Annotated in this window: 102 protein-coding genes and 1 pseudogene (1 of these 103 only partly in view); 44 read left to right on the top strand and 59 right to left on the bottom strand. The window is 43.6% G+C overall.

The annotated features are described in order from the left end of the window. Window positions 1-114 precede the first annotated feature (114 nt). The gene (gene focA / locus R7070_RS03235; RefSeq protein ID WP_193837694.1) at window positions 115-1,566 is read left to right on the top strand and encodes a formate transporter FocA; all 1,452 of its coding nucleotides are present in this window, start codon (window positions 115-117) and stop codon (window positions 1,564-1,566) included. A gap of 137 nt (window positions 1,567-1,703) precedes the next feature. On the opposite strand, the gene R7070_RS03230 is transcribed toward focA, so the two are convergent. The 3 genes from R7070_RS03230 to R7070_RS03220 form a co-directional block, all read right to left on the bottom strand. Beyond that, complete coding sequence (locus R7070_RS03230) at window positions 1,704-2,273, bottom strand: YceI family protein (protein ID WP_017634178.1); 570 nt, start codon at window positions 2,271-2,273, stop codon at window positions 1,704-1,706. After that, a complete protein-coding gene (locus R7070_RS03225) occupies window positions 2,270-2,809 on the bottom strand; it encodes a cytochrome b (RefSeq protein ID WP_005390157.1) in 540 nt (179 codons plus the stop codon). Before R7070_RS03225 ends, R7070_RS03230 begins: the two co-directional genes overlap by 4 nt. Window positions 2,810-2,983: 174 nt before the next feature. Continuing rightward, window positions 2,984-3,226 (bottom strand): DUF2164 domain-containing protein, encoded by a 243-nt coding sequence (locus R7070_RS03220; protein ID WP_005390155.1) that lies wholly within the window; start codon window positions 3,224-3,226, stop codon window positions 2,984-2,986. Window positions 3,227-3,409: 183 nt separating this feature from the next. On the opposite strand from R7070_RS03220, the gene R7070_RS03215 reads away from it, so the two are divergent. Next, a complete protein-coding gene (locus R7070_RS03215; RefSeq protein ID WP_005376385.1) occupies window positions 3,410-4,042 on the top strand; it encodes a hypothetical protein in 633 nt (210 codons plus the stop codon). A gap of 187 nt (window positions 4,043-4,229) precedes the next feature. After that, entirely contained in the window at window positions 4,230-5,018 is a 789-nt protein-coding gene (locus R7070_RS03210) for an EAL domain-containing protein (protein WP_262659693.1), read from the top strand. Window positions 5,019-5,045: 27 nt separating this feature from the next. Here R7070_RS03210 and R7070_RS03205 read toward each other — a convergent pair whose 3' ends face one another. The 3 genes from R7070_RS03205 to R7070_RS03195 all read right to left on the bottom strand — a co-directional run bounded on the left by R7070_RS03205 (window position 5,046) and on the right by R7070_RS03195 (window position 7,230). Next, window positions 5,046-6,305 carry a DEAD/DEAH box helicase gene (locus tag R7070_RS03205; RefSeq protein ID WP_213877320.1) on the bottom strand — a complete coding sequence of 420 codons (1,260 nt, stop codon included), beginning with the start codon at window positions 6,303-6,305 and terminating at the stop codon, window positions 5,046-5,048. Between the two features lie 67 nt (window positions 6,306-6,372). Continuing rightward, entirely contained in the window at window positions 6,373-6,975 is a 603-nt protein-coding gene (locus R7070_RS03200) for an ACP phosphodiesterase (RefSeq protein WP_053303599.1), read from the bottom strand. 81 nt (window positions 6,976-7,056) lie between these two features. Next, window positions 7,057-7,230: a hypothetical protein gene (locus tag R7070_RS03195; protein WP_017820948.1), complete on the bottom strand. Its 174-nt coding sequence runs from the start codon at window positions 7,228-7,230 to the stop codon at window positions 7,057-7,059. A 314-nt stretch (window positions 7,231-7,544) separates the two neighbouring features. Between R7070_RS03195 and R7070_RS03190 the strand changes: the two genes are divergently transcribed. Next, window positions 7,545-8,975: a methyl-accepting chemotaxis protein gene (locus R7070_RS03190; protein WP_005376380.1), complete on the top strand. Its 1,431-nt coding sequence runs from the start codon at window positions 7,545-7,547 to the stop codon at window positions 8,973-8,975. A gap of 430 nt (window positions 8,976-9,405) precedes the next feature. On the opposite strand, the gene R7070_RS03185 is transcribed toward R7070_RS03190, so the two are convergent. Then, window positions 9,406-10,074, bottom strand: coding sequence for an HAD-IA family hydrolase (locus R7070_RS03185; RefSeq protein WP_047103569.1), 669 nt, complete (start codon window positions 10,072-10,074; stop codon window positions 9,406-9,408). Window positions 10,075-10,269: 195 nt separating this feature from the next. Further along, window positions 10,270-10,779: a flavodoxin gene (locus R7070_RS03180; protein WP_318141090.1), complete on the bottom strand. Its 510-nt coding sequence runs from the start codon at window positions 10,777-10,779 to the stop codon at window positions 10,270-10,272. Between the two features lie 145 nt (window positions 10,780-10,924). Between R7070_RS03180 and R7070_RS03175 the strand changes: the two genes are divergently transcribed. The 4 genes from R7070_RS03175 (at window position 10,925) to glgC (ending at window position 16,673) form a co-directional block, all read left to right on the top strand. Further along, complete coding sequence (locus tag R7070_RS03175) at window positions 10,925-11,395, top strand: CreA family protein (protein WP_005376377.1); 471 nt, start codon at window positions 10,925-10,927, stop codon at window positions 11,393-11,395. A gap of 233 nt (window positions 11,396-11,628) precedes the next feature. Continuing rightward, window positions 11,629-12,933 carry an inosine/guanosine kinase gene (locus R7070_RS03170; RefSeq protein ID WP_005376376.1) on the top strand — a complete coding sequence of 435 codons (1,305 nt, stop codon included), beginning with the start codon at window positions 11,629-11,631 and terminating at the stop codon, window positions 12,931-12,933. 236 nt (window positions 12,934-13,169) lie between these two features. Continuing rightward, window positions 13,170-14,918, top strand: a complete 1,749-nt coding sequence (locus tag R7070_RS03165; protein WP_256900067.1) for a formate--tetrahydrofolate ligase — start codon at window positions 13,170-13,172, stop codon at window positions 14,916-14,918. A gap of 537 nt (window positions 14,919-15,455) precedes the next feature. Continuing rightward, window positions 15,456-16,673: a glucose-1-phosphate adenylyltransferase gene (gene glgC / locus R7070_RS03160; RefSeq protein WP_017820952.1), complete on the top strand. Its 1,218-nt coding sequence runs from the start codon at window positions 15,456-15,458 to the stop codon at window positions 16,671-16,673. 97 nt (window positions 16,674-16,770) lie between these two features. Here the strand turns inward: glgC and R7070_RS03155 are convergent, their stop codons facing one another. Further along, complete coding sequence (locus tag R7070_RS03155; RefSeq protein ID WP_256900068.1) at window positions 16,771-19,932, bottom strand: chitinase C-terminal domain-containing protein; 3,162 nt, start codon at window positions 19,930-19,932, stop codon at window positions 16,771-16,773. A gap of 277 nt (window positions 19,933-20,209) precedes the next feature. Continuing rightward, window positions 20,210-21,091, bottom strand: a complete 882-nt coding sequence (locus R7070_RS03150) for an AraC family transcriptional regulator (RefSeq protein ID WP_005376392.1) — start codon at window positions 21,089-21,091, stop codon at window positions 20,210-20,212. Window positions 21,092-21,297: 206 nt separating this feature from the next. Between R7070_RS03150 and R7070_RS03145 the strand changes: the two genes are divergently transcribed. From R7070_RS03145 to R7070_RS03115, 7 genes are all read left to right on the top strand, one after another. Beyond that, entirely contained in the window at window positions 21,298-22,446 is a 1,149-nt protein-coding gene (locus tag R7070_RS03145; RefSeq protein ID WP_054700944.1) for an iron-containing alcohol dehydrogenase, read from the top strand. A gap of 294 nt (window positions 22,447-22,740) precedes the next feature. Beyond that, window positions 22,741-23,397 (top strand): lysoplasmalogenase, encoded by a 657-nt coding sequence (locus R7070_RS03140; RefSeq protein ID WP_005376394.1) that lies wholly within the window; start codon window positions 22,741-22,743, stop codon window positions 23,395-23,397. A gap of 169 nt (window positions 23,398-23,566) precedes the next feature. After that, complete coding sequence (locus tag R7070_RS03135; RefSeq protein ID WP_053307675.1) at window positions 23,567-24,301, top strand: amino acid ABC transporter ATP-binding protein; 735 nt, start codon at window positions 23,567-23,569, stop codon at window positions 24,299-24,301. Then, on the top strand, window positions 24,301-25,098 hold the full coding sequence (locus R7070_RS03130) for an amino acid ABC transporter permease (protein ID WP_213914864.1): 798 nt from the start codon (window positions 24,301-24,303) through the stop codon (window positions 25,096-25,098). The genes R7070_RS03135 and R7070_RS03130 overlap by 1 nt, the downstream gene beginning before the upstream one ends. A gap of 9 nt (window positions 25,099-25,107) precedes the next feature. Beyond that, window positions 25,108-25,926, top strand: coding sequence for a transporter substrate-binding domain-containing protein (locus R7070_RS03125; protein WP_064369266.1), 819 nt, complete (start codon window positions 25,108-25,110; stop codon window positions 25,924-25,926). An 81-nt stretch (window positions 25,927-26,007) separates the two neighbouring features. Continuing rightward, window positions 26,008-26,928 (top strand): amino acid ABC transporter permease, encoded by a 921-nt coding sequence (locus R7070_RS03120; RefSeq protein ID WP_017820957.1) that lies wholly within the window; start codon window positions 26,008-26,010, stop codon window positions 26,926-26,928. A 92-nt stretch (window positions 26,929-27,020) separates the two neighbouring features. Next, complete coding sequence (locus R7070_RS03115) at window positions 27,021-27,839, top strand: EAL domain-containing protein (protein ID WP_005386068.1); 819 nt, start codon at window positions 27,021-27,023, stop codon at window positions 27,837-27,839. Between the two features lie 106 nt (window positions 27,840-27,945). Here R7070_RS03115 and R7070_RS03110 read toward each other — a convergent pair whose 3' ends face one another. Further along, entirely contained in the window at window positions 27,946-28,479 is a 534-nt protein-coding gene (locus R7070_RS03110; RefSeq protein ID WP_318141089.1) for an RNA-binding S4 domain-containing protein, read from the bottom strand. Between the two features lie 226 nt (window positions 28,480-28,705). On the opposite strand from R7070_RS03110, the gene R7070_RS03105 reads away from it, so the two are divergent. After that, complete coding sequence (locus R7070_RS03105) at window positions 28,706-29,659, top strand: endonuclease/exonuclease/phosphatase family protein (protein WP_005376401.1); 954 nt, start codon at window positions 28,706-28,708, stop codon at window positions 29,657-29,659. Window positions 29,660-29,676: 17 nt separating this feature from the next. On the opposite strand, the gene cra is transcribed toward R7070_RS03105, so the two are convergent. Further along, the gene (cra, locus tag R7070_RS03100; protein ID WP_222133253.1) at window positions 29,677-30,657 is read right to left on the bottom strand and encodes a catabolite repressor/activator; all 981 of its coding nucleotides are present in this window, start codon (window positions 30,655-30,657) and stop codon (window positions 29,677-29,679) included. Between the two features lie 373 nt (window positions 30,658-31,030). Between cra and fruB the strand changes: the two genes are divergently transcribed. From fruB to fruA, 3 genes are read left to right on the top strand one after another with little or no spacing between them, the layout of a single operon-like run. Further along, window positions 31,031-32,164: a fused PTS fructose transporter subunit IIA/HPr protein gene (gene fruB / locus R7070_RS03095; RefSeq protein ID WP_054700952.1), complete on the top strand. Its 1,134-nt coding sequence runs from the start codon at window positions 31,031-31,033 to the stop codon at window positions 32,162-32,164. Between the two features lie 9 nt (window positions 32,165-32,173). Next, window positions 32,174-33,145, top strand: a complete 972-nt coding sequence (pfkB, locus tag R7070_RS03090; protein WP_222133252.1) for a 1-phosphofructokinase — start codon at window positions 32,174-32,176, stop codon at window positions 33,143-33,145. An 18-nt stretch (window positions 33,146-33,163) separates the two neighbouring features. Further along, a complete protein-coding gene (fruA, locus tag R7070_RS03085; protein WP_005376409.1) occupies window positions 33,164-34,903 on the top strand; it encodes a PTS fructose transporter subunit IIBC in 1,740 nt (579 codons plus the stop codon). 82 nt (window positions 34,904-34,985) lie between these two features. Here fruA and R7070_RS03080 read toward each other — a convergent pair whose 3' ends face one another. The 4 genes from R7070_RS03080 to R7070_RS03065 form a co-directional block, all read right to left on the bottom strand. Then, on the bottom strand, window positions 34,986-35,696 hold the full coding sequence (locus R7070_RS03080; protein WP_005376411.1) for a hypothetical protein: 711 nt from the start codon (window positions 35,694-35,696) through the stop codon (window positions 34,986-34,988). A gap of 175 nt (window positions 35,697-35,871) precedes the next feature. Continuing rightward, complete coding sequence (locus R7070_RS03075) at window positions 35,872-38,931, bottom strand: efflux RND transporter permease subunit (RefSeq protein ID WP_005376413.1); 3,060 nt, start codon at window positions 38,929-38,931, stop codon at window positions 35,872-35,874. Then, window positions 38,931-39,992, bottom strand: coding sequence for an efflux RND transporter periplasmic adaptor subunit (locus R7070_RS03070; protein ID WP_017820964.1), 1,062 nt, complete (start codon window positions 39,990-39,992; stop codon window positions 38,931-38,933). The genes R7070_RS03075 and R7070_RS03070 overlap by 1 nt, the downstream gene beginning before the upstream one ends. After that, window positions 39,992-41,065: an efflux RND transporter periplasmic adaptor subunit gene (locus R7070_RS03065; RefSeq protein WP_017820965.1), complete on the bottom strand. Its 1,074-nt coding sequence runs from the start codon at window positions 41,063-41,065 to the stop codon at window positions 39,992-39,994. Before R7070_RS03065 ends, R7070_RS03070 begins: the two co-directional genes overlap by 1 nt. A 160-nt stretch (window positions 41,066-41,225) precedes the next feature. Between R7070_RS03065 and vdeR the strand changes: the two genes are divergently transcribed. Further along, complete coding sequence (gene vdeR / locus R7070_RS03060; RefSeq protein WP_005376423.1) at window positions 41,226-41,954, top strand: efflux transporter transcriptional repressor VdeR; 729 nt, start codon at window positions 41,226-41,228, stop codon at window positions 41,952-41,954. Between the two features lie 71 nt (window positions 41,955-42,025). Here the strand turns inward: vdeR and gcvT are convergent, their stop codons facing one another. Continuing rightward, on the bottom strand, window positions 42,026-43,144 hold the full coding sequence (gene gcvT / locus R7070_RS03055; protein ID WP_017820967.1) for a glycine cleavage system aminomethyltransferase GcvT: 1,119 nt from the start codon (window positions 43,142-43,144) through the stop codon (window positions 42,026-42,028). A 260-nt stretch (window positions 43,145-43,404) separates the two neighbouring features. Continuing rightward, window positions 43,405-44,028 carry a helix-turn-helix domain-containing protein gene (locus tag R7070_RS03050; RefSeq protein ID WP_005376429.1) on the bottom strand — a complete coding sequence of 208 codons (624 nt, stop codon included), beginning with the start codon at window positions 44,026-44,028 and terminating at the stop codon, window positions 43,405-43,407. Window positions 44,029-44,407: 379 nt separating this feature from the next. Here R7070_RS03050 and R7070_RS03045 point away from each other — a divergent pair, with 379 nt between their 5' ends. From R7070_RS03045 to gcvP, 3 genes are all read left to right on the top strand, one after another. Beyond that, the gene (locus tag R7070_RS03045) at window positions 44,408-45,703 is read left to right on the top strand and encodes a serine hydroxymethyltransferase (RefSeq protein ID WP_005376430.1); all 1,296 of its coding nucleotides are present in this window, start codon (window positions 44,408-44,410) and stop codon (window positions 45,701-45,703) included. A 53-nt stretch (window positions 45,704-45,756) separates the two neighbouring features. Beyond that, window positions 45,757-46,137, top strand: a complete 381-nt coding sequence (gcvH, locus tag R7070_RS03040) for a glycine cleavage system protein GcvH (protein ID WP_005376432.1) — start codon at window positions 45,757-45,759, stop codon at window positions 46,135-46,137. A 126-nt stretch (window positions 46,138-46,263) separates the two neighbouring features. Then, a complete protein-coding gene (gcvP, locus tag R7070_RS03035) occupies window positions 46,264-49,128 on the top strand; it encodes an aminomethyl-transferring glycine dehydrogenase (protein WP_017820968.1) in 2,865 nt (954 codons plus the stop codon). Window positions 49,129-49,369: 241 nt separating this feature from the next. On the opposite strand, the gene R7070_RS03030 is transcribed toward gcvP, so the two are convergent. The 3 genes from R7070_RS03030 to R7070_RS03020 form a co-directional block, all read right to left on the bottom strand. Then, entirely contained in the window at window positions 49,370-49,771 is a 402-nt protein-coding gene (locus tag R7070_RS03030) for a VOC family protein (protein WP_005388788.1), read from the bottom strand. 240 nt (window positions 49,772-50,011) lie between these two features. Continuing rightward, window positions 50,012-50,839 carry an MBL fold metallo-hydrolase gene (locus R7070_RS03025; RefSeq protein ID WP_318141088.1) on the bottom strand — a complete coding sequence of 276 codons (828 nt, stop codon included), beginning with the start codon at window positions 50,837-50,839 and terminating at the stop codon, window positions 50,012-50,014. A gap of 266 nt (window positions 50,840-51,105) precedes the next feature. After that, the gene (locus R7070_RS03020; RefSeq protein ID WP_005376440.1) at window positions 51,106-52,011 is read right to left on the bottom strand and encodes a LysR family transcriptional regulator; all 906 of its coding nucleotides are present in this window, start codon (window positions 52,009-52,011) and stop codon (window positions 51,106-51,108) included. 93 nt (window positions 52,012-52,104) lie between these two features. Here R7070_RS03020 and R7070_RS03015 point away from each other — a divergent pair, with 93 nt between their 5' ends. The 3 genes from R7070_RS03015 to R7070_RS03005 all read left to right on the top strand — a co-directional run bounded on the left by R7070_RS03015 (window position 52,105) and on the right by R7070_RS03005 (window position 54,519). Next, window positions 52,105-53,016: a DMT family transporter gene (locus R7070_RS03015; protein WP_149192048.1), complete on the top strand. Its 912-nt coding sequence runs from the start codon at window positions 52,105-52,107 to the stop codon at window positions 53,014-53,016. A 196-nt stretch (window positions 53,017-53,212) separates the two neighbouring features. Beyond that, window positions 53,213-53,674, top strand: coding sequence for a carboxymuconolactone decarboxylase family protein (locus tag R7070_RS03010; RefSeq protein ID WP_005376442.1), 462 nt, complete (start codon window positions 53,213-53,215; stop codon window positions 53,672-53,674). A gap of 104 nt (window positions 53,675-53,778) precedes the next feature. Continuing rightward, window positions 53,779-54,519 carry a helix-turn-helix domain-containing protein gene (locus tag R7070_RS03005; protein ID WP_005376444.1) on the top strand — a complete coding sequence of 247 codons (741 nt, stop codon included), beginning with the start codon at window positions 53,779-53,781 and terminating at the stop codon, window positions 54,517-54,519. Between the two features lie 119 nt (window positions 54,520-54,638). On the opposite strand, the gene R7070_RS03000 is transcribed toward R7070_RS03005, so the two are convergent. The 5 genes and pseudogenes from R7070_RS03000 to accD form a co-directional block, all read right to left on the bottom strand. Further along, window positions 54,639-55,133: a YcxB family protein gene (locus tag R7070_RS03000; protein ID WP_149192049.1), complete on the bottom strand. Its 495-nt coding sequence runs from the start codon at window positions 55,131-55,133 to the stop codon at window positions 54,639-54,641. A gap of 224 nt (window positions 55,134-55,357) precedes the next feature. Continuing rightward, entirely contained in the window at window positions 55,358-55,618 is a 261-nt protein-coding gene (locus R7070_RS02995) for a DUF5062 family protein (protein ID WP_005376453.1), read from the bottom strand. Between the two features lie 82 nt (window positions 55,619-55,700). After that, window positions 55,701-55,937, bottom strand: a pseudogene (locus R7070_RS02990) (threonine aldolase); the annotation flags it as partial. 40 nt (window positions 55,938-55,977) lie between these two features. Further along, the gene (locus tag R7070_RS02985; RefSeq protein WP_149192050.1) at window positions 55,978-56,838 is read right to left on the bottom strand and encodes an immunity 49 family protein; all 861 of its coding nucleotides are present in this window, start codon (window positions 56,836-56,838) and stop codon (window positions 55,978-55,980) included. 238 nt (window positions 56,839-57,076) lie between these two features. Beyond that, window positions 57,077-57,946 (bottom strand): acetyl-CoA carboxylase, carboxyltransferase subunit beta, encoded by an 870-nt coding sequence (gene accD / locus R7070_RS02980; RefSeq protein WP_149192051.1) that lies wholly within the window; start codon window positions 57,944-57,946, stop codon window positions 57,077-57,079. Between the two features lie 109 nt (window positions 57,947-58,055). Here accD and R7070_RS02975 point away from each other — a divergent pair, with 109 nt between their 5' ends. Next, window positions 58,056-58,961 carry a LysR family transcriptional regulator gene (locus tag R7070_RS02975; protein WP_165439074.1) on the top strand — a complete coding sequence of 302 codons (906 nt, stop codon included), beginning with the start codon at window positions 58,056-58,058 and terminating at the stop codon, window positions 58,959-58,961. 204 nt (window positions 58,962-59,165) lie between these two features. On the opposite strand, the gene R7070_RS02970 is transcribed toward R7070_RS02975, so the two are convergent. Continuing rightward, window positions 59,166-61,808: a hypothetical protein gene (locus R7070_RS02970; RefSeq protein ID WP_149192053.1), complete on the bottom strand. Its 2,643-nt coding sequence runs from the start codon at window positions 61,806-61,808 to the stop codon at window positions 59,166-59,168. Window positions 61,809-62,119: 311 nt separating this feature from the next. Here R7070_RS02970 and R7070_RS02965 point away from each other — a divergent pair, with 311 nt between their 5' ends. Both R7070_RS02965 and R7070_RS02960 read left to right on the top strand, forming a co-directional pair. Further along, window positions 62,120-63,880 carry an ABC transporter ATP-binding protein/permease gene (locus tag R7070_RS02965; RefSeq protein ID WP_256900069.1) on the top strand — a complete coding sequence of 587 codons (1,761 nt, stop codon included), beginning with the start codon at window positions 62,120-62,122 and terminating at the stop codon, window positions 63,878-63,880. A gap of 492 nt (window positions 63,881-64,372) precedes the next feature. Next, a complete protein-coding gene (locus R7070_RS02960) occupies window positions 64,373-64,765 on the top strand; it encodes a hypothetical protein (RefSeq protein WP_005376463.1) in 393 nt (130 codons plus the stop codon). A 40-nt stretch (window positions 64,766-64,805) separates the two neighbouring features. Here the strand turns inward: R7070_RS02960 and R7070_RS02955 are convergent, their stop codons facing one another. The 4 genes from R7070_RS02955 to R7070_RS02940 form a co-directional block, all read right to left on the bottom strand. Beyond that, the gene (locus R7070_RS02955) at window positions 64,806-65,810 is read right to left on the bottom strand and encodes a metal-dependent hydrolase (protein ID WP_256900070.1); all 1,005 of its coding nucleotides are present in this window, start codon (window positions 65,808-65,810) and stop codon (window positions 64,806-64,808) included. Between the two features lie 328 nt (window positions 65,811-66,138). After that, window positions 66,139-66,597 carry a hypothetical protein gene (locus R7070_RS02950; protein WP_005388759.1) on the bottom strand — a complete coding sequence of 153 codons (459 nt, stop codon included), beginning with the start codon at window positions 66,595-66,597 and terminating at the stop codon, window positions 66,139-66,141. 93 nt (window positions 66,598-66,690) lie between these two features. Further along, window positions 66,691-67,719: a phospholipase A gene (locus R7070_RS02945; protein WP_017820977.1), complete on the bottom strand. Its 1,029-nt coding sequence runs from the start codon at window positions 67,717-67,719 to the stop codon at window positions 66,691-66,693. A gap of 226 nt (window positions 67,720-67,945) precedes the next feature. Beyond that, window positions 67,946-68,449, bottom strand: coding sequence for a DUF2938 domain-containing protein (locus tag R7070_RS02940; RefSeq protein WP_005376471.1), 504 nt, complete (start codon window positions 68,447-68,449; stop codon window positions 67,946-67,948). 84 nt (window positions 68,450-68,533) lie between these two features. On the opposite strand from R7070_RS02940, the gene R7070_RS02935 reads away from it, so the two are divergent. Beyond that, window positions 68,534-68,941 (top strand): helix-turn-helix domain-containing protein, encoded by a 408-nt coding sequence (locus R7070_RS02935; protein WP_021707542.1) that lies wholly within the window; start codon window positions 68,534-68,536, stop codon window positions 68,939-68,941. A 72-nt stretch (window positions 68,942-69,013) separates the two neighbouring features. On the opposite strand, the gene def is transcribed toward R7070_RS02935, so the two are convergent. From def to R7070_RS02910, 5 genes are all read right to left on the bottom strand, one after another. Beyond that, window positions 69,014-69,520 (bottom strand): peptide deformylase, encoded by a 507-nt coding sequence (def, locus tag R7070_RS02930; protein ID WP_005388756.1) that lies wholly within the window; start codon window positions 69,518-69,520, stop codon window positions 69,014-69,016. 233 nt (window positions 69,521-69,753) lie between these two features. Continuing rightward, the gene (locus tag R7070_RS02925; RefSeq protein ID WP_017635325.1) at window positions 69,754-70,218 is read right to left on the bottom strand and encodes an ABZJ_00895 family protein; all 465 of its coding nucleotides are present in this window, start codon (window positions 70,216-70,218) and stop codon (window positions 69,754-69,756) included. Window positions 70,219-70,755: 537 nt separating this feature from the next. Further along, complete coding sequence (locus tag R7070_RS02920) at window positions 70,756-72,201, bottom strand: AGE family epimerase/isomerase (RefSeq protein WP_256900071.1); 1,446 nt, start codon at window positions 72,199-72,201, stop codon at window positions 70,756-70,758. Window positions 72,202-72,308: 107 nt separating this feature from the next. Next, window positions 72,309-72,851, bottom strand: a complete 543-nt coding sequence (locus R7070_RS02915) for an AAA family ATPase (protein ID WP_170960430.1) — start codon at window positions 72,849-72,851, stop codon at window positions 72,309-72,311. A gap of 289 nt (window positions 72,852-73,140) precedes the next feature. Next, window positions 73,141-74,484, bottom strand: coding sequence for a magnesium transporter (locus tag R7070_RS02910; RefSeq protein WP_256900072.1), 1,344 nt, complete (start codon window positions 74,482-74,484; stop codon window positions 73,141-73,143). Between the two features lie 215 nt (window positions 74,485-74,699). Here R7070_RS02910 and R7070_RS02905 point away from each other — a divergent pair, with 215 nt between their 5' ends. Further along, on the top strand, window positions 74,700-75,575 hold the full coding sequence (locus tag R7070_RS02905; RefSeq protein ID WP_213961540.1) for a universal stress protein: 876 nt from the start codon (window positions 74,700-74,702) through the stop codon (window positions 75,573-75,575). A 48-nt stretch (window positions 75,576-75,623) separates the two neighbouring features. Here the strand turns inward: R7070_RS02905 and R7070_RS02900 are convergent, their stop codons facing one another. Together R7070_RS02900 and R7070_RS02895 are read right to left on the bottom strand one after the other, a co-directional pair. Beyond that, entirely contained in the window at window positions 75,624-76,010 is a 387-nt protein-coding gene (locus R7070_RS02900; protein WP_213961541.1) for a MazG nucleotide pyrophosphohydrolase domain-containing protein, read from the bottom strand. A gap of 26 nt (window positions 76,011-76,036) precedes the next feature. Then, on the bottom strand, window positions 76,037-76,465 hold the full coding sequence (locus R7070_RS02895; protein WP_151515622.1) for a PaaI family thioesterase: 429 nt from the start codon (window positions 76,463-76,465) through the stop codon (window positions 76,037-76,039). 211 nt (window positions 76,466-76,676) lie between these two features. Between R7070_RS02895 and gloA the strand changes: the two genes are divergently transcribed. Then, window positions 76,677-77,063: a lactoylglutathione lyase gene (gene gloA / locus R7070_RS02890; protein WP_005376490.1), complete on the top strand. Its 387-nt coding sequence runs from the start codon at window positions 76,677-76,679 to the stop codon at window positions 77,061-77,063. An 11-nt stretch (window positions 77,064-77,074) separates the two neighbouring features. Continuing rightward, window positions 77,075-78,175, top strand: a complete 1,101-nt coding sequence (locus tag R7070_RS02885; protein ID WP_104976130.1) for an alkene reductase — start codon at window positions 77,075-77,077, stop codon at window positions 78,173-78,175. A 117-nt stretch (window positions 78,176-78,292) separates the two neighbouring features. Here R7070_RS02885 and R7070_RS02880 read toward each other — a convergent pair whose 3' ends face one another. Next, the gene (locus R7070_RS02880; protein WP_158159344.1) at window positions 78,293-78,568 is read right to left on the bottom strand and encodes a nitrogenase-stabilizing/protective protein NifW; all 276 of its coding nucleotides are present in this window, start codon (window positions 78,566-78,568) and stop codon (window positions 78,293-78,295) included. A gap of 241 nt (window positions 78,569-78,809) precedes the next feature. Between R7070_RS02880 and R7070_RS02875 the strand changes: the two genes are divergently transcribed. Further along, window positions 78,810-80,660 (top strand): acyltransferase family protein, encoded by a 1,851-nt coding sequence (locus R7070_RS02875; RefSeq protein ID WP_256900073.1) that lies wholly within the window; start codon window positions 78,810-78,812, stop codon window positions 80,658-80,660. 79 nt (window positions 80,661-80,739) lie between these two features. Here the strand turns inward: R7070_RS02875 and R7070_RS02870 are convergent, their stop codons facing one another. From R7070_RS02870 to R7070_RS02855, 4 genes are all read right to left on the bottom strand, one after another. Then, window positions 80,740-81,210, bottom strand: a complete 471-nt coding sequence (locus tag R7070_RS02870; RefSeq protein WP_005376497.1) for an RES family NAD+ phosphorylase — start codon at window positions 81,208-81,210, stop codon at window positions 80,740-80,742. A 1-nt stretch (window position 81,211) separates the two neighbouring features. Next, window positions 81,212-81,664, bottom strand: coding sequence for an antitoxin Xre/MbcA/ParS toxin-binding domain-containing protein (locus R7070_RS02865; protein ID WP_017820987.1), 453 nt, complete (start codon window positions 81,662-81,664; stop codon window positions 81,212-81,214). A gap of 153 nt (window positions 81,665-81,817) precedes the next feature. After that, entirely contained in the window at window positions 81,818-83,992 is a 2,175-nt protein-coding gene (katG, locus tag R7070_RS02860; RefSeq protein WP_256900074.1) for a catalase/peroxidase HPI, read from the bottom strand. A 186-nt stretch (window positions 83,993-84,178) separates the two neighbouring features. Beyond that, on the bottom strand, window positions 84,179-85,720 hold the full coding sequence (locus tag R7070_RS02855; RefSeq protein ID WP_318141087.1) for a glutamate synthase-related protein: 1,542 nt from the start codon (window positions 85,718-85,720) through the stop codon (window positions 84,179-84,181). 156 nt (window positions 85,721-85,876) lie between these two features. On the opposite strand from R7070_RS02855, the gene R7070_RS02850 reads away from it, so the two are divergent. Next, complete coding sequence (locus R7070_RS02850; protein ID WP_005376501.1) at window positions 85,877-86,356, top strand: aminoacyl-tRNA deacylase; 480 nt, start codon at window positions 85,877-85,879, stop codon at window positions 86,354-86,356. 177 nt (window positions 86,357-86,533) lie between these two features. On the opposite strand, the gene R7070_RS02845 is transcribed toward R7070_RS02850, so the two are convergent. From R7070_RS02845 to R7070_RS02835, 3 genes are all read right to left on the bottom strand, one after another. Beyond that, complete coding sequence (locus tag R7070_RS02845) at window positions 86,534-87,946, bottom strand: coniferyl aldehyde dehydrogenase (protein ID WP_213893446.1); 1,413 nt, start codon at window positions 87,944-87,946, stop codon at window positions 86,534-86,536. 125 nt (window positions 87,947-88,071) lie between these two features. After that, window positions 88,072-88,644, bottom strand: a complete 573-nt coding sequence (locus tag R7070_RS02840) for a GNAT family N-acetyltransferase (RefSeq protein ID WP_213893447.1) — start codon at window positions 88,642-88,644, stop codon at window positions 88,072-88,074. A 104-nt stretch (window positions 88,645-88,748) separates the two neighbouring features. Then, window positions 88,749-89,207 carry an NUDIX hydrolase gene (locus R7070_RS02835; RefSeq protein ID WP_318141086.1) on the bottom strand — a complete coding sequence of 153 codons (459 nt, stop codon included), beginning with the start codon at window positions 89,205-89,207 and terminating at the stop codon, window positions 88,749-88,751. A 168-nt stretch (window positions 89,208-89,375) separates the two neighbouring features. On the opposite strand from R7070_RS02835, the gene R7070_RS02830 reads away from it, so the two are divergent. Then, entirely contained in the window at window positions 89,376-90,281 is a 906-nt protein-coding gene (locus tag R7070_RS02830; protein WP_005376505.1) for a DMT family transporter, read from the top strand. Window positions 90,282-90,360: 79 nt separating this feature from the next. Here R7070_RS02830 and R7070_RS02825 read toward each other — a convergent pair whose 3' ends face one another. Beyond that, window positions 90,361-90,675 carry a DMT family transporter gene (locus tag R7070_RS02825; protein ID WP_005376506.1) on the bottom strand — a complete coding sequence of 105 codons (315 nt, stop codon included), beginning with the start codon at window positions 90,673-90,675 and terminating at the stop codon, window positions 90,361-90,363. 394 nt (window positions 90,676-91,069) lie between these two features. On the opposite strand from R7070_RS02825, the gene R7070_RS02820 reads away from it, so the two are divergent. After that, on the top strand, window positions 91,070-92,434 hold the full coding sequence (locus tag R7070_RS02820; protein ID WP_256900075.1) for an endonuclease/exonuclease/phosphatase family protein: 1,365 nt from the start codon (window positions 91,070-91,072) through the stop codon (window positions 92,432-92,434). Between the two features lie 284 nt (window positions 92,435-92,718). Here the strand turns inward: R7070_RS02820 and R7070_RS02815 are convergent, their stop codons facing one another. From R7070_RS02815 to R7070_RS02800, 4 genes are all read right to left on the bottom strand, one after another. Further along, a complete protein-coding gene (locus R7070_RS02815; protein WP_033906497.1) occupies window positions 92,719-93,252 on the bottom strand; it encodes a hypothetical protein in 534 nt (177 codons plus the stop codon). Beyond that, window positions 93,246-93,632 carry an MAPEG family protein gene (locus tag R7070_RS02810; protein ID WP_005376510.1) on the bottom strand — a complete coding sequence of 129 codons (387 nt, stop codon included), beginning with the start codon at window positions 93,630-93,632 and terminating at the stop codon, window positions 93,246-93,248. The genes R7070_RS02815 and R7070_RS02810 overlap by 7 nt, the downstream gene beginning before the upstream one ends. Window positions 93,633-93,840: 208 nt before the next feature. Beyond that, window positions 93,841-94,746, bottom strand: coding sequence for an EamA family transporter RarD (rarD, locus tag R7070_RS02805; RefSeq protein WP_031778926.1), 906 nt, complete (start codon window positions 94,744-94,746; stop codon window positions 93,841-93,843). A 102-nt stretch (window positions 94,747-94,848) separates the two neighbouring features. After that, window positions 94,849-95,571 (bottom strand): sulfite exporter TauE/SafE family protein, encoded by a 723-nt coding sequence (locus R7070_RS02800; RefSeq protein ID WP_005376512.1) that lies wholly within the window; start codon window positions 95,569-95,571, stop codon window positions 94,849-94,851. A 444-nt stretch (window positions 95,572-96,015) separates the two neighbouring features. Between R7070_RS02800 and R7070_RS02795 the strand changes: the two genes are divergently transcribed. Further along, window positions 96,016-96,546 (top strand): prepilin-type N-terminal cleavage/methylation domain-containing protein, encoded by a 531-nt coding sequence (locus R7070_RS02795; protein ID WP_005376513.1) that lies wholly within the window; start codon window positions 96,016-96,018, stop codon window positions 96,544-96,546. 49 nt (window positions 96,547-96,595) lie between these two features. On the opposite strand, the gene R7070_RS02790 is transcribed toward R7070_RS02795, so the two are convergent. After that, the gene (locus R7070_RS02790) at window positions 96,596-97,576 is read right to left on the bottom strand and encodes a chemotaxis protein (RefSeq protein WP_021707545.1); all 981 of its coding nucleotides are present in this window, start codon (window positions 97,574-97,576) and stop codon (window positions 96,596-96,598) included. Between the two features lie 684 nt (window positions 97,577-98,260). Here R7070_RS02790 and R7070_RS02785 point away from each other — a divergent pair. Continuing rightward, complete coding sequence (locus tag R7070_RS02785) at window positions 98,261-98,869, top strand: response regulator transcription factor (RefSeq protein WP_017821556.1); 609 nt, start codon at window positions 98,261-98,263, stop codon at window positions 98,867-98,869. Here the strand turns inward: R7070_RS02785 and R7070_RS02780 are convergent. The 5 genes from R7070_RS02780 to R7070_RS02760 all read right to left on the bottom strand — a co-directional run bounded on the left by R7070_RS02780 (window position 98,866) and on the right by R7070_RS02760 (window position 106,695). Next, a complete protein-coding gene (locus R7070_RS02780) occupies window positions 98,866-99,753 on the bottom strand; it encodes a LysR family transcriptional regulator (protein WP_033906494.1) in 888 nt (295 codons plus the stop codon). The genes R7070_RS02785 and R7070_RS02780 overlap by 4 nt on opposite strands. A 157-nt stretch (window positions 99,754-99,910) precedes the next feature. After that, window positions 99,911-101,281: a GGDEF domain-containing protein gene (locus R7070_RS02775; RefSeq protein ID WP_256900077.1), complete on the bottom strand. Its 1,371-nt coding sequence runs from the start codon at window positions 101,279-101,281 to the stop codon at window positions 99,911-99,913. Window positions 101,282-101,290: 9 nt separating this feature from the next. Next, window positions 101,291-101,887, bottom strand: coding sequence for a response regulator transcription factor (locus tag R7070_RS02770; protein WP_017635347.1), 597 nt, complete (start codon window positions 101,885-101,887; stop codon window positions 101,291-101,293). Further along, the gene (locus R7070_RS02765) at window positions 101,880-103,046 is read right to left on the bottom strand and encodes an EAL domain-containing protein (RefSeq protein ID WP_256900078.1); all 1,167 of its coding nucleotides are present in this window, start codon (window positions 103,044-103,046) and stop codon (window positions 101,880-101,882) included. The genes R7070_RS02770 and R7070_RS02765 overlap by 8 nt, the downstream gene beginning before the upstream one ends. Beyond that, window positions 103,030-106,695, bottom strand: a complete 3,666-nt coding sequence (locus tag R7070_RS02760; protein WP_213965854.1) for an ATP-binding protein — start codon at window positions 106,693-106,695, stop codon at window positions 103,030-103,032. The genes R7070_RS02765 and R7070_RS02760 overlap by 17 nt, the downstream gene beginning before the upstream one ends. Window positions 106,696-107,142: 447 nt before the next feature. Here R7070_RS02760 and ylqF point away from each other — a divergent pair, with 447 nt between their 5' ends. Together ylqF and cqsA are read left to right on the top strand one after the other, a co-directional pair. After that, a complete protein-coding gene (gene ylqF, locus R7070_RS02755; RefSeq protein WP_005376521.1) occupies window positions 107,143-108,087 on the top strand; it encodes a ribosome biogenesis GTPase YlqF in 945 nt (314 codons plus the stop codon). A gap of 337 nt (window positions 108,088-108,424) precedes the next feature. Continuing rightward, window positions 108,425-109,606 (top strand): alpha-hydroxyketone-type quorum-sensing autoinducer synthase, encoded by a 1,182-nt coding sequence (cqsA, locus tag R7070_RS02750; protein WP_053349163.1) that lies wholly within the window; start codon window positions 108,425-108,427, stop codon window positions 109,604-109,606. Between the two features lie 103 nt (window positions 109,607-109,709). Here cqsA and R7070_RS02745 read toward each other — a convergent pair whose 3' ends face one another. After that, complete coding sequence (locus R7070_RS02745) at window positions 109,710-111,755, bottom strand: response regulator (protein ID WP_053303516.1); 2,046 nt, start codon at window positions 111,753-111,755, stop codon at window positions 109,710-109,712. A gap of 363 nt (window positions 111,756-112,118) precedes the next feature. Here R7070_RS02745 and R7070_RS02740 point away from each other — a divergent pair, with 363 nt between their 5' ends. After that, a complete protein-coding gene (locus tag R7070_RS02740) occupies window positions 112,119-112,730 on the top strand; it encodes an HAD family hydrolase (protein ID WP_258495067.1) in 612 nt (203 codons plus the stop codon). A 96-nt stretch (window positions 112,731-112,826) separates the two neighbouring features. Here the strand turns inward: R7070_RS02740 and R7070_RS02735 are convergent, their stop codons facing one another. Next, window positions 112,827-113,375: a GNAT family N-acetyltransferase gene (locus R7070_RS02735; RefSeq protein ID WP_005376525.1), complete on the bottom strand. Its 549-nt coding sequence runs from the start codon at window positions 113,373-113,375 to the stop codon at window positions 112,827-112,829. A 271-nt stretch (window positions 113,376-113,646) separates the two neighbouring features. Here R7070_RS02735 and R7070_RS02730 point away from each other — a divergent pair, with 271 nt between their 5' ends. Continuing rightward, the gene (locus tag R7070_RS02730; RefSeq protein ID WP_318103962.1) at window positions 113,647-114,771 is read left to right on the top strand and encodes an acyl-CoA desaturase; all 1,125 of its coding nucleotides are present in this window, start codon (window positions 113,647-113,649) and stop codon (window positions 114,769-114,771) included. A 359-nt stretch (window positions 114,772-115,130) separates the two neighbouring features. Beyond that, window positions 115,131-115,343: the 5' portion of an anaerobic C4-dicarboxylate transporter DcuC gene (gene dcuC, locus R7070_RS02725; RefSeq protein ID WP_005376528.1), read on the top strand. 1,155 nt of this gene lie beyond the right edge of the window; the window shows 213 of its 1,368 coding nt (coding positions 1-213); it begins with the start codon at window positions 115,131-115,133; the stop codon falls past the right edge of the window.

The raw sequence follows: 115,343 nt of genomic DNA, 5'->3' as shown, positions 1-115,343 counted from the left end.
CAAGCCTCAATAGTTTTGAAACTGAAGTCATTGAGGCTCTTAATAAAAACAACAATTTCATTTTTGAGTTAATAACCAAGGATTTTTTATGCGATTACAAATTAAGGAGTCAATATGGCGGTGACCAGTTCTCAAAATCACCAGTATTTTTCTCCAAAAGAGATGATGGTTGAAGCGGAAAAATTTGCGTTAAGTAAGGCAAACAAAACCAGCAGTATGACATTAAGCCTCGCCATTATGGCCGGCGCGTTCATCGGGTTAGCATTCTTGTTTTACATCACGGTGACCACCGGCAGTACGGGCGCTGGTTGGGGCTTGAGCCGCCTAGCTGGTGGACTCGCATTTAGCATGGGATTGATCCTCATAGTGATCTGCGGTGGTGAATTATTTACCAGCTCCGTCCTATCCAGTATTTCTTGGGCCAATAAGCAAATCTCGTTCGGTAAGATGCTTTCGATCTGGGGCAAAGTTTACGTTGGTAACTTTATTGGTGCGATGTTCCTACTTGCGCTGGTTACTGCTGCTGGTCTTTATCAGATGGATGGCGGTCAATGGGGATTAAATGCGCTTAACATCGCACAACACAAACTTCACCACACTCTCATTCAAGCGTTTGCACTCGGTATTCTCTGTAACCTGTTGGTCTGCCTAGCGATTTGGCTGACATTTAGTTCTGCAAATGCAATGACAAAAGCAGCAATGACAATTTTGCCTGTGGCAATGTTTGTCAGCAGCGGTTTTGAGCACTGTGTTGCGAACATGTTTATGGTTCCACTTGGTATTGTTATCGCGAATTTTGCACCTGAATCTTTTTGGGCATCTGTCGGTGTGCCCGCGTCACAATACACAGACCTAAACATTAGCCACTTTATTACCGCTAACTTAATTCCTGTCACGCTTGGCAACATCGTCGGCGGAGCGGTATTAGTTGGCCTTTCAAACTGGTGTATTTTTCGCCGACCAGAACTAAAAGCAGCGAATATTTCTTCTATCACTACAACTACAACACTGTCGTCAGTTAAGGATTTCACCATGAAAAATGCCTCTTTTGTTAAAGACATTATGAACCCAAAACCAGTCACCATTCGTGCAGAAACGCCAATTGCAGCCGCGCTGGATGTGTTACTTGATAACAACGTAACTAGCGCACCTGTTGTAGACGTACAAAATCGATTAGTTGGCTTCTTCTCTGCTCACGATGTGATGGTAGAACTATGGTGTGAGGACTACATTCCGGTGAAAGACCAAAAAGTCGTCGACATCATGAGCCGAGATGTGGTCGCAATTGACGCTGGTGATCGTCTCGTTGATGTTGTGGAATTCCTATGTATCGATAAAGAGCAGTTGTACCCAGCGAGCAGTATGGGTATTGCCACTCGCTTGACGTCTTTGTCTCTCGAAGAACGCGCTAAAAGTATCAAAGTAAGTAAGCCACAAGTGCTTCCTGTGCTTGAAAATGGGCAGATGGTCGGGGTGGTTACTCGTACTGAAGTATTAAAAGCACTACGCCCGATTTTTGGTGAGCGTTTAAACCTAGTGGAAAAAAGCGAGTTAGAAACAGCGTAATTCGCTAAACATTTACAACGTCTATTGGCTTTCAATCGCTATCACTGACTGGTTTATCGATGTTAGTGATGTGATTAAGATAATAAAAAAGCGCTCTTCAAGTGAAGAGCGCTTTTAGTGTATCTAAAAGGAACTAATTACTTCTTAATACCTTCGATATGAAGTTCCATATCGACGTAGCTTGAAGCACCCATTACTGGGATGTCAAAGTCAGCAAGCTCTAGGCGAGTGTTGCCAACAAAGCCAGCGCGCTCGCCGCCCCATGGGTCACTGCCAGCACCAACGAATTCAGCCTCAATAGTAATAGGCTTAGTAACACCGTGTAGCGTTAGATCACCAGTTACATCTAGTTTGCCATTGCCTTTATCAACCACTTTTGTGCTCGTAAAGGTTGCTTCACTGTATTTACCAGCATCGATGAAGTCACCACTACGAATGTGTTTGTCACGTTCAGCATGGTTTGAATCTAGGCTGGTTGTATCAACAACAACATTTACTTTTGAGTCAGCAATGTTGTTTTCATCAAAAGAAAAGTCACCAGAAAATGTATTGAAACGACCTTTGATGAAACTGTAACCCAAGTGGCTAACTTTAAAGTTGATTGAAGCGTGAGCACCTTTGGTATCGATGACATAATCTGCAGCTTGCGCACCAAATGGCAGTGCCATAGCGATAGCTAATCCTGTAGCGAAAAGTGACTTTTTCATTTTGAAGCTCCTAACATTTTTCTTAATGTGTTGTCTTTATCGATAAAGTGGTGTTTTAGTGCAGCAATAGCATGTAAACCTGCAATCAGGATGACTGCCCAAGCTGCATAGAAGTGAATCTCACCTGCAATATCTGATTGGCCTGGGAATAACTCTCCCGCTCCTGGCACGGTGAACCAATTAAACACTTCGATGCCGCGTCCATCAGACGTTGAAATGAGGTAACCTGAAACAAAGATGGTGACCAATAATAGGTACATGACACCATGCGCTGCTTTAGCAGCAAGCACTTCGTAACGTTTGCCTTCTACCTTTGGTGACGCCGTCACATGTTTCCATACGATGCGTGCCAAAGTTAAAATAGCGAGTAAAATACCGACAGAGCGATGGTAATGCGGCGCAGTTCGATACCATTCGCTGTAATAGCTAAGGTCGACCATCCACAAACCCACTGCAAATAGACCAATAATGCACAGCGCTGATAACCAATGCATCACGCGTGCAGTAAGGTTGTAATTCTTTACCAGTGTATCCATCTCAAGTTCCTAGATATATTCCTAAGTTAATGCTGAGCAAGAAACACTACATTAACCTATTTACGTCATATGAAACAGATTATTTACCATCATTTACATCCAGCCAATGGTACCGTATCTATCAAGTTGTTCGAATTTTTTGAAGGAACTTTAAATCGTTTGTAAAACTGAAACTTACAGCTTAACTTCTTGTTCTATCTCATACAGCTCTTCGGAAACTTCTAACATTCTGCGTTCAACCAGTAACTTAGCATCTTCAACACCCTTGTTATAGTAAATTGGCCCTAGTTTTTCTGTAATAAAATCAATTAGAAACTCACTATCGAACTGGCCAATTTCAACATCTAGCTCGTCTTGCATGTAATCTTGAATAGCGGTGGCCAGCGCCTCTTTTTGTGCGCGTTCTAGCTTTATCATTTTTTCCCTTTCAAATTTTTGTTCAACTTCTGCTTCTTTCGTGTTGTTCTATTAAAGATTAGACACGGTCATTTGTGAGAAATTTGGTGTTTAGATCAAGAAGTTGCCGAAGTAAATTAGTCTATTCTCAAAAGACTATGCTAACCTTTTGCAGTTCGTTTTGTAATTATTAAGGGATATTCTTTGCTACTCGACCTAGTTATTCAAAGTGTTAATGATTTTCAAGACGACTGTCTTAAGCTGTGTGAAAAGCATTACCCTGCGGTGCATAACCAAGGCATGAGTGAGCATCATCTTGGTCTCGCGTTTTCAAGAAGGATGGAACATACTTTTCGTCACTTTGGATACAACTGCGTGATAAAGCCAATCGAAGTGTTGGATTCTCCAGACCTTCCCCATCACTATCGAATTTCATCCGACATTGGCACTGTCTGGGTTCTGAGTCACCATATGGTCAGTGCCGGAAAATCTTGCCGGGAAAACTTACTCTCATCAATTACGGAATGGCAGAGTGAATATGGCTATGCCTTACAGCCTAATGACCTACTCTTTTTGGTTTGCGATCATTGGATAAGTCGCAGCAAAACGAGCCGAGAATTGCTTCATTGGTGGATGGGTGAACTACCCGATCAGATCAACGAATACACAGAACAAGGAATCACACTGTACACCAGCGAGTCGCAACTCACGCAATCGTTGGACACTCGATTCGGTATTAGCCCTTGTTACATTAAGTTTGGGCATCCTTTACGGCGTTCGAACAAACAGCAGTTAGTCAGAAAATATTTGCAGTTGTATGCCGTACTGCAATGGTAGCATCAAATTGAAGTGCGGAGATTATCAATTATTTCATCAATTTGTTTGATATCACTCGACAAACCTACCCATCCATTACCATCGTTCTTGCTTGATTTAATGAGCACACTTAGATTCATTGCCAATGAAATAGAAAAATTAGCGCAATAACGCTGATGTTGAGACATTGATTTAGGTTGTGGTAACAATGATGAGCATCTCGCAACTACTTAGTTGCATCCGGAAACAAGCCGACGGGCAGTATATTGCGAAATACGCGAACTTCACTCTCCGCAGTGTCTTTCAACCCATATATAAGAACGATATTTCCATCGTTGGCCTTGAAGCACTGGTAAGAATTAGCAATGCCAATGGCACCATGGTTAGGCCAGATCAGTTTTTCCAATCCAAAGCGACTCCCACTCAAGATTTGCTCAATGTTGAACGCTTAAGTCGCCTAATCCATATCAAAAATTTCTCTCAGTCTCGCTTTCACACAAAACAATTGTTTCTCAATGTATTACCGGTAGCGGCAGAGATACTAGTCAAAGACATCACTTATAACCGACTGCTAAAACAAACCATTTATGAATCGCATTTGATGAATGAACAAATCGTCATGGAGTTACTTGAAATGAAGGTGGAGGATGAACTCTCTTTGTCTCAAGCAGCTCGGGAGTTAAGTCTTGAGGGATTTAAATTAGCGATTGACGATTATGGCGTCAATGCATCGACAACTGAGCGAGTGAGAAGCGTTTGCCCAGATATAATCAAGATGGATCGCTCTTTATTGCTAAGGTATGAAAACGGTGATATTAAAGCGCTTAACGATGCATTATCACTCGCAAAAGCGTTATGCTCTAAAACCGTTATCGAAGGAATTGAAACCGAGCATCAACTTCGCTTAATGAAAAAGCTCGGTTTCGATATGTATCAAGGGTACCTACTTGCTATCCCCCAGACGTTAGACGTCTATGAAGAGGCAAAAACAGCCTGACTATGTAAGAACAAAAGTTTGCGCGGTTTAGCGAGAGCTACGTGATTTACCACGATTCTTATGAATCGCCAATTTTGCTTTTAGCTTACGCTTCTCAGATGAACGACTACGACGACGCCCACCCCCATTTTGTTCAGGCTCAACTTCTTCTACAAGACTTGGCTCGAAACCTGCCAGCCATTCTTGGGGTAAGCGTTGATCAAGCAGATTCTCGATAGCTTGCAACAAGTACTCCTCATCTCTACTCATCAGAGAAACCGCCAAACCTGACTTTCCTGCTCTTCCAGTGCGGCCAATTCGATGGACATAATCTTCTGCTTTGAATGGCATATCAAAGTTCACGACTTGTTCTAGCTCTTGAATATCTAACCCTCGTGCTGCCACATCGGTTGCAATCAAAGCACGTACCTTACCTTGTTTAAATTCATCCAAAGCTCTTTGGCGGGCACCCTGTGATTTATCACCGTTGATAGAAACCGCTTTGATGCCATCTAACTTGAGCTCTTTCGCTAACTCATCACTGCCTTGCTTCGTTTTTGTAAATACCAGCACTTGCTGCCAATTCCGCGAGCCAATTAAGTACGCTAGCAATTCACGTTTCCGTTTTTTATCCACTGGATAAACCATTTGTGTTACCGTTTCAGCAGTCGTATTTGCTGGTGAAACTTCGACTTCAACTGGCGATTCCATGAGTTTATACGCAATAGTTTTGATTCGCTTCTCAAATGTCGCAGAGAACAATAGGATCTGTTTCTCTGCAGGTAAACGTCGGAAGATGCGCTGCAAGTCAGGCCAAAATCCCATATCTAACATACGGTCGGCTTCGTCTAACACGAGCATACCAGTTTCAGAGATGTTTACGTTACCATTAAACAGGTGATCCAAAAGGCGGCCTGGCGTGGCAATCAAAATATCAGCGCCCTCTTCTAACTTTCTCTTTTGTACGCCGATGCTTGTACCACCATAAACACACACAATGCGAAGTTCTGTTTCTGCCGAGTACTGATTCAAATTATCAAATACCTGCTGTGCAAGCTCGCGTGTTGGAACCAAAATCAATGCTTGAGGTGTGCCGTTAAGTTTCTTTTGCTGAACGGTTTGTATGATAGGTAAACCAAACGCAGCCGTTTTTCCCGTACCAGTTTGTGCAGCAGCAAGTAAGTTTTTTCCTGCAAGGACGTGTGGAATTGACTTTTCTTGCACTGGTGTTGGCGTCACGATATTTAGATTGCCTAGCGTCTCGATTAGCTTTTGTTCGATGCCTAAATCAGCAAAATTAACAGACATGTGTAACCTCATTATTTTTGGAGCGCAGAGTTTACCAGAGCCCCTAAAGCCATACTACTTTTCTATCTCATTGAGTTGAGTCATTAAGCTGTTGCTGAAAATCATACGACTGGCGCAAAACATCTCGATAAAGTGACGAGAACTTCTCTTCTAATTCGGTGTAATCACTTTCAATCACTTTAAATGTTGTGGTTAAGTCTGCCATCCTAGGACTTCTTTGCGACATCCGATGTAGTGCAAATTCTATATTGTCTAGATCTTGATAGGATTGAAGCCATCGGCCATGCCACATTCTGCTGTGGAGCACCAAAAAACGTGGCGGCAAATGTTCATGAACCTCTCGGTTTACTCTCTCGTATGCCGTTTTTACAAAGTGTTCGAGAGACACGGAGTGAAAGTCGTTCCAGTGTTTTGCGAGGCAATGATCCCAAAACATATCTAAAGCGATAGGTGCAAAACGTCTCGCAACACCAGTGAAATGAGGCTTACATTCGTTGACGATTGGATGATGGTCAGTAATACGGTCAACAAATCTATGTAATCTGATGCCATTTGAGATATCGCGATCATACAGCTTGCTTGGATCTCCTTTTACGAAGTCTCCAAGCAAGTTTCCCAATAAATGGCTGTTACTGTGTTCTGCGATATGCAGGTGGGCTAGAAAGTTCATTCGACGCCAGTTTTGGCCTCTAGGGCTTGGTGTGACATGAACCTAGTATAACGTCAATTACGACGAGATGAGAGTGTTCCGCTATTCGGCTTCGTTGTCTGAGCCAACGTATTCCGACAAGATAATGCCAATTTCAAGCGCATCTAGCAGCTCTAGGCTCTCATCGTTTTGGTATTGGTCGCTCATTGTGACCTCCTTTATTTTAAGCTCTCTTGCTTTTACTTGCTGACGGCCTGGCTCTTGCCATATCCACATCAGCAACTCCTTTTTATAGTCTTTATATGACACATTCATGACAGCGAGAAGTAAAGATTTAAAAACCTATGAGCATAATCAAAAGTAAACGATTGCAATTAGGTTTCATATCCACTTAACACTTTAGAGAAATGACTCTTTTATCAACATTCATGTCAATTTAAAGATATAACATACTGTTATAGGCGTCCTTAGATCTCATTTCTTAAACTAAATTTAGTATTCGTTACATATTTTGCTGATTAACTTCGCATATTTTGTTTCGATATAGCAATAGATTTGGTCAATATCTTTTATCTCTAATGGAGCTTTAAATGAGAGAAGTTGAGTTTAGAACGATAGACAGGCTGTTTATCAAGATGTCTATCAACGACAAAATGTGGGTTATATTCCTACTATTTTTAGTAGCCCTCACTTCAGTGGCTGGAAGCCGCTACTTCAATGAAATACAACAATTTGAGCAGCAAGCCATCTCGGCGAGCGAAGCGAAGCTTTCTGGTATCGTTGATGCTCAATCAAACCGCGCTACAGAAATTGACGGCGTATCGAAATCGAACCGCGTAAGCGAGAGTTCTTTTGTCGATGGGTCTGTGACCGCTTATGCCAAGTTGCATTCTGGAGAAGTGATTAAGCTGACTCAAAATGTGTCCACACAATACGAATCGTTAAAATCATCAGCTCTATCGTCACTATTACTTAGCTTCTTATGGGTTATTCCTTTTGCCCTATTCTCTTACTGGGTGGCAACGTTTATCGGAGGAGCTCTGTGGGTTTTATATACAACAACCGAAAAAATTGGTGACGGTGACTTAACCTCTCGTCTTGGTTTTCATCCAGGTCGAGATGAATTCGGTACCATCGGCTGTGCGCTAGACAAGTCTATGGATACCTTAAGTGAACTGGTTAATAGTGTTAAAAATAATGCAACGATGTTGAGCGAGACATCTTCTGCATTCGAAAAAGATATGCAGTTGAGTGAAACCCAGATATCTCATCAATATCAAACGCTTGATTCAGTCGCGACGGCAATGGAAGAAATGACAGCCTCTGCAAAGGAGGTATCAAGTATTTCTCAACAAGCAACGACGCAGTCAGACCAAGATGCCCAGAAGATCGAACTAAGCAGAAGCCGTGTACAAAACGTGATTGGCGAGATAGAGACGTTATCTAGCTATATTGAACAAGCCTCTACGTCAGTAACCAATTTAAACGAGAATACGACGCAGATTAATGACGTAATCACAACGATTAACGCCATTTCAGAACAAACTAATCTGTTGGCACTAAACGCAGCAATCGAAGCAGCCCGTGCTGGTGAACAAGGTCGTGGATTTGCAGTGGTTGCCGATGAAGTACGTACATTAGCAAGCAGAACTCAACAGGCAACAGTAGAGATCCAAGCCATGATTGAGAAGCTTCAAATTGAGAGCCAGAACATTGCTTCAATCACCAACCGAACCGTTCAGCAAGCTCAAACCAGCAGCCAGCTTATTGATGAAATCGGCCATGATGTTACCTCTATTGCCGAGTCAGCACGCTCATTAATGGACATGAGCATTCAGATTTCCACATCTGCTGAAGAACAAAGCGCAGTTGCTAACGATATTGCATCGGAACTTTCAGAAATTCGTAGTCAATCAAGCACAATCAGAGAAGTGGCGGAGCAATCTACCGCTGGCGTCGCTAATCTCACGCAAGCCTCCGTTTCTCTTGGTGAGATATTACAACGCTACCGCACCGCATAACGTTGTGGAACTTATGATCAACAAGGGCTCCTTAAGGAGCCCTTTTCTTTAAACCGTGTTCAACTATTACCTTCGATATTTTCTACGACATCCAAGTGGATATTTGAAGTGAATCTCAAGTTCTCGCTGTACCGGATGAAATAATGTTCTTAAACAAAGCGTTCCGCTATGCTTGATCTTGCCAATTCCAATTTGCTGCTGGAAAACAATATGAATAATTACAAAGACACAAAAGACATAGAGAACCTGAATTGCCCACTCTGCCAAGGAGATGAATATCTCATTTCATCGGATGGCGAGAAATTCACATGCGCTGCTTGCGGATTTCATACAAAAAACTTCTCATCTATCCAATGTCTACATCAAACGCCTTACCTACAGTCTAAACTTAAGCACATCCACAGCTTAAGTCCGGTTTGCCATTAGTAGGTCAAACAGAGCAGCCACACAGCTGCTCTTTTAATTCATCTAAATGATGGATGCGAATTACACGCTCGTCATCAACACGATTGATAGCTTCACCATTAAATAACTGTACCGTTTTGATACCGGCGTTTAATCCCGCCTCAACTCCTTTAGGCGTGTCATCAATATAAAGACAGTCACTTGGTAAAAAGCCCATGCTCATAGCACTGTACATGATTAAATCGGGCTCAGGCTTCCAACTATTCGCATCGAATGCTGAGAACACTTTGCCTCGGAAAGCATCGAGTAAACCGGTTAACTCCAAAGCGTATTCAATTTTATCTTTAGGTCCATTAGACGCCACACAATATTCGATATTATGCGAATCCAAAAACTGAATTAATCGTTTTGCGCCATCCATCGGCTGTAAGTGACGCACAAAAAGAGACTGGACTTCTTCTCGGTATTGCGGCTCTAAAACATCAATTGGGACTTTGATATCTTTCAATTCTTTAGTATCTAAAAGGATGTCAGCGAGCTTTCCTCCTTTAAAGTGAGAAACGCACTCTTCCATCGTTAACTCAGCCCCATGCTGGTTAAATACATTGACGAGCGCTTGGCAACACAGTCTTTCGCTGTCGACCAACGTACCATCACAGTCAAATATCACGCACTTAATATTGGTAATTGCCATAGCCATCTCCAGACGTCTTAAAGGCTTACGCCCAAGCTGATTTTAAGAATGTTTGGATTAATCTTATTTGAGTTTGGGATTGTTGAAACGACGAGCTTGGCATTTCATGGAAATAGAAGGGAGCAATTACAGTTTTTCTAAGCAAGATCACCCAACGTCATCTTGCTTTACTTTTTATGCACATTGATGTGTAAGTTAGTTTTCGATAACCACTGAGTCTAACAGTTTTTGCTCGGTGCTTAGTCTTTTAGCCAGATCAGCCACAAACGAGCTTTTATATTTTGATTCAGAAACAGCAACATCAGAGATGAGTGTATTTTCTTCGAGATGGCTAACAATAGCAGCACCAATTGGGACTCCAGATTTAAAACCAACATATAATTCAAAATCTGGCGTGAGGATAATCTGTGTCAGATATTCAATGATCATATCTTTATCATACTGCTGTTCCCAGCGCTGAGATTGCAAGATAGAGAACATAATGGTCAGTCGATGAAAATCGACCAGAAAAATATCGTCGGGGTTAAATTCAGAGTCACTTTCCAGTAGTGTGTCTTTGTCGACTACTTGATACGTTGCTTTTTCTAGCGTTTTGAAATAGACATCGCGCCCTTTCAAACTCTCTGGTGTCGGAAATTCAACTTCGACCAGATCATACAGCCATGTATTTTTACGCTCGATACTGGCTAACTGTTGTTCATTCATCTTGATACCTTCGTTTAGAGCAGTACATTAGCATGAAGCCCGCAACAAACCTAGCGCACATAGACCTTTCCGTGGCTAAATTTTGTTTTAGGTGCAAACCTCTGATAGATTTCATCAATATCTTTCCTAGTTAAGGACAAAAATAATGAAAAAGATGCTGTTAAGTGCATTGCTTGCTACTACTCTAGTTGGTTGTTCAGATAACGATGTTGCTGACGTGGGGCTCGGTTGGTTTACTTTGAAAGACATCAAAGTCGGTGAGTTGAAAGACGAGGTGGTAACAGGTGTCACATGTCACATCGCCTCTATCGAAGCGGATTTCAGCTTAGCAGATCCAAGTGATAGCTCAATATCATGTCGTCAGACTGGCGAAATCACACCGGAAATGATTGCAAAAATAGATAAGAGTAAGTCCGGTGAAATTGTATTTAAGAAGTCAAAAAGCATTTTCTTCAAAACAATGAAGGTTCGCCGTATTTATGATGCCGATAACCAAACCTTACTCTACTTGTCTTATACAACAAAAGAGACCGATGGTAGTTTTAAGCATAGCCTTTCGACAGTCCCACTTTGGGGTACCCAGGCTTACGTTGAGCCAACTGAAGTGAAAAAGTAACGCGGGTAAATTTAGTTAGCGCGGAGCAGGCTCTTTCCGGGCGCTGCTGAGCAACAAGTTTAAAAAACAACCCATTGCAATACGACAAGCGTCATAAATTGCAGCTGCTTTGGTTGCTATTTACTCAGCTCGCTGATTTTTTCAGCGAGCAGACTTCTTTGTAATAAATCGCCACGATTTTCATTTTTTTGTGATACAATCCCGCCTCTTTTTTTTCTCACTCAAGAACAAGCATGAAGTTTCCTGGTCAGCGTAAATCTAAACACTACTTCCCAACTCACGCTCGAGATCCATTAGTAAACCAAATCCGACAGGCACCTAAGCTATATCGCCCAACTATTGTTGGTGTCGGTCAAACCATTGTAGATATCGAAGCACGTGTAGATGACGCGTTTTTAGAGAAATACAACCTGAGTAAAGGACATTCGCTCGTTCTTGAAGAAAGCAAAGCAGATGCTCTTTACGAAGAACTGGTTGAGCAAGGCCTGATCACACACCAATACCCAGGTGACACGATTGGCAATACTCTTCACAACTACTCAGTTTTAGCCGATAGCAAATCCGTTTTGCTCGGTGTGATGTCTAAGAACATTCAAGTCGGTTCTTTTGCTTACCGCTACCTTTGCCGTACGTCTTCACGCATGAACCTTAACCATTTACAAACGGTAGATGGCCCTATTGGTCGCTGCTACACCCTAATTTCTCAAGACGGTGAGCGTACATTTGCTATCAACGAAGGTCATATGAATCAACTACTTCCGGAAAGCATTCCTGAAGAGATCTTTGAGAAAGCATCAGCCCTGGTTGTTTCTTCTTACCTAATGCGTGGTAAAGAAGAAGATCCAATGCCTAAAGCGGTACAAAGAGCGATCGACTTTGCTAAGAAGCACGATGTCCCTGTTGTACTTACGTTAGGGACGAAGTACGTTATCGAAGGCAACGCACAGTGGTGGCAAGAATACATTCGCGAAAACATTTCTGTTGTCGCTATGAATGAAGAAGAAGGTGCGGCGCTAACAGGTGAAACAGAGCCGCTAGCTGCTGCTGATAAAGCACTTGAATGGGTTGATCTCGTACTGTGTACGGCAGGACCAAATGGTCTGTACATGGCTGGTTACACCGACGAGAAAGTAAAACGAGAAACCACACACGACATCCTTGAAAGCTCCCTCGAAGCCTTTAACCAGTACGAGTTTAGTCGTGCGATGCGTAAAGAAGACTGTCAAAACCCAATGAAGGTCTACTCTCACATCGGCCCTTACCTTGGTGGACCATTAGAGATTAAGAACACTAATGGTGCAGGTGATGCAGCCCTTTCAGCCTTACTGCATGACATGGCAGCAAACTCTTTCCACCAAAAAGAAGTGCCTAACTCAGAAAAGCACGAAGTACGATGCTTAACCTACTCCTCGCTTTCTCAGATCTGTAAATACGCAAACCGAGTAAGCTATGAAGTGTTGACGCAGCACTCTCCTCGCCTATCGCGAGCGCTTCCTGAACGAGAAGATAGCTTAGAAGAGACTTATTGGGATCGTTAAAACGACAGCTTTAAAGCTGAAAATATATCAAGGCCACCATTTGGTGGCCTTTTTGTTTTTATCTAGCACTGTAACGAGTAGATTTTGTTAGTATGTCGCACAATACGAAGCAGTAAACTCTTTACAAGCCTAACCGAAACAGTACCATCACCAAGCAGACCTTTGCCTCACAATAATACTCGTTATAACTCAGGTAGTTTTTCAACGCTACCTGTGTGCCACTTTGGGGATTCTCCATGCAGTCAGATATCGAAATTTGCCGAAACACACCACTTTCTTCTATTGATGTTATCGCGGAAAAAGTAGGACTATTGCCCGAAGAGTATGACACTCACGGGAAGCACAAAGCCAAAGTCCACCCAAAATGTTTGGAACGACTCAAAGCAAATGATGACGGTAAACTTGTACTCGTCACTGCGATCACGCCGACTCCTCTTGGCGAAGGAAAAACCGTTACGACGATAGGATTGGCGCAAGGTTTAGCAAAGCTTAATCAATCTGTTATTGCATGTATAAGGCAACCTTCGATGGGACCCGTCTTCGGTATTAAAGGTGGCGCAGCGGGCGGTGGTTATTCTCAAGTAGCTCCAATGGAAGAGTTAAACTTACACCTTACTGGTGACATTCACGCAGTGACAGCGGCGCACAACCTTGCTTCAGCCGCTCTTGACGCTCGCTTGTTCCATGAGCAACGCGAAGGTTATGATGCCTTTGAAGCACGTACCGGGTTAAGAGCACTTAAAATCGACACGGCCAGTATTACTTGGAAACGAGTGATGGACCATAATGATCGTGCACTACGTAAAGTCAAAATTGGCCTCAATGATGCAGGAAAAACCATCAATGGTTTCGAGCGTGACGAAGGGTTCGATATTTCAGCAGCTTCCGAGTTAATGGCTATCATTGCACTAGCCAAAGATTTAAAAGATTTACGTCAACGTATCGGGAAAATTGTCGTAGCGTACGATTTGAACGGAAACCCCGTCACTACGGAAGATCTACAAGTTGCAGGAGCAATGGCAGTAACACTAAAAGAGGCGATTGCACCAACACTGATGCAAACTCTAGAAGGTGTTCCTACGTTGATCCATGCAGGTCCATTTGCAAACATCGCCCATGGAAATTCATCCATTATCGCGGACGATATTGCGCTAAAACTATCAGGTTACACGGTAACTGAAGCCGGTTTTGGTTCGGATATGGGATTCGAGAAAGCGTGTAACATTAAAGCTGCTGCCGCCAACAAAGCCCCGGACTGTGTAGTGATCGTAGCAACATTACGCGGCCTCAAAGCGAATTCTGGACACTACGATTTACGACCAGGTATGGCTATTCCAGATTCCATTTTTAATCCGGACCAAGCAGCATTGGAGGCTGGGTTTGAAAATTTAAAATGGCACATAAATAACGTTCATAAATACGGTTTACCTGCTGTCGTTGCCATTAATCAGTTTCCACAAGATTGTGTGAAAGAGCTTAAAGCTCTTGAAGATCTGATTCACCAATTTAATCCCGAAGTTAAAGTAGCCATCAGCACCGCTTTTTCGCAAGGCGGACAAGGCGCAACGGAACTAGCTCAACATGTTATTGATGCGTGTACCACGCCTGTAGAGTTTTGTCCGTTATACAACAAAGAGCAATCATTACTCGAAAAGCTCATGGCAGTATGTGAAGCGGGCTATGGCGCAACCAATATAGAAATGACTCCTATCGCGACTGAACAGCTCAACCATTTTGAAAATCTAGGTTTTAACAACTTAGCGGTTTGCATCGCGAAGACACCATTATCGATAACCACAGACTCCGCAGTCAAAGGCGCACCAACTGGTTTTACCGTCCCAATCCGCGAGCTGCGCTTGTGTGCGGGCGCAGGATTCGTTTATGCATTATCTGGTACCGTGATGACGATGCCAGGCTTACCTGATAAACCCGCATTTATGAACTTAGATCTTGATGATGGAGGAAATATCGTCGGTCTCTCTTAGTGCAGTGATAACGTATCGCTATCAGTGAAGTGAGCATATTCATTGAGTGAGTGGTCTACTTACCTATCCACTCACTCTCAACAACTGTGAAAAGAGTTGTCTCAGGCCTTCTACTCTTGAATCGTTGATACAAAGCTCTCCTGCCTTACATCAACACGCCTGTTTTACACCTTTAGAGTTAAGACGCTAACCCTAAGCCTTGTTTGGCCATAGTTATTAAGCTAGAAAACCCTATTTATCTTCTTGTTTTGTCGCCACTTTACATTGTAAATCCATACTTGTTGACTTCTCCTTTCTACAATTTTGCGCCAATTTGATGCACGGGCTATTTAGCGCTTCACTAATATGGTGCAGTTGTCTTACAGTGAAATTTTAACCTCCTTGATTTTTAAGGAGATATTCTATGGCTCGATTCTTGTAGTAGACTTTTCACTAATAAGCACATTAGCACATGCTTTTCAAAACCTCTGCGTTGCATACCACCTCCTTCAGGTTAGCACCGTTTTGATGCATGTCAGAAAAGGGAAAGGGAATACTATGGAAGACGCACTCGCCGTAATTTTAGCAGGAGGGATGGGGTCTAGACTCAGCCCACTCACCGATGACAGAACCAAGCCAGCCGTGCCTTTTGGCGGAAAATATAGAATTATAGATTTCACACTAACCAATTGTTTACATTCGGGTTTACGCAAGATCCTTGTTTTAACCCAATATAAATCTCATTCACTTCAAAAACACTTACGAGACGGCTGGTCGATATTCAATCCAGAGCTAGGCGAGTACATCACTGCTGTTCCGCCACAAATGCGCAAAGGTGGTGCATGGTATGAAGGAACCGCCGATGCGATTTATCACAACATGTGGTTGCTATCGCGAAATGATGCAAAGTATGTGGTTGTGTTATCCGGCGATCATATCTATCGAATGGACTACGCCGCAATGCTTGAAGAGCATAAAGAGAAAGGTGCTAAGCTCACCGTTGCCTGTATGGATGTTCCCGTAGAGGATGCTTCAGCATTCGGTGTAATGGGCACCGCAGAAAACGGGCTCGTTACTTCGTTTATAGAGAAACCTGAAACCCCTCCTACCCTTCCAGGAAGCACGACCAGAAGCCTCGTTTCTATGGGAATATATATCTTTGATATGGATGTTTTGAAAGAAGCGCTTGAAGAAGACTCAAAACTCGATTCATCAAGCCATGACTTCGGAAAAGACATCATACCTAAGCTGATTGATACCGAATCCGTTTACGCCTATCAATTCTGTGGCAGTAAAGGGCGCGTCGATAAAGATTGCTATTGGCGCGACGTGGGTACCATTGATTCCTTCTATGAAGCGAATATGGATCTACTAGAACCTGTGCCGCCAATGAACCTTTATCAGTCCAATTGGGCGATTCGTACTTACGAGCCGCAGTTTCCACCAGCTCGTACTGTATCGTCGGCTACGGGTAATGAAGGTATTTTTATTAACTCCATCATTGCTACCGGTGTCATCAATTCCGGCGGCTCAGTACAGCACTCCATTATTTCTTCTAATGTACGCATCCAAGACAGTGCAACGGTAGTCGATTCCATAATTTTTGATGACGTGGAAGTCGGTGAAGGAAGTCAGTTGGTCAACTGCATAGTTGATAAACATGTTCGTATTCCGCCACATACTCAAATTGGCATCAACAAACTTGAAGATGCGAAGCGATTTAAAATCTCAGACAAAGGTATTGTCGTCATACCTGAAAGTTACCAATTCGATTAAACGACAAACTATCACAACAAAAAAGCGCACGATAATCATCGTGCGCTTTTGTTTAAGTGCCTGTAAACATTAGGCTATGACAAATAATCCATAATAATTAGATGTTACATACCGTTGACCAGCTACCATCTGTACCCGGTTCAGCCGCTGTCCACCAGTTCGCTTGGTAAACCACACCGTTGTGGATGATCTTATCACCTTGGTTAGCGTGGCTTGGATTACCTGCCCAATCCGTTTGTGGCAAAGCTGGGTATGTCACTAAACCTGTCGTATCACACGTACCTGGTTCAGTGGTACCACCACCCGTGCCCGCATTGAGATCACCAATTGGTAGATCTGGCTGTTCAAACTTAAACGCAAACTCTTTACCACCAGAAATCACTGAGTAGTTAGCAGGACCAGAGATTGGTAGATAGTAAACCATATCAAGCTCGTAAGTGCCGCCCGCTGGCAAGTCTTTCCATGCTGGTAGAGAGAACGACACACGGTGCATTACGCCATCTAAGCCACCAATGTTGTTTGCTCGAGTATGTCCAGAAGCAATCACTTTCAAACCACCACCTGATTGGTCTTTCGCATTGTCCGGCGCAGATACTGGGATATCGAATTGGAATTCAGTACCGCCAGGGATCGCTTGACCAGTGTTATTTGTAAACGTGATTTTCGGGTTAATTGGGTAGTTTTGGTCGCCAACTTTGAAGCCGCCAACACTAACAGTAATGTCTACTGCTTCAGTTGGTGTTGGACCAGTCGCTACTTTGTTACCGTAAGGCGTCGCAGACTTAAACTTGTCGTAGATAGCTTTGGTCATAGTGTTACCCATGTGGTATTCACCATTACCCGCCGCACAAGCTTGTTCAGTGGCATCTACTGCCGTACGATTACCATTTGCATCCAGTACGTAACAGTTGTAGTCACCGGCTAGTTCCCAGAACATGATACCGCCGATCTCTTTATCGATAACGTAATCGGCTTTCACCTCGATAGAAGCTTTATCTTCCGTAGATAGGAATACGCTCTTCTCTGCGTTCCACAACCAAGGTGCCACAGCAACGCTATCGTAATGACGGGTATAAGTACCAACAAACTTATCTGAAGGATCGTTGACAGGGTCGAGACCGTAAGCAGCTGCGTAAGAGCCCCAAATACCGTTTTCTAGGTTCTTAGCATGCCACATTGGGTTAGAACCAGCGCCCATTTCGTTTCCTTTAGGGTCGGTATCATGCCACATGTTGTCGATACCAATAGCGCCGTGACCACAGTTGTTCTTCTCACCTTCACCTGTGCCCGGTTGGCACTCTGCTTGGTTTGGTAGTGCCGCTCGGCCCCAAAGGCCATTGTCGCCACCAGTAACACCTTGCCAACCACGGGTGTAGTAAGGAACACCAATGTTGATACGACCTGCTGGCATAGAGCCACGGAAGTAATGGTAAGCCCAGTCTGTGTTCAAGTAACCGATACCACCGTATGCAGCAGTGCCGTATACGTTCCACTGCGCTAGCTCAGAGTCTTTACCTGTATCGAATAAAGCCGCGTTATGACCAACGTGATCATTCCAAGCCCCATGCAAGTCGTAAGACATGATGTTTACGTAGTCTAGGTACTTAGTTACATCGAAGGTTTCCATCCCACGTAGCAAGTAACCTGAAGATGGTGCTGCGATAGTCAGCATATAATGAATACCATCTTGCGCGGATGCCGCATCAAGTTTCTCACGCAATACTTTCATCAGCTCTTGGTAAGACGCCCATAAATACTGACGACGTGGTTCCATGAAGTCTTTGTCGTAAGGGTTACCAGCACCAGCCATTGACGTCGGGTATTCATAGTCGATATCCAGACCATCGAACTTGTACTGACGCATCATTTCAACGGCTGAAGTTGCGAACTTCTCAATACCAGCATGATTAATAGAACCGTCCGCATTCGTCGTCATGGTGTAGAAGCCACCATCAGCTACACGATCGCCGTTCGTATCGAAGTGACCGCCCGTTTCAGCCCAACCACCAATCGAGATTAGCGTTTTAACATCATGTTTTTGCTTGTAAGTTGCTAGTGCACCAAAATGACCTTTAAAACCAAGAGCGGGATCTACCTCAACGCCTGGCCAAGTTTTACCTGTAGCAGGGTTGTTAGGATCATTTACGTCGCCAACGTTTACTTTGCCGTCAGAACCAATGCTCACAAACGCGTAGTTAATGTGAGTAAGTTGTTCCCAAGGAATGTCTTTAACAAGGTAAGTCGATTGTGGGTCGTCACCTGATCGCCAACTGGTGAAGTAGCCGATTACACGACGTGGGTGATCAGCCCCCATTTTCTCACGGCCTTCTTCGTCATAAATAGAACAGTAAGGAACATCTACACCCGTTGTTTGATAAAGACCATCAGGACGACAATTAGATGTCACTGCGCCGCCGTTTACTGTTAACGTCGCAATTGCAGAATCTGCTGTTGCTCCAGCATCATCGGTTGCTCTCGCATAAACACTTAATGAGCCAGCTTGTGAAGGGGTTACATCCAGCGTGTATGGCGCTGTTGTAGCAGTGCCAGCAAGCACACCTGCAACATAAAAATCAACTTTAGCAACGGTACCATCCGCATCCGTAGCATTTGCAGTCAGTGTTACGGAACCACCCAGGTCAATAGAGCTCGCAGAAAGCACGACATCCACTGTCGGCGCTTCGTTACCAGGTTGCGCTGATGCCACAGTTAACGTCACAACACTTGCCGTACTAACGGCACCTGCATCGTCATAGGCCTTGGTAGAGAACTCGTGCTGTCCTTCAGTTGCTGTCCACGATGCAGCATACGGCGCAGACGTTGCCTGACCAACTAATACACCATCAACAAAGAACTCTACTTTGCTAACAGTCCCATCAGTATCTGCCGCATCTGCAGCTAGGTTAACAACATCACCCGCAGTCACAGAAGCCGACGCAGAAGGCGATGTCAGAGTAACCGTCGGGACTTCATTCTGAGGTGGATCAACCGGTCCAGTGCCATCACAAGCGCCAAGTGTTTCCCACTCGCCCCACTCACCAGATTGCGCTGGATTGTTGTTTTGCGTCCAGTAACGAGCTTTATAAGCATTACCTTCATGCTGAACTTGGTCGCCACCGTTATAAACTTTTGATGATTGCCAAGTTTCTAGAGGGGCACAGTCAACTGCTGCGTAGCTATTGAAGGCCATAAGACAAGAAGCGGTGAGTGTGCTTAGTGTGAACACGTTTTTCACTGCGTTGCCGTTTTTAAGGTGCATAATCGCTCTTCCTTAAGTTATTGTTAAAACAATACTAAATGCGCTAAACGAAGCGCATCTATACTTTTATTTCGACGTAAAATAACTTAAGTACAAGTTGGTGATTTCACACTATCTATTTACGAGTTTTCCACACCGCCTCGCAACAATCCACTAAATGATTGCAACAACGTACCTATTATTTGGCACCAGTAACTAATTTTATAACTCAAATAAATATGTCACTCGCAAATTAATAAAAAAGGTAAAAAAAGTCGCCATTTTGAAATAAAGATCACTAAGCCTTTGTTGACCTTGGCGTTTCATTAAAATGCCGCTTGTACTCGCGACTAAACTGTGATGGGCTCGTGTACCCGACCATTCTCGCTGCATCATTAACACGTCGCCCCTCTAACTGGATCAATTCGCGCGCTTTGTTAAGTCGAACTTTCTTAATATATTGCAACGGAGATTCAAGCGTGACATTGCGAAATGCTTGATGGAAAGCAGACACACTCATGTTGGCTTCTTCAGCCAATGCTTGTACGTTCAACTGTTCGTGATACGCTTGATGTACACGATTTAGTGCTTTAGCTACCCTCGCGTAAGAACCTTCTTGATGTGCTAGGTCAAATAAAACATACCCCTCTTTGCTCACCAAAGTACGATACACAATTTCCTCAAGAAGCAGCTCGCCAAGCATGATGACATCAAGCTCGTTACACATTGCTTTCATTAACCGCTTGCACGCATCCAACATACCTTCATTCATACGTACCGACTTAAGGCCGCAACGGGTTGCATCCAGACACTTATTACTGAATTTCTCAGCCTCTAATTTTTTAACGAGTTTATGAAGAAGCGTTGGCGAAATATCTATCGAAATGCCAAGTAAAGGCTCATTGTTTGTCGCAAACGCTTCGCACTCTAGTGGCATGGGAACCCCGACAACAAGGTAATCATCGGGCCCATATTGCACTGGTGTATCACCAATATGAATGTTCTTATGCCCTTGACCCAATACGATGATGCCGGACTGATAGACAAACGGCTGGCGATGATTCCCTTTGCTACTGCGATAAAACCATACGCCATCTATCGCTGTTTTCTTCATACCTTCTAGGTCATGCAGCCCCTGCTTTTCAACATATTGCTGCATGATATTTGCGAGAGTGTGCATTAGAGCGCTCCATCAATGACCAACGAGTTTGGTCTCTATTATCGTTTCGAGCACTATACTTCCTCTCGACTTTAACTTTCTAGCTCAAGAGCATTAATTTTGTAGAAATAGGCAAATTATTTGCAGAAATCGACCTGTTAACCATCATTAATCAGGACTAATATGCATGTATTCAATCTCCTTCACTGGAAGCAAGAGGGCTAATAATGAACTTTTCTTATGTAAACCCAACCAAGATTTTCTTTGGTCAAAAACAAATCGCAGCAATCAAAGAAGCTATCCCATCCGACCAAAAAGTTTTAGTGGTATACGGTGGTGGCTCCATCAAAAAAAATGGCGTGTACGACCAAGTAGCAGAAGCTCTTGAGGGACATGAATGGCTAGAGTTTTCAGGTGTTGAACCAAACCCAACCAAAGAAACACTCGATAAAGCAGTCGCAATGGTAAAAGAGCATGGTGTTGATTTTATTCTAGCGGTAGGTGGTGGTTCAGTCATCGATGGTTCCAAATACGTAGCAGCGGCATCAAAGTATGATGGTGATGGTTGGGATATCATGATTGGTAAGCACCAAGTCACTGAAGCGACGCCTCTAGCTGCAATTTTGACATTGCCAGCAACAGGCTCAGAGTCAAACATGGGCGCAGTTATCACTAAAAAAGAAACTCAAGACAAACTTCCGTTCATGTCTCCAGCAGTGCAGCCAAAATTTGCAGTGTTAGACCCAGATGTAATGAAAACACTGCCAGAACGCCAGCTTATCAACGGCATTGTTGACGCATGGGTGCACGTATGTGAGCAATACTTGACGCTTCCTACCGGTGCAATGGTTCAAGATGGTTACGCAGAAACACTGCTGAAAACTTTAAAAACACTCGGAGAACAGTTTGCGGAACGAGACGACGATATGTGGCGCGCAAACTTAATGTGGTCTGCTAACCAAGCATTGAATGGGTTAATTGGTAGTGGCGTTCCACAAGACTGGGCGACACATATGATCGGCCATGAATTAACGGCTCTATGGGGCGTTGATCATGCGCGTTCTCTTGCAATTGTCCAACCGTCGTTACTTCGTAACCAAATGCAGTTTAAGCGCCCTAAGTTAGAACAAATGGGTCGCAACGTATTTGGTCTTGAAGCAGGTGAGGATTTAGCAGAGCGCACAATCGAAGCTATCGAAGCGTTTTATCATCAACTTGATGTCGCAACTAAGCTCGAAAACTATGGTGAGAGCCGTGAACAAGCTATCGATGCCATCATTGATCAACTAAACAAACACGGCATGACTGTTTTAGGTGAAAACCAGGCGATCACACTTGAACGTAGCCGAGAAATCTTAGAGTTAGCTGTCTCATAACTGCAACAACTCTTCACTGCCCTTCCTAGGGTTTAACGGTATTGTGACTTAACAGTCACAATACCGTTTTTTTATGCTATTTTGTAAGCCACATCACGTTCAAAACGAGGAGGCTTCTAAAAACAACGATTCCCTCCAGACAAAAAATCGGCCGTGTTGGTTAGTAAAGAGACAACTGTCCAGCTTTACACAAATAAAAATAATTGAGATCAAAGAACGAGTTAACTCGTTAATTAAGTTTTGATTTGTTGTAGTGATGTACTACATAATTTTGTCTGTTCGAGAAAACACTTTATGTGGCTAGTTGTTGTCGTATTAGCATTCATACATATCATCAGTATCCGTAAAGGCTCTAAATGGCTCTTTTACGTTTCTAAACCATTACCAGTGCTCTGTATGCTTGGTATTTTAATTCAGTCCCCGGCTTACCCAATGCCATATGCGCATTGGATTTTGATTGGCTTATCGCTCTCGTTGCTTGGTGACGTGTTATTAATGCTCCCTAGAGACAAGTTCATTACAGGATTAGTGCTCTTTTGCTCTGCCCATCTCTCCTATAGTTATGGTTTTGCCATCATGTCAGCGTGGCATTTTACACCTTGGCTCCCAATTGCCTTGTTCGGACTGGGTATATGCGTCTACTGGTTGTTCCGACCGGATCTCGGTAAAGAGAAACGGCCAGTTGCCAGTTATATATTGGTACTGATGACTATGTGCTGGGCTTCGATCGAGTATTATTTGAGTGGGAAAACACAATCCTCCTCCTTTGCAGTGCTCGGAAGCTTTATCTTTATTATCTCTGGCATCGTATTGGCTTTCGAACGCTTTGGTGGACGGTCAATATTTTCACGACAAGTTGTCATGGTGACCTACTATTCTGCACAGACACTAATGGTTATGTCTGTTGTTGCGATTGTTGTTCGTTATCCGTATCTCGTTGAACTGAGTTAGTCATACTATAGACTCTAGACAGCACCAGCATTAAAGAAACATGGATGTATCTTGTAATCGATCTGAATAGAGTCTTAAAATCATCGCCTAAACATTAGCTTATTCTTAATGAAATTACGCGCACAACTTGCTATTGTAAAAGGATATTTTTCCGTTATAGCGTGCCCCTTTGAAAGAGAATACTCCCGTCGTTGAGTTTAGCGACGTAAATAAGTGGTATGGCGATTACCACGCTCTAAAAGACATCAACTTCTCCGTGCATTCTGGCGAGATCGTCGTGGTGTGTGGCCCTTCAGGTTCCGGAAAATCAACGCTCATTCGTTGCATCAACCATCTTGAATCGATTCAAGAAGGCCAGCTTCATGTGTTCGACCAGCCTTCTCACGCAAAATCTCTCAAGCCCGGTAAAATCGGCATGGTGTTCCAACACTTTCACCTTTTTCCTCACTTGACTGTACTGGAAAACCTCACCTTAGCGCCGATTCGCACACTCAAATTATCAAAACAAGAAGCTGAAAAACGCGCAAAACATTACCTAAAGCGAGTCAATATTGAAGAGCAAGCGAGTAAGTACCCTATCCAGCTTTCTGGCGGTCAGCAGCAACGCGTCGCGATTGCCCGCTCCTTGTGTATGGAACCGGATTTACTCCTGTTTGACGAGCCAACTTCGGCGCTTGATCCGGAAATGATCAACGAAGTGTTGGATGTCATGGTTGAGCTGGCTCAAAGCGGAATGACGATGATTTGCGTCACGCATGAAATGGGATTTGCCAAAAAAGTAGCGAACCGCGTGGTATTTATGGATGAAGGCCAAATCGTGGAAATGAACTCTCCAGTCGCCTTATTTGAGACACCACAGCATCCACGCACCCAAGCATTTTTGAACCAAATTTTAAGTTACTGATGATAGTTCGCGTAATCAAACCTGTCCTTCAAGCTATACTGCAAATGACGCTCCTCTTCATCGCGATTGTGTGGGTGTTGGACTCTGGTGCCGACGCTATGGGCTATCAATGGCAATGGGAGCGCGTACCTGATTACATCGCTTTTTATGAAGATGGCGAATGGTGGCCGGCAGAACTTATTGATGGGCTATTGGTAACGCTTAACATCTCGGCTATTAGTCTATTTTTTACCTTAGTATTAGGGTTGGTTACCGCGTTACTAAGGCTTAGCGATTCGAAAGTCGGCAATGTTATTGGTACCACTTATGTCGAAGTAATACGTAACACGCCGTTGTTGGTGCAAATCTATTTACTCTACTTCGTGTTTGGCCCCGCGATTGGTTTGGACCGATTCAGCACCGCCGTTTTGGCATTGTCCCTTTTCCAAGGTGCCTACACCGCGGAAATATTCCGTGCAGGTTTAAACAGTATTCCTAAAGGGCAATTCGAAGCAGCACAAACTCTCGGGCTATCACCGTTTTATACCTACAAAGACGTAATTTTGCCTCAGGTTTTACAGCGCACATTACCGCCATTAACCAATGAAGTGGTTTCTTTGATCAAAAACTCTTCCATTGTAAGCGTGATGGCGATTTTTGATCTAACAACACAGGCACGCAACATCGTCTCAGAGACGGCGATGCCGTTCGAAATTTGGTTCACCGTGGCAGCAATTTATCTTGCTCTCACTCTGTCACTTTCTGGCTTGTCTGCATGGCTAGAACACAAACTCGGAGCCAGTTGGCGCAAATTATAAGGAGATAACATGAAGTTATTCAAAGCGACCATTACTGCATTATTAGGGCTAGCCATCGCTATGCCTACAATCGCGAAAGAAGATGTCGCCACACCCAATGTAGATCAAATCAAAGAACGAGGCACTTTGCGCGTTGGTATGTCAACATTTGTACCTTGGGCAATGCGTAACAAGCAAGGTGAGTTAATCGGTTTTGAAATCGATGTTGCCAAACGCTTAGCACAAGATTCAGGTTTGAAAGTGGAATTCGTACCGACTGCGTGGGATGGCATTATTCCCGCACTACTGGCGAAAAAGTTCGACGTGATCATCGGTGGCATGTCTGTTACGCCTGAGCGTTCCAGAAGCGTCTTGTTTACTGAGCCCTACTCGCACTCAGGCGTTCAAGTAGCAGCAAACAAAGAACTCGCCTCTGGTTTTAGCGAATTTTCGGATTTTGACTCACGACGCGTAAAAATTGCGGCTCGTCGCGGCGCATTCACCGTTCAAGTAGCCAGAGAAACCTTCCCGAAAGCGAAGATCCTGCAATTTGATGACGACGCGCAAGCGTTCCAAGAGGTGCTGAATGGTAACGCCCACGCGGTCATTGCTTCTAGCCCAAAACCAGAACATGAGACAGTGAAACACAGCGACAAACTATTCCTTCCATTCTCTGAGCGACTATCACAAGGTAACGAAGCCTTTGCAGTTCGCTTGGGGGAAGAAGATAAAAAGGCCTTTTTCAATAAATGGATTGAAGCAAGAACCCAAGATGGATGGTTAAAACAACGTTATGAATACTGGTTCTCGACATTAGATTGGCAAGATCAAGTCGCGCAAGGCCAGTAATCTAAATGGCTCGTGGACGCCGCGAGCCTATACTCTCCAATCATCCATTTTACTTTTCCATAACTTATCGGAGTCAAATTTTTGGGCGAACACACTACCACTCGCACAGCACCCGCGAAATCCAGCACAGGCTACCTTTTACCGCAATTAAACACACTAGACTGGGTACTACTTGTTATGTGCGGTATCGGTGGTGTTTGGCTGTACCATCGGTCCGCTGTTGGTGTGCATTATTTGTGGCAGTGGAAAGAGGCGCTTGAATTACTTTTCACGCCTAGAGCAGATGGTGGTTTGCCCTACTTCTTCCAAGGTTTGATTTCGACGTTAAGGCTCAGTATTTGGGGCATCAGCTTCGCATTAGTGTTTGGCACTTTGTTAGGCTTAGCACGCTTCTCTCGTTCCGTTTGGTTGCGCACACCTGCCAATGCGTTTATCCAGTTAGTGAGAAACATCCCTCCGTTGGTGTTTGTTTTTATTTTCTACTTTTTCATTTCGAACCAATTGATCCCGTTGCTCGGTTTGGAAGATCTTCTACGAAACTACAACGGCGAACCAAATGCGCTACAGCGCTTTCTGTTTGGGCCTTCTAACCTTTGGGAAAACCTTGCCTCTGGCGTGTTATGCGTCGGCTTACTCTCTTCTGCCTACATTGCAGAAGTTGTGCGCGGTGGTTTACAAAGTATCGACCAAGGTCAGTGGGAAGCGGCTGACTCATTGGGCTTGTCTCGGTGGGTGAAATACCGATTTGTTATCGCGCCACAGGTGCTTAAATCAATAACACCTGCACTTGCCGGTCAAACCATCTCTTTGGTGAAAGACACCTCTATTGTTTCACTGATTTCGATACAAGAAATGACGTTTGTTGGGACAGAGATGGCAAATTCATCAGGGTATATATTTGAAATTTGGTTGATTGTCGGCCTTGCTTACTTCTTAATTTGTTTTGGTCTGTCACTTATTTTTCGCCATATTGAAGCAAAATCGGAAGCCATTTCAAATTAACTCAACCGCATATGTAATTAGGCACATTTGATTCTTCAAATCAGAATTGCACCCTGTTACATTGGCAAGATGCTAAATTTTCGGCGTTTTTCATGGAGTTAAAGAATCAATCCGACTACGAGCGATACATAAAACAAGATAATCTTGGTGAATATTACGTAGTTCTCAATCAATTCACTTTTCACAGTGTTTATCAGCCAATTTTTGATAGACGCCAACGTATTATTGGTATGGAAGCCTTACTGCGTATTCGTGGCATTGATGGTTCCCTAATTCGTCCTGACGTGTTTCTGGCCAATAATGGTCTTGATCCCTACTTTCGCTTATGTGTAGAGTTTTTATCCAGAGCAATGCACATTCGAAATTTTGCACGCTATTTCGCGGGGACGCCGATCAAACTGTTTCTTAACGTCATGCCTCAAACGCTACTCACACTAACCAAAGACATGGGCTTTAAAGATAACGGTCTGCTTTACAAACGCCTTTCCGAACTTGGTATGAGCCCATCAGACGTCGTTTTTGAAGTAGTCGAAGAGTCATGCGGAAATACGGATTTATTAATCAAAGCCGTACAGTTAATGAAAGCAAATGGTTTTATCTTTGCTATCGATGATTTTGGCGCCCAACATTCTGATATCGCACGTGTTCAGCAGCTCTGCCCTGACATCATCAAAATCGATCGTTCCTATTTGCTAGACTACTGCGCCGGAGAAACCTTTTCCATACATAGCGCCGTTGATCTAGCGGATCATATGGGAGCAAAAGTCATTATAGAAGGGGTTGAAGAAGACGTGCAGCTACAAGCTATGTATCAACTTAATTTGGATTATTACCAAGGCTTTTACTTAGGAAAGCCTTGCGCCATTCATCACTGGACAGATAGCCTAAACATCGAGACGACTGTGCATTAACACTGCCCACTTACAGCACAGTGAAACCAAAAAAGCGCCGATATAATATGCTCGGCGCTTCTTAGTTTTACTCAGATGTCACTTATTTAGTTAAGCGTTCATTTCCCTAGAAAAAATCAATAGAATTACGACCGCTCTTCGGATCACGAGTGGCTTGCGGTTTGTCTTCTTTTTTGCCTTTCTTAGCAGACTGAGACAACGCTTCTTTCTGCGCTTTACGTTCTTTATGCGCTGCTTTTCGGCCTGTTGACTTAGGTCCAGAGCCTTTAGCTGGCTTGCTTTGGCGAGATTTCTCTTTACGTGCAGATTGCGCTTCTTTCTTCGCTTTCTTTTCTGCTTTTTGCTCTGCCGTTTCAGGTTCGGTTACTGGCGCATCGCAAACCACAACATAATATTCCTGGTTAAACTCAAAAAAGTCACCATCATACATCTTGCGGCGCTTATGTGTTTCTAGTTCACCATTCACCGCGACGTAGCCTTCCTCGATGATATGTTTTGCTTCGCCGCCACCGCTGACCAAGTTTGCGATTTTAAAAAGCTTGTACAGTTCGATTGGATGCGCATCAACATCGATGCCAATCGCTTCGATCTCAATCTCTTCGCCTTCTAAATACTCTTCGTGGTCGTAATCTTGGGTCATGTTACTTACTCTTACTATTTGATGCCCTGAAGTTTAAACGCAATGCTTAAAAATAGAAACCTCTGCCGATGTTCAATCACCGATTCGCCTTGGCATTTGAGCACCTCTTAACCCATTTAACTTGTCGCTCGTTAGCTTGTATACCGATGCGTAGCTCAAACGAAGCTGCAATTACGCAACCTGAAGGTATATACTCTCTAAGTTATTGTTGAAAAGAGTGAATACTTTGTCTCAACCAAGTAGAATTACCTTTGTCACTGCGAACTTGTTTAATTTTGTCGCACCGCCTAACGCCTACTATGATTTCGAGAACATATACTCGTTAGAGCAATGGCGAGACAAACTTTCGTGGACGCAACGTCAAGTTGAAAAACTGGAAGGCGACGTGATTGGCTTACAAGAAGTGTTCAGTATCGAGAAAACCCAGGCATTCTTTTCAACCATCGGCTACCCCTACTTTGCGACCGTTGACACCCCACATGTTGAGGATGAGTACATTTACTCAAGCCCTGTTGTGGCAATCGCCTCTCGGTTTCCAATAGAAAAAGTACAAGCGGTAGAGTTTGACTTAGCAACGCTTGAGCCTTTTGGAGTAAGTGTTGCTCCAGAGTTCAGTCGCAAACCTATCTATGCCCAAGTAATACATCCTGTACTTGGTCATATCGCCGTTTACGTAACGCACCTGAAATCTCAACGCCCGGCCGACTCAGAACAACCAGAAACGTCTAGCACGATTATTGGGCGCTGGTTATCCACCCAGCAAAGAGGCTGGGAAGCAGCGATGTTAAGAGACGCGATGCAAAAGAGGTATCGAAAAGAACCAATGCCGACAGTGTTAATGGGCGATATGAATCAACCTATCACTCCTATCAGCGTTAACAGCGCATTGGTATCCAATACTGGTGACAGCGTCACTGAATTACAACTCAAAGATGGTTGGTTATTGCAAAGTGCCCCCCTGAAGGATGAACGCCCAGCCACGCACTATCATTTTTCCACTGGGAATGTACTCGACTATATCTTGCTCTCACAAGAGTTTGATACCTTATCAGATATATCGGTTGCCGAGGTTGTTGACTATCAGGTGTCTAACCAACATCTGATCAACCCGATTTATGACAGAGATAAAAACGCCAGCGACCACGCATTTGTGGCGCTGACGGCTGAAGTAAAGCTTTGAGCAACCTATTTAGTTACTTAGTGACGTTTCACAATTTTACGCGGGATAAGTTCTACGCCAGGCTTGTAACGCTTAGCGGAAGCGTTGAGTGCTAACTCCATTGCGCTGTCCGCGATCAACTCAAACTGTTGAGGCAAAGAGTTGATTTTCACAGGCAAGAAGTCCAGCAGTCGATTATCACCAAATGTCGCTAAACGCACCTTTCCCATCAGTTCTGGTTTTTCTAGCATTACATCCAACACACCTTCTAACAGTGTGTATGACGTTGTAACAATGGCATCTGGCAATGCGTTCTCTGTTAACCAACTCTCTAAGACTTTCTTGCCTTCTTCCCGGGAGAAGTGTTGTCCATAACCCACTGTTGCCGTTTTGCCACCTTGTTGAGAAGCAGATAGAAAACCGAGCTCACGCTCTTTTGAGACTTGAAGATCTTGCAATGCACCGATTAAGCCAATGGACTTAATATCTTCGGACAGTACTGACTGAGTGAGTTCAAGTGCGGCGTCAAAATCTTCGCTGATGACACAACAAAAGTGCTCATCATCCATTGGACGGTCTAGCGCGATAACTGGCGTACCAGAATTTTGCAACTTAAGATAATACTCATTAGCCGATGGCATACCACTTGCGACAAATAGCGCGTCAATTCGGCGACTGATTAGCGCTTCAGCAACCTTTTTCTCCGTTTCCGGATCATCATCTGAGCAGCCAATTAGAATTTGATAACCCGCCTTACGCGAGTTTTGTTCAATCAGTTTTGCAAGGCGTGCGTAACTGGTGTTCTCCAAGTCTGGGATGATAAGCCCAAATGAGCGTGAATTACCTGCCCGCAAGGAAGACGCCGCATGATCTGGCTTATAATTGTACTCATCTACAACGGCCATCACCTTTTTCTGAGTCTTCTCGCTGATGCGGTATTTCTGCGCTTTTCCGTTAATCACATAGCTTGCAGTTGTCTTAGAAACACCCGCTAATTTGGCTATTTCATCCAGTGTCATATTCTAAACCTTATTCTGTGCGCGCGATCATATTAATACATCAACGATCTTTCGATAAGTTGAATTATAAGCTGAACCGATTCAGTATAAAAGCTGAAAGGATTCAGCAAAACTTAAAAATTGACGTAAATCACCCGAACACGCAACAAACCAATTTGTGAGCTAGGCTATAGGACAGCGGCAAAGGCTCGTTTGTTAACGTCAGTTTTTAAAACAGTTTTTCTGAGTCTTTTAAAAAATTTACCAACAAGCTGAATCGATTTAGCTTGAAAGATAAAAGGTTTGAGGAGTGATAAGCGCTCAGAAGAAGCGGCGTTCAACTTCTCACACAGAATACATTTTTAAATTGATACCTTAAGGCTGGAGAAGCACCATGCTTAAGCTAAATAAGAACGACATTACCCTCTCGCAATCAGCGACAGATAAGTTTGAAGCAATAAAGAGTATTGCTCATAGCCTTACTGATAAAGGCCTAGTTGAACGCGGTTACGTTGAAGGCATGCTAAACCGTGAAAACCAAAACTCTACGTTTTTGGGGAACGGTATCGCCATCCCGCACGGTACAACCGACACTCGTGCAATGGTGAAAACAACGGGTGTTGCTGTGCATCACTTCCCACAAGGTGTCGACTGGGGTGATGGCAATACTGTGTTCGTCGCTATCGGTATCGCAGCTAAATCTGATGAACACCTTGGCATTCTTAAACAGCTCACCAAAGTGCTAGGCGCAGATGGCGTAGAAGAGCGTCTGCGTAATGCAAAAAATGAAGACGAAATCATCGCCCTACTGCACGGTGATGTTCAGCTTGAAGCAGACTTTGACGCTTCTTTAATTCAACTGATGTTCCCTGCGAGTGACATGCTACAGATTAGTGCTGTTGCAGGTGGTCTGTTGAAAAATACGGGATGTGCTGATAACGAATTCGTTGCCGATCTCGTTACCAAACAACCAACTCACTTAGGTAATGGCCTGTGGTTAATTGGCAGTGACAAACATGTCACTCGCACAGGTGTGTCATTTGTCTCGACGGCAAACGACTGCGAATATGAAGGTCAAAAAGTGCGTGCACTTTTCGCGTTCGCAGCATGTAACAATGCTCACCAACCTATCCTAAAAACGCTTTCTAATATTGTGTTTAACAATGAACACGGCAAGCTTTTAGATGCATCAGTAGAACAGATTCTTGCTTTGTTCAAAGGTGAAGAAGTCACAGCCGCATCTTCAGAAGAAGGCAATACCGCTGTATTTAAAATCAAAAACTCTCACGGCCTACATGCTCGTCCGGGGGCAATGTTAGTCGCAGAAGCGAAAAAGTTTGAATCCACTATACGTGTTGCCAACCTAGACGGAGATGGAAAAGCAGTAAACGCGAAGAGCCTAATGAAAGTTATCGCGCTGGGCGTTAAGCACGGTCACCAACTTCAATTTACAGCAGAAGGCCCTGATGCGCCGCAAGCCTTGGAGTCTATCGGAAATGCAATCGCTTCTGGCCTTGGTGAAGGTTAAGGATCCGATATGACAAACAAAACAAATAAGGTTGTCACTATTACGCTCAACCCAGCATTGGATTTAACAGGTTCAGTAAATGAACTAAACGTTGGTTCCGTGAGCTTAGTACAGCAAAGCAATCTCCACGCTGCTGGTAAAGGTGTCAACGTAGCAAAAGTATTGAGCGATTTAGGCGCAGACGTCACGGTTACCGGCTTTCTCGGTAAAGATAACCCTGAGCTATTTCATCAGCTTTTCAATGACATCAACGTTAAGAATGAATTTGTGGAAGTAAAGGGTGCCACTCGTATCAACGTTAAGCTGGTTGAGGCCAATGGCAACGTCAGTGATATCAACTTCCCTGGCGTTCAAGTAGCTGCCGACGAAATTACTCGCTTTGAGGAGACACTATTTCGTCTAGCGGAGACGCATGATTACTTTGTATTGGCAGGCAGCCTACCGGTCGGTGTTACTGCAGAGCAATGCGCAGCATGGATTGAGAAGCTGCATCAGCAAGGCAAGAAAGTGTTGTTCGATAGCAGCAAAGCAGCACTACGCGCAGGCATCGACGCTCATCCTTGGTTGATCAAACCAAACGACGAAGAGCTAAGTGACTTTGTCGGCGAGCACCTTTCAACGCCAGAACAATGCCAAGCTGCTGCGCAAACACTGAGCGACAAAGGCATAGAAAACATCGTGGTTTCTATGGGACCTGACGGTGTTATGTGGCTCAACCAAGGCGAATGGCTTAGTGCAAAACCACCTCGAATGAATGTAGTGAGCACCGTTGGCGCAGGCGATACGCTGGTCGCTGGCTTGTGTTGGGGCCACATGCAACTGATGCCTAAAAACGATTTATTGCGCTTCGCTACGGCACTTTCTGCTTTGGCAGTTAGTCAAGTTGGCGTAGGGCTAACCAGTCAGGAAGAACTGGAAAATATCAAGCGACAAACTGAAGTTAGCGCGCTTTACCCTATTACAAACTTAGAACAAAACTAAGGAACAGAAGGTTATCGTATGAATATTGCCATTATTACTGCCTGTCCGAGCGGTGTAGCAAATAGCATCCTTGCGGCAGGATTACTAGAACAAGCCGCCGCAAAATTAAACTGGAATGCCAAAATAGAATGTCAATCAAGTGTGGTTGAACCAACACTATTGACGGAAGCTGACGTTGAACAAGCAGAAGTCATTGTCATTGCGGCAAATACTAGCGTCGACACTTCTCGTTTTGTAGGAAAAAAGGTTTACCAAGCGGAAATTAGCGAAGTAGCAAAAGACGCAACTGCGTTTCTCCAGCAAGCGGTTGAAAACGCCACTTTACTTGAAAAAGCAACCACACTTGCAGCCCCTATCACTACAGATACAACATCAGCATCAAAGAAGATTGTTGCAATCACGGCATGCCCTACTGGCGTTGCGCATACCTTTATGGCGGCAGAAGCTTTAGAAGAAGAAGGCAAGCGTCGTGGCCATCAAATCAAGGTGGAAACTCGTGGTTCAGTTGGCGCTAAAAACCAACTGACTGAGCAAGAAATTGCAGACGCCGATCTGGTGATCATTGCTGCGGATATTGAAGTGCCACTTGATCGCTTTAACGGCAAAAAGATGTACCGCACGAAAACAGGTCCAGCTCTGAAGAAAACAGCCGAAGAGATGGACAAAGCATTCGAGCAAGCCACGGTGTATCAACATTCTGGTTCAGCTAACTCTTCATCTTCCACCGAAGAGAAAAAAGGCGCTTACAAACACCTAATGACGGGTGTTTCGCACATGCTTCCTGTCGTCGTTGCAGGTGGTTTGATCATCGCTCTATCTTTCGTGTTCGGTATTGAAGCATTTAAAGAAGAAGGCACACTAGCAGCAGCCTTGATGAACATTGGTGGTGGCTCTGCATTCGCATTGATGATTCCTGTACTTGCTGGTTACATCGCGTTCTCAATTGCTGACCGTCCGGGTCTGGCTCCTGGTCTTGTTGGCGGTATGCTAGCAAGTTCAACGGGTGCTGGTTTCCTAGGTGGTATCGCAGCTGGCTTCATTGCCGGTTATGCAGCGAAGCTCCTTGCGGACAAAGTAAAACTCCCACAATCGATGGAAGCGCTTAAACCAATTCTGATCATTCCATTTGTAGCAACATTGTTCACTGGCCTTGTCATGATCTACATCGTAGGCGGCCCAGTTTCAGGCATCATGAACGGCCTGACTGACTTCCTAAACAACATGGGTTCTGACAGTGCAGTACTACTGGGTATTATCCTTGGCGCAATGATGTGCTTCGACCTAGGAGGCCCGGTAAACAAAGCCGCTTACGCATTTGGTGTTGGCCTTCTGGCTTCACAAACTTACGCACCAATGGCGGCAATCATGGCCGCAGGTATGGTTCCTGCGCTAGGTATGGGTTTAGCGACCTTCATTGCGAAGAACAAATTTGAACAAAATGAACGTGAGGCTGGTAAAGCATCATTTGTCTTGGGCCTGTGTTTCATCTCTGAAGGCGCAATTCCATTTGCTGCGAAAGATCCAATGCGCGTGATTCCATCTTGTATGGCAGGTGGCGCGCTTACTGGTGCCCTATCGATGCTATTCGGTGCGAAATTAATGGCACCACACGGCGGTCTATTCGTGCTGCTAATTCCTAACGCAATTTCACCAGTATTAATGTATTTAGTGGCTATTGCAGCGGGTACAGCGGTAACTGGCTTTACTTACGCATTCTTAAAAAGCAAAGCAGAAGCGAAGCAAGAAGTCGCAGCTTAATTAGAGCGACTCCGGTTAACAATGCCACCCTCGAATTTGGCATTTAGCACCTCCCTTTAATTCCGGTTAAGGGAGGTGTTTTTTATTCCGCAGCCGGAACGGCTACAATGTCTACTTCCCCACTGCTCATATCCACCGTTGCTTGATAAGCGCTATGCGGATCACCGTAGTGCTTGAAGGTAAAGTGGTAAACGTTAGCTGGCGTCCACAAGGTTTTTGACTCTGCGGGCAGAATGTCATAGCCGTCTTGCTGATAAAGCTCTGTCGCCATTACATTTGCGATTGCCGCCTGCTGGTTAGCGTCTCGATCCACCTTTGGCTCTAGTGACGGGTTACTTGGATAAGACTCACCGTTGTAACTCATGAGTCGATATGAGCCATTACTCCAAACGATAAAGTCCTGCCAACCATTACTGTAACTGTCGGCTAGTACAATAGGCGTGCGAGTTACCGACATTCGATTAATAACGTTTCCCTCATTATCAAACATATATGCAGAGCAGCCACCACTACCACAGAAATAGCGATCTTGAAGCAACACTATGTGTTCTGCCTTGCCGTCGCTGTTTAGGTCGGCGCTACCCGATAGATAACGTAGATTGTCTTGCTCGAGCGACAGCCCTTCAGGGGCTAAAACCTTACTATCAATCCAACTGGAAATGACTTCAGCACTAACACTGTTGACTTTAGGGGCAGGTTGTTTGGTTTCTGTCGGCATGCTATCCGTCGCGGTGCAGCCAACCAAGGTGAAAGAACCAACGAAGAAGAGTCCGTTTAATATGCGCTTATTCATGTAATCTCAATCTTTGATGTGTCGTTACATCAGTATACGCATGATTTGCATTGTAATCGTAAGAAAATCATTAAAATCAAGCAAATGAATGGTTTGGTATATATTAGTAAGATCAAAAAAGCCCCGAAGAAAACCTTCAGGGCTAGGCAGGAAGCTGGCAAATAGCCAGGAGTCCCTATGCAGTGGTCGGTTTTACCCTAAACAGAATTGCAAACATCACTGGCACCACTATCAGTGTCAGTACAGTAGCAAAACCAAGACCTGCCATAATCGTTATTGCCATCGAGCCAAAGAAGGCATCGAAGACCAGTGGAATCATCCCCAAGATAGTCGTTAGCGCAGCCATACTTACCGGACGAACGCGGCTTATCGCACTATCGACAATCGCGAGGTAAGGATCTTTACCTGACTCCAACTCAAGGTTAATTTGGTCAAGCAACACAATACCGTTTTTCAAAATCATGCCACTTAGGCTTAACAAACCAAGGAATGCTGTAAAACTGAACGGCATGTTCGTGGTAAGCAAACCAAAAGCAACGCCAATGATCGCTAACGGAACGGTGAACCAAATGACCAACGGCTTTTTGATTGAGTTAAACAGTAAAATAGTAATGATGAACATCAACAAGTAACCCATCGGCAATGAACCGAATAGGCCTTCTTGTGCATCTTTGGATGATTCGTACTCACCACCCCATGTGATTTCGTACCCTTCTGGAACATGCAATGCCATCACTTTAGGCTGTACACGAGCAAATAAGCTTGCTGCCGTGTCGTCACTCAACACATCATGGTCCGCGAGAACGGTTAACGTACGCTTACGGTCACGACGCTGAATTAGCGGCTCACTCCAATCCAGTTGAACGCCATCAATCACTTGATCAACCGGAATATACGTTTGCAACGAAGGACTCCAAATGGTCACGTTTTGTAGTGATTCAAAATCTACGCGTTCTTCTTCAGGAAGGCGTGTCATAATTGGCAACGTATGTGTACCATCACGCAAGTAACCTAAGGTGCTACCACCAAACGCCATTTGCAGTGTGCTTGAAAGATCTTCTTTCGAAATACCTAAGCGACGAGCTTTAGACTCATTGAAAACGGGTACAAGTTCCTTGGTGCGCTCTCGCCAATCGTGACGAATGTTTCGGGCACCAGGATCGGTATGAAGGATGTCTTCAACTTGCACCGCCAAGTCACGTAAAACTTGTGGATCAGGGCCAGTAATACGCGCTTCGATCTTAGACGCTGGTGATGGACCAAATTCCATCAATTTAAACTGGAACGTAGGCGCATCAAATGTTTTCGCCAGATTCTCATCTAACTTATGCAGTAAACCAAACATTTTCTCACGATCAGTCGCGCGAACTTGGAACTGAGCGTACGCTTCGTAACTTTTTTCTGGTTGATAGGTTAAAGCAAAACGCTGTAGGCCCTGCCCAATCGAAGCAGAAACAAAGTCAATATCATCTTGCTGACGAATGTAGCTTTCGACCTCTTCAGCTTTTTTGATCGTTTCACGGATGTCAGTACCTTCTGGCATCCACATATCCACGTAGAACATCGGCGTATTCGATGGTGGGAAGAACTGCTGTTTTACATTACCAAATGCCACGACAGCACCCACTAATAGCGCCACCATGCCAGCAACGGTAAGCCAGCGGAATCGCAATGCAAATTTCAGCGATGCCCCAAATACGACAAACAACCAGCCTTTATAAGGATCATCTTCGCTAGTACCTTGCTCTTTGTTTTCCTCTTTCAACAAAAGATCGGCAAGGAAAGGCGTCAGTGTAATAGCGGTAATCCAGCTTAAAAATAGTGAGAAACACAGCACCCAGAATAGAGAGCCCATGAACTCACCTGTCGCATCTTGCGACAAGCCGATAGGTGCAAAAGCCGTAATTGCAATAACAGTCGCGCCCAGCAAAGGCCATTGTGTTTGCTTTACAATATCGACAGCCGCTTGAACTTTGGTACGCCCTTTCTTTAGGCCAACCAATATGCCTTCCACGACAACAATCGCGTTATCAACCAGCATACCTAAGGCAATAATTAACGCGCCAAGAGAAATACGATGCAGTTCGATGTTGTTGTAATTCATCAAAATGAAGGTACCAAATACCGTCAATAACAACACAACTCCAATGATGACACCACTGCGTAAACCCATAGTAAACAGCAACACAATGATTACGATCGCCACTGCCTCCGCTAGACTAATTACAAACGCTTTAACAGATTCATCCACCTCATTGGCTTGGTTGTAAAAGTAGTTCATATCGATGCCAGCAGGCTTGATAGACTCAAGGCTCGCGAGCTCCGCATCCAAACGTTCACCAACCTCAACCACGTTCACACCCGATGCAAACGAGATACCGATATTAATCGCTTTTTGACCGTTAAAGAGTACGACGTTGCCTGGCTTCTCTTGAATACCGCGAGAAATCGTTGCTACGTCTTTTAGACGAATTAGATTTCCTGTGTCACGGCCATGAATGATCAGATTTTCTAGTGCTTCTACAGTGTTTAAGGTGCCGCTTGGGCGAATAACAAGGCTTTCGCCATTGACCATCACTTCCCCTGCTGAAACCACATTGTTTTGCTGGTTCAACAAGCTCGAAACCACATTCATGTCTAAGTTCAGTGCAGCAAGGCGATCAAGTGAGATCTCAACGAATAGCATTTCTTGCTGATCGCCCGTGATGTCTACCTTACCAACGCCATCAACAAGCTCGATTTCACGGGTCAGGTAATCCGCATAACGTTTCAGCTCTACATAGTCGTAATCGTCACCAGTGAGCATTAACATCACGCCATAAACGTCACCGAAATCATCAATGATCTGTAAAGACTGAACACCTTGAGGCAATGATGGTCGTAAATCATTAATTTTACGGCGCATTTCATCCCAAATTTGCGGCAGTTCATCAGGACCATAGTCCATTTCCATGCTCACCGTTATTTGAGACATACCATTAGAAGACGTAGAGGTAATTTTGTCGATATAAGGGAGTTTTCGAATCTCTTTTTCTAGAGGATACGTCAGCTCTTCTTCAACTTCTTTTGACGTCGCGCCAGGGTATGTTGAGATGATCATGGCATCTTTGATCGTAAATGCCGGGTCTTCTAATCGTCCAAGCTCCAAAAATGACGTTAAACCACCAACAGCAAGGATAATAATGAACAACCAGCTGATGACTTTGTTTTTTATTGAATACTCAGCAATGTTCATTATTGGTTATTCTCCACAACATCCACATGTTTACCTTCGCGTAATTTACGCAGATTTGAATTAATCAGAATATCGCCCTGGCTAACACCTGACGACACAATGGCTCCATTGCCATTCACTTGAGAAATCATGACAGGCACTCGTGTGACAATGTCACCTTCTTTTTTCCACACAAAGAACTCATTCCCTTCACTGCCTGCTTGAAGCGCCGTGACAGGAACACTGTAACCATCAATAGAGGTAATGCCCGCCTTCACCATATCGACCAAAACGCTTACGCTGGTTCCCGGCAATATCTCTGTTTTTGGCTGTGGCATCGTCAAGTACATTTCGTAGGTTTGAGTTTCAGCGTTGGGTTCACTTGTGTGCTCTAAATAGTCCAAAGCAAATCTGCCATCGATGCCGGAGAAGGTTGCTCTAGGCTTGTAGCTCATGCTGTCTGAGTTTGGGTCTACCATCGCTAAAACATTGTCGGAAAGCTCAATACGCACGTAAACCAAATCGTTTTGGTATAGGTTTAACACGGGTTCACCAATTGCCACACGCTCAAAACGTTCTTTGAAAACATCAGATACTTTACCGGCGAACGGGGCGAATAAACGGGTGTAATTCAATTGATTGGTCGCGTTATAGAAAGTAGCCTCAGCTAGCTCTTTATTGGCGGTTAGCTCATCAAGTTCCGCTTTTGAAATCATTTGACGTGCATGCAAGTCTTCACCGCGTTTAAGCTGACGAATTGCGAGTGTGTATTGTGCTTCTGCGTCATTCACGGCTTGCTTCTCTTTGCTATCATCTAGCTTTGCGATCATTTGCCCCTGCTTCACAACGTCACCCGCTTTAACCAATACGTGCTGAACTTCCCCAGCGCGGCGAAATGCCATTGGCGTTTGCTCTGCAGGCACTACTATGCCTTTGAACGCGCGATGTTGACTTTCTACTGGTGCATCCACCGAGATAGTCGACACAAAAAGTGGCTGCTCGACGATAGCTTGGTTTTCATTTTTGCACCCTGTTAAAACTGCAAGTGCAATCGCAGAGATCGTAAGTAGAGAACGTTTCATTAAATGCCTCCCTCACGAACCCAAGCTTTCACCACTTGTCCTTCAACCAGTCTCTCAACACCAGCAATAACAACGTAATCATTGTTATCAAGCCCGGCTTTCACACCACCTGCTGCGTCAAGTGACACAGTGACTTTATTGACCTGCTGCGTGCTTCTGTCCATTACCCAAACTTCACCTTGCGTCCCATTTTTGTTGACCCAAGCAGACTGAGGTAACGTCATCGCGTCCGATACATGTTGTTTAGCAATGTGTACCTGCCCAGTCATACCTGTCAGCAAATTGCGATCTTCTGGTCGAGTGATGGTCACGATCGCCTCATAACTATTGGTATCGATGTTTGGCTGCGTCGAAATTTCTTTAAATTGCCCAGGGATACGTTTTCCTGGCTCGCTATCCATCGTCACCCACATATCGGAGTTTTGCAGTGACTCAAGTGATACAGATTCCGCATAACTTACTGGCAAGGTGAAAGATACATCCAACGTCGTGTTATCAATGAGATTCAAGATCTCCTGCTTCTCTGCTACTACTTGAAACGGGTTGACATAGGTATATGACACAATGCCATCAAACGGTGCGTGAATTTTGGTATAGCTCAAATCGGTTTTAGCTTGTTCGTAGTTCGCCAATGCCGCTTTATATTGAGTTTCTTTCTGATCGTACTCATCAGTACTAATGAGTTTTTTTCCGTAAAGGTTTTTCGCGCGGTCCCATTGTGTTTTCGCTAACGCGTACTGCGCTTGAGCGGCATCTAACGCAAGCTGAAGATCTTTAGGGTCTAACGTTGCGAGCACTTCACCTTTTTGGACTTTTTGACCCATGCGTACACGTAATTCATCAACCTCTCCACCAACCTGAAAAGAAAGCTGCGCGCGATGTGTTGCATCAATACGCGCTAAAAAGGCGTGCGAGTCTTCAAGTTCTAGGTCTTTCACCGCCAGTAATTTTACAGGTTTGATTAAAGGTTCAGACGGCTCAGAAATGGCTTTATTACACCCAGTTAGCATCCCAGAAAGACTTAATGTCACCACTGCGCCAACTAAAGTGCGCTTTAAATATTGTTTTCGCACCCGCTTTCTCCGTAGGTTTTATATATTACACAGCCGTGCAGTATAAGCAGAATTTGAAATTGATCAACATATTTTCCAGGTGGATAGCAAATTAATTAGTCAAAGCGTTCGGTTTCTGGTAAAAGTAAGCGCGTGATTAATATTCGGGAAAATTCGAACTATGAATGAAAGAAAGCAGGGGCGTAGAAGTGCTGAAGCAGCAGAACAAACTAAGTGTCTGATCCTTAAAGTGGCAGCAGATATGTTTTGTGAACTTGGTTACGAGCGTGTCTCGCTGCGCAATATCAGTGAAAAGGCTGGTGTTTCACATAGTTTGATCCGTCACCACTTCGGCAGCAAAGAGAAAATCTGGCAAGCGGTTAGCGATGCAATGGACGAGTTCATGCAGTGCTATATGGCTGAACTCATCAATGAAATGCCGGAGAACACACCTTCGAATAGAAAAATTTATCTGTTTATGGTTCGCATGCTAGCATTTGCTCTCGTCAATCCTCACCCAGTACAGATGATCGCCGATGCCATTCGACAAGGCGATGACGGTGCTCTGCTGCAGTATTTCTTAAAGTCAAAAGATGAGTTCGCTGCAATATTTACCGGAATTTTCGAGCAGTACAACAGCGAAAACCCTAATGCACAATTTGATCAGTGGGAATCAAAGTGGCAAATGTTGATCTTCGCACATGGTGCTGTCAGTCTCGCGCCAATGATGCAAGAAACATGGCCGGATATTGCAGATAATCGCGAAAAACTGCTGATCAAGCATTGGGAATTGTTTAATACCATTATGGCCTCTCAATTTGGGATCCCAAAAGAAGAGATGATTCATCCGGAAAAGCTTGAAGATATCGTTATTGATATGTGCTGTACTATTGATGAAGCAGTAAACTAAAAGTAAACAAGCGAAAAGAAGACATAAAAAATGCCGAGCTACAAAGCTCGGCATTTTTGTTTCAATTCGTTTTAACCACGGTAGTAACGTTGTGGTACGAACGGCATTTTTTCAACTGTCATTGGTAGCATTTTACCACGCACTTCAGCGAACACTTCAGTACCAATCGCCGCCAAATCCGCACGAACATAACCCATTGAGACTGGCTTACCTGCATTCGGACCCGCCGTACCGCTGGTTACAACGCCAATTTTAACGCCGTCAGCATCAAACAGTTCAACACCTTCACGCACTGGCGCTTTGGTTTGACCTACTAGACCCACACGCTTACGCGCCACATCTTTAGTCTCAATCTGCTTAAGAATAATGTCTGCGCCAGGGAAACCACCTTCACGTTCACCACCAATACGACGAACTTTTTGGATACCCCATAGCAAGCTCGCTTCAACAGGTGTTGTTGTTGTGTCTAGGTCATGACCGTATAGACAAAGGCCACACTCAAGACGAAGTGAATCACGAGCACCAAGGCCAATCCATTCAACTTCATCTTCCGCAGTCAGTTTACGTGCTAGCTCTTCCGCTTTGTCAGCAGGAACCGAGATTTCGTAACCGTCTTCGCCTGTATAACCACTACGAGAAACAATGCACTCGGCGCCTAAAATATCGACTTTACGAATATCCATGAACAGCATTTCAGAAACTTCTGGTGCAAAACGCGCCAATACAGCCGCCGCTTTAGGGCCTTGGATTGCAAGTAGAGCTCGGTCTTCGATAATTTCTAGCTCAACACCAGATGGTAAATGCGCTTGTAGGTGTGCGATATCTTGCGCTTTACATGCTGCGTTCACAACCACAAACAGATGATCGCCTAGGTTAGCCACCATCAAGTCGTCCATGATGCCGCCCTCTTCATTAGTGAAAAAAGCGTAACGCTGTTTACCAGACTCAAGATCCACAATATCCACTGGAACTAATGTTTCTAGGAACGCAGCTGCACCGTCACCAATTAGGCGAAGCTGTCCCATGTGAGAAACGTCAAACAGACCTGCCGCATCACGAGTATGTAAGTGTTCCTTCTTTACGCCTAGAGGATACTGAACAGGCATATCGTAACCCGCGAACGGGACCATTTTGGCACCAACTTCAACGTGAAGTGCGTGTAGTGGTGTTTTCAGTAGTTCTTGAGTCATTTTCGTCTCCATTTAGATAGACCCGAGAATGCTATCGGCATTCGATGTGTTTCCAATAATAAACATGGCTCATTCTATTTTGCACGAACAAGACGTAGATCGACTTGCAAAAGTGTGACTCTTAACATTTTAATCACAACAAATCGTACAAAAAAAGCGCTTTAATGAGCAAGTTCTCATCAAAAAAGCGCCTTTTCATCATAACGACCACCAACAGCAATCGTTTGCTTTCACTATAGGAAATTTACAAGTATTTATCACTATTTGGCTGTCACCCACAAAATGAGCGCATCTTCCTCGCTAACACTGGTCAACATATGTCCCATATTTGCATCGTAATAAACGCTGTCTCCCTCGCTTAAAACAACAGGTTCGTAAAACTCAGAATAGAACATGACCTCACCAGATAAGATAAGCAGAAATTCTTCGCCATCATGACGAACCCAGTCTTTATATTCATCAAAACTACGAGCTCGAATTTGGCTCTTAAACGGCATCATTTTCTTATTGGAAAGTTGTGTCGCGAGCAGTTCATGTTCATAAGTTTGTGTTGGGTGTGGTTTACCTTCATTCTTCTTGGTAACATCCCTACGCCCTGTCGCTACCTTTTTTCTAGGTGGCTCAAAGAGTTGTGGCATGTCAATTTGTAAGCCAAGTGCCAATTTTTGCATCGCTTGAAACGTCGGGGAGATCTGCTCATTTTCTATTTTGCTCAGTGTAGATCGAGCAAGCCCGGTTCGCTGACTGGCCTCTTCTAATGTGATACCGAGTTTCGAGCGGATATCCTTAATACGCTGGCCCAGTTTTAACGGCTCGATATTTTGGTCATGTTGCTCTTTTGCCAACGTCATCGATGGGTATTCATCGTAAATACTTTCTGCCATAAATCCCTCTATAGATATCCATATTTTTTGTCTTACTCGCATTGTGCATGAAGCACATAGTGGATAGAAGTCCACCAAGTGAATTAAAGCGTGCTCTTGTTAACAAATTTTGAAATCTTGTTTCCTATAGGAAATTTTTGGTTGATTGTTCCCGTCACAGGCGCTATGTTACCAACTTGTTAGATGTAGAGATGCATATTTCCGTAAGAGATTGGTAAAGGAAACACGCAATCCAACGGAGTTTTTGCCCAAATTTAGGGCCGGATGTTCACTCTGTTCTGCTACGCAGTTCAGCTGTTTTTGAGGACAAATGAACCACAACCGCAAATCATAACTCATCTATTGCGGGTTCATTTTCAGATTTGGAAGGTCAACTACCATGAATAAGAGTTACCCTAACCACAGCTTGGAAAACTTTTTCTCTACCAACCTCTCTGCGACAGATGATGCTGTCTTTGCTGGAATTCAAGCGGAATCCGCTCGCCAAAACGAACAAATCGAACTTATCGCTTCTGAGAACATTGTTTCTAAAGCGGTAATGCAAGCTCAAGGCACATGCCTAACAAACAAATACGCTGAAGGCTACCCAGGTCGTCGTTACTATGGTGGTTGTGAGCACGTAGATACAGTGGAAGCCATTGCTATCGAACGCGCAAAAAAACTTTTCAATTGTGAATACGCAAACGTTCAACCACACTCAGGCGCACAAGCAAACGGCGCAGTAAAACTAGCACTGCTTCAACCTGGTGACACCATTCTTGGTATGTCTTTAGACGCAGGTGGTCACCTGACGCACGGTGCACGCCCTGCACTTTCTGGTAAATGGTTTAATGCAGTTCAATACGGTGTTGATCGCGAAACACTGGAAATCAACTACGAAGATGTTCGTGAGCTAGCACTTGAGCACCAACCTAAAATGATCATCGCAGGTGGTAGCGCTATTCCACGTACTATCGACTTTGCAAAATTCCGTGAAATCGCAGACGAAGTAAATGCAATTCTTATGGTCGACATGGCACACATCGCCGGTCTTATCGCAACAGGCGCGCACCCTAGCCCACTGCCACACGCACACGTTGTTACGACTACAACACACAAAACATTGCGTGGCCCTCGCGGCGGTATGATTCTTACTAACCACGAAGACATCATTAAGAAAATCAACTCAGCCGTATTCCCTGGCCTACAAGGTGGCCCACTGATGCACGTTATCGCAGCCAAAGCGGTCGCATTTGGTGAAGCGCTTGGCCCTGAATTTAAAACTTATATTGATTCGGTGATCAATAACGCAAAAGTCCTAGCGGAAGTATTGCAAACTCGCGGTTGCGACATCGTAACTGGTGGCACAGACACGCACCTAATGCTGGTTGACCTTCGTCCGAAAGGGTTGAAAGGCAATAAAGCAGAAGAAGCTCTAGAGCGTGCTGGGATCACATGTAACAAAAATGGCATCCCATTCGATACAGAGAAGCCTATGATTACATCGGGCATCCGTTTAGGAACGCCTGCGGGTACAAGCCGCGGCTTTGGCGCTGAAGAATTCAAACTCATCGGTAATTGGATTGGTGACGTACTGGACGGTTTAGTGAACAACCCTGAAGGTGACGCAGAAGTTGAAAAACGCGTTCGCAAAGAAGTAAAAGAACTTTGCAGTCGCTTTCCTCTATACCAGTAAACGATTTTTTTAAAATCATAATAATTCCTGACAAGTTATTCGGAGATTAAGCAATGGACAAAACACTGAAGTTTGCAGATAGCCACGAGTGGGTACGTGACAACGGTGACGGCACAGTAACAATTGGTATTTCTGAGCATGCACAAGAAATGCTAGGTGACGTGGTATTCGTTGACCTACCAGACGTAGAAGACGAAGTTGAAGCAGGTGAAAGCTTCTCTCTCGTTGAATCTGTAAAAGCAGCGTCAGACATCTACGCACCAATCACTGGTGAAATCGTAGAAATCAATGAAGAACTAGAAGACAGCCCAGAGCTAATTAACGAAGAGCCGTACGAAGGTGGCTGGATCGTAAAAGTGAAGATGTCTGATGTATCTGAACTAGATAACCTGAAAGACGCAGACGAATACCTAAACTCTATCGAAGAAGAGTAATTAGGATGTGACGAAAGCTGTTCCCTAGCCTGTTTAGAGAACAGCTTTTTTTCTAGGTTCGGACGTATAATTTAATTTATCAGTAACGCAAATCCGTTACCCGAACCAAGGAGTAGGTAAAGGACAATGACTGAATTACTTCAAAGCCTCAGCACACAAAACGAGTTCGTTGCTCGCCACAATGGACCAAACAAATCTGACCAACAGAAAATGTTGGAAGCGATCAACGCAGTTAGCCTAGATTCGCTTATCGACGAAACCGTACCAGCACAAATTCGCCTAGAGCAACCAATGAGCTTGGCAGAAGCGAAAAGCGAAGCAGACATGCTGGCAGCAATGCGTAAGTTCGCCGATCAGAACCAAGTTAAACGTACATTCATTGGTCAGGGTTACTACAACACCTTCACGCCGAACGTGATTCTACGCAACGTGATGGAAAACCCGGGCTGGTACACTGCTTACACCCCTTACCAACCAGAAATCTCACAAGGTCGTTTAGAAGCACTTCTAAACTACCAACAAATGGTGATGGATCTTACTGGTATGGAAATCGCGAACGCGTCATTGCTCGATGAAGCAACGGCAGCAGCAGAAGCGATGACACTTTGTAAGCGTGCGGGTAAAAGCAAGAGCAACGTATTCTTCGTTGCTGACGACGTTCACCCACAAACCATCGAAGTGGTAAAAACTCGTGCGAAATTCATCGGCTTTGAAGTCTTGGTTGGTTCTTTAGAATCACTACCAGAGCAAGACGTGTTCGGCGCACTAGTTCAATACCCAAGTACAACAGGTGAAGTTCGTGACCTAACGGACATCATCGCTAAAGCGCAAGCAAACAAAACACTAGTGACTGTAGCAACGGACCTTCTTGCTTCTACCCTACTTAAACCTGCAGGTGAAATGGGCGCAGACGTAGCAATCGGTTCAGCACAACGTTTTGGCGTGCCGATGGGTTACGGCGGTCCACACGCTGCTTTCATGGCAACTCGTGATAAGCACAAGCGTACAATGCCTGGTCGTGTTATCGGTGTTTCTATCGATACCAACGGTAACCAAGCACTGCGTATGGCAATGCAAACGCGTGAACAGCACATCCGTCGTGAAAAAGCGACTTCAAACATCTGTACTGCTCAAGCACTGCTAGCGAACATGGCGTCTTTCTACGCGGTTTACCACGGCGCAGAAGGTCTACGCACGATTGCTCGTCGTACGCACCACATGACAGCCATCCTAGCCGCTGGCCTAACTAAAGGCGGCTTCGAGCTTGCTCACAACAGCTTCTTCGACACCATCACTATCAACACAGGTGCACAAACTGAAGACCTATACGCGAAAGCACTAGCCGCAGACATCAACCTACGTAAGTTGGGTACTCAGCTAGGTGTGAGCTTCGACGAAACCACAACCGTGGCAGATGTAGAAGCCCTATTCGCAGTATTCGGTGTGAAAGAAGAAGTCGCAGCACTATCAACTGAAATCGCAGGCAACGAGTTTGCAGCCATTCCAGAAGCATTGCGCCGCACAACAGAATATCTAACACACCCTGTGTTTAACACGCACCACAGCGAAACACAGATGATGCGTTACCTAAAACAGCTAGAGAACAAAGACTTCTCACTCACGCACGGCATGATCCCACTGGGCAGCTGTACGATGAAGCTGAACGCAGCAGCAGAGATGATTCCAGTAACTTGGCCTGAGTTTGGTTCGATCCACCCGTTCGCACCAGCAGAACAAGCAGCTGGTTACGCTGCACTCGCAAAAGACCTTAAAGAAAAGCTATGTGAAATCACTGGCTATGACGCATTCTCACTACAACCAAACTCTGGTGCATCGGGTGAGTACGCAGGTCTTATCGCGATTCAACGCTACCACGAAAGCCGTGGCGAAGGTCACCGCAACGTATGTTTGATCCCAAGCTCTGCGCACGGTACTAACCCTGCGACAGCATCTATGGTGTCAATGAAAGTGGTTGTGGTTAAGTGTGATGAAGAAGGCAACATCGACATCGACGACCTAGCAGCGAAAATCGAGAAACACAAAGACAACCTATCAAGCATTATGATCACTTACCCTTCTACGCACGGCGTTTACGAAGAGAAAGTGAAAGAAGTGTGTGAAATGGTTCATGCCGCTGGTGGTCAGGTTTACCTAGACGGCGCTAACATGAACGCGCAGGTTGGTCTAACATCACCAGGCTTCATCGGTTCAGACGTTTCTCACCTAAACCTACACAAAACCTTCTGCATCCCGCACGGTGGTGGCGGTCCGGGTATGGGTCCTATCGGTGTGAAATCTCACCTAGCTCCTTTCTTACCAGGGCATATTGAAGACGGTGTAGAAGGCGCAGATTTCGCAGTATCAGCAGCAGATATGGGTAGCGCTTCTATCCTGCCTATCTCTTGGGCTTACATCGCAATGATGGGCGAAGCTGGCCTAACAGATGCTACAAAAGTAGCAATTCTGAACGCAAACTACGTGATGGAAACACTTCGCCAACACTACCCTGTTCTTTACCGTGGCAAAAATGGCCGCGTAGCGCACGAATGTATTATCGACATTCGTCCGCTGAAAGAAGAAACAGGTATCAGCGAAGAAGACATCGCGAAGCGTCTAATGGACTACGGTTTCCACGCACCAACTATGTCGTTCCCTGTAGCGGGCACGCTAATGGTTGAGCCAACGGAATCGGAAGATCTAGAAGAGCTGGACCGCTTCTGTGATGCGATGATCGCTATCCGCGAAGAAATGGAGAAAGTGAAAAACGGTGAATGGCCACTGGATAACAACCCACTTGTTAACGCGCCACACACACAAGTTGATCTTTCAGCTGAAGATTGGGACCGCCCTTACTCTCGCGAGATTGGCTGCTTCCCGTCTAAAGCGACCAAATCTTGGAAGTACTGGCCAACGGTAAACCGCGTAGATAACGTATACGGCGACCGTAACCTAATCTGTTCATGCCCAAGCATCGATAACTACGAAGATTAATTTTTGTAGTCTCTAAATCGACAAAGGCGAACCGTTTGGTTCGCCTTTTTGTTTTTGGTGTGCCGCCCTAACACTTGTTGATACATCGAGAAGGAATGATGGCTAGTTATTGTTTGCACAAAAGTGATTTAGAAATACAGTAACTTCTGAGAACCTTTGAATTAGCACTAATATCTCAGAGCCTTAAAGGCTTGTTGGAAACTCCTCATGAACACTATGCTATGCAGGTGCTATGTAGTTTCTAGTTCAGTTGCAGTAAGTCCCATTTATTACCATAGAGATCTTGGAACACCACCACTGTCCCGTATTCTTCCACACGAGGCTCTTCATTAAATACAACACCATTTTTCTTCATCAACTCGTAGTCACGCCAAAAATCATTAGTTTGCAGAAACAGGAAAACACGACCACCTGTTTGATTTCCTACTGCATGCGTTTGCTCCGGTGTACTCGCTTGAGCTAAAAGTAGGTTTGTACCATTGGAGTTTGGAGGAGAAACTTGAACCCAGCGTTTACCACCACCTAGGTTGGTATCTTCAACCAGAGTGAATTGAAGTTTTTGAGTATAGAACTCGATAGCATCGTCGTAATTTTCAACGACTAGAGCAATGTTTCCGATTTGCTGCTGAACAGTTTTGGCCATGATGATTTCCGCTGTGTCAAAACGCTAATTGTACGCTATTTTGAGACTTTTCCAGAAAGCACGTAACGCCTTGCAAAGGTTTAAACGAATGTTTACGCACAGCGCCTTTGTCACTAGAACCGACAAACAATATAGCTGCCACCAGTGTCGAATCTTGATTGAGCAACTTATTAAAGCCTTAGCTATAACTCAAGAGTAAACCTCTAACCTAATAACGAAGGCTGCTCGTATACCATGGTATTATAGTTCTTCTAGTTTTCCCTTAGCTAAATCTTCTTGTTGCTTAAGGAACATGAAGAAGTTTGCCTCACTGATAAACGGGTTACCGCTTGTGCCGAGCTTCTTCCTATTTTCAAAAAGGAAATTTTTATGTGGATGGTTCGAAAGGTTAACGTTCACAATAGGTGCCTGTAGTGAAATTTTTCTAATTTTCTCCATGCTAGTCAGGAACTGGCCAATAACTTCTGGATCATTGCTACTTACGCTATGCCCACCAACGATAAAAGCACGATATTGTTCGCCATTATCTTCAACAGCGAAGTCTAAGGAATAATCACCTTCCGTGTGGCCAGGTGTGAGATAGAACTTAAACTCATGTCCACCAATAGCCATAGAGCTATCGCTTTTTATCTCTATGTCTAAATTTGGAGGAAGGAACTTGTTCTCACCTTCGCTTTTGTTTGATTGCTGTATAGATAGTTCATGAGCGCTTTTGGTCACCACAACTTTGGAACCATACTTCTCTTGAAGTAACTGGGCGCCTCCAACATGGTCAGAATGCCCATGAGTTACCAATATGTGCGTTATTGGCTTATCTTTTAGCCCTAGCTTTTCTAGGTTGATAGGTATCCACTCAGAGTAAGGGAAATCAAGCGTATCAATGATAACCAGTCCGTCGTCTGTAGCAATGGCATATGATGAGACCCACTTGTCTCCTACATAATAGACATTATCAAACATTTGAAATGGTTCTACATAACCGTTCTTATCATTCATTGCTGGAACATATTGACTTAAAGAAGCAAAAGACGAAGCACTTAAAAGTAAACCTACAACAATTTTTTTCACGAAATCACACACAAATATATCCTTAATAATTTCTTATAGAACCTCGCGGATGAGAAAGCTCTAAACGATTTTCAGACGCAAATACAACTGCAAATACTTTCTACTTAGCTTTAGTTTTAGCTGACCGAATCACTTGTAAACTCGAATCCCATTAACTGCCTATGTATTCATGATTCTTTTAGAGGTTAAATAAATGAACTCAATTGAAGCAGAGTCATGAAGCTTCAATTGAGGTTACCGGCACAGCACAATGTGATAAACCTCTTTCAAGCAAACATTTGAATGCGATTTTTCCAATTTAAGACATGTTCAATAAATGCATCAACTCTTGCAGGCCTTTTATCGCGGTCTCGATACATAATGAATACTTCTTTACCCGAGCATTGCCATTCTGGCAACAAAGGCAGCAGGTTATGTTGATCATGATTTAGCTCATGAAAGTAATAGGTTGGAATCCACGCAATTCCTAAACCATGGATGACGGCGTCTCTAACTAGCAGTACATCATTTGAAGTGAATTGAAACTTTAGCGGATGATCAAATGTTTCATTGGTGATTTGATTAACTAATTTCCATTGGCTGTCGTTGTTTACCGTAATTAGGCGATGATGAACAAGTTGTTCTGGATGGGTAATCGGTTGGTGTTGTTCTAAATAGCTTCGTGATGCACAAAGCGCAAATGGAATCGACCATAATTTCTGAGCAATCCAGTCTTGTTCAATAAGATCACCAAGACGAAAACTAACATCGACACGGTTAGATACAAGATTGATTTTTTCATTCTGTACATCTAAATCGATACATATCTTCGGATGTTGCTCTGCAAATTCATAAACGCACCGCTTTAACCACATCTGTGTCATGTTAATTGGCGCTGATATTTTGATCGTTCCGCTTAAAGACTGACGCTCAGTCGCAATTCTCGATGTCACATTATTTAAGCTAAGAAGTAACGGCTCACAGAGTTGATAATATTTTTCGCCATCAGTTGTTAACGCAAAGTGGTGTGCACTGCGGTTAAATAGTCTGCAATTTAAGTTTGTTTCCAGCCTTTTTAACTTCCGGCTTAGCGTGGCTAACGGGACATTAAGACGCTCAGATGCTTGTGTTAGGCTTTGATAGCGAGCAACAGAAACGAATAACAAAAGATCATCCAAAGAGTGACGTTCCATATTTGGGATTAACCCTCTTAAATTTGGCTATTAAAAATCAAATATGAAATATATAGCATTATCGCGTCAAGTTAATTTTTATCAGGAAGATCTATGTCTAAGCATTTATCAATTTGGTGCGGTGTTGTTGTCGCTATCTTTTTTTGGTCTAGTAACTTTAACGTAATAAAGGCTATTAATAGCGATGTCTCTCCTTTGGATTCAGCGACGTTACGATTTTCCGTTGCAGCTTTAATACTCTTACTGATAAGAGGTACTAAACGCTCTCCATATGGAGCCAAACTCACACGAAAAAGTATGTTGTCGTTGTTTGTTATAGCAACCGTGGGTGTAACTATCCAAAACTTCTCTATTTTCTCTGCAATGAGATTTACTACCCCAGTTAACGCAGCGGTTGTTCAGGCAAACCTACCACTTGTCACTATCTTGTTGTCGGGCTTTATTCTCAAAACTTCCATTTCGGTTAAAACTATTTTAGGTGCACTAATCAGCTTTTGTGGAGTGGTAATCGTCATTACAGGGGGAAATATTCATTCTATTAGCAGCAATAGTAATATTGGTGATCTATACATGTTATTTGCTTTAATTAGTGGGTGTTTATACACAATTCTAGCGAAGCGTTTAACATCTCATATCCCAGTAACTCAGCAGTTACGTTGGGTGTTAAGTATTGGTGCCATTCAAATGGTCGCTATAGCGATGTACCACGGCGACTTTAGCCGTAGCTTAAATGCCATAACATTTAAAGACCTAGCATTAATAGCTTACATGAGCCTGTTTGGAACTTTGATTGCTTATTACTTTTGGATGAAAGGCGCTATCGTTCTTGGTCCAGATAAGATGTCTCCATTATTTAATATTATGCCGGTATTCACTCTACTGATTTCGTTCATTTCTGGTGAGCAGGCTCAATGGGAAAATATTTTAGGCGTCTTTATCGTTGCGGCTGGTGTGTATATAGGTAACTCAGCACCTTTTGCTCGTTTACGGAAGGTGGTGGAGTAAAAATAGACGCCAACCTTAAGTCGCATTATTTAGAGCAATACTTTGTTAATTGGCATAAGTTTTCTTGGTTTCCAATAGGTACACTTTTCGCTTTCGTCGTTCACTCTTTTATCTAATTTTATTGAGTGCATGTCGAAAATCTTCAATCTTTTGCTAAGAGCGTTTTTTACTATGTAAAAAACAGAGGAGAATGACCATGAAAAAACGACTCAACTATATTGAAGTAGCGCCAAAAGCAATAGAAATCCTATACGCTCAGGAAGCTTACTTCCATGAACAATTTAGCCAATCAGAAACTATGAACATGATCATATGGGAACTGGTTAAGTTACGCATATCGCAAATCAATCAATGTGCATTTTGTATCGACATGCATAGTAAAGATGCGCTTAAGTTAGGTGAAAAGCCGGAACGCATATGGGGGCTTAGTGCATGGAAAGATATGCCATTCTACAGCGATGCAGAACACGTTGCGCTTGGCTGGGCTGAATTACTAACTGCTGGCCTACCAGTAGATGATGATACCTATCAGCTGACCTTGAATACCTTTGGAGAAGAAGCTATGGTCAACCTAACAATTGCGATCAACGCGATCAATAGTTGGAACCGAATAGTTAAGGCATTTAAGCCAAAGGTTGGAGTCTATAAACCTCGATAATTCTATTTGACGGTTCTTACTTGTAAGCCACTGCTTATGCCTCAACTTTATATGATGAAAAGTACATGTGTATCACTTTCTCATTTAAGTTGAGGTTAAATAGGATGATTCATTTGAACTTAGAATTTGATATTTTAAAACCTCAAAAGGCTTTAGCTGGCTATGTTCAAGCCATTTGGTCAGCATCCGTCAAACCTGATACGACGCAAACCGTACGTAAACAATTACTCAGTGATGCTGGTACAGGTGTGGTATTCATTTTACAGAATGAAGTACAAATGGATGGTGAGTGGCAAACGCCGGGGGTTGTCCTACTGCCTATAAGCATTCTCGCACATCAGGTCTGCCTACCGCCAGGCGCGGTGATGACTGGCGTACGCTTTCATCCTGCTGTTGGTTATCAACTATTTGGTAAACGTCTAGAACAGCTATTGCGGATTCAAGACGACCACCCTTTGGCTTCTTCTGCGCTAGCAACATTTGAGTCTCTGCAAACAGCGCGTTCGCCATATGCAAGGATTTCTACGTTATATCGCTGGGTTCAAACACTGATTGAGGAATATGAACCGCAGTATGTCGGCCACATTATTGAACAACCTACAGGGACCATCAGTCAGCGCCAGAGAGAGCGCAATTTTCAGAAATGGTTGGGGATTACTCCTAAACATTACCAACGCATTAAACGAGTGAAGCACACTTTAGAGCAACTCCGAGCGCAACCCGATCTTACTTTATCGGAATTGGCGCTGGAGCAAGGTTTTTCCGATCAAGCACACATGACTAGAGAGTGTAAGCAGATTGCGCGCATGACACCGAAGCAGTATGTCCGAAAGAGAAACCTCTAAGCCTTATTAGCTTTCTACATCAAACCCCATTGATTCAGAATCGACCATATACTTGTTACAATGTTCGATCATATATCACCTACTTTTTCGATCGCTCATTCCAGCTTGATATGAGCTGGTTAGCTCGCTTTTGATGCTGCGTGCTGCTCTACCATAAACGCGATCACTTCTTCGTTTAAGCAAGATTTGCTGATGTATTGGCGTTGTTTACCAAGGTGAAGGATAAAGCCCAAATCGGTTTGTTCGAGTTGGTCGATTTCACTCCAAGCGAGGCTGCGATCGATTTTACCGCTTTTATAGCGCACGCCATCTGCATTAACTTCAAACACTACTTTGCTGCCACGGCTTGAACTGATGGTTTGACGCCATAGCCACCAGGTTCTTTTGAAGTAAACGCTACACGCTTCAATCACACTCAATACGATAAAGAACCAACCGACATAACCGTTAGGTAGCAGTTCAAACTCCAATAAGACCACGCCAAAAATTAGAAACAATATCGCTTTTAGGTAAGCATGCGGGAACTTCGTTGGCTGGCTAGTTTGATCATAACACTCAGCAAAGAAAGGCTTGTCGAGTGTGTATTCTGTAGTGAATTCGAAATCTTTAGACATGTATGGTTACTTTAAGGCTTCTGTAAATGAGTATTCTTGGTTGCACTCTTGCAACGCGAGCATTGTAGCGCTTCTCTGGCTTTATCTTTAGCCCTTTTGATGCTGTTTTGTAAATCAATAATAACGAAACATTAGAAGACCTCGGTGCACTTGCCAAGATCAGACAAGGCGAACCATCTGGCTCGCCTTGTTAATTAATGACCTATGTAACTTCTTCAGGCTTTCTACTTTAGAGGGTCGTTGTCTGGCAACGCACTGTGTATCCATACTGCTAGTCGGTGTTTGATGCTTGCGCCATCTAGCTTGCTTTCCGGTAATGGCGTGATCTGTTTGGCATCGACCAAGAATAGGTAAATCGCTTTTACTCTTAGAGGTTGTGGTGACTGTGGAAGATCAAAGCCTTGTAGCTTCGCCATCTTCCCACCAATCTCTAGTGCCTTCTTAACCAGTTTGTCTTCATTGTGAAGCTTGGAGCTTTTTGACATTGATAAATCCTCTTCTTCGCTTCAATTAAGAATACATGAAGTGTCACGTATGGCGTGTTAGTAAGCTCGCATATTGATAAGCTTATGTCTTACCACCGAGTAACTGGTTGAAAAATAACCTTAATTCTTCGTCACCAAGGCTGAGCAGGTAGTCACCGACATACCATTCAACGATGGATTGATGTGGATGTGCCGTGACTTGCGGATTACCAAACCAAATGCCCTTTTCTGTAGCGAAAGTATGTTGAAGTTCTTTCAACTTTTCACAGCTGAAAGGCAGGATAAGGTGCAACATGTTTGCTCGAGGTGCTGCCGAACGGCATTGCTGCAGACACTACATAAGGTGTTCTATTAATGATTTATTTAGAACAAAGATCCTGTTCACCGTAAACGAGCCATTTCGGCAAATATGCGGTTTCTGGAATTGTCCAGCCATACTTATCGTATGCCAATGCAGCAAGACCAATCAGTTTCAAAGAAACATTCCCTTTTGGCGAATAACGAACATCTTCATTCATGTAGAACTGGTAATGCGCCTCTAACGCATCTTTCAGTGCTTCTTGATAATGCGCCTCATCGCCATCGATAATGGCAACAAACACATTCACAAATGGAATAAACAAAGAATGTACATAGGGCACTCTGGTTGATTCTAAGTATTGCGGAGAAGATTTCTCCATCACAGTTTGCAATAACTCAGGTAACGCTGATGAATTGCTAAATACACCGTTAACGAACTCGACTAGCGCAACATCGAATGGATCTTTTAAACGCACTAACGACTCATCCATGATGGTCATCAGCTCTACGCCGCGCCAATCTCTCGCGGCCATCGTTAAACAGATTTCATCCAACCAAGCATCCATCGTTCCCCCTGCAACAGAACGGTTACCTACTTCCGAACAATGTCGGTGCCCAACGGAGAATTCAACAACTTGCTCTGAATGATTGGCCAGTAAGTACACGTTATTCAGTAACTCAAGCGCTCTTTTTATATAAGCTGGCGAGGCATGATGTTGTCCATATTTTGAAGCAGTGAAGAATGAGCGGAGCGAATGCCAAGCATCGCCTTTCATTCTTTTGAGAGGTTGCTGATAAAAAGATTGTTTTTCATCAAGCATTTTTTCCCAAAAACTATAGAAACGTTCGTCTTCTTCACGAAAAATACGCAATTTTCTTTCTTCAGGTATCTCTAAATAGTGATTTTTCATTGGTTCCATCGTTCCCTAGCCTCGCATTATAAGTTGTTCTAATTTTTGCCGTGATGATAATCATCCTCAAAATCAAGCATTGAATGATGCCGAAGTTTTTTTATGAAATCAATTTATAATCAGTATCTTATATCGAAAAGCAATACTTAATTGAAATGAATCGAAAAGCCGCCTTTACGCTATTAAATCAATCGATTGCATATCAGTAAATATCTCAAAGAACATATAAAGCATGAGCCAACCGCAATTACTTAACTTCTAGTCGGATGCTTGTATTAGTGAGTTTTGCTATCAACCCGCCTATCCTCTCGCGCATATCGTGCCTTTGCACAATCATATCTAAAGCGCCATGCTCAAGCAGAAACTCGCTTTGTTGAAAGCCATCCGGTAGCTTTTCTCGCACGGTTTGTTCAATCACACGACGCCCTGCAAACCCGATTCTTGCCTCAGGCTCACCAATATTGATGTCCCCCAGCATTGCCAAGCTTGCCGAGACGCCACCAAAGGTTTGATCGGTCAATACCGAGATATAAGGCAAGCGCGCATTGGATAAACGCTCCAACGCAGCGCTGGTTTTTGCCATTTGCATTAAAGCCATCAGCGACTCTTGCATACGTGCGCCACCACACGCATAAAAGCAAACTAACCCGCAATTTTCCTCTATCGCCGTATTCACGGCATCAACAAAACGAGCACCCACAACCGACCCCATCGAGCCAGCCATGAAAGAGAACTCGAACGCGCAAGCCACGATGGGTAAGCCCAACAGCTCGCCTTTCATTACGACCAACGCATCTTTCTCGCCAGTACTTTTTTGAGAGAGAGCAAGACGCTCTTTGTAGCGTTTCTTGTCCTTAAAGTTGAGCAGATCTTTCGGCTCATATTCGCTAGCAAGCTCTATACGCTCACCTTTGTCCAAGAAGCTATCTAAACGATGTCGCGCAGACATTCGCAAATGGTATTGACACTTGGGGCAAACTTCCAAGTTTTCCTTGAGCGCGATGCGATACAGCACTTGGTCACAAGACGGACACTTAGTCCATACGCCTTCCGGAATCGACGCTTTACGCGTATTAATGATGTTCTTTTTATCTAATAGTTTTTCTAACCAACTCATTGGAAAACCTTTATGCCCAAACAACGGTAACTCGCATTGTATAAACCTGTTTTAAGTAACAAAGTGCAACTTATTGGCTTTATAATCCAACCAAATGGGATTAATGGAGATGCTTGAGAAAATTGATCAGCAATGGCTAAAAAGCTTCCATTGTGTCTACGAGAACAATAGCTTCAAAAGAGCCGCCGAGTTTTTATCTCTGCCGACATCAAATGTCAGTCGCCATATTGCGTTACTTGAAGAACAGCTTGATGTGCGTTTATTCGACAGAACGACTCGACGAATCTGTGCAACAGACGCTGGAGAACAGCTCTATTTACGCACACAGCCTTTGTTAGACAAACTGAATGATGCGCTTGAAGAAGTGACGCAACACTCTCGTGAGGTCATGGGGCAGCTCAACGTTGTCATGCCAGATTCACCAGAACTAGCTAAAGCCGTCGTCTCTTTTTGTGCTCAGTACCCTGCTATTTCATTGAATTGCGAGACGAACCTAAGCCCTAAAGAGGACTTGCTCGATGGGTTTGACGTTATCTTGAGTTTTCACCGCGGCAAGCTTGAAGACAGCAATTGGATTGCAAAAGAGATCAAGCGTTGGCCGAGTATTGTGGTCGCATCACCTAAGCTATTGCACACACGTCAGAGACCTTTCAAAATTACCGATTTGAAGCACGTTCCTTGTATCAGCAGCTTTACTGCATTGAAAGGAACACCTTGGGTTTTCAGAAATTCGGAAGGAGAACTGATAAGTCAACGAGTACAATCTGCATTTAAGGTCAACAGTGGGCAACTTGCAAAAGCCGGCGCGTTAGCAGGATTCGGGTTTGCGATTCTACCTGTCGAGTTTTGCCATGAAGAAATCGAATCAGGAGATCTGGAAGTGATCGAACTGGAATATGAACCCGAAGATTTGGTGCTGTATGCCTTTTACGCTTCAAGAAAACACTTAGCCAAGAAGATCCCGGAGTTTATCGAGCACTTAAAACGCCAAGCGAATAACGAAACAAGTGGGTAACTGTCAGATCAGGTCTGAATTAGTACCAAATTAACACAAGTAACCTTATCCGCTCTTCTTTGACTTAGGGTAAGTCTTGCATTTAGCAAAACGCAAAACTTGCCCCCATGATTAGAAACTTATCAAACCATTCATTCTCGTTATTAGCTTGACACAAAATTTAAGTCAGATCGCAAAGATTCACCCTTGCGCAATTTCTTCGCTTCATGCCATTAAGTTTTTAAGACGATGCGCATCCGGATGATTTTCCTGAATAAGTACCCGACTCAATGCTTCAACGAATTCACGCTTCATGACATCAGTCGATGCTTGCTCAGGTTGCGTCATTGTTAATACTGCAAACGGATTGGGTGCAAGGTGAATGTCTTTCCAGATACTTCTACAAATCTCCGCATGAAGATGTTGAGGTAATTGTCCTGATTGTAAAAACAACCCCATGATACTGTCATCATTCACAGACCATAAATGACGATAAGCACCTTCAAATAGTTGCGATGGATGGAGTTTTCCCCTGAACCCTTGACAGCTGTACAAGACATTTAACACATCTGCACTCCATTGCTGCCAAATATCTTCAGGCAAATGAGTTTTCAGGTTGGCATACTGACTGATAATCCAGATTGAATCGACATACATAGAGTCTCCACGAACTAGCTCACTCAAAGTCATAAACCAGGATTCTATTTCCGACTTATTACGTTCGTTATACCCTTCTACTTCTAACGTGCCTTTTAATACTCCCAAGTAGAAAGTCACATGATCAAAACGTCGTCGATATCCCTTCTGTTTCACTGCCAATATTTCAGTCATCAGCTCAGCACGAGATGGCATAGAAAGCCGACAACTTAATCGACTTAACTGGAAAAATAGCTTCCACACCCATTGAGGGAATACTTTAGCAACCTCATTCAATAATGAAGTCAATAATTCAGGTGTTATTTGTTCAGGGCAGTCATTTAAATAGTCAAGAACAACCTTTAGTGGCTCCACTGCATAATCACCATCGCCTGGCTTACTTTTCCCTTTGTTCACTGAAGGTATCAATGCGACAGCCTGATCCACTCTACCTGCGACAATAAACAGCTGAATGATAGCACTGCGATCGTCATAGTTTTTTTGATATTTCTTCAACTGAGCTGCTTTTAATACTGCATGAACAAACGCTTCATCCTGCCAGTGCTTCTTGACAGCGTCTAATAGTGCAGTTGCAGTTTTACATGTTTTAATGACCGAAGGAATATCTGCAACCTCTCCCGAATAAGGCCGTTCATTCTTACTATTTTCGCTTTCACCAATAGTGATGAACGGTTTATCTGCACGGAACCCTCTACGATAATACGGCGTCCACTCTTCAACTGACGTCGCCTTACCAAGTTTACCAATAACTCTTGTCGCTTTTAACAAATCTCCCTTTGTAAACCAATAAGCAGCAAGTAACGTTAGAGGTTTATTTTGTTCACTCTCTACATAGAATTTTTCTGCCTTATCTAACAACTCCGTAGTTAAATAGGGAAGAAGACGCTTTGTGTAGTTACCAAATTCATCTCCTTCTGGATACGCCTTAATTAGATAGGGTAATATACGTTCTGGTTGCCCTTCAAAACCCCACGCAACACCATTTATTAGAGCCGATTTCTGCCAGCGAGGAGCAATTTCCGAGTATAGCCTTTCTAGTTCATCATCGGGTAGGCAAAGCTTACACCCTAGTTTTAACCGATTTTCTTCTTTTGCGCCGAATGGATTTTTTTTGTCTTCATCAATCATCCTTTGTTCAACTAGTGCACAAACATCTTTGCCAGCTTTTACTGCATTGGCCAGTTCAGTGTCGGCATCTGGCTTGTGCTGACTTTTGCTGTCTACATATTGGTTGAGGATAAATACAGGGTCATCAATAGCCGACCAATCATACCCAATCAGTTCAACATGTTCCTTTAAAGCCTCAATTGAGCATTTTTCCATTTGATAGGATGCCAATTCTAAAGCGATGCTAGCTCTCTGATTGAGATCTGCACTCCAGATATACTTACTTAGCGACTCAGCAATTTCATACCATCGCTCACAATTTTGTTTTCCTGCAAGCCTCGCCGCTGCGACAGCTGCACGAAATGTACCGCCAGAGCGACAATCTCTTGGCGCATAATGACGAGCAAGACGTAACAATCCTTTATAACAACGCTGCACTTCAGGGTGATTGCTGTCTAAGTTGATGGTTGCGAATGTTTCAATAGCTGTGCCATAGGCAGCCGCCTCATCCCCCCCGTCTTGAATCATTGGTCTAAGTGCACCAAGAGAACTCAAGCTACAAATTGCTTGATCTTTTAGCTTCCCATCGGCTAATCCTCGGATAATCTCAGCCCATGACTCTGCTACGTACTCGCGATTGTAGGTATTAGATGCCTTTGCATAAGGTATCGCTTTTTCGTGCTTGCCTTGGGCACAGAGAGCGCGAATCACACCCTCCAATGCGCCATCACTACGGGAGTATTGGTTACGATACATGACATCATCATAAGGTAATAAGACAGCAACTTTTTCTGTCCAAGTTCGGTTCAACTCATGATAGATCTCAGAGGTTTTCAGCGACTCAACAGGTACATTTTCACGTAAGCCCAGTGTGAATAACGGTAACTGAGTGACATCTCCCCCCAATTCAACCAACTGAATTTCAAGCATTATGGTGCTCAAGTAGTATTGCAGTTCATTTAATTCTTCTAGTGCCGATACTGCACCACAAACATCACCGAGCTTGAGCTTATCGTAAGCATCCAAGAAAGGTTTACATCCTTCACCGGGTTGTGAAGACAACAATTTCTCAGCAATATCGTACCAGTTTATTACTTGTGGCATTAAGCCAGCCTCCTGCTTATTGAAAGCTTAGAACCTAATCGAATAAATTCATTATAAACCAAACGCTTAGGTAAGGATAGACTAATTCTAAAGCATTATATTCTTCACTAGAAATTCAAATGGAAAATTGGTGTGCCGTGGAGTTGGCTAATTGAAGTAACTTCCCCTGACAATTCTTTGATTCCTTGGGGTCAAATAGCCCACCCTAGCCTCAGTAAAATGGCGTCTTTTACTCGAACCAGAGCCCCACTGGTCTCATCAACCAAACTGGCTTACTATGCCAGGTACCTAAAACGCTTTGTGAGTCACTCATGAGCAGAAAAAATAACAAAAATCTCAGCATTCTTCTTAAACTCAGCACCTTTATTGCACCTTATAAATGGCGGGTTGCGGCGGCCTTGGTTGCCCTTGTCGCGACAGCAAGTTTGACGTTATCCGTTGGCTATGGAGTGCGCATTCTTATCGACCAAGGCTTTGCTCAGCAATCACTGCAAGAGCTTACCAATGCGATTCAGTTTATTGTCGGTGTAACATTGTGTATTGCCATTGGGACTTTCTTTCGCTTTTACCTTGTCTCTTCCGTAGGTGAGCGCGTTAGTGCGGATATTCGCCTTGCGGTGTTTAACCATGTGATTACGCTGCATCCGAGCTATTTTGAGACCAACAGTAGCGGCGACATAATGTCGCGCCTGACTACCGATACCACATTGCTGCAAAGCATTATTGGTTCATCGTTCTCGATGGCGATGCGTAGCGCTTTGATGTGTTTTGGTGCCATCATTATGTTATTCGCTACCAACGTTAAGCTCACGCTGATTGTGCTTGCTTCTGTGCCTTTGGTTCTGGTTCCGATTTTGTTTTATGGACGACGCGTGCGTGCTCTCTCTCGCCAAAGTCAGGACTCAATGGCCGATGTCGGAAGCTACGCTGGAGAAGCGATAGAACATATTAAAACCGTGCAAAGTTTTAGCTCAGAGTCGCATGAACGAGCGGCTTTCGCTGTCGAGGTGGAAAAAGCTTATGAAGTAGGCAGACAGAGAGTAAAACAGCGCGCGATCCTGATATCAGGCGTTATTGTGATTGTGTTCAGCGCGATTGCAGGCATGCTTTGGATAGGCGGCAGCGATGTGATTCACGGAAAAATGTCTGCGGGTGACCTAGCCGCATTTGTGTTTTATGCCATTATGGTTGCCTCATCGACTGCAACCATTTCCGAAGTCATGGGTGAATTGCAAAGAGCCGCAGGTGCTACCGAACGGCTGATTGAGATCCTTCAAGTAGACAGTGATATTAAAGCGCCAAGCAACTATTTGCCTGTCCGTTCCGACATGCCTGCTGAGGTTAACTTTAATTCGGTGAGTTTCAACTACCCTTCTCGACCAAATCAACCAGCAATCAAAGAATTAAATCTAACTGCTGAACAAGGAAAAGTGTTGGCGTTGGTCGGCCCTTCTGGTGCCGGTAAAACAACACTATTCGAACTGCTGCAACGCTTTTATGATCCGCAAAAAGGGCAAGTGTTGTTTGGTGGTGAAGATATTCGACAGTTCGATCCAAACGAGCTTCGACGTCAAATGGCGCTCGTACCACAACAACCAGCGCTGTTTAGCCATGATGTTTTCCATAATATTCGCTACGGTAATCCTGAAGCGACGGATGAACAAGTTATCGAAGCCGCGAAAAAAGCCCATGCCCATGAGTTTATTGAGAAGCTTCCCGAAGGCTATCACAGCTTTTTAGGGGAGCGCGGCGTTAGGCTATCGGGCGGACAAAAGCAGCGTATTGCGATTGCTCGCGCGATTCTAAAAGATCCAAAAATCTTACTGCTAGACGAAGCTACCAGCGCCCTTGATAGTGAAAGTGAACATCACGTTCAACAAGCACTTGAAGCTCTAATGAAAGGACGCACAACGCTGATTATTGCTCATCGTCTTTCGACTATCCAACATGCGGATAAAATTGCGGTGCTCGACAATGGCGAGTTAGTCGATGTCGGTAACCACCAATCATTAATGCAAAGCTGTGAGTTGTATCAGCGACTTGTGGCATTGCAATTTAAGCACTTGGAGTAACGCCTAGTTAAGCGTTCAAAAGTAGGCAAAGGCGGACCAAATAATTTAATAACAGGAGTTTAACGATGTTTTTGTGTCAGTCCAGCGAGCCTTGGCGAGACTAAGAATCTAGCTCTGAGTGGTTAATGAGATAATTTAGACCATGAAGAGCTAGGATAGAAGATCCCACATCATGTCCCATCGTCGCTGTACAAGGTGACGAAATACAAAAGATGCCACTCGCAGTTAAACGAGCGGCATTAAACCAAGCAGCTCGCCTTTTAACAAAGGAATTCCAGTAAGAATCCAGTAACCAGCGTATTCTCCCTTCAACTAGAAATACTCGTTCACAACTACCATATAAAACCCAATCAACTTCATTTGTAACAATTTAGGTTTCAAAAATAGGAAATCATTACTGAAAAAGTTTACCGCGTTTTGTGTTGCTATCTATGGTTACAATGTTTGAGACATCAATGCCTTCAAACCAAGCAACACAAAAGCGGCACCGATATGAACAGCGAAGCGAAACAACTATTTTCTTATCTATGTCAGCGATACGATGCGCTTTCTCAAGAGCTTGAGTCTCGCCCTTTTCCTGAATTTTCTGAGACTATTACTCATCCTCTTGGGCACTGTTTAGTCCGTTGCCCAGCAGGTAGCCAACGCTTTTCTATTGTAGCAGTCAACTTTGCACCCTCCGTTCGCGGGCAAGGCGTGCTTACTGCATTTATCGACTACATCAAAAGCAATCCTTACCACTACCAAGGTGTTGAGGTTGCAATCATTGAAAACAAGAACTTAGCTAAACGGCTTTTGTCTCTTGGCTGGAAGTACAAGTCCCTGTTTGGCAAGATTTTCTTCGCTAGCAAGCCGACCCTAGTAAAGGACTTTCAGTCTGCGTAATAGTTATTACGAAACCGCATCGACATCCAAAGTAAAACCATCACTCAAAATCCGTAAGCATGTTGAAAAAAACTTGGCGATCTTCTGTAGTACTTCCTCGATGAGCAGTGTATTCAACGTGCGCGTCTGCGCTGGCTTTTGGGGATAGATTGATGCCCCATAACGCATTAATTTGGTTTGGTACGATGGAATAACGCATATCAACAATTCGCATTTCATTATTCGGATCCGTCGCTACAAAACCGTTTGAAAACCAACGGAAACGTTCGATGTCTTTTGCTTGTTGCGATTGCGGGTTTAGCCACGGAAATTGCTCTTTTATATTTAACTTTGGAGTTGATTCGCCAGGGTAAATTTTTATTGAACGCCCCACCCTTACGGCATCTACATAGTAGCTCTCTTCCGTTTCATAAATTAGTTTCCAAACCAAAAGATTGCTGAAACTTGGTTTGGCTTTTAATTGTATAGCGTTGTGTTGTCGCTCTTTGACGATTTCCCAACCAGCTACTTCTGCTCTATCTCGCTGGATCGTTCCAAGACTTAGGTAAGCCAGGCACCATAAAAATGCAATGCGGGCATAGTTTGGGCTTCGCTTCAGTGCAACAAACAAAAGCAATATTAAAATAGGGAGTGTGAACGCGGGGTCGATTACCGAAATAGTGTTCCAAGCATAACGCGTGTTGCTTATCGGCCATAGAAGCTGTGTTCCATAACTGGTGCATGCGTCTAATAACGCATGGGTACTATAACCAAGCGCGCAGTAAAACCAACTCTGCCGGAAGCTTAGTCCTCGCTTTTTTGCGAACAATGGATACAACAACAAAGCACAAATGAAACTACCAAACGGGATAAACAAGAGCGAGTGAGTAAATTGGCGATGGTATTCCAAATACAGCAAAGGATCAGTTGAAGAACGGATTAGCACATCTAAATCCGGAGCCATCCCAGAGACCACGCCCAACACGCCAACAACTGCAAGGTTTCGCTTGTTGCTCACCGCCAGTGGCAAAGCTGCACCCAATAAACCTTGCGTTAACGGATCCATCGTTCACTTCCTTTAGATAGATGAAGCTCAGCTGGAAAGCGTACACGCTCAATAGTCGGTTCCAATTTAAAAACCAGAAGGTTCTTCGACATAAATTATCCGCATTTAAGTGGAAAATAATACACGACTTAGTCATGCATTTGCTTGTTTAGCAACAAACACCTTGATTTAGTGTAAGAAGGAATCACGCCGTTCGCTAGTGAACGAACAAATCTGAGTCTAGGCTTGTTTGGTATTTCAAACCCGAAGGTTTATCTGACGCGAAAAAACAAGGCGATCCAAATGGCTCGCCTTGTTTCTAATTTACTGAACGATAAACGACAGGTGTTTAGTCTTGAGGATTCTCTTTCGCGTTGATTTCAGCGTAAGTGTGCAGCAGCTCCGTCAATGTTTTTACCCACGCAAAAACATCCGAAGGTGCATTTTCGATTAGTTTTTCCACTAGCGCACAGTGTGTTTCTAGCGTGATGGCCTCTTCCAAACGGAATGAGATCGCGTAGAAATGCCAAAGCACCAATCGCGTCATTCGCTCGCTATTTTGCTTTGCGTTGTCTGAGTCATCAAACGCTTGTTGAATTTCACTCAGTGCGATTGCTGTCATGCGTAGCATTGCATCAAGACGTGCAGACAACATGCGGTCTTCACTATCCACTTCTTCTTGATCAAAAGTGAACAGCTCATTCATCACGTCTTCTGGCACCATTTTACTGATCATACGAGCACTAAACTCTTCCAGCTCATGGCGAGGCATAGTTACAAGACAATCGAAGGTGTAATCACGAAGCATAAAATCACTCTAGGTTAGAAATCAATTTCAGCCTCGCATTCTAAATATTGAAATTTCAATTGCCAGTGTTAATTTCTATCCATCTACGAAAAACTACAAAACACCGTTGATTGCAATACCAACACCAATCCGCTGCTGATTATGATCATAGTCGATCAAGCTCTTACCATAACCCGCTGAGTATTGTGCGTACCCCTGAACTTTGCCCCAAATCGGAAATGACACACCCAGTTCTGCAAAACCCTTATGTGTTTGAAAGTTCTGGCGACCTAAAAAGGTAAACTCGTAACCATTCCACTTGTAAGCACTCGATAGCTCAAAGTGTCCCATATAGTCTTCGATATCCGGGTTATCATCACCTTTGGGATCATTAGGCGATGTCTTTTCATCTTCAGGTATACGCCACCAAGGCTGGATAGAAACCGCAAAATTGTCTTTTGCAAAGGTTAAGTTGGCATAGACACGGTTCCAACTGCGCGATAGCTCCTGTCTCTGACCGTTAGACTCATGTTCAATACCAAAACCTAACCAAGTCGAACCATCAAGTGGTTTCCAGTCTGTTGGGGTGTAGTAAAAAAGCTCTGGACGATAATTGGTTTCACGGAATGGACGAGATGCTGCACCCGTGTATACCTGCCAAAATGATTTAAGAGTCATTCCAAAAAACAGACCATCGCCATCAAACAACAAGTCATCATAGTTCATTGGTACTTTAAAACTGATTTGGAACTCCGCCTCTTCCTTACGCAGTTCATCGCCGTATTTGGTGTCGGCATACGCGCGTTTATTTACACGATCACTGTATGTAAACGGAAGAATATAGTTAACGCGATGCGCGACTAGGCTAAACGGTTCGAACGCGTTTTCTCGTTCTGATTCCAAACGCTTGTCGACCAAACTTTCCTGAAGTTCTTCAGGCTCTTCAATTTCTGGATCTGCGGGCACTGTGCTGGTTACTGTGTCAAGCTCACACTGCGCGCGAATGCTCTTTATGGTTTCTTCACCTTTGCTTTGCTTTATTTTGTCTAGCAAACATAAATCATAAGCACTGGCTGTTTCTCCCATCGCAACTGGCGCTGCCAATAAACTCAGTATTGATATCCCTGCCACTTTTGAAGCCATCTGAAACCCTTAATATTCTTTATGTCAAACCAGATAATTTTAGTTTTTCTTGGTAAACCGCTTGCCATTCTGACGTTAAGGCAATGTTAAATGTCCGCCGACTTTACGTCTTGGATAAATGCAACAGACTTTAGACATATCGGTCAACTATGAGCAAAGCGCAAAAAACAACCAAGAGTTGAGCATCATAGATAAAAACCACTCGTTTGCATGATGCTCATTTTATCTATGCAAAATACTGGCTCGTAACTTTGATTGCAAACCCGGCTATGAATAAACCCAAACCATAACCCAAATGCGCCAATGTGCTAAGAAAACGGGCTTTCCAAGGTGTTGGGGTTTTACTCGCAGCAAAACCAAATCCTAGACAAGGTTGAATGACCAAAAATGGGAAGATCAACGTTACCACGCCTGTAATTAAGCTGGGCATTAGACTGGGCTCTACCAACCAATGATGACCAAAAACAGTAACGTGAGCCAAAGCGAAAGTAACGCCGATGGCATAATGCAAAAACCAGCCAAGTGACTTTTCTCCCGGCATCGCCTCTGACGCCATAATTGGCGCATGCATAAGCTTTCCTTGGGGCATGTACAAAACCCAGCGCGCAACCAACGCATAGTTTAATGAAGGAATACCAAACACTCTCCTTTGTAACCATGCCCATAAATCCATTATCAAAGTGGCACCAATCCCTATTAGCACCGCTTGCAATCCCATTAAAAGCAGCATTTTTCTCTCCTCAAGTTTTTGATTTGTTAAGGTCTTAGTTGCATGCTACAACTTAAAGCCAACTTGAAGTCAATGGGGAATAATATGGATATTGCAGAAGTGGTTAGAAAATCAGGATTGCCGACTTCAACGCTCAGGTACTACGAACAGCTGGGGTTAATTCGCTCGATAGGAAGGAATGGATTGAGACGCCAATATTCACCAGAGGTACTCAATACACTCAATTTAATTAGTTTGGGGCGTATCGCTGGAATATCGCTTAACGAAATGGCAGAAATGTTGAATCAATCAGAAGTTTCAAAGCCATATATCGATCGTGACTTACTAACGAAAAAGGCACTTGAGATTGATGAGCAAATAAAACGTTTGAAAGCGGTGCGAGACAGCCTAAACCATGTTGCCACCTGCCCTCATGAGTCACATATGGACTGTTCTTCATTTCAAAGGCTTATGAAGGTCGTAAAGCGTTATGTCCCCCAAAAGCAGAGATAAACCGCTCTCCCTACCGTCCTATTCTTGATTTACAAGGAAGTAACTCGCGGTTGTGAGTTACTTCCTTTCATATTACTTAGCTTGCGATTTTACGTACTTCTTCACTTTTTTCATCGCCATTTTTTGCTTTAACGGTGAAAGGTAATCAATGAACAAGTTACCAGATAGGTGATCAATTTCGTGCTGCATCACAATCGCCAAGAACTCATCGCTCTCGATTGTAATCGGGTTGCCATCACGGTCTAGTGCAGAAACAACAACTGACGTGTAACGCTCTACATCTGCGTAGTACTCAGGAACAGATAGGCACCCTTCTTGACCAAGTGCTTTGTTTTCTCCGCTCACCACTTCTGGGTTAACCAAGATTAAAGGATCATTGCGTTCGTCAGAGATATCGATGACAACAACCGCCTCTTTTCTGCCTACTTGGGTTGAAGCTAAACCGATACCATTGCCCGTTGCGTAAAGTGTTTCTAGCATATCGTCTATCAGCGTTTGTACTGTCGATACATCAGTGACTTTTTCTGCTTTTACTTTAAGCCTTGGGTCTGGAATGGAGAGAATTTCGAGGACTGCCATACTTACCTTTCATATCTATAAATCGTAATTCGTGGCGAATTATACACACGTTTCTCGATACATAAACCTGCTAAGCTATCTTGCGCACAAGGCATAAACCATTAACTCAAACTACAACACAATAAATGGGTTTGCCTTTTAGATAAAAATCCTACAAACAGGAAACTAAAACGCCAGCACATTATGGCTGACGTCTTGTCATGATCCTAATTGAATCGTTTGTTGTATTTTATCTACTGACTTTCCTTGGCTTTGAGTAATACTCTAATCGCCATTTTCTCACCACTTTTTAAAATTAAGTAGGCGATGCCAATCGTTATTAGCATTATGATAGCAATAAAAATACTTACCCCACCGAGCTCAGATAATAAATAAAACGGAGAAATATCTAACGACATTAAGATAAGAGAGAACACTACCAAACTTGCTAAAGTCCACAGTAAAACAGCATACCATCTTGTTTTTGATGGCATTACATCTCCAGTCTTGTAGCCGAAGTAATAACCAACACTCATGGCTGGGATTAACGTGCTAAGAAAGCCTGTACCACTCATTTCTATCCCAACAATATATTCAATGGCCAACAGCAATGCAGCCCAACAAACGGACGCCAGACACAACAGAGACGTAACAAGAAGTACCGATGGTGGCTGGTTTATTTCTGATTCTGAATAGTTATTTTTTAATTCCACTTTCATTTCCTTCCATTTATTTGAATAAAATAAGCGTTTTAGATCATGCTTCCGCTTGGACAACCTAGAGAAACAACACCACAAGAAATACAACTTGTAGCTTTTTAAATAGTTTTATTTTCATTTAACCTAGATTCCAACTAACTGTTATTTTTTAAAACTAAACCCTCTCTCTCAAATTGTATATTCAATAAGTTTACTCATATGGGCCCAGTGCAACCATGTTAATACGTTCTATGTATCAGAAACAATTCATTTATTTCCAATGACACTAGTGAGACTATGCGACGTGATTGGAATCTCACTTAAGTTTTCATGGACCTATCGCGCTGAAAATTGAATCCTCTACCTGTCATAAAATAAAAAGCCGTCAAAACCAGTGGTTCTGACGGCTTTTTATAAGCGCCCAGGGGTCATTACCTACACAATTACTGCTTGAAGCTTATCTAGTGACAGACCTAGATAGCTAATAGTCATCCTTGCTATCGGAGGACTTTATTGGCTTTTACGCGGACTTTAACTAACACATCACCATCGACCAACCTAAGGTCGAATATTGGTGAATGTCGCGGTGGCGACTCCATCACTTTGTGACGACAACGATTTTACGTCTGCGCTAAAGTAATACGGATTAAGTGGCATTTTATTCTCTGCTGGTCGCGCGTAGTAAAGCTTGGCGGGCTGTTTTGCCATTTGTTGCGCGTACAAATACCCGACCAACGCATGTTCAAACTGGTGGTAACCATTTCCCCAATGGAACGCTTTGGTTGATTTAGGACTCAGACCGACTCCTCCATATTGATGATCCACCCATACGTCCATAAAAGTGGGTAACGTGTATTGAAGCGTTTCTTTCATCGAACCATCGACAAGAGAAACTGTCATCGCCGCTTGATCGAGTTCTGCCCATTCCCAAGACGAGCTATAGTGCTTGTATGGTCTTGATTGCCAAGCACGAATGCTCTCTTGTGCCCATTTACTCTGCCATTCTGGTGAGAAAAGTGCTTTGACTTGCTCAAAGTTTTGCTGATATTGCGCTTGCTTAAGCGTGTGTTTCATTCCTTTGAAACCAAACTCTGTCCAATTGGAATTTTCCAACAACTGACCAGTGAGATACGTCATCCAATACGCTTTGATGGTGTGTCCAAAATCATTGTGTTTCGCATCTGGCATCATTACCGCTTTGTGGTGTATCGCGCCATAAAAGCGCTGCTCTTTGACGGAATGGTAGTTATCTAGCATCACTTTCGTCAGCCATTGCAGATCTTGCTTCCACTTGGCTTGCGCTGGCGGTGGTAAAAGTGGCGCCGTTAACAACAGATAGCCATTGATCTGGTCAAGTTGAGCGACTAGCTCTTGCTGCTTCGCACTTTCCCCATCACCGTCTTTCAAAACCCAAGCCAGACCGCGATCATCGCTTCGTCGGTATTGTTTAAATATAAACGCTTGCTGGTCGATGAGCGCTTGTTCGACCTTTGGATCTTGAGTCAAGTAGTAGTACATCGCCAAACCCACCAAGGCGTAAGCTTGGTCTTGAGAAGTTCGTTGTTGCCACTCCATCCCCGGTTTCCCACTACGCGTAAAGCTCACAAAGCCGCCGTTTTTCTCATCTTGTAGATGATCAATCAGGTAATAAGCCCCTTTCTTTGCCAGCTCTAATGCTTGCTTGTCACCCGTAAGATGAAAAAGCACGCCATAAGCGTAAGTTTGGCGCGATTTCATGCGGGTGTATTCGCGATTGAAGTGCGGGCTAATCCACCCTTTGTTTAATTCTCCACACGGCTTTTGTGGGTCGAGAATGACACCGTTATCACAACGAAAAGTCGGAAAATTCCCCGCAGGTTGTCCATGCGCGCTTTCCATCATCCAATATGGGGCTAGGCCATTCGTCACATGGTTTAACCAATCATCCCCCGAAGGCAGGCCTACATCAGCAAAGCTGCTCATGCTCGTCGTTGCGAGCAATAAGGTAAGATATTTAAAAGACATAACACTCAATTAAGTTATTGAATTTTATCCAGTATAAATAACTCCCTTTACGCATATTGTTGTCGTGCTCACAATCGCCTTACGCATTTGTTTGCATCAATCATCTTTCAGCCTTGTTCGATGACTGAGCCGAGAATAAACGCTACTCTGTCTTCGACTGACATTTTGGGCACTTCGATCAATTGATAACCAAATTTGTGATAAGCGTTGACCATCTGTTGATACGTAGCCACCGCTTCAGAAAAATCTTGCTTTCGCTCTTCGTCGTTGCTGAATATCGACGTCCACGGTGGAAAAATGAATACTTGAGAATGATAACGAAGCGTCTGGCAATGCGTGATGAGCTCATGCGAGATTGGCAGTTGTTCCAACTTACTGTAGCCATATACGTCCACAATACTGCGATCAAAAAACACATTCCCTTGGTGGACATTGAAAGCTCGGTAATTGCTCACTTCTGCCTTCATCATTTCGTCTCGAAAAGCTTGTTTGTCATTCCAAGGTAATGCTGAACCGTGATTGGCAACCTGCGTTTGTATTATTTGACGGCCGGTTTCTGGCGCGCAGATAAAACCTTGTGTTTTTAGCTGTTCGATTACCGAAGTTTTCCCTGCACCGGGACCACCAGAGAATACGATAAGTTTATTCAAAATCTTTTCCTTATTTTTTGTTTGAGTGAAGTAATGCGTGTACAGCCAAGAAAATGGGCATCATCTGGCGTTTGAAATTGGCATTTGGCACGCCAGCGTTAAGCGAGATCGGTAGTGGGAAATTTGGGGAATAGAACTGGGCAGTGAAGAGATATACAAAGTAAGAACCGAAACGACGTGTTCATCGGTTATGGAAAACGGAGGAATGCTGAGTGAAGCAAGCTCGCCCAAAATACTGGGTTGGGAAATGGTGCGATTGGTTCTGCTAGTTAACGCGTCAATTGGATATTTATATCAAGAAAATGGCACCTAAGCCTAAGAACGCAAAGAAACCAACGACATCGGTAACGGTCGTCAATACTACCGAGCCAGCCACGGCGGGGTCAATGTTAAACTTTTTCAACGTGAATGGTATCAACGTACCCGATGCCGCGGCCGCCAAACTATTGAGGAAAATGGCACAGCAAATAATAAGCGCCAATGGCAAAGAGTCAAACACCATGTAAACGACACCCGCGATCACCAATCCCATAATTAAACCATTAATGGTGGCGATTTTTAATTCCTTATTCACCAATAGCTTCAAGTTACTTTGGTGCAAGTGGTTTAGTGCGATACCTCGAATGGCCACCGCTAAGGTTTGGCTACCCGCGATGCCGCCCATACTCGCCACAACGGGCATTAAGATCGCAAGCGCAACGACTTGCTCGACCACATTATCAAAAAGCCCAATGATGGCGGAGGCTACGAAAGCGGTCAGCAAGTTAATCACCAACCAAAGTGCTCTTAGCCTTGTCGCCACGCTTAATGGTGTGAACAAATCTTCTTCGCTTCGTACGTTTTCTGCCACTACAGCTTGTAGGCTGAGTTCGCGCAACGTAATCGCAATGGTCGCCATCGACAAGACGCCCATAATTTTGCCACCAGCCATGATAGGAAACCAATGTGCTCCACCATCAATCGAGACTTGTTTGCTGACGCTTTGAATCGTTTGAATATCTTCTAGAATTGGCGTAACTACGGTCAAGTCGGTAAGTTTGATATGATTTTCGTGCAGCAACAGGGTATGCGGCTCTATCGTACCAATCACACCACTCGCATCACGCACAATAATCAACCGCACTGGACTTTGCCCACGTTTTAGCAGCTCGGTTTTGATGCCTCCTACGCTGTTTTTAGGGTTTGCGACCAGAAAGTGAGGCTCGGCATAACGTCCAACTTTGTTGTCTGCATACGACAATGCTTGTTGGATATGCGCGACAGACTCTTCACTTTGATCAATAAGGTATTCATCTACAAATTCGGTCGGTAGAAAGTCCGCAAAGATGATCAGTTCTGAATCCGTTATGTACGCCAAGCGTTCATGTTGTAAGTCTTTATTGAGTGATTGATGAATGTGCTTGGCGGTGTCGTATCGGAGCAAATTTAATACCGTCCAATACTTCTCAGGCGGCACTGCTTCTATGACACGCTTACGGTAAGCAATGTTGACCGATTCCAAAATGTTCGCAATCTGTGCTTCTTGATAGTCTTTCAAAAAGCTCAAGTCTTCGGTCGATTCTATCGCTTTAATGATCTCAGCAAGCAAATGTGGCACTTTGCGGTTAATTTGCAATTGGTTGGAATCTATCATTACTTTTACCTATAGCTTTCACTACCACATTCGCCGTATTGACGATATGTGCTATCCGAAGGCATGAATTCTTGATGTTAAAATTCTAGGCGATAGTTGACTTAATTGCGGAATTTATATTTCGCTCGCAGAAACAAAACGCCTCTGCATCAGTTCATGGTATAGACTTGAATGTGTGTCAGGCTCATTCGCCTTGTTTGATAATGGAGTAATCAATGGCACCTGTATTTTTTCTGACTCAGCAGGCCGCCTTACCAAGTCGTAAGGTGCTTCGTAAAGTGATTCAATTTTCGACAGCGCTGGCTCAGCCTATTGTAGTTTTAGTGGAAGACCATCGCCGAAGTGAAGATCACGCATTCGCTCATTTTCTCAGTTTCAACTCTGACCATATAGAAAAAAGACAAGCTGAGTTTGAAGCTTGGACCTTAAAGTTCAACGCATTAATTGTCGAACTTTGTGAAGAAGAAGAGCTTGAAACACCAACGCTCTCTTACGAGCATTTCAAAGGGAGCCATTGGGTTGAGCAAGTTGCGAAACGACTTGTTGACCACACTGACTTACTGCTCGTGGGACACTTTAACAAACACGAGATTCAAACGATGCTCACAGAACTAGCACAACAAGATTGCGACTTGTTGCTACTGAGTGAGCGTTCATGGCCTTCTCACGCCAACATGCTTTGTGCAATCGACCCACTTCATCGAGGGGATGAAAAGTCGATAGTAGATAAAGCCATCGTCTCGCGAGGCTCAAAATTAGAACAAACCTTAAGCGGGAAAATGACGCTCGTTTACTGCCGATACGTCGCGCCATACCTCTCTCGCTATCGTGCAGAGATATTAAGCAATCAAAAAGCAGGCATTACAGATTTTATTACTGCGCAAAAGTTAACGCGAGTTCCATTACTATTACCGGAAGGAAACCCTGAAACGGCGTTACCAAAAGCAGTTAAGCAATCACAAGCAGCGATTTTGATTATGGGGGCATGTAAACGAAGCATGTCATCTCAATTTTGGTCTGGCAGCACTGTAGACACGTTACTTGATCAACCACCTTGTGACCTACTGTTGGTCAACAGCACGAAGGATTGATCAGGCTTCCCCATTCCGTCGCGCCTTAAATAATATCACGCGCAGTTATTAGCTCTTCATGGCCTCTAACTGCGTGGCTTCATGTTCCGCGTTCAAGGCTTGTTTCTGCTGCTGTTTTATCTCATCCCAACTGCGTCCCGACTCAATCGCAGATACACGCTGATCGTATTTGTTGCAGGCTCTTTCGAGTACTTTCTCAGGATCTATGCCCTTTTCTCTTTCCAGCGCTTTTAATACGTTAAGATAGTTCCACAACACATCGCCTAACTCGTCTTCCAAATGACAAAGGCGATCCTCACGAATCTCTTCGCGGACTTCACCAACTTCTTTGCCAATGGCCTCCAGATAAGTCTCTACGCCTTTAAACCAAGTGTTGGTTTGGTCATATTGAGATTTTCTCGTCGCAATTGCATACAGCTCATCAAATTTCTTCATTGCCTCTCCGTAGAACACGTTTTTATTTATGCCTTTTTAGGACGAATAAACTTCCCTTTAGCCGTCACTCTAACTTCGCTTTCGACCCGCAATTGAGCCACCATTTGATATATACCGCGTCGTTCACCTTCACAGTGTGCAGTAATCGTGACTCGATCATCTAACTGAATAGGTGCATGGTAGCGCACATCCAACTGCGCCGTAAGGGCTTGAATGTCTCTAGATAACAAACAATGCGTCATTGCACCATCGAGAAGCGAACTGGCAATACCACCATGCAACAGGTCTGTGTAACCTTGATGACGCGGTAAAACGTGAAACTCTCCGACAACAGAACCATCGGCTAGGTATTGGTAGTTCACGGCCAAAGAGTTCGGATTCACATTAATTGAAGAACAAACCGCACATTGATGATGAGATTCGTGAGTGTAATGACAGTAGCTGTTTGTGGACATGATAGTTACTCGGTTTCTCAAAAGAGTAATTAGCATATGCCAACAATTAAAAAGAAACGGCGAGTAATCTTTGTTTGCATGTTGCAGGGCCAGCAACCTCGCTTTTCATAACACTAAATAATCATTTTAATAATTAACGATAATTTCCAGTTTATTTAGAGTGGCGATATGGTTTGCATAGTGATTACGCAACGTTATGAAAAGGCGACTTATGAAGTTTCTCCACACGATGATCCGTGTAGCTGACCTAGACAAATCTATCGAATTTTATACAAAAGTTCTGGGAATGAGTGTTTTGGATCGTTTTGAAAACCAAGAATACCGTTACTCACTGGTGTTTGTTGGTAACCCTGATCAACCAGATGGCGCGACCATCGAGCTAACTTATAACTGGGATACCGACAGTTACGACTTGGGTAACGCATTCGGACACATGGCACTGGGGTCTGAAGATATTTACGCCGCTTGCGAAAAAATTAAAGCGCTTGGTGGCAACGTTACTCGCGAGCCAGGTCCAATGAAAGGCGGAGAAACTCACATCGCGTTCATTAAAGATCCCGATGGTTACCAAATCGAACTCATCCAAACTCAAAAATAACGAGGTTTCCTATGACAGATGCATTATTTCAACCCATTCAACTTGGCTCTCTCTCATTAAAAAACCGTATCGTTATGCCTCCGATGACGCGTTCTCGTGCTTCTCAACCAGGTAATATCGCTAACGACATGATGGCGACCTACTATGCTCAACGTGCTGAAGCGGGCCTAATCGTTGCTGAAGGCACACAAATTTCGCCAATGGGTCAAGGCTATGCATGGACACCAGGCATTTACAGCCCAGAGCAAATTGCTGGCTGGAAAAAAGTAACTGATGCAGTGCACGAGAAAGGCGGCACTATCTTCGCGCAATTGTGGCACGTTGGTCGTGTGACTCACCCTGATAACATTGGCGGTGAGCAACCTATTTCTTCTTCTGCGCTAAAAGCAGAAAACGTGAAAGTATTTGTCGATAACGGCACAGACGAACCGGGCTTTGTCGACGTGGTTGAGCCACGTGAAATGACCAAACAAGACATCAAGAACGTTATTGAAGAGTACCGCCAAGCCGCACTAAACGCGATAGAAGCCGGATTCGATGGTATCGAGCTTCATGCAGCGAATGGCTACTTGGTTAACCAGTTTATCGATTCTGAAGCGAATAACCGCACCGATGAATACGGTGGCTCTATTGGAAACCGTCTGCGTTTTCTTGGTGAAGTGATAGAAGCGATGACGCAAGCCATTGGCGCTGAGCGTGTTGGTGTTCGTCTTGCGCCATTCACTTCGTTAAATGGCACCGTTGATAGTACGCCAGTCGAAACCTACACCGCCGCTGCAGCGCTGCTTGATAAACTCAATGTGGTTTACATTCACATTGCAGAAGTGGATTGGGACGACGCGCCAGACACTCCGCACAACTTTAAAACCGCAGTTCGTGAGGCGTACAAAGGTACACTGATTTATGCCGGTCGTTACAACGATGAAAAGGCGCAACACGCGATCGAAAGTGGTTTAGCTGACATGATTGGCTTTGGCCGTCCGTTTGTTGCAAACCCCGACTTACCAAGCCGCATCAAGCATGGCTATCCACTGGCAGAACATGACCCTGCCACATTGTTCGGCGGCGGTGAAAAAGGCTTAGTGGACTACCCTGCGTACCACGCGGGTTAATTCATCTACGTAAAGCTGATTCGCAACTCGCGACAAACCAATAGCGAAACCAAAAGAACCTTGCTCTTCCCCCTGTAACGCCAAGATGCAGGGTTCTTTTTAGGCAAGCCATCAGAATTAACGTCTTTGACAAGATGTACAACCTCGACACGCAGAGCGCGTCTTTTTACTGAGCAAACTGCGTTGTACTTTACAGTAAGCATTCTTTAAAGCACGACGACCTGAAAACCAATCATCCGGTTTAGTGAGGATTGAGTAGCCGTGAAACCTCTTAACCAACTCGGTTCGATTGTTTTCGATAAATCGGCTATCAAACTCGATGTCGAAGTAATTCAAAGCCTCTTCGATACAAGTAAAGCTGGCAATTTTTTCCTGAATCGTATTCTTTGTCATCGTTTCTTTAGCGTAATCATTTTCAATGAAGTCTAAGTGCCTCGCGCTTTACGTTCTTTGATTTAGCGCTTCTTAAGATCATTCTTTATGGGTTTTCCATATTGAAATTCAATTTGGGAATTCGTTAACCCACCTAGCATTTTCATTTTGACAACCACTTTAAGACACTGATTTAAATAAACATTATTTCTGGTTCATATTTTGCTCTACTTCATTAAACGGAATGTTGGAGCAACACGATATGACTTACAGAGCAGAAGTAGACGGATTAAGGGCGATTGCTGTCACGTTGGTGATTTTGTTTCATGCAGGAGTTGAGCAATTCGCTGGTGGCTTTATTGGCGTCGACGTGTTTTTTGTGATCAGCGGCTATTTGATCACCACCATCGTGATTAACGACTTAGAAAACCAGAAGTTCAGCCTTGGTGATTTTTATGAGCGACGCATTCGTCGCATACACCCCCTCTTACTGGTGGTGATCGCCGTCAGCTATTTGATGTCTTGGTGGCTATTTTTGCCGCAAGCACACAAAGACGTTGGTCAATTTGCAGTGTCTTCCATTCTCTCTTCATCCAACATTCTTCTGTATTTGAAAGGCCACAATTACTTCGGTTTAGAAGATCAAGCCAACCCGCTGTTCCACACATGGAGCTTGGGCGTTGAAGAACAATACTACATTGTCATTCCTTTGCTACTCATGCTACTCGCTCGTGGTAAAAACGCGTTTTACCTGACTTTTTTTATCACGGTATTTGTGCTGAGTTTGATGACTATTGTCTACGCGAGCAACGATCCTGATTTCGCTTTTTACATGATCTTCTCTCGCGCTTGGGAGCTGGCAACCGGTTCATTACTCGCATTAGTGATGAGAAAAGTCCAAGTTCAATCTAACGATACTCTAGCAACCATTGGCATCGTTTTGATATTGGCTTCCGCGCTTTTATTTGAAAAATCGCAAGATGGCGCGGGCATTACGCTGCTGGTGCCGGTCATCGGTAGCGCGTTGGTGATTTTGTTTGCCTCTAAAGGCAATGTCTGCGGTAGATTACTGAGCCTAAAGTGGGTCGTGTTCGTCGGCTTAATCAGCTACAGCTTATACTTGTGGCACATTCCATTATTTGTCTTTTACCGCTACGTGTTGGACACAACACAAGACATCAATATCCCGCTTTACGTGATCGCTCTTTTTGTACTGTCTTACTTCACTTGGCGCTTTATTGAAAAGCCGTTCCGTAGCCGAAAAGCCATGAGCATGCGCACTGTGTCCGCGGTTATTGTGTTGTTGACGTTGCCCTTGCTAACACTCGGCGTTATCGGTCATCAAAACGGTGGTTTTCCAGAAAGAAGCGCATTTTTCGAGGCCATGCGCGTTAACAACGGTTATGGTTTAGATTGCAACGGCAACACCAACGTTAACGATGTGTGCTCGTCTGCGCCGCAGCCCGCCATCGCTGTGTTAGGCAATAGTCACAGCATGGTTTACGTGAAGCGTCTATCTGAAGTAACACCAACTGGCGTGGTGCAACTTACTCAAGATTCCTGTGCGGTCGGTTATGTCGACATCCTAGAAGCTGCTGGCTCAATTTCTTGCCGACAGTTCTTCAATGAGGCTGTCGATACCATTCTAAGTACCCCTTCCATTCGTCGCGTTGTTATCTCTTCTAATTTCAATAAAGAGCTTTCACAAGCCGATTATGAAGCATCATTAACCAAATTATTGAATGAACTGAAAGGAAAGGAAGTGGTCGTTTTCGGTCCAACCCCTTCTGCACCGTTTGCGGTAGGAGAATGCCTTTGGAAAGCGCGTTTGTTTGGCGAGACAGAAGAGTCTGCCTGCGACTTTTCTCCCAAACAACATCACCCTCAAAACGTGGCGAAGTTAGTGAACTACTTTGAGCAATTTGAGCACGTTGAGTTTGTCGACTTGACCGATGCCATTTGCAGAAATGGCGTATGTCGAATGAGAGTTGGAGCAAACAATGCGATGTATACGGATGACAGCCATTTATCTTACAAAGGCGCTGAGTTGGTGCTTGGGCATTACCTCAACACTACAAATGAAGCGCAACAGTTCACTTACGACCGACAATAACCAAGGAAATAAACTTTTATGCTTCAGCGCTTATCTCAGGTAAGCGCTGAATGCTTTAAAGCAAGACAAAGCTAGGCGTCTATTTGAAAATGCGCGGATCAAACGCGAAATCGAGCTTTTCGGCTTTCTTGATGATCTCTTTCATTTTGGGATGATTTGGATTCACCACGTAGTTTTTATCACGAGGTGAAATCGTTGAAGGCACTTGCAGCGCGGCAAACTCTGGATGAGGATCATTGAGAAACTGATCACCAATGTACTGCGTAGACTCGCTCGCCGGTATTGCCCGCCACGTCACAGGGAGATCTTCTTCATCTAAGGTGGCGATGAGGTATTCTGGCATTTCAATACGATATAAATCGTAAAGTTTGGTGATAGCAGGATCGTTGTTTACGTGAACAAATACTTCCAACGAGCAAAGGGATTCCGATTCAGAGAAGTAGAGGGCTTCGGTTCCTTTTGAGTTCCATCGCCCTCCAAACAACTTTGCGCCAACGGGGCTGAATGGCGTGTCAGCAAATTTCTTTTGTGTGAGACGATAGAGCTTCATATTACGAGAATACCCCGTGCTCTAAACGGCCGATCAAATCTTTTACGATTTCAAAATCCACCGTGGTCGAGACCATATCAAGTGGACGTTTTCCACCTAAGCCGTACACATTCTCTCTCATCCATTTTAACGCGCGCTCTTCGTCGTCAAACAGTTCTGTCGCGAGTTTCAATAACATCGCTAATCGATAGATTGCATCACTTTCTTGCGTATTGAAGCGCTCATCGTTTTTTAGACGACGCTTGATCGTGCTAACAGGTATCAATGTGACGTTTTGAAACTCACTCTGAGAAAGCTTCACACGCTCAACAATATTGCGATACACCTTTGGCTCAAAGCCTTTGTGAACCGCATCAGTGCGACCTGTTTCAGCGTCTTCAATACCCAACATAAACCAGAAATTGGCTTTATGAGGTTGTTTCGGTTTGAAGCTTTTTAATGCTGCAGTTGCCATATCAAGCTCCTATGGTTCATATGGTCCAGTTATTATGGTTCAAATGAGCTTAACTTTCAATCAAAGTAAAAAGATAGGTAAAGAAAAAGGCGAGCTTTTCGCCCGCCTCTCTTACTTATTCATCAACCCATTTACCGACGGGCATCGTTTCACTTATTGCAAGTCAAAACGATCCGCGTTCATGACTTTCGTCCATGCGGCGATGAAGTCATGGATGAATTTTTCCTGATTATCATCTTGCGCATACACTTCCGCATACGAACGCAGGATCGAGTTTGAACCAAAGACAAGATCCACACGGGTTGCCGTCCACTTCACAGCGTCGGTTTTACGATCACGGATTTCATATTGATTAGCACTCACTGGTTTCCACGTATATGCCATGTCAGTAAGGTTCACGAAGAAATCATTCGACAAAGTGCCGACTCGGTCAGTAAATACGCCCTCTTTTCCACCGCCGTAGTTACTGCCTAGAACGCGCATACCACCAATAAGTACCGTCATTTCTGGCGCCGTTAATCCCATAAGCTGAGCACGATCTAATAAAAGCTCTTCTGGCTTAACCGCGTAGTCTTTCTTCAACCAATTTCGGAAACCGTCAGCAACAGGCTCAAGTACTTCGAACGATTCCACATCCGTCATCTCTTGGGTGGCATCACCTCGGCCTGGCGCGAATGGCACGGAAACATCATGACCTGCGGCACGCGCAGCCAGTTCAATACCTACGTTTCCAGCAAGCACGATAGCGTCTGCAACACTACAGCCCTCTTCTGCTGCTATTTTTTCTAGCACAGCAAGAACACGGCTTAGACGTTCAGGTTCGTTCCCTTGCCAATCTTTTTGCGGAGCCAAGCGAATTCTCGCGCCATTTGCACCTCCTCGACGGTCAGAGCCACGGTAAGTACGCGCGCTATCCCACGCCGTACTTACTAACTCACTAATGGATAGGCCACTTGCTTCAATTTTTGTTTTCACTAAATCGACATCGTAGTCTGTCTTACCTGCGGGCGTTGGGTCTTGCCAAATAAGATCTTCGCTTGGCACATCAGGGCCGAAATAACATGATTTTGGTCCTAGATCGCGGTGTGTCAACTTAAACCAGGCACGAGCAAAAACGTCATCAAAGTACGCAGGGTCATTTTGGAACTTTTCTGCAATCTTACGATATTCAGGGTCCATTTTGAGCGCCATATCGGCGTCGGTCATGATTGGATTGTAGCGCTTAGAACCATCTTCAACATCGACAGGCTTGTCTTGTTCTTCAATGTCGATTGGCTCCCATTGCCATGCGCCGGCTGGGCTCTTTTTCAGTTCCCAGTCATACTTAAATAGTAGGTGGAAGTATCCGTAATCCCATTGTGTAGGGTGTGTTGTCCAAGCACCTTCAATACCACTCGTTACCGTGTCACGGCCAATACCACGTGTTTTGTGATTAATCCAGCCAAGACCTTGCTCATGAACGTCTGCTGCTTCGGGCTCTGGGCCAAGGTTTGCGGCATCACCATTACCATGACACTTACCCACCGTGTGACCACCAGCTGTGAGCGCGACGGTTTCTTCATCGTTCATTGCCATTCGCGCAAAGGTCACTCGCATGTCATGTGCTGTTTTGAGAGGATCTGGGTTACCGTCTACCCCTTCAGGGTTCACATAGATAAGACCCATCATTACCGCAGCAAGCGGGTTTTCTAAATCTCGCTCACCAGAGTAGCGGCTGTTATCAGCGTCACTTGTGGCTAACCATTCTTGCTCAGAGCCCCAGTAAGTGTCTTTTTCTGGGTGCCAAATGTCCTCTCGTCCAAACGCAAAGCCAAAGGTCTTAAAACCCATGGATTCGTACGCCATGTTACCGGCAAGGACAATCAGGTCTGCCCAACTTAGTTTGTTGCCATATTTTTTCTTGATTGGCCATAAAAGGCGTCGAGCCTTATCGAGGTTGGCGTTATCTGGCCAAGAGTTGAGAGGAGCAAAGCGTTGGTTGCCTGTAGCAGCACCGCCACGGCCATCCGCAATACGATAACTGCCCGCTGCATGCCATGCCATTCGGATCATTAAACCACCGTAGTGTCCCCAGTCGGCAGGCCACCAGTCTTGGCTATCAGTCATTAAATCTTTTAAATCTTTTTTAAGTGCTTCGACATCTAGCTTTTTCAGTTCTTCTTTGTAATTAAAGTCCTGACCAAATGGGTTGGTTTTGGAGTCGTGTTGATGCAGGATGTCTAAGTTCAAGGCATTCGGCCACCAATCCATCACCGACTTATCTGTAGATGTTTGCCCACCATGCATAACTGGACATTTACCTACCGAACCGCCGTTTGCTTTGCTCATATAATGCTCCTTCGTGTCGTGGTTGTGGTAACCACTCTTTGTTATTCAATAAATCGAATATCCACCTCAAACAGCGTAGTTCATACACTGTTTTTTTAGTTAACGCCAAGTCAAAATTTCAAACATTTCAGCGAATAAATAATTGTTATCAAACATGTACCTATATGCAGAAAATATGGATAGAGATCAGTTTAAGTCCATACCTGAATACTTAATCCCAGACAGCCTCGCCATGTTGTGATCCCAGGTCGCTAAATCATGATGACTAAATTCATTCAGAGCGTGATGACCACACGCCCTCGCCATGACTTTCATGAGCTCGACCGAGGATTCGAAGAAATTTTTCAGTTGCTGGGATGACTTTTCAACGTCGAGACGCTGCCTCAAATCGGCATTTTGTGTCGCAATGCCTGCAGGGCAATTATTGGTGTTGCAGATGCGAGCCGCGACACAACCGATCGATTGCATCGCACTGTTTGCTATCGCTACTCCGTCTGCTCCAAGTGCCAACGCTTTGACAAAATCCGTAGGAACTCGCAACCCACCAGTGATGATTAATGTGACGCTGTCACTTACACCTTTTTCATCTAAGTACTTACGTGCACGAGCTAATGCAGGGATGGTGGGCACACTAATATGATCACGGAACATAGTTGGCGCCGCACCCGTGCCACCACCGCGACCGTCTAAGATGATGTAATCAGCCCCAGCATCAAGCGCAAACTGAATGTCTTGCTCAATATGGTTGGCACTGAGTTTAAATCCAATTGGAATACCGCCTGTGATGCCACGAACTCTGTCAGCAAACTTTCTGAAATCGTGAGTAGTGTGAAGATCTTTGAACGTTGGTGGTGATATCGCTGGTTGTCCCTCGGGGATGCCTCTCACCTGAGAGATCTTACCTACATTTTTATTTGCAGGCAGATGACCACCCGTGCCCGTTTTTGCTCCTTGCCCGCCTTTGAAGTGAAACGCCTGAACATTAAGAAGCTTAGGTTCGTCGTAGCCAAATTGAGCACTAGCAAGCTCATAGAAATACCGTGAATTGGCGGCTTGCTCTTCCGGTAACATGCCACCCTCACCAGAGCAAATCCCAGTCCCTGCCAACTCTGCACCTTTTGCTAGTGCAATTTTCGCCTCTTCAGAAAGTGCGCCAAAACTCATGTCCGACACCAACAAAGGAATGGCGAGTCTGAGCGGCTTACGCGCGTTTGGTCCCACAATCAACTCGGTAGACACAGGAACGTCTTCCAACAACGGTTGTGTCGCCATTTGCGCCACCATGATTTGTATAGCATCCCAATGTGGTAGCAAATACCTAGGAACCCCCATTGCAGCCATCGGACCATGATGACCGAGTTTAGAGAGTCCCTCTCTCGCTAATTGGTGGATAAACTCGAGGGTTGGTTCTTCTTGAGTAGCAGACGCCGTTGGTTTGTCTCTTTTCTCTCGCTTTTGTTCCGGTCCCTCTTTACCGACTTGCTCTGCGGTAAATCGCTTGTGTGTACCATCACAAAAAGGAGCATTGGCGGTATGCTTACATTGGCAGAGATAGGCATCTTCGTCTTTTTCCGCACTAAAGCTCATTGGCTTTAAGCCGGTTCCCGAATGAGACCCATCGCAGTAAGGTTGATTTTTAGAACGCCCACATCGGCAGAAGTAATATTCTTGCCCAGCTTTCAACTCTACTTTGATCGGCTTGTTATCAGCGATGATTGGCTTGCTCATGTTGCCCCCTATTTATTATTGTTAACCATGCTTTCTCGCTGGCTTGCAATAAGCGTAGAACAGGAGCGTAAAGAGCGTCAGTGTCGCCGAGTAAAATGCGCGATTGTCGCCCGACTAACCTATACTTTTTATGGGTCTCATACACGTGGAGGCTATATGACGATTGCAACCCGATTAGATGAATATTTGACTGAGCATAACATTCACTTTCAAACCGTGAATCACAGCCACAGTCATAGCTCGCTACAAAGTGGTGTTGCAGCAGGTGTGCCTTTAATGAATATCGCAAAAGGTGTGATTCTAGAGGATCATGAAGGGCGTCATATGATGGCGGTCTTACCTGCCAACAACAAAATCAGTTTGTCGAGATTAAACGACGAATTTAATGCCACCTTCCACTTGGTGAAAGAGCGTATGGTTTACCGACTCTTCACCGATTGTGAACACGGCGCTATTCCACCGATTGGTAGCCCTTACCACATGTCGACAGTTTGCGATGAAAGACTGGCAAACTTGGAACATGTCTACCTTGAAGCTGGCGATCATGAAACTCTGATTAAGCTGGACAGAAAGGCGTTTAAAGAACTGATGAACGACTGTAGATATCTAAGATTCAGCAGTGAAGTTCTGCATTAAACTTGCCAAAATCTCTCGACATTTCCTGAACAAGGCTCTTTCAACAAGAGCCTTTCTTTGTTGTGTTGGTAGCACGCGAAGGAAGTTTCTCGAACTTTGCTGCCCAGCGTTTCAGAGCATATAGAAACAAAAAAACCGCCTATTCGGGCGGTTTTTTTATCAATCAAATCATAATTATTATCGAACAAAGATCTTTTGGATCGCTTTTATCGCCATAGCCCTACGGCGCATTAATACGCTCGTTCTTGGCAACCATTTCGGTGTGTGAAGAATGGTTTTCGCATGACTAAAAGTTCTGAATCCTTCCTCTCCGTGATAATGCCCAATACCCGATTCACCAACGCCACCAAAAGGCGCATCTTCAGCGCCAACATGTAAAACCGTATCATTAACGCCGACGCCACCACTGTGGGTGTTGCGTACAATATGTTTGATGGTCGATTTGTCGTCCGACATAACATACAGCGCAAGTGGTCTTTGGTGCTGATTAATGTAGTCAATCGCTTCATCAACGGCATTGTAGGGCTTAACAGGTAGAAATGGCCCGAAGATCTCCTCTTGCATGATTCGCATATTCGGCGACACATCCGTGACCAAATGAGGATACAGAAGTCGTTCCTCTTGGGGCGACGCCTCAACAGTGTGAAGGTTAGCACCTTGCGCTTTTGCATCCTCAAGTAGCGCAGTCAAACGATCATATTGTCGTTGGTTGACAATATGGGTCAGCTTTTGATTCTTGTTGGATTTTAAATAGAGCTTTTCAAAACGTTTTAAGAATAGCGAAATGAACTCTTCGACACGTTCTTGCGGTACAAACGCGTAGTCAGGCGCGACACAAATCTGGCCTGAATTAATGCATTTACCAAACAAGACAGCATCAACGGCTTTCTTCATGTCTGCATCTTTTGCAATGATCACCGGGGACTTTCCACCCAACTCTAACGTCACCGGGGTAAGGTTTTCCGCTGCCGCTTTTGCCACTGCGCGACCAACACTCGTAGAACCCGTGAACAAAAGGTGATCGAATGGCAGTTGGCTGAATGCTTGTGCGACGTCTGCTTCACCCTCAAAAACTTCGACATACTCAGACAACCCACGGCAAATATCGACGATGACTTTATTGGTTTTTGGCGTAAATTCGCTGAGCTTCATCATCACGCGGTTGCCAGCAGCCAATGCTGTCACTAAAGGCGCAAGGCTCAAAATCACAGGAAAGTTCCACGGTGAAATGATCCCGACGACACCTAACGGTTGATACTGAACGGTGACTTTAGAAGGTGCGAGCAATAAGCCGGATTCGCGCTTGCTGGGTTTGCACCATTTTTTTAGTCGCTTGAGGGTATAATTAATATGCGAGACCGTTGGCAAAACGTCGGTCATGGCGGTATCAAATTCTGAACGATAGCCAAAATCGTCACTTAACGCTTCAACCAGAGCTTGTTTGTTCTCAAGCAGCGATTTTTTTAACAAAACGAGGCGCTGTTTACGTTCATCCAAACTAGGATAAGGCTCGGCTGCATATGCCGCTTTTAAGCGTTCGAGGCTTTGCTGTAACAAGTTATCTACTTCAACCTCTGTGATTGCGTTCATGATGCTTCTCCTAGCCTAGTTTCTACCAATGACGCCCCAAGTTAACACGAGCGCAACAATGTTACTATTGTAGCGCTCGTGAAGTTAGAGTTCGAACTCTGATTAAAATATCTCTAGGGTGGATACTACGTCAAACGTAGTTCATAAATGCCTAGTCGTTGAGAGCGGTCAAGCATATCGAACTCATGATCAACGTATTCTTTTAATGTGGCGCCTGCACGCTCAGCAATATTGATGCTAGCGATGTTATCTTCCATACAATGGAACTGAATGAATTGTGCGTGCCCTTTCTTCTTCAAGAAAGGGATCAATACTGCGAGTACTTGATCAATCACACGATGGCCTCGCCCATTGTTGGCAAGCCAGTAGCCAATTTCAGTAACACGTGTATGTAAATCCACACCTTTAATGCCAATAACACCCGTAAGCTGCTCATCAAAATAAATTGCACACCAGTGGGAATCCAGCGCATTACTGTTCACTCGCTGGGAAATGTAGTTCACGGCCTCTCTATGATTCGTGACAGAATCCGTCCAAGGTAGATAACCCTCAAGGCTCTCTCGGTGAGTGTTCACAACCTCTAGTAAAGCGGACGCGTGTTTCGTGTTGAGGGGCTCAATTGAGATCCTTTGCGAGACGGAAAAACGCTTCTGTAAGTGATTTCCTTGATACGTCTCTTGGCATGTGACTTCATCCATAGATGTTATTCCTTTTTATTGTGAACGCTCAGCGCAAATCCTAACGCTTCATTTTATGAGAACAAACCTCTCTATAAAAACTAATCAAAGCCGTTGCCGTTCATTTAGCCCTTTTGATCGATCAGCGTAAATGGCGTTAGTGATGCCACATCTACATAATGCTTCCATACATGTTCATAGAGGTGATGCTGATTGGCAAACGGAGCCAGCTGCTTAGCTTCTTCAAGCGTACACCAGCGATACTCTGTATGCTCTTCGTTAAGAACAACTGATTGGTTAGGCGGACAAAATAGCACAAAACATGGGATAACCATGATACGGTTATTTTTTGCTTCGTAGAACTGCTCTAGAAAGTCTGCTGTATGTAACTCAACTTGGTCAATTAGTGTCTCTTCTTTTAACTCTCTTAAAATGGTTTGCCACCCGGCTTCACCCGCTTCGATACCACCTGCAACATTGCACCAATAGCCACCTTTTACGCGTTTGAGTAACAGCATTTTTTCTATGCCATCAATTTTTGAAATGACAACGCCTGAAACATGCGTTGCTTTTATCGGGATCATGTAAGCTCCTTAAATATCGAGTTTTTATTGTTACGCTGAGAGAGGCAGATTAATTGCTACGTATTCTACTGTTTATTCATCTTGTCGACAGAAGTGTTTGAGTTTAGAGGATTTAATCGCTAACTAAGTATGCTAAAGTGAGATCTGTCGCAACAAATGAGCAGTAAAATGTCCAATTCATTCAACACTATGATTCCCATCGGTGTGCGCTTTATGGTGCTTTCCGCGTTCGGCTTTGCTCTGATGTCAGCTACAGTAAAGCACGTCGGCAACTACGGTATCCCCGTTTTTGAAATCGTTGCAGCAAGAGCGCTCGTTTCACTTATCATTAGTTATTTCGATGTAAAGCGAAAACGAATTTCTGTATGGGGCAATAATAAGCCATTACTATTTGCACGCGGTGCTGTGGGCACGATGGCTCTGATGTGTGTATATTATTCAGTGACCACCTTACCTTTGGCAGAAGCGACGATATTCCAGTATATTCATCCGGTATTTACTGCACTACTCGCCGTATTTTTCTTGAAAGAGCGCATCCAGCCGTCAACTTTCCTTTGTATTGCGTTGTGCTTACTCGGCATCTATATCATGGTAAGCCCAGAAACTGGGCAAGGCTCAGATAGCGCTTTACCAATGTTTAGCGTCATGATTGCGATCTTAGGCGCATTTGGTAGCTCAATTGCCTACGTCATTGTCAGAAAACTGAGTCAGACAGAAGACAGCTCAGTGATCATTTTCTATTTCCCGTTGGTTGCTCTCCCCGCTTCACTCTTACTGATTGGCGACGATTTTGTAATGCCCGATCTATATCTGACTTTCATGTTGGTTCTAGTTGGTGTCTTTACCCAAATTGGGCAATTGGGGTTAACCAAAGCGATGCAAACTCAACAAGCGGGTAAAGCCTCCGCTTATTCGTATATCCAGATCGTATTTTCTGTGTTGTTAGGCATCATTTTCTTTGGCGAGGTTCCGATCATTTGGACGTACGTCGGTGGCGGTCTGATTGTTACAGGCGCATTAATTAATGCGTTTGGTCATCACTTACGGTTACCTTTTATTAAGCGCAACGCTTGATATACCTACCCAGAACCGTAAACACGACATTTAGAAAAACAGCCAGAGTGACTCTGGCTGTTTTGTGTTTAGCCTAACGTTAAGCTGATATTTTTAACCCTGCGATACCAGCGACAATCATTAGCAAGCTTAAGGCTTTGATAAGTGTTGCTGGCTCATTGAACAGATAAATACTCACGACTGCCGTGCCTATTGCGCCAATCCCTACCCATACGCCATAAGCAATGCCTAAAGGCAAGGTTCTTAACGCAATGCCAAGCAACCAAAAGCTCAATAACATAAAGACAATAGTGAATGCCGAAGCACCGAATTTGGTAAACCCTTGTGAATATTTAAGACCGACAGCCCATGCGATTTCACACAAGCCCGCAATGAAGAGAATTCCCCAAGCCATGTCACATTTCCCAACGAGATGGGGTCGTCCCCGAGAAAAGATAGAGCGGTGAGGTCGTCCTCACTTCTGATTGACTGCTTATTATATACAGAAATTTAAACATAAAAAATAAAACACGGCGATAAGCATACAACTCAAACATCTCATGTACGCTTAAATTCTACGCTTTTCTTTTTAACGGTGGCGGACTCTCTATTTCGCATCAATAACGACACCGTTTTTTAACAATTTACATATAACCTTCTGGTGTTGAAAGTGTTGCATTTATTGCACAAATCACACAAAAACTAATTGAACATGTAAATATGAAAACGTTTGTGTGACTAATATCGCTTAAAACAATGACTGATGACTTTAATATTCAGCCGAATTAATTATAAGGTATGACGTACCCATGAAAGCAATCAAAACCTCTATCGCTGTCCTTGTTGGCGCCGCTCTACTATCTGGATGTAATGACGATACTGAATACGTCAATGTTCAGCCTAAAGAAGTAAAAATAGCGACTTACAACCTCTCTTTTGACCGCGCTACCTTCGAAACTTTGGTAGATGAAATGCAAATTGAACCAACGCAGCAAGCTGCGTTGGTCACCTCTTATTTAGACGGTTCAATCGCAGCCGAAGACAAAACCACTGCGGAAAAAGTCATTCAAATTCGTAACGTTGCAGCAATCATTCAAAAGAATCGTCCTGATGTTCTCATGATGGCGGAATACAACAACGATGGAACAGGTGAAAACAAAGCAGCCATTGAAGGATTCCAGAAGAACTACTTGTCTGTCGCGCAAAGTATCGATGGCGCGGGCGGTGAAGCAAACCTTGAGCCTATTGAATACCCTTATGCTGAATCTTACTCAACTAATACAGGGTTGTTGAGTGAGTTTGATCTCGACAACAACGGAACCGCAGGTCAAATGCCAGGTGATGCATGGGGCTTTGGCATGTACCATGGTCAATATGCATTTGCCCTTATGTCTAAGTATAAAATTGACACAGCAAACACACGTACATTCCAAGCATTTAAATGGAAAGATATGGAAGGTGCGACAATTCCAACCATTACTATCTGTGACGGTTCGCAAAAGATTCCAGACGGCATGAAGTGTGGTGATGAATGGTACTCAGCGGAAGAGTGGGATCAAGGGCGTCTATCTTCGAAAAATCACGTCGACGCGCCAATCATCATTCCAACACGCAATGGCGAGGAAGTTGTACACTTGTTGATGTCTCATCCTACTCCACCAGTATTCGACACCGGTAAAAACAAAGCGCAAAACGCAGCAGAAGTGGAGTTTTGGCATCATTACATTCAAGGCAAAGACTATTTTTACGACGATGCGGGTAAAACAGGTGGCTTAACGAACGGCGCTAAATTCGTAATGATGGGTGATCAAAACCTTGATCCAGTGGCTGGTGACGGTATTAGCTCTGTAATGCAAGAGCTGCACAACGATCCATTGGTTAACCAAACCGTGATGAATGGTGAGCTTTACCCAACAAGCTTTGGTGCAGCTGAACACGCTGTTGACCGCAGTTCAACTCACCCATATCCGAATCGCATCACTTCAACGTTTGGCTTAGGGGTAGACTATGCCTTGCCTTCAGCAAATTTGAATGTAATAGACTCTGGTGTGTACTGGTCAGCGTCTTATGAAGAAGGCCGTAAACTATTTAACGATGCACGTATCGGTAAGTATGGTGATGGTAAGGATGTATCTTCCGACCATCGCATGATCTGGATTAAAGCACAGTTCTAGACTGCATAAAAAAAAGCCAACCACAAGGAGTCGTGATTGGCTGTATATATTTGTGAACAAGATGGTTCACTAACAACGTCAGTTGGCTAGGTGACCCTCGGCTTAGAAAGGGTCACTCATACTAAAGCATGAGGCGTGCCAACTTTTCAGCGCACAAAAACAGGTTGTTATTTAATCACTTTCATTAAAACTTAACCAATAGCTACTGTTTGCTCACCGAATAAATTGCAATTTGCAAACTATCATTGGCATTTCGCAATAAACCTGATCTTTAGCTCTTGCTTTTATTGCTTCCTAGCTAAGTCGCGTGCAAGGATTAACGCAAGTCCGAATACTTGCAAGAAGAGTCCGATATTCTTGTACCAAGCGATCTTTTCATCCTGCTTTGCCATTACCTCATTGAGCTCTACATTCTCAATGTAGTAATTATCGATGCGGTCTCTATACGAAGCTTGTGCCTGATTTATCTTTGACATCAGTTGAGGAAGTTGATCAATTTTTATTTCATCCGACTCGTTGAGAACCCAAGAAGATAAATGCCCTGCTAATACCTCTTCTAGCTCTAAAGGTATCGCTACGCTCTGACTTATGTGCACATGCAGCAGTAAAGCTTCTCTTTTCCTTTCTAGGGTTTCCACACTGTTCCATGCGAGTTGGATGGAATACAAGTTTTCTGCTGTTTGCTCTGCGAGCTGCGAGTGCTGTTTACCCAACTTATCAAGGACTAAGCTAGTAACGATGATCGCGCCAATATTCAGTACTAATCCAATCAGAACGAGTACCCAAGGTGGTGGAATGTAACGTCGCAGACTTACCATAACTTATCGTATGGCAGGTAAATCATATTTAACACAACCAATGAAAGTATCACCAGAAATGTCACCTGCATCCCTCTAATGCGCTTTTTCAAGTCTTTTTTCAATATGCCTTTAGCATGAATAACTCGACCAATTACAAAAATAATACCGGTGAGATGTATCCATGTTGGGTAAGCACTATTGAATTCTAAAAGTGCCATTAAAATCAGGGTGATGGGGATATATTCTGTCGCATTACTCTGGGCACTACGAGCAATTTGTAGAGCCTCTACCCCACCATCGGCATAAGCAATTTGATTTAAGCGACGTTGCTTAATTACTTGAACAGCCAACCAAATAATGAGTATTGCGAGAATGTTGGCATACAGAGCTGTGATCATATGTCGTCCTTCTTGATCTGGTTTTCACTTATATAAGCGTGTCACTTGGCTATAACTATAGCGGTATCATTATGATAATGCGTCAAATAATCTCAAGTTATGATTTCTATTCGGGCAAAAAACGAAAGCCAATGCTTTATGGTATTAAAAATGCCCTCGAATGAGGGCATAAGAATAAAGAAGCTAATATGTGAGAATATTGAAACCACTATAAGGGGTGTTTGACCAGCTTTTTGCGCCGATGCCCTTTGATAATACTTTCAAAAATTGTGAACAACAGCCCTACCCAAATAAATGCAAAGGTCACCGCTTTCACTTCGTCAAACAACTCGCCAAAAAACATAACTGCCAACACAAACTGCAAGCTTGGCTCGATGTATTGCATTAGACCGACGGTTGATAAATTAGTTATACGTATTGCGATAGAATAAAATACGAGTGGTAAAAGTGTGATAGGTGCACTGCCAAAATACAAAAGCAATGTTGTGGTATCTGTGCCCGAAGCCAGTTCACCAGTTGCCCATTGTTTATAGAGCAAATAGGCGAGTGCAACTGGAGTCAGTAACAACGCCTCAACAAACAAGGTTGTACTCCAGTCATAATTTATCTTCTTCTTGTACAGCCCATACAAAGCAAAGAACAACCCCATCGTTAGTGCGATAACGGGTAGCTGACCATAGTGAATCACTTGATACATAACACCAATTGTTGCCAACACTATTGCAATAAGTTTGCCTTTTGAGAGCCTATCCCCAAGAATAAATACGCCCAGCGCAACAGATACTAATGGTCCAATAAAGAAGCCTAAGCTGGCATCGATGACCCGATGATGGGTCAAAGCCCAAGTGAACGCACTCCAAGAAATACACATCAAACTGCTCGCCACAAACGTGTACCACAAGGATTTTTTATCAAGCCAGATTTCTTTCCAATTCAGCCCTCGACGGGTTATCCCAAGTACAATTAGAAACCCGACAGGTACAGACCCAATGATTCGCCATGCTAGCAACTCATCCATAGAAGCATTTGGTAAATAACGATAATAAATTGGTAGCAATCCCCAGATCACAAAGGAGAATGCTGCCATAAAAGTGCCATAACGAGTGTTATTCATAAAACTATCGCCCATCTAAACGACCAATTTGGCGTAAGTAAACAAGTCCGCCTTACATAAAAAGGAATGCAATCCCGCAGTGGCTTTATGATGCAGATGGCATTATTGGCTCAACGCTTGTACGACGGCAGTAAAGCCACTCACAAAACACAACACAAGTGCCCCAAACCGAATCTTTTCTTTTGGTAACGACTGGGTAGTTTTCATTGCTAGCCAGTAACCAAGCGCCGCAGCAGGTAATAGAGGAATAGTAATGACCAAATGATGCAATGTGAAGAAGCCCACTGGGATTTGTACTATTAGTGAAATAATCGAACTGAAAACAAAAAAAGCCGATAAGTTGCCGCGTAACTGATTTGCTTCTTGATGCTGCAACAATAACGCCATCGGAGGGCCTCCAATCGCAGAACTGGTACCAAACAACCCAGAAAAGAAACCAGCACATGTCATACGCGAAGGCGTAGGCTCAACCCGAAACGGTAAAACACTCACCACGACTGCAAACAGCACCAACAAACCAATCCAAAGCGTGAGAGTTTGTGTAGATACAAAAAAGAGTAGCAAGCCACCAGCAATTGATCCCGGCACTCGCCCAATCAACGCCATCTTTAAGCCGCCGATTTCAACACTACTGCGGTGCTTCATCGCATTCATCAACGAAATAAATAACGCGACTAAACAGATTGGCGCAGGAACATATTCTGGCGCCCAAAGAATCAGTAAAGGTGCTGCAACAATAGCCAAGCCAAAACCGATTGCGGTCTGGACATAAGAGCCAAGAAATATCAAACCTATTGCAAGGAAGTTTATCGAATCGAATTCCATTTAGATTATTCTTACATTTGAAAAATAAACACAAAACCAAAGCACATTCGCATGATGAATACCTCAGGCATACTGCGATATGAATTCCGCGTAGCATTCATCAAAGTGAATAAAAAGACAATCCATTTGTGCGGTTCGCCCTCATTTGCATTTTGTATTTCATTCCGCTGATGTACATGTTTGCTTACATCGAAGAGGATTCATGCTCGCCTGTTCACGCAGCATTTCTTCAGCGGAATTAATGACCTCTTAAAATCTAGCAGAATTAGACCCGTGAATTCTCCATTGCATTTAATGGATTCAGTCAATTAGTACGGCGTCGGTATAGCACTTTACAACTCACCTCTTTATACTACTGATCGATTTATCATTACCGTACTTATTTACACAATAAACAAGTGTACGGTCAGTGTTTTTCTACCTTTAACTTGCTGTGAAAATAATATGAAAAAACAAACGGGATTTACTCTAATAGAGTTAGTCGTAGTTATTGTCGTGCTCGGTATTCTTGCTGTCACTGCCGCGCCACGCTTTTTAAACCTTCAAAGCGATGCACGTGAAGCACGTTTGGAAGGAATGAAAGGCGCTATTGCGTCAGCATTAGGCGTGGGTTATGGGAAAATGGCGATTGCGGGATTGGAAAGCAAGCCTTACGTTTCAAACTTCGTAGACAGTGCTTTAATGGCAGATTTACCATTTGACGGCTGTAATATTGGTGGTTCAAAGCGCTGTGTTTTTTTATATGGATATCCTGATTCTGATAGCGAATCGATGAAGTTACTCGTGCAAGGACTGAACGAAGAAGACTCGGATTGGAAAACATTTCATCACCCGGCTGGTTCAACAACTCGCGAAATGGTCATTGCTGCAGCCGACGAAAAAAGAGCTAGCCTTACACAATGCGGAATTTTATATGGGCCACCGCAGACTCCAAACGAGAGTTACACCTTAGATATTCTTCCCTGCCCTCAATAAAAATAAGGCTGCCAATCGGCAGCCTTATTTGTTTCATCTGATCGGTTTTTTACGCAAAGTTAAACACGTATTTATCCATCATATTCACCATGCGGCCAATCTCTGGCTTGGTAATCGTATCATTTGCGCCAAGAGATAGTGCTTTCGCTCGGTTATCCTCACTCATCAATGACGAGAACATAATGATCGGCATTTCATGAAACGCTTCGGTATCGCGTAGTCTCTTCACTAAGTGCATACCGTCCATTCGAGGCATTTCTACGTCTGTAACCACCGCATCTAATAGCTCTTTAACTGGCAAGTTTTCTTCTTTCGCGACCTCGATCAAGCTCATCAACTTCTCATGCGCCTCACCACCGTCTTTACATGTGATCACATTGTAACCTGAAGAAGCTAATGTCTCTTGGATCAAAGAGCGAATAAATGCTGAGTCATCCACCACCATGATCGTTTTAGCATTACGCTTACCGACCATTCTCTGGTTGAGATCCACCGACTTGTCCCCTTTCACATCGTATTTTTCCATACTCAATTCTGGGTTGATGTCTGCGATGATTTTTTCAAAATCGAGAATCATGATCAGGTTGCCTTCTTTACGGACAACGGCTACTACACAATCTTGTTCACCCGCTTCCAAAAACTGACTTGGTGATTCCACATCATTCCAAGAGATACGATGAATACGCGAAATGCTGTCAATTAAGAAGCCATTGGTCATTTTGTTGAAATCCGTAACGATTACAAACTTGCGCTCCAGATCTTGTCGTGTTGGCACACCTAACCAACCAGCTAAATCCACTAAAGGCGTCAGTACATCTCTGGATGAGAACACACCAATCATATGAGGTTGTGCGTTTGGATAATCGGTTGTTTCTGGCACGCGAATCACTTCTCGTACTTTCGCAACGTTAATGCCGTAATAACAAGTTTTTGTGCTGCCATCTGGCAATGTTTTTTCTAAATGAAACTCGATGATTTCAAGCTCATTGGTACCACTTTCTGTCAAAATGGTGCTGGTTACGTTACTCATAAAGCCAATTATCCAACCAAAAATACGCATCAGAAAAAGTTTGATGCAAACGCCATGAGAAGCCATTCTCTGGCTAAAAATCCAAAAGTCCTTTTTAGTCGTTACAACAAAATTTGTAAACCATCAAAAGGACGGCTAACGCACATTTCCATACCAAACCATGTAAAATTGTCTCATTTTTGAACACGACATTATGAGTGGCCAAAGTGCGAATTAACACCTCCACTTTTAGCGGCAGAGTCAATGAAAAGTTTAGAAATAATTTGAAGTAATGTTCAGCGTCAATAGCCAAACCTATCTAACAGATATCATTACAAAGTTGGCTACCGTGCTCATGCCTGGTGTAGAACACGCTCTCTTCAAGTGGCTTGGTATAAAACTGCGCTTGCTAACACACGGGTTTAAATCGAAGCGCTAGAAACATCACAAGAAAATCTGAAGGCGTAGAACACTGAAAGAGCACTTTCAGTTTGTTAATTTTTTGTCAGCGTAAGTTTTAAGCAATTATCCTATCACTAGGTATTTCAATACCTGACATCGCTATTCCCATAATCAAGACACTGATTTTCACTTTTGGAAAGAGTCATTTTCCTTCCTCTTAGCAAGGTTTTTCCTACAATCCTATTCATCCAATTGCGCTGTCGCCTGACAGCACACTAGTTGATGTATTAGGTGAGGTTAACTTTGAATAATGTTCTTATTATCGACGCTCAACCATTGTATAGCGAAGCACTTGCTTCTCTAGTTGAATCCGTAATCAACGCAGCTGAAGTGATTCAAACCACTGACAGTGCGGAAGTGATGGATCTTGTTCGAGGCCAAAAGATTGATTTGATTATTCTAGACGTAGTGCTTGGCGACCGCGATGGTATGCGTTTAGCCAAAAACATTTTAGCGACGGGATATCGTGGCCGACTGTTATTTGTTTCTTCACGCGACTACTCGAGTCTTTCTAAAGCAGCGTACGAAATGGGCGCAAACGGCTTCTTAAGCAAGCATGAAACAAGAGAGACCATTATCGACGCAATTGTGAGTGTTTCACGCGGTTACTCAATGTTTAAGTCGACTCACACACCATCGTCGGGTAACGTAACACTTTCAAATCGCGAAGCCATGGTGTTCCATTATCTTGTACAAGGCTACTCAAATAAGAAGATTTCTGAACAACTTTCACTCAGCGCTAAAACAATCAGCACCTACAAAACGCGTATTCTGAAAAAGTACCATGCGGACACGTTGATTGAACTTCTGCATACTATTCCTCAGTCAGAAAACATTGAGTTTTGCCGCTAAGCGCTCATGTATTTTGCAATAGCACCGATTAACAACTGGTGCATTGCATCATGTCTTAAGCTTTGCTTCACCTGTACAACCACTTTTGGCCAGCCATCTGGGTAAAAATGCTCTGGCACTCTTATAAATTTATATCCATCAATTGGCGCCTGATATTCAAGTAATACGGTTGCGGCGCTTTTTTGCTTAATTAGCTTCAATACGCTGCTTACGTTGTCTAGAGCCGCAATACGGTTGATGACCATACCGTGGCTTTCCATTGCACGCTTAACGAGCTGCTCTTTCTCTTTCCAACCGATAATCTCTAACATGATAAAGGGAAGTTTGGCTGCTTCTTCCAGGGTGGTAATTCCCAGCTCTTCAGGGACAACTACCACAGCAGGCGCATAGCCGATGAACTTCTGATAAACAGATTTCGGAACATCCTCGTTGAAGTAATGTAACTGCGCATCCACTTTGCCTAGGATTATCTCTTCTATCGTATACTCTGTAATCGTTGCTATCGAAATGTGCGCCTTGGGAAACAGCACCATTAAATCCATTGCAAGTAAATGCCCAAATGAGTATTGAGCGGTTTGCGGTAAACAAATGGTGATGTCTTTTTCGTAATTTTCCGGTTCAAACTCATCTCTAATTAGACAAGTTTCAAGCTTCTCTAGTGCATCGGAAATTTTAGGTAATTGACGTTTTAAATAGTCCGTTGGTTCCATGTGATGAGGATGCCGAATAAACAATTCATCGTTTAGCTGGAGTCGCAATCGGGCAAGGTATTTGCTAATTGACGCTTCACTCTTCCCCATCGCTTTCGCAACGGGCTTGAGCTGACGGTGCTTATCCAGTAAGACAAGTATTTTAAGTAAGTTTAAGTCGAGATCTTTGTTCACGTGCGACACCAGATGTAAGGTCGAGAAGAAATAGAGCAATCACTATTTGTTGACTGCTCTAATATAAAAGACCACTCATTCTGTTTGGTCAAATTAATCAAACAGTTATGTCATGGTTATGTTCCGTAACTTAACATTTAGTCAATACTAGACCTGCTTAATGGGACTTTTGTCTGTGTTTTTTCATCTCATAGAGATCTTCATCTGCACGTACAATAACGTCCTGAAGCGTTTCGTGTAATTCATTCGCCGCGATACCAGTACTCACACTAACTTCGATATCCAAGGTTTTTAGTCGGTTATCTTTAACGACACTACGAAGCTTCTTCGCCAATATTGAAGATTGGCTGATACTGCAACCCGGCAGAATCGCAACAAACTCATCACCACCAGTTCGAACTAGATAATCACTATTTCGAAACACTTTAGACATAGCATCAGCAATAATCCCAATAACTTCGTCCCCTACATGGTGACCGTAATGGTCATTGATTCGCTTGATCCTATCGCCATCTATTGCAATGACGGAATATGGCGCGGTTTCCAAACGACGTTTGAATTCGCTATCTTGAAAGACTCTGCGGTTAAACAATCCCGTTAAATCATCTTTCGTCACGTTCGTCAGTGCTTTCGCGAGGCGAAGTTTGCTCTCTTCAGATTCATAAGCTTTGTTGTAATACGCTAAGGTTACGAAAAAGAGGATGATAAACAAGAACACGTAATCCAATACAATTTTGCTGAATGGGTACATGTAAACGATAAGATTGTTGTTGTCTGCGACATATGATTGGGTGTACGCGAATGATGGAAAGGGGTAGCCAGCGAAATAAATCACCATTTGTTTGTTCCCATTCGCTATTTGAACATCCACCGCTTTCCCATCATTATAAAGCGGCGAGAGGTATAATTGTTCCGAGAACTCTCCCACTAACTCACCTTGAAAGTAAACCGGACTCATGATGCTTATCGCCATGTCATCGGAGTATGTCGTTTTAAATGGTAGGGAAAACAATACCCGGTCCGTTAGTTGCTCTTTCCACGCGGCTAACACACAAGAATAGTTACTTTTACACCAATCAACATCAAATGTGGCTTTCACTCCCTCTAGCGCTTCAATCGGTCTCTCTAAGATGAGTTTGTTTCCAGTATAAGAACGAAAATACATAACGGCATTTTGTCGATTGAACGCATTTGATAAATACGCTTCAGCCTGATGAAGCGATTTCCGTGCAACAGCTTCAACGTAATTAAGTTTTTCATAACGTGACAGGGAGTAAATCGCATCTTGAAAGCTCAGCTCTGTTTGCGCTTCTACTTCACTCACGCTCATGCCTTTGTATTGTTCGAGCTGCGCTTCCGTCAATAGCCCCATGAGAATTACTTTTTGTTTTATTTTGGCTAAATTATTCGCGTAAGTGTTGAACTGCTTTACTTCATAAGAAATTAACACCGCACCAATCATTGTGACAGAAGTGACGAATAGTAATGTTGCGATGAAAAGAGACAACGCGATACTTTTAAGTGTCATGATGCGGTCTTACGCCCCCGCCACTCTTGTTAGCTCAACAATGTTCTTTACGTTAAATTTATCCAATAGACGACGTTTGTATGTGCTGACTGTTTTGTCACTTATTGATAGCACTGAAGCGATTTCTCTATTGGACTTTCCTTGTAGTAAATACTTCATTACTGCGCTTTCTCTGCTTGAAAGTTGTGGCATTTCTCGAACGCTGTTAACAACTTGCTTAAATTTGAAGAAGGTATACCCCTTCTCTACCGCTTCTATCGCGTCTTTAAGAATGTCGTGATTTTCCGATTTACACACATAGCCATCAGCGCCAGAACGAAAAGCCATTTGGCTGTACATTTGGCTAGTTTCAGCGGAGAAGAAAATGACTTTGCCTTCATAACCATGGGATTTGATACGTTTGTAGAAATCAAACCCATCGCAATCTGCCAAGTTCACATCTAAGATCAACAGTTGAATTTCTTCCTTTTTCAATATTTGTAATGCCATCTTCGCTGATGTTGCAGTAAATACCCCATTTGTTTTCCCTAACTCTTCCAACAACGACTTGATTGCAACACAAACGAGAGGATGATCGTCAAAGATCAAGTAATTCAATTTATTCATATCTTTCATTTAGTATGGTTATGGCTTCTAGTGGCATGGGTTTATCAATGTAGAAGCCTTGGCAAAGATCAATCCCATACTCACGTATCGCTTGCAATGTGACTTCGTCTTCAATACCTTCCGCGACCAGTCGTATATTCAAACTTTTCGCTAACGCGCAAATAGCAACAACGATGTTGCGTTTTTTGATGTCGCATTCGACACCTTGTACAAACGAACGATCGATTTTTAACTCGTTGAATGGCAGTTGAGCCAGTTTTTCAAACGTTGATGAACCCGTGCCAAAATCATCTATTGAGACAGTGACACCGTTCATCCTCAACTTGAGTAAATTCTTGTACAGGGACGCGCTAGTCTGAAATGTATCTCGCTCTGTAATTTCAATGGTGATTTGTGATGGGTCAATCTCGCTCTCTAAACATTGCTGTAAAAAGTAATGAGAGAACGCCGTATCTTCTAAATTTTCATGGTCTACATTGATGGATACGTTTTGCGTCAATCCGCGGTGTTTCATGTCATAGATAACATTACTCAATACAGCTTGAAACAACTCTCCTGAAAGGCGGCAACGCTCTACAATTGGCAAAAAATAATGAGGGGGTAACACACCATAAATAGGATGATTCCAACGCGCGAGCGCTTCATACCCAAGCACTTCCCCACTTTGCATATCGACTAAAGGCTGGTAATAATTTTTCACGCGCCCTTCAGCCAGAGCAAACAGGAATTCTTGATCTTCCACTTCAATCGGTTGAGCAAAGCTGACTTGTTTCGCTTTTTCATCTCTTATTTTACCCAACAAATCAACGACTTCATTTTCATCGTATGGCTTGGGCAGCTTCCCTAATACTTCAAAGCTAAATCCCTCGCACATGGCTCTTACCGCAGAAATAATGGTCAATTCCATTGCACTGACCAGTACAACTTGCCCCTGGTACTGGACTTTATCGAGCATTTCCATCATATCGATGCCGTCTTTTCCGGGCATTTGGATATCACAAAAAATCACGTCAAAATATTGTTCCTGCACACTCTGAATAGCGGCATCCACACAGTTAAAAGGGATGACTTGCGCGCAATAGCGATCCAATATTTGCGTAAGTATTGTGGTTTGTAGCGGATGGTCATCAATCACCATCACATTAAATTGTGTATTCATTTGTCTCTACCCAATAGTTTATGTTTTCGATCTCCTGCTCGATTCGTAAAATTAGCTCCGCTGTTCGCCTGTCAAACTCCGCAGCAGTAACTCGTTCTGCCTCAATGCAAAGCTCAGTCAGCATGCTTACCCCTATCGCCCCAACCGCTCCTTTGATGCCATGAATGACCCGTTTTTTGTCTCGCTCAGTCGATGCGGCGTTTAAGTTTTTTATATCTGTAGACATTGATTGACTAAACACGCGCGCAATCTCTTTTGCGTCCTGTGCTTTGAACCGTTTAATCCAGCCGGGCAGCCTACCCCTCTCTTTTTCGCCAATAAATGGAATCAAAACGGTTTTTAATTGATTAAGGTCATAGGGCTTGTAGAGCACATCATCAATGCCGATATCCTGTGTGCGCTCAATGGCAAGACGAGCATCTTCTGCTGTCACACCGATGATTGGAATTGCTTTAAATTCGGAGTTTTTCACGTGCCTAACAAGCTCATAGCCATCCATTTCTGGCATATGAAAATCGGTCAGCAGCAACACAACGTTTTCATCTTGGTTGATGTATTCCCATGCTTCGCGGCCGTTATTTACAATGACAGGTTCGATTCCAAGTTCATGAAGCTGCATTGCTATCACACTTTGGTTAATGGGATTATCTTCTGCGACCAGTACCGTGCCGAGAACCCAAGAAACCACTTCTTGATTTACGTCACTAAGCTTGGTTTCTTGCTGCGTTTGGCTGAGCAAATTGAACAATGTATCTGGATACTGAAGCTCTCTTAACGTAAGACTGCCAAGTACTCTTTGTTCGTCACGCAGCATTAGGCCATTAAAACTGGCATCGCTGTCGTGTATAGGGTGAAGGTTCGCCACCATTGTTTTTAACGTCGCTGGACGCATTTTCCACGCGTCACACCACTGGCGAATATTAAGTGGTAAGCTCTCGCTATACGTCCAGTTCAAACAAACGTCTGGCTCAGAGTCGCAATGCTCAATTGGCAGTTTGACGGTAATCGTCGTGCCTAAGCCAAATTGTGAATCGATGCAGAGCACGCCGCCCATGCAGTCGATCAATCGGTCAACAATGCTCAGCCCCAATCCAGTGCCGCCATATTTACGCGTAATAGTGTCATCCGCTTGAACAAAAGGATTGAGAATGCCTTCGAGTTGGTCATCCGTCATGCCGATACCTGAATCTGCCACTTTCAAGATAAGCTGCTTTTCATGAAGAATGACACTGATTCCAACCTCGCCTTCCGCAGTGAATTTCACCGCATTGGAGAGTAGATTGGTGGTAATTTGCACCAATCGCAGCGCGTCGATTTCAATGAAAGCATTCGAAAATGGTTTGATTGTCACTTTGTAATCCAAACCTTTCGCGAGCGCTCGTGGTTCAAAGCTTCGAAACACATCGCACAAGGTTTTAAGCAAGTCGGTCTTAACTGGGGCGACGGTTAAGTACCCTGCCTCTAACTTTGAATAATCCAGTACTTCGTCTACTAACGTATTCAAATGATTGAGCGAGCGTATGGCTTGGGCAATTAACTCGCGATTTGAATCTGCCGTCACTTGGTGATTTAACAAATCGAGGATGCCGTGTGCTGCCGACAATGGCGTTCTTAATTCGTGACTCATGGTTGCCAAAAAGTTTTCGCGCGCACGTACCGCGGTTTGCGCTTCTTTTTGCGCATCGATTAACGCCTGCTCACGTTCTTTTTGCTGGGTAATATCTTGAATAACAGTCAGTACAAACTTGTTCTTACCGCTAGGAGAAGCGATGACTTTGCGTTCTCGATATACATGTTTAATATCAAGTTCACAGCCCGACGAGGCAACCTCTTCTGAAATACGCTTTCCAGCAATAACAGTGGTCAGTTCATCAAAATTATTCACCAGAGGAGCGTGTGCAGAATCACTTTTCAACTTACATTGTTGGCACTGTTTACTGTTGTAGTTAGCACAATTGCTCATCTCCATATGGTTATTTTCACTATGGATAAAAACCAAGCTATTGATCTCTTTGATGATGTCCATCAGCCATTGCTTTTCCGCTTCCTCATTGTCAGCATTAAATTCGGCTAACCTCACTTTAAGTCGCATGTGAGATAAGATGAAATACGCCGCAATTAACATGAGACAGAATATGAATGAACCAGCAACAACAAATGTAGCGATCTGCTCCGCGTCATAGCCATAAGTCAGTTTGAAGCTTCGGTGAGAACGCAGCAGTTTTTCGATCTCGTTAGAATCAATGGTTTCGATGATGCTGTTCAACATGTGTTGCAGTTGTGTATTGTGGTTTGCAACCGCAAATGCATTAGAGAACGTCAAAACGTCCTCCGCATTGATCACCAAGCCATCGACTTGATCTTGTGCAATCATGTTGTGAACGATGTCGTCAGGAATATAAGCCACATCCAAAACGCCCGATTTCAAATCGGTAAGCAGCTTTTTCAAATCATCATAATGATCAACTTGGCCTTGCTGCCAAGTGCCCAAATGAACTAACCCTTGCTTTTTCAAAGTGAGCAGAATACCCGCTTCTTTCAGTGCAGATTTATCGCGCTTACTCTGCTCCGCTTGGATAGCCACGTAATTACTGTGCATGAATGGTTTAGTGAACAACCAATCTGACTTAGGTAGCTCACCCACATAAGAGATGGGGACTATATCGGCATCAAATGCCGTTAATCCATTAGAAAGGCTCGACGTCGGCTTCACATACTTAAAGCTCAAGCCAGTACGAGACTGCAATAAGTCGACAAAATCTGGAAAGAAGCCATCTAACTCGCCCGTTTGCGAATCTCGGTAGAGAAACGGATAAGCTTCGTCACTGCTGCTGTAAGTTATCACTAGTTTGTTTTGATGATTACGTCGGTAATCTACCAATAACTTATCACTGATATGGTAAGGATTTTTCGAGGCGACGGAGCGAATGTTTTTTCCATTTTGCTCCCACTGAAGGATTTTGTTGATGTCATCGATCAGACTCTGTTTGTCCAACGAAGCGATAAAACTCACCTCTTCGTTTTTCAACCAACTGGGAATATCGACAACCCCTTTTACAATGTCATTCAAATCCAAATATTGGGTAATACCAACATAAGTGTAAATCAGCGCGTTCGCTTTACCTCGCTTAACTTCATTAAACGCCTCTAAACGTGTTTTAACGTAATGTATCTTATCGATACCGCGTTCAGTGAGGTTGTCACAATACACACTGCCCTCAACACACACCCATTTAAGATCACGCGCATCACTATCTCGGTAAGTGGCATTCCGATACCAAACCGCGATAGTGCTCGAAAAGAAAGGCATCGAAAACAAGAAACGCTTTTCTCTTGCTGCTGTTTTACTAAATCCAACCGCACCATCAATCTTCTTGCTTTCGACATCCGCAAGTAAAGACGGAATATGCTTGTAAGTCCGAAGTTCTAACTCATAATCCAAAGCTTTAGTAATGTTAGACAAATACTCAAGACTAATTCCGTACGAAGGACCAACGCTACCGTCAAACGAGTCTTTAGCTTCGTCTTGCGCAATAACACCAACGATGACCTTCGGTTTAGGACTCTGTTTGGCAGTTGAGCAAAAAGAACTCGCTAAAAAAATTAAGGCGACGGACGATACCGTAATACTTCTAAGAATACTGAGCATGACTGCTTCCTCTGAATGGAAGCTCAGACTAGTTTTTGTCAGATAAAAGTCAAACTTCGCTCAATAGCGAAATAAAAATAAAGCTTTGATATAAAACCAAAAAACCAAAATTCGTCAGAACAATCTGACAACACAATCCACCTTTGACTACACAGTGTTTGCGTTCGGTCTCTCACCCAGACGGATATTCACTGCGAGTCGGTATACATAAGGGATGTGTGCTTTTAGGTTTACACGCCATAGCTTTTTACTTTCATCTTGAATGATTCATCATCATTCCATGATAAACTGGCGTATTAACATGAAAGAAAGCTCAACTCCGCGGTTTCGAGCAGCTTGAAGTAAACACAGTTTTAGAAAATGCGTTCTAGTATTGTGTCACTCAAGATTCACATTGCTACTTTTACAACCGCTGGAGCATTAGAAAAATTAAGGTATTAAATTCAAATGGTTAATAACTCAATCCAGTGGTTTCCTGGCCACATGCACAAAGCACGTAAAGAGATCGAAGAAGCAATCCCTCAAGTGGATGTGATCATCGAAGTACTGGATGCTCGTATTCCTTTCAGTAGTGAAAACCCTTTGATTTCTCAAATCCGTGGTGACAAACCTGTCGTTAAAGTTTTGAACAAACGTGATTTGGCCGATCCAGAATTAACTCAACTGTGGATTGAGCACTTGGAGCAAGAGCAACATGTAAAAGCAATGGCGATCACGACTTCTGAACCACAAGAAGTGCATCGAATCATGGAGCTTTGCCGCAAACTCGCCCCACACCGAGAAGAAATTGGTAAAAACATTCGCACCATGATCATGGGCATCCCAAACGTTGGAAAGTCGACGATCATTAACACCCTCGCAGGTCGAACAATCGCTGTAACAGGTAACCAACCCGCGGTTACACGTCGTCAACAACGTATCAACCTGCAAAATGGCATCGTATTATCTGATACTCCAGGAATTTTATGGCCAAAAGTGGAAAATCCACACAGTGGCTTCCGCCTTGCGGCTACCGGCGCGGTAAAAGATACAGCGATGGAATATGACGAAGTCGCATTCTATACCATTGAATACCTAGCAGCTCATTATGCAGACAAGCTTAAAGAGCGTTATCAAATTGAAGAGCTTCCAGAATCAGATATCGAGATCATGGAAGAAATTGGTCGTCGCCGCGGTGCACTACGTGCAGGTGGACGTGTTGACTTGCACAAAGTATCAGAGATCTTATTGCACGAACTTCGCCAAGGCACTTTGGGCCAAATTACATTAGAACGCCCAGAAATGATCACTCAAGAACTGATTGAAGTCGAGATTGAAACCGCCCGTAAAGAAGAAGAAAAAGCGAAGCGTAAAGAAGAGCGTCGTAAGCGCTATTTACGTAATAAGCGATAAGCTTGTCTTTTATCTACTCATGTTTCAAGGCGCGATTTTCGCGCCTTTTTTGTTATCTAATGCGCCCATTTTTTTCACTTTTCAAACTTTATATTCCTCATCCAAAATCCCAGATATGAAGCACGAAAAAACACCGCAAAATCGCCGTATAAACTTTAAGCACAAACTAGTTTAGACCCCGGGCCCCTATAGAGTTACAGCCACCATCCAACCCTCAAATGTCGAGTTTGCAAGGGTCTGCAAACTTATGCAACCTGGTTAGTGACACTCTCCCCAAAATCCGCAATATGAATAAGTGTCAGCGCTGGCGTTTTTCCATATGAAGAAGAGATTTATTATGAGTGAAACTATACAAAGCAAACCACTTCCCTCCTTTATCGAGGAACGCCTAGATTTTTATATTCAAGATCTAATCGAACCGAATGAGAACAAAAAACACCTTGTTCTTGGTAAACGCCCACCGTGTAATGCCGTTGTCCTGCAAAGCAATGATTACCTTGCACTGTCTCATAACAAGGAGATTCAAAACGCGCATCGTGATGCGATTTCCCAGCACGATGACAACGTCGTGATGTCCGCGATTTTCTTACAAGATGATGAATCGAAACCTGCATTTGAAACGCAACTAGCCAGTTTCGTTGGTATGCCTAGTTGTCTACTTTCTCAATCTGGTTGGGCTGCGAATGTCGGTTTATTGCAGACTATTTGTGCACCGAACATACCTGTGTACATTGATTTCTTTGCACATATGTCTTTGTGGGAAGGCGCACGTATTGCCGGAGCACAAATTCATCCGTTCATGCATAACAACACCAGTCACCTAAGAAAACAGATTTCACGTCACGGTTCAGGGATCATTGTTGTGGATTCGGTTTACAGCACTATCGGGACCATCGCTCCTCTACGTGATATCTACGAAATAGCACAGGAGTTTGACTGCGGCCTGGTTGTAGATGAATCACACTCTTTAGGTACACACGGTCCACAAGGTGCGGGGATACTGCAGGGTCTTGGCTTAACTCATAAGGTAGATTTTATTACCGTTAGTCTTGCCAAGACATTTGCTTATCGTGCTGGCGCGATTTTAGGCCCAGAAAAACTGGCGAAGACGCTTCCATTTGTGGCGTACCCTGCAATATTTAGTTCTACCGTATTACCGCAAGAGATCATTCGGCTAGAGAAAACACTGGACGTCATAAGAAAATCAGATGATAAGCGAGATATTCTGTTTGAAAGAGCCAAGTCTTTAGCCGTTGGTTTAAAACGCATTGGATTTACTATTCGCAGTGAATCACAAATTATCGCATTAGAATGCGGCAACGAGAGAAACACTGAGCGAGTCCGCGACTTTCTCGAAGAGCGAAATGTTTACGGCGCAGTGTTTTGCCGCCCTGCAACTGGAAGGAACAAAAACATCATCCGTTTTTCAGTCAATGCAGACATGACAGCTGCTGAAGTTGATCATGTACTCACTGTCTGCCAACAAGCATTTGCACACCCTGACTTAGAGTTTGTGTAAGTTAGTGTGTAGATAAAACTAAAGAGCTCAACAGTTTTGCTGAGCTCTTTATTCGTGTTATTCGTTGTGAGCAACTCGCCTCAAGAAAACAAGTCGCGAATGATTAGATCCAGTTTGCGATTTTATCGAACAAACGATTTTTATCCGCCGGTTTTACGATGAAGTCAGACATACCCGAAGACCCAATTTTGTCCAACGTGACAGGTGAACTATCCCCTGTATGCGCAATAATAGGTACCGACGCATAGTTTTTATCCGAGCTTCGAATTCGCCTAGACGCTTCTACACCATCCATAATTGGCATTTCGATATCCATCAGAATGAGATCAACATCTTCTTGCTCTAGTGTATCCAGAGCCTGCTGCCCGTCTTCTTTCTGAATCACTTCAAAGCCTTGCTTTTCAAGTAACATTGCCGTGAATTTACGCAAAGATTCATTATCATCCACGACCATAATTGTGCGCTTATTTGAATTATCTAACGTCACCGAGGCCGTTGGTGTCGATACATAGCTTGAATCATATAAGAGACGCTCAATAGTTGGTTTAGTATTCAATAACCAGGCTTGCGTCTCGATCCAAATAGGTTCATATGCAGCCTTACGTGCTCTCTGAGTCGGATGATGCTCAAAAAGATAAACTATGCGTGCTTCAGTGAAAGACAAGAGAGATTCTAATCTATCCAATTGGTTTGCTCTTGGATCTAAGCTCTCAAGATCGATAAAAATCAGATCGAATTCGAACTCGTACTCTTTCTTTTTGAGTACTTGGTTGACATCTAAAATTGTCGAGTCAAAGCCCATAAAACGGCTAATATCTGTTACTTTAGACACCAAGATATCTTGGCTAGTCACCGTTAGAATGGTTTTGAGTTTAGTCAGATCGTTTTTGATTTCAGTAACGGTATCAGATGTCGTTAGTGGGAAAGTTAACGTAAATTGAGACCACTCCCCTAACTGAGATTGACACTCAATGTTCCCCCCAAATGAACGCATGACTTTTTTACAAAACGGTAGGCCCAAACCATAACTTCCTGATTTGCCGGTGGTGTAAAAGTCTTGAAAGATATTGCGTAGAACATCAGGAGCAATACCAGCACCATTATCGGTTACAACAATTTGATTAAAGCGTTCTGAACTTATCATGGATACATGTATGTGAAAATCTTCAGATTTACGGTGATGGAAGGCATTCTTGAAAAGATTATACATAACGTATTTAAGCAGCGTATCACTACCTAGAAACTCAAACTCACTTCTCGCATCCAACGATATGGCAAATCGATCAGTGGCACGTTTATAACTGAAGCTTTCAATTGCCTGTTCAACGACCGAGTGAGCTGAATATTTTTTGAAGCTAGAACGAGAAACTCGATTTTCATCAATCGAAGTCAGCAATAAATCGATGGTTTCATTACCCGATTGGATAATGTTCATTGCATCCTGACTCACTTCACGTAATAAGGTGACATCTTCTACACTCATGACGTACTGCTCTTTTCCTGCCTCTTTCATGTTGGGCAAGATCGACTGGATAACATCTATTGAAGTGCAAAGCCCACTCAACGGGTTACGCATTTCATGTGCAATCCCTGCCCCGAATGATTTTGCCAGCGAGACTTTCGCTTCATGTTCAACTTGGTTACGAAAATAGAACAAATTACCGAAGACATAAATAAACAGAAAGATTGGCACATGAGTCCAATCCATGGTCAAGTCAAGATGGAACCCTTTTGCAACCCAAGCGAAGAATGTTGCTAAACCTATCCCAGCAAAGGTTTGAGCAAACATGACCCTAGTAACATGAACCAGTAAAATGTGTAAGAAAATTGCAGACATAAACGACATAACCCATACATTGGACCAGTCATTCATCAGTAACATATAAAAAAAGAAAAACGGTAAGCACAGCGTTATCGTCACTTGGTAGTAAATAGGAACATAATCTCTCCAAGTCGATGATAAGCGGTTTCTAAAAATGATGCCGAAAAACAATAACGAGCAAAACAATCTAAGAGGTAAATTTTCATAAGCCTGTGGAAAGGCAAACTCCCAGACAAAGTAGTACAGCGGAAAGCCAAGAAACCCCATCCAGCCAACGAGAGTTAGGTTTGGTTCTGCATATTGATAAACCTTACGTATCGAGTCCATATAATCTGTTTTGCTTACTCCGCCTGACGCACAATAGTGTGATTTTGATTCACTTTTATCGTTTTATTATTAACTAATTATATATTAATCATCATTTATAAGCAGCGCGAAATGACGTAAACAGCTCGCAATACTTATCTTTAGTTTCAATCTTTTAAGACAGCTACACTTGATTTACAACCAAATAAACAAAGTTGCATATAGTTTAGTGCAATTTTGCGATAATCGCTCTGTATCCAATTGGATGTTAATCTCATTTTGTGTAAGAAACTTAAGTCGCGCCTTTGGCACGACTTTCCAACGATTCAAAAACAGCACTCACCGCATATAGCGTGGTGAAGAACAATTGGCTTGGGGTGTGTTATGAATTCTGTCCAGATAAAAAATGTCATTTTTGATGTAGGTAATGTGTTGGTACGCTGGTCTCCAGTAGAAATCGTTCGCTTAACATTTGGTGGTTCCGTAGAATCAGAGAAAATGGCTCAGATGCTATTTTCATCACAAATCTGGAAAGATTTAAATAAAGGGACGATCTCCGAAAGGGAAGCAAAACAGCGTTATCAACGTGAACACCAAGTAACGACGGAAGAAATGGACCGCTTCTTTTATTATGTAAAACACACTCAAATATTACTTTACGGCAGTATAGAGCTGTTAAAACGAGTAAAAAGAGCCGGATATGGCGTATATGCGCTCACAGACAACATCAACGAAATTGTGGAACATCTTCGTACTACCTATGAGTTTTGGCCACTGTTTGATGGAGCAATCATCTCTTCTGAAGTTCAATTACTAAAACCACAAGCGGAGATCTACCAAACTCTACTTTCAAAGTATCAGCTTAACCCCGAAGAGACAGTATTTCTTGATGACATGCCTTACAATGTTGAAGGTGCCCGAGCAGTTGGCATGGCTGCTATTCAGTTTGAAAATGCTCAGCAATGTGAGCTCGAACTAAAAGCCATGGGGGGTTAACTTCTAGAAAGCTTTCAATAAAACATAACGTTAGGGTGCATAAACAAAAAAGAGCAGTGTTGAGACTGCTCTTATCTAATGTTTTAGAACGCTAGGTTAGGAGTAAATCACGTTTTCCTCAATCCCACTAACTAATGACTGGGCGTTCTTCCAACGGAATACTTTTTCTAACACCTCTTTGCCATCAGGTGCGCGCCAAGTTCGCTCTTGATCCTCTTGACCACCAATGTGGCGATAGAATTCAATCGCAGAAATGTTTTGCGACACAACTTCTAAATAAAGACCTGTGTCTTTAAAGTACTGCTGTTGCCATTCTGCGACAGCAAGTAATAGCTGCTTACCAATCCCACGACCACGGTAACTGTCATCAACATGCAATGCGTCAATAAAGGTTCCACGCTCGAAATCATGGTTGCCGAACACACAAACAAAGCCAAGTAGCAAACCTCCCTCCTCCGCCAAGACAATGTGCTGATTGAATGGTGGGTTGGTCAAACGGGTTTGCCAAATCAGTAGTTTGTCGTCAATCGCTTCTTTCTCAAGATAGTTATCACTAAGAATGCCACGGTAATGACGCTTCCAGCTATCCGCATGAAGATGCGCAATGCGCTCGTAGTCCTTATATTCCGCTAATCGTAAATCCATTACGTATTCCTATTTTCTTACATTTTTGCTTCTTTATAGAGTCTCGGTATATTCCACCTTTATAACACTTGTTTCTTGGCAGATTTTATACACCTTAAGCCAGAGCTCATTTTTTAATACTACTCATTATTCAATTAAAAGCAAAATATCCCATCAAGTTCCTTAATCTACACCCAAAGGAATAGTCACATTTGTCTAACTTTAATTTGACTTACATGTGTACGCTGATATTCTAGCGAACAGTTGTTAGCTCAAAGTTAGGGATACACCTGTGACTCAAAACAAACCACCTGTTATCTGGTTGAATACATTAATATTTTCTGCCAGTTTTGTTCTGACTTTTATTGTAATGCCTTGGTATGCATATCATTTTGGACTAGGTTGGGAACATCTAATTTGGGGAGTGATTGCATTTAGTTTTACTAACCTTTCTATTACAGCAGGCTATCATCGTCTCTGGAGCCACAAAACATACGAAGCTCATCCTATTTTGCGCGCCATTTTTGCGATTGGAGGAGCATTTTCTTTGCAAAATAGTGCATTACATTGGTCTTCTGATCATCGTGTGCATCACAAACATGTCGACAATAACGATAAAGATCCGTACTCAGCCAAGCGGGGTTTTTGGTATTCTCACATTGGGTGGATGTTACGTGATTACAATAAATCAAAGGAAAACGAATATACAAACTGCCGTGACCTAAAGCGCGACAAAATCGTCATGTGGCAGCATAAGTATTATGTTCCACTTGCCCTACTGACTAATATTGGTTTCCCAGTCATGCTCGGACTGATCTACGGTGATATCTGGGGGATGTTATTGGTCGTTGGTGCGACTCGACTCTTTATGAGTCACCATACGACTTTTTTCATTAACTCCCTCGCACATATTTGGGGTAAGCAAACTTTCACAGACAAAAACACTGCTCGCGATAATGGTGTACTCGCCTTTTTCACATTTGGAGAGGGTTACCATAATTTCCATCATATTTTCGAGAATGACTATCGCAATGGCGTGTATTGGTGGCATTACGACCCAACGAAGTGGTTGATAAAGTCATGTTCTTGGCTAGGACTCACATCTAAGTTGCGCACAACGCCTACATTTAGAATTGAAAAAGCCCGTGCGAGTCAACTTTTGAAGAAAGCAAGAGAAAAGCTAGAATCGAAACCGAACACGCAAACGATCCTCGATCAGCTACAGCACGAGTTTGATACTCTAGTTCATCACATGCAGGAATACTACGAGATGCGCAAAGAAGTACTCGGTGCCAAAACTGCCAGTGTGGTAAAAAAATACGAATGTTCTGTAACGAAAATGAAGTACCAGCAAATTAAAGCAGAGTTCGAACGGCAGCAACGTAGTTGGAACCTTATGGTTCGTCGATACGCATAGTTTATCCTCATTCTTACGATTACTTAGCTTCGCTTCGGCGAAGCTTTTTTGTTGTGAAGAGTGTTTTCCAATAATTGCTTATTGAGTAAAGTCTTTTTCCTATTGTGAATCAATTCACTCATTATTCATTCACTTTCCTAGTCATATTTTCCTTCCTATAAATAGCTTCAAACCAGCACATAACACTTAGAAAACCAAATTCCAACAATACAATCTAACGAAATCATTTATTAAATTATTATTTGTCTCAGATCATGCAAGCCCCATATTTGTCTCGTGCCACAGCTAAGAATTCTGTAAATTCCTTGTCATAAACTGAAACAGTTTCTTTCTTTTTTACATAACATTCGGAGATCCCTATGTTAGAGCTCTTAATTGGCTTAGTGGTTACCATTGCGGTGGGTTACTTTATTGTCAAAGGCTATAAAGCTGCGGGCGTGTTACTGACAGCTGGTATTGCTTTACTTCTTATGACTGGCGTTTTGGGGCACGACGTGCTGCCGTCAAAAATCACCTCAACTGGTAACATGGTGACAGATGCGCTGGAATACGTGAAATACATGCTTCAATAC

It is taken from the genome of Vibrio sp. 1557 (assembly GCF_033340175.1).
Classification (GTDB): domain Bacteria; phylum Pseudomonadota; class Gammaproteobacteria; order Enterobacterales; family Vibrionaceae; genus Vibrio; species Vibrio alginolyticus.
The sequence above is the reverse complement of the archived record's forward strand: the minus strand, read 5'-3'. Positions and strand labels throughout refer to the sequence as shown.

Excerpts from the sequence above, each read along its gene's own strand:
- focA (WP_193837694.1), top strand. The coding sequence starts at position 115 with ATGGCGGTGACCAGTTCTCAAAATCACCAGTATTTTTCTCCAAAAGAG.
- R7070_RS03230 (WP_017634178.1), bottom strand. The coding sequence starts at position 2,273 with ATGAAAAAGTCACTTTTCGCTACAGGATTAGCTATCGCTATGGCACTG.
- R7070_RS03225 (WP_005390157.1), bottom strand. The coding sequence starts at position 2,809 with ATGGATACACTGGTAAAGAATTACAACCTTACTGCACGCGTGATGCAT.
- R7070_RS03220 (WP_005390155.1), bottom strand. The coding sequence starts at position 3,226 with ATGATAAAGCTAGAACGCGCACAAAAAGAGGCGCTGGCCACCGCTATT.
- R7070_RS03210 (WP_262659693.1), top strand. The coding sequence starts at position 4,230 with ATGATGAGCATCTCGCAACTACTTAGTTGCATCCGGAAACAAGCCGAC.
- R7070_RS03205 (WP_213877320.1), bottom strand. The coding sequence starts at position 6,305 with ATGTCTGTTAATTTTGCTGATTTAGGCATCGAACAAAAGCTAATCGAG.
- R7070_RS03200 (WP_053303599.1), bottom strand. The coding sequence starts at position 6,975 with ATGAACTTTCTAGCCCACCTGCATATCGCAGAACACAGTAACAGCCAT.
- R7070_RS03195 (WP_017820948.1), bottom strand. The coding sequence starts at position 7,230 with ATGTGGATATGGCAAGAGCCAGGCCGTCAGCAAGTAAAAGCAAGAGAG.
- R7070_RS03190 (WP_005376380.1), top strand. The coding sequence starts at position 7,545 with ATGAGAGAAGTTGAGTTTAGAACGATAGACAGGCTGTTTATCAAGATG.
- R7070_RS03185 (WP_047103569.1), bottom strand. The coding sequence starts at position 10,074 with ATGGCAATTACCAATATTAAGTGCGTGATATTTGACTGTGATGGTACG.
- R7070_RS03180 (WP_318141090.1), bottom strand. The coding sequence starts at position 10,779 with ATGAATGAACAACAGTTAGCCAGTATCGAGCGTAAAAATACATGGCTG.
- R7070_RS03175 (WP_005376377.1), top strand. The coding sequence starts at position 10,925 with ATGAAAAAGATGCTGTTAAGTGCATTGCTTGCTACTACTCTAGTTGGT.
- R7070_RS03170 (WP_005376376.1), top strand. The coding sequence starts at position 11,629 with ATGAAGTTTCCTGGTCAGCGTAAATCTAAACACTACTTCCCAACTCAC.
- R7070_RS03165 (WP_256900067.1), top strand. The coding sequence starts at position 13,170 with ATGCAGTCAGATATCGAAATTTGCCGAAACACACCACTTTCTTCTATT.
- glgC (WP_017820952.1), top strand. The coding sequence starts at position 15,456 with ATGGAAGACGCACTCGCCGTAATTTTAGCAGGAGGGATGGGGTCTAGA.
- R7070_RS03155 (WP_256900068.1), bottom strand. The coding sequence starts at position 19,932 with ATGCACCTTAAAAACGGCAACGCAGTGAAAAACGTGTTCACACTAAGC.
- R7070_RS03150 (WP_005376392.1), bottom strand. The coding sequence starts at position 21,091 with ATGCACACTCTCGCAAATATCATGCAGCAATATGTTGAAAAGCAGGGG.
- R7070_RS03145 (WP_054700944.1), top strand. The coding sequence starts at position 21,298 with ATGAACTTTTCTTATGTAAACCCAACCAAGATTTTCTTTGGTCAAAAA.
- R7070_RS03140 (WP_005376394.1), top strand. The coding sequence starts at position 22,741 with ATGTGGCTAGTTGTTGTCGTATTAGCATTCATACATATCATCAGTATC.
- R7070_RS03130 (WP_213914864.1), top strand. The coding sequence starts at position 24,301 with ATGATAGTTCGCGTAATCAAACCTGTCCTTCAAGCTATACTGCAAATG.
- R7070_RS03125 (WP_064369266.1), top strand. The coding sequence starts at position 25,108 with ATGAAGTTATTCAAAGCGACCATTACTGCATTATTAGGGCTAGCCATC.
- R7070_RS03115 (WP_005386068.1), top strand. The coding sequence starts at position 27,021 with ATGGAGTTAAAGAATCAATCCGACTACGAGCGATACATAAAACAAGAT.
- R7070_RS03110 (WP_318141089.1), bottom strand. The coding sequence starts at position 28,479 with ATGACCCAAGATTACGACCACGAAGAGTATTTAGAAGGCGAAGAGATT.
- cra (WP_222133253.1), bottom strand. The coding sequence starts at position 30,657 with ATGACACTGGATGAAATAGCCAAATTAGCGGGTGTTTCTAAGACAACT.
- fruB (WP_054700952.1), top strand. The coding sequence starts at position 31,031 with ATGCTTAAGCTAAATAAGAACGACATTACCCTCTCGCAATCAGCGACA.
- pfkB (WP_222133252.1), top strand. The coding sequence starts at position 32,174 with ATGACAAACAAAACAAATAAGGTTGTCACTATTACGCTCAACCCAGCA.
- fruA (WP_005376409.1), top strand. The coding sequence starts at position 33,164 with ATGAATATTGCCATTATTACTGCCTGTCCGAGCGGTGTAGCAAATAGC.
- R7070_RS03080 (WP_005376411.1), bottom strand. The coding sequence starts at position 35,696 with ATGAATAAGCGCATATTAAACGGACTCTTCTTCGTTGGTTCTTTCACC.
- R7070_RS03075 (WP_005376413.1), bottom strand. The coding sequence starts at position 38,931 with ATGAACATTGCTGAGTATTCAATAAAAAACAAAGTCATCAGCTGGTTG.
- R7070_RS03070 (WP_017820964.1), bottom strand. The coding sequence starts at position 39,992 with ATGAAACGTTCTCTACTTACGATCTCTGCGATTGCACTTGCAGTTTTA.
- vdeR (WP_005376423.1), top strand. The coding sequence starts at position 41,226 with ATGAATGAAAGAAAGCAGGGGCGTAGAAGTGCTGAAGCAGCAGAACAA.
- gcvT (WP_017820967.1), bottom strand. The coding sequence starts at position 43,144 with ATGACTCAAGAACTACTGAAAACACCACTACACGCACTTCACGTTGAA.
- R7070_RS03050 (WP_005376429.1), bottom strand. The coding sequence starts at position 44,028 with ATGGCAGAAAGTATTTACGATGAATACCCATCGATGACGTTGGCAAAA.
- R7070_RS03045 (WP_005376430.1), top strand. The coding sequence starts at position 44,408 with ATGAATAAGAGTTACCCTAACCACAGCTTGGAAAACTTTTTCTCTACC.
- gcvH (WP_005376432.1), top strand. The coding sequence starts at position 45,757 with ATGGACAAAACACTGAAGTTTGCAGATAGCCACGAGTGGGTACGTGAC.
- gcvP (WP_017820968.1), top strand. The coding sequence starts at position 46,264 with ATGACTGAATTACTTCAAAGCCTCAGCACACAAAACGAGTTCGTTGCT.
- R7070_RS03030 (WP_005388788.1), bottom strand. The coding sequence starts at position 49,771 with ATGGCCAAAACTGTTCAGCAGCAAATCGGAAACATTGCTCTAGTCGTT.
- R7070_RS03020 (WP_005376440.1), bottom strand. The coding sequence starts at position 52,011 with ATGGAACGTCACTCTTTGGATGATCTTTTGTTATTCGTTTCTGTTGCT.
- R7070_RS03015 (WP_149192048.1), top strand. The coding sequence starts at position 52,105 with ATGTCTAAGCATTTATCAATTTGGTGCGGTGTTGTTGTCGCTATCTTT.
- R7070_RS03010 (WP_005376442.1), top strand. The coding sequence starts at position 53,213 with ATGAAAAAACGACTCAACTATATTGAAGTAGCGCCAAAAGCAATAGAA.
- R7070_RS03005 (WP_005376444.1), top strand. The coding sequence starts at position 53,779 with ATGATTCATTTGAACTTAGAATTTGATATTTTAAAACCTCAAAAGGCT.
- R7070_RS03000 (WP_149192049.1), bottom strand. The coding sequence starts at position 55,133 with ATGTCTAAAGATTTCGAATTCACTACAGAATACACACTCGACAAGCCT.
- R7070_RS02995 (WP_005376453.1), bottom strand. The coding sequence starts at position 55,618 with ATGTCAAAAAGCTCCAAGCTTCACAATGAAGACAAACTGGTTAAGAAG.
- R7070_RS02985 (WP_149192050.1), bottom strand. The coding sequence starts at position 56,838 with ATGGAACCAATGAAAAATCACTATTTAGAGATACCTGAAGAAAGAAAA.
- accD (WP_149192051.1), bottom strand. The coding sequence starts at position 57,946 with ATGAGTTGGTTAGAAAAACTATTAGATAAAAAGAACATCATTAATACG.
- R7070_RS02975 (WP_165439074.1), top strand. The coding sequence starts at position 58,056 with ATGCTTGAGAAAATTGATCAGCAATGGCTAAAAAGCTTCCATTGTGTC.
- R7070_RS02970 (WP_149192053.1), bottom strand. The coding sequence starts at position 61,808 with ATGCCACAAGTAATAAACTGGTACGATATTGCTGAGAAATTGTTGTCT.
- R7070_RS02965 (WP_256900069.1), top strand. The coding sequence starts at position 62,120 with ATGAGCAGAAAAAATAACAAAAATCTCAGCATTCTTCTTAAACTCAGC.
- R7070_RS02960 (WP_005376463.1), top strand. The coding sequence starts at position 64,373 with ATGAACAGCGAAGCGAAACAACTATTTTCTTATCTATGTCAGCGATAC.
- R7070_RS02955 (WP_256900070.1), bottom strand. The coding sequence starts at position 65,810 with ATGGATCCGTTAACGCAAGGTTTATTGGGTGCAGCTTTGCCACTGGCG.
- R7070_RS02950 (WP_005388759.1), bottom strand. The coding sequence starts at position 66,597 with ATGCTTCGTGATTACACCTTCGATTGTCTTGTAACTATGCCTCGCCAT.
- R7070_RS02945 (WP_017820977.1), bottom strand. The coding sequence starts at position 67,719 with ATGGCTTCAAAAGTGGCAGGGATATCAATACTGAGTTTATTGGCAGCG.
- R7070_RS02940 (WP_005376471.1), bottom strand. The coding sequence starts at position 68,449 with ATGCTGCTTTTAATGGGATTGCAAGCGGTGCTAATAGGGATTGGTGCC.
- R7070_RS02935 (WP_021707542.1), top strand. The coding sequence starts at position 68,534 with ATGGATATTGCAGAAGTGGTTAGAAAATCAGGATTGCCGACTTCAACG.
- def (WP_005388756.1), bottom strand. The coding sequence starts at position 69,520 with ATGGCAGTCCTCGAAATTCTCTCCATTCCAGACCCAAGGCTTAAAGTA.
- R7070_RS02925 (WP_017635325.1), bottom strand. The coding sequence starts at position 70,218 with ATGAAAGTGGAATTAAAAAATAACTATTCAGAATCAGAAATAAACCAG.
- R7070_RS02920 (WP_256900071.1), bottom strand. The coding sequence starts at position 72,201 with ATGTCTTTTAAATATCTTACCTTATTGCTCGCAACGACGAGCATGAGC.
- R7070_RS02910 (WP_256900072.1), bottom strand. The coding sequence starts at position 74,484 with ATGATAGATTCCAACCAATTGCAAATTAACCGCAAAGTGCCACATTTG.
- R7070_RS02905 (WP_213961540.1), top strand. The coding sequence starts at position 74,700 with ATGGCACCTGTATTTTTTCTGACTCAGCAGGCCGCCTTACCAAGTCGT.
- R7070_RS02900 (WP_213961541.1), bottom strand. The coding sequence starts at position 76,010 with ATGAAGAAATTTGATGAGCTGTATGCAATTGCGACGAGAAAATCTCAA.
- R7070_RS02895 (WP_151515622.1), bottom strand. The coding sequence starts at position 76,465 with ATGTCCACAAACAGCTACTGTCATTACACTCACGAATCTCATCATCAA.
- gloA (WP_005376490.1), top strand. The coding sequence starts at position 76,677 with ATGAAGTTTCTCCACACGATGATCCGTGTAGCTGACCTAGACAAATCT.
- R7070_RS02885 (WP_104976130.1), top strand. The coding sequence starts at position 77,075 with ATGACAGATGCATTATTTCAACCCATTCAACTTGGCTCTCTCTCATTA.
- R7070_RS02880 (WP_158159344.1), bottom strand. The coding sequence starts at position 78,568 with ATGACAAAGAATACGATTCAGGAAAAAATTGCCAGCTTTACTTGTATC.
- R7070_RS02875 (WP_256900073.1), top strand. The coding sequence starts at position 78,810 with ATGACTTACAGAGCAGAAGTAGACGGATTAAGGGCGATTGCTGTCACG.
- R7070_RS02870 (WP_005376497.1), bottom strand. The coding sequence starts at position 81,210 with ATGAAGCTCTATCGTCTCACACAAAAGAAATTTGCTGACACGCCATTC.
- R7070_RS02865 (WP_017820987.1), bottom strand. The coding sequence starts at position 81,664 with ATGGCAACTGCAGCATTAAAAAGCTTCAAACCGAAACAACCTCATAAA.
- katG (WP_256900074.1), bottom strand. The coding sequence starts at position 83,992 with ATGAGCAAAGCAAACGGCGGTTCGGTAGGTAAATGTCCAGTTATGCAT.
- R7070_RS02855 (WP_318141087.1), bottom strand. The coding sequence starts at position 85,720 with ATGAGCAAGCCAATCATCGCTGATAACAAGCCGATCAAAGTAGAGTTG.
- R7070_RS02850 (WP_005376501.1), top strand. The coding sequence starts at position 85,877 with ATGACGATTGCAACCCGATTAGATGAATATTTGACTGAGCATAACATT.
- R7070_RS02845 (WP_213893446.1), bottom strand. The coding sequence starts at position 87,946 with ATGAACGCAATCACAGAGGTTGAAGTAGATAACTTGTTACAGCAAAGC.
- R7070_RS02840 (WP_213893447.1), bottom strand. The coding sequence starts at position 88,644 with ATGGATGAAGTCACATGCCAAGAGACGTATCAAGGAAATCACTTACAG.
- R7070_RS02835 (WP_318141086.1), bottom strand. The coding sequence starts at position 89,207 with ATGATCCCGATAAAAGCAACGCATGTTTCAGGCGTTGTCATTTCAAAA.
- R7070_RS02830 (WP_005376505.1), top strand. The coding sequence starts at position 89,376 with ATGTCCAATTCATTCAACACTATGATTCCCATCGGTGTGCGCTTTATG.
- R7070_RS02825 (WP_005376506.1), bottom strand. The coding sequence starts at position 90,675 with ATGGCTTGGGGAATTCTCTTCATTGCGGGCTTGTGTGAAATCGCATGG.
- R7070_RS02820 (WP_256900075.1), top strand. The coding sequence starts at position 91,070 with ATGAAAGCAATCAAAACCTCTATCGCTGTCCTTGTTGGCGCCGCTCTA.
- R7070_RS02815 (WP_033906497.1), bottom strand. The coding sequence starts at position 93,252 with ATGGTAAGTCTGCGACGTTACATTCCACCACCTTGGGTACTCGTTCTG.
- R7070_RS02810 (WP_005376510.1), bottom strand. The coding sequence starts at position 93,632 with ATGATCACAGCTCTGTATGCCAACATTCTCGCAATACTCATTATTTGG.
- rarD (WP_031778926.1), bottom strand. The coding sequence starts at position 94,746 with ATGAATAACACTCGTTATGGCACTTTTATGGCAGCATTCTCCTTTGTG.
- R7070_RS02800 (WP_005376512.1), bottom strand. The coding sequence starts at position 95,571 with ATGGAATTCGATTCGATAAACTTCCTTGCAATAGGTTTGATATTTCTT.
- R7070_RS02795 (WP_005376513.1), top strand. The coding sequence starts at position 96,016 with ATGAAAAAACAAACGGGATTTACTCTAATAGAGTTAGTCGTAGTTATT.
- R7070_RS02790 (WP_021707545.1), bottom strand. The coding sequence starts at position 97,576 with ATGAGTAACGTAACCAGCACCATTTTGACAGAAAGTGGTACCAATGAG.
- R7070_RS02775 (WP_256900077.1), bottom strand. The coding sequence starts at position 101,281 with ATGACACTTAAAAGTATCGCGTTGTCTCTTTTCATCGCAACATTACTA.
- R7070_RS02770 (WP_017635347.1), bottom strand. The coding sequence starts at position 101,887 with ATGAATAAATTGAATTACTTGATCTTTGACGATCATCCTCTCGTTTGT.
- R7070_RS02765 (WP_256900078.1), bottom strand. The coding sequence starts at position 103,046 with ATGAATACACAATTTAATGTGATGGTGATTGATGACCATCCGCTACAA.
- R7070_RS02760 (WP_213965854.1), bottom strand. The coding sequence starts at position 106,695 with ATGCTCAGTATTCTTAGAAGTATTACGGTATCGTCCGTCGCCTTAATT.
- ylqF (WP_005376521.1), top strand. The coding sequence starts at position 107,143 with ATGGTTAATAACTCAATCCAGTGGTTTCCTGGCCACATGCACAAAGCA.
- cqsA (WP_053349163.1), top strand. The coding sequence starts at position 108,425 with ATGAGTGAAACTATACAAAGCAAACCACTTCCCTCCTTTATCGAGGAA.
- R7070_RS02745 (WP_053303516.1), bottom strand. The coding sequence starts at position 111,755 with ATGGACTCGATACGTAAGGTTTATCAATATGCAGAACCAAACCTAACT.
- R7070_RS02740 (WP_258495067.1), top strand. The coding sequence starts at position 112,119 with ATGAATTCTGTCCAGATAAAAAATGTCATTTTTGATGTAGGTAATGTG.
- R7070_RS02735 (WP_005376525.1), bottom strand. The coding sequence starts at position 113,375 with ATGGATTTACGATTAGCGGAATATAAGGACTACGAGCGCATTGCGCAT.